54 protein-coding genes, 1 tRNA gene and 2 pseudogenes (2 of these 57 cut by a window edge) are annotated in these 115,343 nt (G+C 72.3%); 41 read left to right on the top strand and 16 right to left on the bottom strand.

The features are described from left to right. The 10 genes from hpnD to ACFVYL_RS00445 form a co-directional block, all read left to right on the top strand. Positions 1-651: the 3' portion of a presqualene diphosphate synthase HpnD gene (hpnD, locus tag ACFVYL_RS00490; protein WP_389712067.1), read on the top strand. Its footprint begins 300 nt before the window's first position; only the last 651 of its 951 coding nucleotides appear in the window; its start codon lies off the left edge, out of view; the stop codon is at positions 649-651. Between the two features lie 124 nt (positions 652-775). Continuing rightward, positions 776-2,185: a hydroxysqualene dehydroxylase HpnE gene (hpnE, locus tag ACFVYL_RS00485; RefSeq protein ID WP_389712428.1), complete on the top strand. Its 1,410-nt coding sequence runs from the start codon at positions 776-778 to the stop codon at positions 2,183-2,185. Then, the gene (locus ACFVYL_RS00480; RefSeq protein ID WP_389712066.1) at positions 2,182-3,315 is read left to right on the top strand and encodes a polyprenyl synthetase family protein; all 1,134 of its coding nucleotides are present in this window, start codon (positions 2,182-2,184) and stop codon (positions 3,313-3,315) included. The genes hpnE and ACFVYL_RS00480 overlap by 4 nt, the downstream gene beginning before the upstream one ends. Positions 3,316-3,450: 135 nt before the next feature. Then, the gene (gene shc, locus ACFVYL_RS00475; RefSeq protein ID WP_389712065.1) at positions 3,451-5,475 is read left to right on the top strand and encodes a squalene--hopene cyclase; all 2,025 of its coding nucleotides are present in this window, start codon (positions 3,451-3,453) and stop codon (positions 5,473-5,475) included. After that, entirely contained in the window at positions 5,475-6,128 is a 654-nt protein-coding gene (locus ACFVYL_RS00470) for a 1-hydroxy-2-methyl-2-butenyl 4-diphosphate reductase (RefSeq protein ID WP_389712064.1), read from the top strand. The genes shc and ACFVYL_RS00470 overlap by 1 nt, the downstream gene beginning before the upstream one ends. Positions 6,129-6,133: 5 nt before the next feature. Beyond that, positions 6,134-7,156, top strand: coding sequence for an adenosyl-hopene transferase HpnH (gene hpnH / locus ACFVYL_RS00465; protein WP_389712063.1), 1,023 nt, complete (start codon positions 6,134-6,136; stop codon positions 7,154-7,156). Positions 7,157-7,242: 86 nt separating this feature from the next. After that, positions 7,243-9,153, top strand: a complete 1,911-nt coding sequence (gene dxs / locus ACFVYL_RS00460) for a 1-deoxy-D-xylulose-5-phosphate synthase (RefSeq protein ID WP_389712062.1) — start codon at positions 7,243-7,245, stop codon at positions 9,151-9,153. Beyond that, the gene (locus ACFVYL_RS00455) at positions 9,150-10,535 is read left to right on the top strand and encodes an aspartate aminotransferase family protein (protein ID WP_389712061.1); all 1,386 of its coding nucleotides are present in this window, start codon (positions 9,150-9,152) and stop codon (positions 10,533-10,535) included. The genes dxs and ACFVYL_RS00455 overlap by 4 nt, the downstream gene beginning before the upstream one ends. A 102-nt stretch (positions 10,536-10,637) precedes the next feature. After that, positions 10,638-11,288, top strand: a complete 651-nt coding sequence (locus tag ACFVYL_RS00450; protein WP_389712060.1) for a helix-turn-helix domain-containing protein — start codon at positions 10,638-10,640, stop codon at positions 11,286-11,288. 53 nt (positions 11,289-11,341) lie between these two features. Beyond that, complete coding sequence (locus tag ACFVYL_RS00445) at positions 11,342-11,458, top strand: DUF6126 family protein (protein ID WP_389712427.1); 117 nt, start codon at positions 11,342-11,344, stop codon at positions 11,456-11,458. 41 nt (positions 11,459-11,499) lie between these two features. Here ACFVYL_RS00445 and ACFVYL_RS00440 read toward each other — a convergent pair whose 3' ends face one another. Further along, complete coding sequence (locus ACFVYL_RS00440; RefSeq protein WP_389712059.1) at positions 11,500-12,306, bottom strand: tyrosine-protein phosphatase; 807 nt, start codon at positions 12,304-12,306, stop codon at positions 11,500-11,502. Positions 12,307-12,533: 227 nt separating this feature from the next. Beyond that, on the bottom strand, positions 12,534-13,322 hold the full coding sequence (locus tag ACFVYL_RS00435) for an ArsR/SmtB family transcription factor (RefSeq protein WP_389712058.1): 789 nt from the start codon (positions 13,320-13,322) through the stop codon (positions 12,534-12,536). A gap of 309 nt (positions 13,323-13,631) precedes the next feature. On the opposite strand from ACFVYL_RS00435, the gene ACFVYL_RS00430 reads away from it, so the two are divergent. Then, positions 13,632-14,465 carry an SGNH/GDSL hydrolase family protein gene (locus tag ACFVYL_RS00430; protein WP_389712057.1) on the top strand — a complete coding sequence of 278 codons (834 nt, stop codon included), beginning with the start codon at positions 13,632-13,634 and terminating at the stop codon, positions 14,463-14,465. A 75-nt stretch (positions 14,466-14,540) separates the two neighbouring features. Here ACFVYL_RS00430 and ACFVYL_RS00425 read toward each other — a convergent pair whose 3' ends face one another. Together ACFVYL_RS00425 and ACFVYL_RS00420 are read right to left on the bottom strand one after the other, a co-directional pair. Then, on the bottom strand, positions 14,541-14,804 hold the full coding sequence (locus ACFVYL_RS00425; RefSeq protein ID WP_389712056.1) for a hypothetical protein: 264 nt from the start codon (positions 14,802-14,804) through the stop codon (positions 14,541-14,543). An 86-nt stretch (positions 14,805-14,890) separates the two neighbouring features. After that, positions 14,891-15,160, bottom strand: a pseudogene (locus tag ACFVYL_RS00420) (acetyl-coenzyme A synthetase N-terminal domain-containing protein); the annotation flags it as partial. Between the two features lie 17 nt (positions 15,161-15,177). Between ACFVYL_RS00420 and ACFVYL_RS00415 the strand changes: the two are divergent. Continuing rightward, complete coding sequence (locus tag ACFVYL_RS00415; protein ID WP_389712055.1) at positions 15,178-16,383, top strand: MBL fold metallo-hydrolase; 1,206 nt, start codon at positions 15,178-15,180, stop codon at positions 16,381-16,383. Between the two features lie 34 nt (positions 16,384-16,417). On the opposite strand, the gene ACFVYL_RS00410 is transcribed toward ACFVYL_RS00415, so the two are convergent. Further along, entirely contained in the window at positions 16,418-16,936 is a 519-nt protein-coding gene (locus ACFVYL_RS00410) for a CGNR zinc finger domain-containing protein (RefSeq protein ID WP_389712054.1), read from the bottom strand. 392 nt (positions 16,937-17,328) lie between these two features. Here ACFVYL_RS00410 and ACFVYL_RS00405 point away from each other — a divergent pair, with 392 nt between their 5' ends. From ACFVYL_RS00405 to ACFVYL_RS00385, 5 genes are all read left to right on the top strand, one after another. Continuing rightward, positions 17,329-19,158 carry an ATP-binding protein gene (locus tag ACFVYL_RS00405; protein WP_389712053.1) on the top strand — a complete coding sequence of 610 codons (1,830 nt, stop codon included), beginning with the start codon at positions 17,329-17,331 and terminating at the stop codon, positions 19,156-19,158. An 83-nt stretch (positions 19,159-19,241) separates the two neighbouring features. Then, a complete protein-coding gene (locus ACFVYL_RS00400; RefSeq protein WP_127909528.1) occupies positions 19,242-19,676 on the top strand; it encodes a roadblock/LC7 domain-containing protein in 435 nt (144 codons plus the stop codon). 2 nt (positions 19,677-19,678) lie between these two features. Then, entirely contained in the window at positions 19,679-20,050 is a 372-nt protein-coding gene (locus ACFVYL_RS00395) for a DUF742 domain-containing protein (protein WP_389712052.1), read from the top strand. Further along, positions 20,028-20,621, top strand: a complete 594-nt coding sequence (locus tag ACFVYL_RS00390) for an ATP/GTP-binding protein (protein WP_389712051.1) — start codon at positions 20,028-20,030, stop codon at positions 20,619-20,621. The genes ACFVYL_RS00395 and ACFVYL_RS00390 overlap by 23 nt, the downstream gene beginning before the upstream one ends. Then, the gene (locus ACFVYL_RS00385) at positions 20,618-21,190 is read left to right on the top strand and encodes a GAF domain-containing protein (protein ID WP_389712050.1); all 573 of its coding nucleotides are present in this window, start codon (positions 20,618-20,620) and stop codon (positions 21,188-21,190) included. The genes ACFVYL_RS00390 and ACFVYL_RS00385 overlap by 4 nt, the downstream gene beginning before the upstream one ends. 7 nt (positions 21,191-21,197) lie before the next feature. Here the strand turns inward: ACFVYL_RS00385 and ACFVYL_RS00380 are convergent, their stop codons facing one another. Further along, on the bottom strand, positions 21,198-23,078 hold the full coding sequence (locus tag ACFVYL_RS00380; protein ID WP_389712049.1) for a DUF2264 domain-containing protein: 1,881 nt from the start codon (positions 23,076-23,078) through the stop codon (positions 21,198-21,200). A 252-nt stretch (positions 23,079-23,330) separates the two neighbouring features. Here ACFVYL_RS00380 and ACFVYL_RS00375 point away from each other — a divergent pair, with 252 nt between their 5' ends. The 4 genes from ACFVYL_RS00375 (at position 23,331) to ACFVYL_RS00360 (ending at position 27,912) form a co-directional block, all read left to right on the top strand. Further along, entirely contained in the window at positions 23,331-24,515 is a 1,185-nt protein-coding gene (locus ACFVYL_RS00375) for a Gfo/Idh/MocA family protein (protein ID WP_389712048.1), read from the top strand. Between the two features lie 123 nt (positions 24,516-24,638). Next, complete coding sequence (gene tdh / locus ACFVYL_RS00370; protein ID WP_389712047.1) at positions 24,639-25,667, top strand: L-threonine 3-dehydrogenase; 1,029 nt, start codon at positions 24,639-24,641, stop codon at positions 25,665-25,667. A gap of 45 nt (positions 25,668-25,712) precedes the next feature. Beyond that, the gene (locus ACFVYL_RS00365; RefSeq protein WP_389712046.1) at positions 25,713-26,924 is read left to right on the top strand and encodes a glycine C-acetyltransferase; all 1,212 of its coding nucleotides are present in this window, start codon (positions 25,713-25,715) and stop codon (positions 26,922-26,924) included. Between the two features lie 88 nt (positions 26,925-27,012). Further along, complete coding sequence (locus tag ACFVYL_RS00360) at positions 27,013-27,912, top strand: LysR family transcriptional regulator (RefSeq protein ID WP_389712045.1); 900 nt, start codon at positions 27,013-27,015, stop codon at positions 27,910-27,912. A gap of 63 nt (positions 27,913-27,975) precedes the next feature. Here the strand turns inward: ACFVYL_RS00360 and ACFVYL_RS00355 are convergent, their stop codons facing one another. Continuing rightward, complete coding sequence (locus ACFVYL_RS00355; protein WP_389712044.1) at positions 27,976-29,001, bottom strand: NADP-dependent oxidoreductase; 1,026 nt, start codon at positions 28,999-29,001, stop codon at positions 27,976-27,978. A gap of 189 nt (positions 29,002-29,190) precedes the next feature. Between ACFVYL_RS00355 and ACFVYL_RS00350 the strand changes: the two genes are divergently transcribed. The 10 genes and pseudogenes from ACFVYL_RS00350 (at position 29,191) to ACFVYL_RS00305 (ending at position 35,338) form a co-directional block, all read left to right on the top strand. Next, positions 29,191-29,760: a TetR/AcrR family transcriptional regulator gene (locus tag ACFVYL_RS00350; RefSeq protein WP_389712426.1), complete on the top strand. Its 570-nt coding sequence runs from the start codon at positions 29,191-29,193 to the stop codon at positions 29,758-29,760. A 72-nt stretch (positions 29,761-29,832) separates the two neighbouring features. After that, positions 29,833-30,477, top strand: coding sequence for a hypothetical protein (locus tag ACFVYL_RS00345; RefSeq protein ID WP_389712043.1), 645 nt, complete (start codon positions 29,833-29,835; stop codon positions 30,475-30,477). A 477-nt stretch (positions 30,478-30,954) separates the two neighbouring features. Further along, positions 30,955-31,568, top strand: a pseudogene (locus ACFVYL_RS00340) (ABC transporter ATP-binding protein); the annotation flags it as partial. Between the two features lie 51 nt (positions 31,569-31,619). Continuing rightward, positions 31,620-32,183 carry a helix-turn-helix domain-containing protein gene (locus ACFVYL_RS00335; protein WP_389712042.1) on the top strand — a complete coding sequence of 188 codons (564 nt, stop codon included), beginning with the start codon at positions 31,620-31,622 and terminating at the stop codon, positions 32,181-32,183. Next, entirely contained in the window at positions 32,180-32,776 is a 597-nt protein-coding gene (locus tag ACFVYL_RS00330) for a GNAT family N-acetyltransferase (protein ID WP_389712041.1), read from the top strand. Before ACFVYL_RS00335 ends, ACFVYL_RS00330 begins: the two co-directional genes overlap by 4 nt. Positions 32,777-33,135: 359 nt before the next feature. Then, entirely contained in the window at positions 33,136-34,116 is a 981-nt protein-coding gene (locus tag ACFVYL_RS00325; RefSeq protein WP_389712040.1) for an alpha/beta fold hydrolase, read from the top strand. Positions 34,117-34,163: 47 nt separating this feature from the next. Further along, positions 34,164-34,544, top strand: a complete 381-nt coding sequence (locus ACFVYL_RS00320; protein ID WP_389712039.1) for an MmcQ/YjbR family DNA-binding protein — start codon at positions 34,164-34,166, stop codon at positions 34,542-34,544. A gap of 198 nt (positions 34,545-34,742) precedes the next feature. After that, the gene (locus ACFVYL_RS00315) at positions 34,743-34,952 is read left to right on the top strand and encodes a hypothetical protein (protein WP_389712038.1); all 210 of its coding nucleotides are present in this window, start codon (positions 34,743-34,745) and stop codon (positions 34,950-34,952) included. Next, positions 34,949-35,191: a hypothetical protein gene (locus ACFVYL_RS00310; RefSeq protein ID WP_389712037.1), complete on the top strand. Its 243-nt coding sequence runs from the start codon at positions 34,949-34,951 to the stop codon at positions 35,189-35,191. Before ACFVYL_RS00315 ends, ACFVYL_RS00310 begins: the two co-directional genes overlap by 4 nt. A 73-nt stretch (positions 35,192-35,264) precedes the next feature. Continuing rightward, positions 35,265-35,338: transfer RNA gene (locus tag ACFVYL_RS00305), tRNA-Pro, on the top strand. Positions 35,339-35,493: 155 nt separating this feature from the next. Here the strand turns inward: ACFVYL_RS00305 and ACFVYL_RS00300 are convergent. The 4 genes from ACFVYL_RS00300 to ACFVYL_RS00285 all read right to left on the bottom strand — a co-directional run bounded on the left by ACFVYL_RS00300 (position 35,494) and on the right by ACFVYL_RS00285 (position 40,161). Further along, positions 35,494-35,811 carry an acyl carrier protein gene (locus ACFVYL_RS00300; RefSeq protein ID WP_389712036.1) on the bottom strand — a complete coding sequence of 106 codons (318 nt, stop codon included), beginning with the start codon at positions 35,809-35,811 and terminating at the stop codon, positions 35,494-35,496. Positions 35,812-35,843: 32 nt separating this feature from the next. Then, positions 35,844-38,240: a type I polyketide synthase gene (locus ACFVYL_RS00295; RefSeq protein WP_389712035.1), complete on the bottom strand. Its 2,397-nt coding sequence runs from the start codon at positions 38,238-38,240 to the stop codon at positions 35,844-35,846. A gap of 101 nt (positions 38,241-38,341) precedes the next feature. Next, positions 38,342-39,256 carry an alpha/beta fold hydrolase gene (locus tag ACFVYL_RS00290; RefSeq protein ID WP_389712034.1) on the bottom strand — a complete coding sequence of 305 codons (915 nt, stop codon included), beginning with the start codon at positions 39,254-39,256 and terminating at the stop codon, positions 38,342-38,344. A 38-nt stretch (positions 39,257-39,294) separates the two neighbouring features. Beyond that, entirely contained in the window at positions 39,295-40,161 is an 867-nt protein-coding gene (locus ACFVYL_RS00285) for an SAM-dependent methyltransferase (RefSeq protein ID WP_389712033.1), read from the bottom strand. A gap of 267 nt (positions 40,162-40,428) precedes the next feature. On the opposite strand from ACFVYL_RS00285, the gene ACFVYL_RS00280 reads away from it, so the two are divergent. Together ACFVYL_RS00280 and ACFVYL_RS00275 are read left to right on the top strand one after the other, a co-directional pair. Continuing rightward, positions 40,429-41,961 (top strand): DHA2 family efflux MFS transporter permease subunit, encoded by a 1,533-nt coding sequence (locus ACFVYL_RS00280; protein WP_389712032.1) that lies wholly within the window; start codon positions 40,429-40,431, stop codon positions 41,959-41,961. Beyond that, positions 41,939-42,550: a TetR/AcrR family transcriptional regulator gene (locus tag ACFVYL_RS00275; RefSeq protein WP_389712031.1), complete on the top strand. Its 612-nt coding sequence runs from the start codon at positions 41,939-41,941 to the stop codon at positions 42,548-42,550. Before ACFVYL_RS00280 ends, ACFVYL_RS00275 begins: the two co-directional genes overlap by 23 nt. Positions 42,551-42,784: 234 nt before the next feature. Here the strand turns inward: ACFVYL_RS00275 and ACFVYL_RS00270 are convergent, their stop codons facing one another. After that, positions 42,785-43,567, bottom strand: coding sequence for a thioesterase II family protein (locus tag ACFVYL_RS00270; RefSeq protein ID WP_389712030.1), 783 nt, complete (start codon positions 43,565-43,567; stop codon positions 42,785-42,787). A gap of 357 nt (positions 43,568-43,924) precedes the next feature. On the opposite strand from ACFVYL_RS00270, the gene ACFVYL_RS00265 reads away from it, so the two are divergent. The 8 genes from ACFVYL_RS00265 (at position 43,925) to ACFVYL_RS00230 (ending at position 104,642) form a co-directional block, all read left to right on the top strand. Continuing rightward, a complete protein-coding gene (locus tag ACFVYL_RS00265) occupies positions 43,925-52,975 on the top strand; it encodes a beta-ketoacyl synthase N-terminal-like domain-containing protein (protein ID WP_389712425.1) in 9,051 nt (3,016 codons plus the stop codon). A 6-nt stretch (positions 52,976-52,981) separates the two neighbouring features. Then, positions 52,982-59,671, top strand: coding sequence for an SDR family NAD(P)-dependent oxidoreductase (locus tag ACFVYL_RS00260; RefSeq protein ID WP_389712029.1), 6,690 nt, complete (start codon positions 52,982-52,984; stop codon positions 59,669-59,671). Positions 59,672-59,723: 52 nt separating this feature from the next. Next, positions 59,724-71,858 (top strand): SDR family NAD(P)-dependent oxidoreductase, encoded by a 12,135-nt coding sequence (locus ACFVYL_RS00255; protein ID WP_389712028.1) that lies wholly within the window; start codon positions 59,724-59,726, stop codon positions 71,856-71,858. A gap of 121 nt (positions 71,859-71,979) precedes the next feature. Beyond that, positions 71,980-84,174, top strand: coding sequence for an SDR family NAD(P)-dependent oxidoreductase (locus ACFVYL_RS00250; RefSeq protein WP_389712027.1), 12,195 nt, complete (start codon positions 71,980-71,982; stop codon positions 84,172-84,174). A 49-nt stretch (positions 84,175-84,223) separates the two neighbouring features. Beyond that, the gene (locus ACFVYL_RS00245) at positions 84,224-96,400 is read left to right on the top strand and encodes an SDR family NAD(P)-dependent oxidoreductase (RefSeq protein WP_389712026.1); all 12,177 of its coding nucleotides are present in this window, start codon (positions 84,224-84,226) and stop codon (positions 96,398-96,400) included. A 17-nt stretch (positions 96,401-96,417) separates the two neighbouring features. Continuing rightward, entirely contained in the window at positions 96,418-101,559 is a 5,142-nt protein-coding gene (locus ACFVYL_RS00240; protein WP_389712025.1) for a type I polyketide synthase, read from the top strand. Beyond that, a complete protein-coding gene (locus ACFVYL_RS00235) occupies positions 101,556-104,324 on the top strand; it encodes an AAA family ATPase (RefSeq protein ID WP_389712024.1) in 2,769 nt (922 codons plus the stop codon). The genes ACFVYL_RS00240 and ACFVYL_RS00235 overlap by 4 nt, the downstream gene beginning before the upstream one ends. 66 nt (positions 104,325-104,390) lie before the next feature. Further along, positions 104,391-104,642, top strand: a complete 252-nt coding sequence (locus tag ACFVYL_RS00230) for a DUF3253 domain-containing protein (RefSeq protein WP_389712424.1) — start codon at positions 104,391-104,393, stop codon at positions 104,640-104,642. Positions 104,643-104,680: 38 nt separating this feature from the next. On the opposite strand, the gene ACFVYL_RS00225 is transcribed toward ACFVYL_RS00230, so the two are convergent. The 4 genes in view from ACFVYL_RS00225 to ACFVYL_RS00210 are tightly spaced (at most 36 nt apart) and all read right to left on the bottom strand, a layout consistent with a single transcriptional unit that may run on beyond the window. Beyond that, positions 104,681-106,126 carry an NAD(P)/FAD-dependent oxidoreductase gene (locus tag ACFVYL_RS00225; protein WP_389712023.1) on the bottom strand — a complete coding sequence of 482 codons (1,446 nt, stop codon included), beginning with the start codon at positions 106,124-106,126 and terminating at the stop codon, positions 104,681-104,683. Then, a complete protein-coding gene (locus tag ACFVYL_RS00220) occupies positions 106,123-106,554 on the bottom strand; it encodes a nuclear transport factor 2 family protein (RefSeq protein ID WP_389712022.1) in 432 nt (143 codons plus the stop codon). Before ACFVYL_RS00220 ends, ACFVYL_RS00225 begins: the two co-directional genes overlap by 4 nt. A gap of 36 nt (positions 106,555-106,590) precedes the next feature. Next, a complete protein-coding gene (locus tag ACFVYL_RS00215) occupies positions 106,591-107,025 on the bottom strand; it encodes a nuclear transport factor 2 family protein (protein WP_389712021.1) in 435 nt (144 codons plus the stop codon). Next, positions 107,022-115,343, bottom strand: partial view of a type I polyketide synthase gene (locus tag ACFVYL_RS00210; protein ID WP_389712020.1) — the 3' portion only. 2,790 nt of this gene lie beyond the right edge of the window; only the last 8,322 of its 11,112 coding nucleotides appear in the window; its start codon lies beyond the right edge, outside the window; the stop codon is at positions 107,022-107,024. The genes ACFVYL_RS00215 and ACFVYL_RS00210 overlap by 4 nt, the downstream gene beginning before the upstream one ends.

Below are 115,343 nucleotides of genomic sequence, written 5' to 3'. Positions count from 1 at the left end.
GCCCTCGCGCACGCGGCGACACACTTCCCGATCCCGATGGACGGCCTCGACGAGCTCATCGACGGCGTCCTCATGGACGTAGGCGGTGGGACGTACGAGACGTGGGAGGACCTGAAGGTCTACTGCCGCTGTGTGGCGGGGGCGATCGGGCGGCTCTCCCTCGGCGTGTTCGGCACCGAACGGGGGGCGCTCCACGCCGAGCGGGCGCCGGAGTATGCCGACACGCTCGGCCTCGCGCTCCAACTGACCAACATTCTCCGGGACGTTCGCGAGGACGCGCAGGACGGGCGGACCTACCTGCCCTCCGACGACCTCGCCAAGTTCGGCTGCGCCGCCGGGTTCGCCGGATCCGAGCCGCCCGCCGGGTCCGACTTCGCGGGCCTCGTCCACTTCGAGGTGCGCCGCGCGCGGGCCCTGTTCGCCGAGGGCTACCGCCTGCTGCCCATGCTTGACCGGCGCAGCGGCGCCTGCGTCGCGGCCATGGCCGGCATCTACCGCAGGCTGCTCGACCGCATCGAGCGCGATCCTGAAGCGGTGCTGCGCGGCCGCGTCTCGCTGCCGGGGCGCGAGAAGGCGTACGTCGCCGTGCGCGGGCTGTCCGGGCTCGACGCGCGGAGCGTGTCACGACAGACCGTCTGGAGGCGTGCGTGATGCGCATCCGGAGTGATCGTGGGACCGCTGGGACGGCGTCCGCAAAGCGGCGGGCAACCCTCCGCTCCGGGGCCGCGTCCCAGACTGCAACGGCCGAAGGGGTGGGTGCGTGAAGAGCGAGGACATGCAGCCCGAAGGGGCTGACGTGGACGCCGAAGGCCGCTCCGAAGGGGCGGCCGCCGTGGTGGTCGGCGGTGGCCTCGCGGGCATCACCGCCGCGCTCGCGCTGGCCGACGCGGGCCTGCGCGTGACGCTGCTCGAAGGACGGCCGCGGCTCGGCGGGCTCGCGTTCTCCTTCCAGCGCGGCGCACTGACCGTCGACAACGGCCAGCACGTCTATCTGCGCTGCTGCACCGCCTACCGGTGGTTCCTCGACCGCATCGAGGGCGCGCACCTCGCACCCCTGCAGGAACGTCTCGACGTGCCCGTGCTCGACGCCGACAAAAACCGGCTCGGGCGACTTCGGCGCACCGCGCTGCCCGTGCCGCTGCACCTGGCGGCGAGCCTGGCCACGTACCCGCATCTGTCGCTCGCCGAGCGCGCCAACGTGGGGCGCGCGGCGCTCGCCCTCAAGGGGCTCGATCCGACCGATCCCGCACTGGACGGCCAGGACTTCGGCAGCTGGCTGGCCCGGCACGGTCAGTCGCCGCGCGCCGTCGAGGCCCTCTGGGACCTCGTGGGCGTCGCGACGCTCAACGCCGTCGCGGGGGACGCCTCGCTGGGGCTCGCCGCGATGGTGTTCAAGACCGGGCTGCTCTCGGAACCGGGCGCCGCCGACATCGGCTGGGCCCAGGTGCCCCTCGGTGATCTGCACGACAAACTGGCCCGCAAGGCGCTCGACGCCGCGGGAGTCCGTACGGAACTGAAGACACGAGTCACCTCCATCTCCCGTACGGACAACGGCGGTTGGCGCGTGGAGGTTCCCGGCGAGACCATCGAGTGCAAAACCGTCGTGCTCGCCGTGCCGCAGCACGAGGCGCACGACCTCCTCCCGGACGGCGCGCTCGACCGGCCCGACCGGCTGCTCGACATCGACACCGCGCCGATCCTCAACATCCACGTCGTGTACGACAGGAAGGTGCTGAAGCGGCCGTTCTTCGCCGCCCTCGGCACCCCTGTGCAGTGGGTATTCGACCGGACCGAGGCGTCCGGTCTCGCCGAGGGGCAGTACCTGGCGCTCTCCCAGTCCGTCGCGCAGAACGAGATCGACGCGCCCGTCGCCGCGCTCCGAGAGCGCTATCTGCCCGAACTGGAGCGGCTGTTGCCCGCGGCGCACGGCGCCGAGGTGCGGGACTTCTTCGTCACCCGCGAGCGCACGGCGACGTTCGCGCCGACGCCCGGTGTCGGCAGGCTCCGCCCCGGTGCCCGCACCAAGGCCCGCGGCCTGTATCTCGCGGGCGCGTGGACCGCCACCGGGTGGCCCGCGACCATGGAGAGCGCCGTACGCAGCGGCATCAGCGCGGCCGAAGCCGCCCTCTCCACCCTCGACCGCCCTCGTGACCACCTCTTCGCGTTCGAGGAGGCGGCGGCGTGAAGCTCGACCATCTGGGGTCAGGTCCCCAGAGAACCAGCACCGGAACAAGAGGAGAAACTGTGCCGACTGTGCCCTCGGCCGAGAAAACGGCTGCCGACACGGTGGACGTGACCTCAACTCTCGAACAAGGAAGGACGCTGGCCACCCCGGTGCTGCGGGCCGCGGTGGACCGTCTGGCGCCGCCCATGGACACCGTGGCCGCCTACCACTTCGGCTGGATCGACGCCGAGGGCAACCCGTCCGACGGCGACGGCGGCAAGGCCGTGCGTCCCGCGCTCGCCCTGCTCTCCGCCGAGGCGGCGGGCGCGCCCCCCGAGGTCGGCGTGCCCGGCGCGGTCGCCGTCGAGCTCGTACACAACTTCTCCCTGCTGCACGACGACCTGATGGACGGCGACGAGCAGCGCCGCCACCGCGACACCGTCTGGAAGGTGCACGGCCCCGCGCAGGCCATCCTCGTCGGCGACGCCCTCTTCGCACTCGGCAACGAGATCCTCCTGGAGCTCGGCACCGTCGAGGCGGGCCGCGCCACCCGCCGTCTCATCACCGCCACGCGCGCGCTGATCGACGGTCAGGCGCAGGACATCAGCTACGAGCACCGCGACCGGGTCACCGTCGAGGAGTGCCTGGAGATGGAGGGCAAGAAAACCGGCGCCCTGCTCGCCTGCGCGGTCTCCATCGGCGCCGTGCTCGGCGGCGCGGACGACCGCACCGCCGACACCCTGGAGAAGTACGGCTACCACCTCGGTCTCGCCTTCCAGGCCGTGGACGACCTGCTCGGCATCTGGGGCGACCCGGAGGCCACCGGAAAGCAGACGTGGAGCGATCTGCGTCAGCGCAAGAAGTCGCTGCCCGTGGTGGCCGCGCTGGCCGCGGGCGGCCCCGCCTCCGAGCGGCTCGGCGAACTGCTCGCCGCGGACGCCAAGAGCAGCGAGTTCGAGAATTTCTCCGAGGAGGAGTTCGCCGCGCGCGCCGCCCTGATCGAGGAGTCGGGCGGCCGCGAGTGGACCGCCAAGGAGGCCCGGCGTCAGCACGCCATCGCCATCGAGGCGCTGGACGGTGTCCGGATGCCGGAGCGGGTGCGGGCGCAGCTCGTCGCGCTCGCCGACTTCGTCGTCGTACGAGAGAGATGAGCGTTATTGCGCGGACATCCGGGAGCTCCGGGGTGTGACCCCCTGGACGCCCAGGCAGTCGCCGGCCGGCGCGTCGCGTCGGCCGACGGCGGACCCACAGCAGACGTAGCCACCGCACTGCACGAAGGGGAAGCCATGACAGCGACGACCGACGGAAGCACCGGAGCGGCCACGCCCCGAGCAGCCTCGGCCAGCCAGACCACCGAATCCGTGGACCGGACCGACAGGGCCGTCGCGACGTCGGACACCCGCGAAGCCGCCGCGGGCGCCATGCGCCGGTCCACGGAATACCTGCTCTCCCGGCAGGACGCCCAGGGGTGGTGGAAGGGCGACCTCGAGACCAACGTGACCATGGACTCCGAGGATCTCCTGCTCCGCCAGTTCCTCGGGATCCGGGACGAGCCGACCACGCGCGCCGCCGCGCTGTTCATCCGCGGCGAGCAGCGCGACGACGGCACCTGGGCCACCTTCTTCGGCGGGCCCGGCGAACTCTCCACCACCATCGAGGCGTACGTCGCGCTGCGTCTGGCCGGCGATCGGCCCGACGAGCCGCACATGGCGAAGGCCTCGGCCTGGATCCGCGAGCACGGCGGCATCGCATCCGCCCGGGTCTTCACCCGGATCTGGCTCGCCCTGTTCGGCTGGTGGAAGTGGGACGACCTGCCCGAACTCCCGCCCGAGCTCATCTACTTCCCCCAGTGGGTGCCGCTCAACATCTATGACTTCGGCTGCTGGGCGCGGCAGACCATAGTGCCCCTGACCATCGTCTCCGCCAAGCGTCCTGTACGCCCCGCGCCCTTCGCCCTGGACGAGCTGCACACCGACGCGCGTGTGCCGAACCCCGCCAAGCCCCTCGCCCCCGCGGGCAGTTGGGACGGCATCTTCCAGCGGCTCGACAAGGCGCTGCACGTCTACCACAAGGTCGCGCCGCGCTTCGTGCGCAGGGCCGCGATGAACAGCGCGGCCCGCTGGATCATCGAGCGGCAGGAGAACGACGGCTGCTGGGGCGGGATCCAGCCGCCCGCCGTCTACTCGATCATCGCGCTGCACCTGCTCGGCTACGACCTGGACCACCCCGTACTGAAGGCCGGGCTCGCCTCCCTCGACCGGTTCGCCGTGTGGCGCGAGGACGGCGCCCGCATGATCGAGGCCTGCCAGTCACCGGTGTGGGACACCTGCCTGGCGACCATCGCGCTCGCGGACGCCGGACTGCCCGCGGACCACCCGCAGTTGGTCAAGGCCGCGGACTGGATGATCTCGGAGCAGATCGTGCGGCCGGGCGACTGGTCGGTGCGCAGGCCCGCCCTCGCGCCGGGCGGCTGGGCCTTCGAGTTCCACAACGACAACTACCCGGACATCGACGACACCGCCGAGGTCGCCCTCGCGCTGCGCCGAGTCGCGCACCCGGACAAGGCGCGCCTGGAGAACGCCATCGAGCGCGGGATGCGCTGGACCCTCGGCATGCAGTCGAAGAACGGCGCCTGGGCCGCCTTCGACGTGGACAACACCAGCCCCTTCCCCAACCGGCTGCCGTTCTGCGACTTCGGTGAGGTCATCGACCCGCCGTCCGCCGACGTCACCGGCCATGTGGTGGAGATGCTCGCCGTTGAGGGCAAGTCCCACGACCCCCGCACCCGGCGCGGCATCGAGTGGCTCCTCGCCGAACAGGAGGAGAACGGCGCCTGGTTCGGCCGCTGGGGCGTCAACTACATCTATGGCACAGGGGCGGTGGTGCCCGCCCTGGTCACGGCGGGCCTGCCGGCCGCGCACCCCGCGATCCGGCGGGCGGTGAAGTGGGTCGAGTCGGTGCAGAACGACGACGGCGGCTGGGGCGAGGACCTGCGCTCCTACCGCGACCGGGGCTGGGTCGGGCACGGCACGTCGTCCGCCTCGCAGACCGCCTGGGCGCTGCTCGCACTGCTCGCGGCGGGAGAGGGCGAAGGCAAGTCCGCGGAGCGGGGCATCGCCTGGCTCGTCGAGAACCAGCGCGCGGACGGCTCCTGGGACGAGCCGTACTTCACCGGCACCGGCTTCCCCTGGGACTTCTCCATCAACTACCACCTGTACCGGCAGGTGTTCCCGCTCACCGCGCTCGGCAGGTACGTCAACGGAGAGCCCTTCGCGAAAGGCTCCGCCGCACATCCGGGCAAGGGCAGCTGATGGACCGGACCCCGGCCCCGCGGCCGGGCCCCGTGCCGCTGCTGATCGCCTGCGCGCTCGGCATCGAGCGCCTCGCCCTGCGCACGGGCGACCGCAGCGGCGCCCCCCGCCCCATGACGGTGCTGCGCACCGGCATGGGCCCCAAGAACGCCGAGCGCGCCGTCGACGACGCGCTCGGCAAGGAAACCCTGCGCGACGCGGCCGTCCTGGCCACCGGCTTCTGTGCCGGACTCGCCCCCGGTATGCGCCCCGGCGACCTCGTCGTCGCCGAGGAGACCAGGGACGCGCGCGGCAGCACCGCCTGCACGGGGGCCGGTCTGCTGGTCCAGGAGCTGGCGCGGGCCCTGCCCGGACGCGCCGTGCACACCGGACCGCTCACCGGCTCCGACCATGTCGTACGGGGCCAGGAGCGCGGCGAGCTCCTGGCCACCGGCGCGATCGCGGTGGACATGGAGTCCGCCGCGACGCTGCACAGCGCCGTACGCGCCGGAGATCGGCCCGTTGCCGCCGTCCGGGTGGTAGTGGATGCTCCGCAGTACGAACTCGTCCGCATCGGCACGGTGCGCGGTGGAATATCAGCTTTCCGCGTTCTTCGTGCCGTGCTTCCCGCTTTTTTCGAATGGCACCGTTCTTCTTTGCTCCCTCGGAGGTGAGCCAGATGGCCATGCCGCTGCGCCAGACCATCAAGGTCGCGACGTATCTCTTTGAACAGAAGCTCCGCAAGCGTGACAAGTTTCCTCTGATCGTCGAGTTGGAGCCGCTCTTCGCGTGCAATCTCGCGTGCGAGGGATGCGGAAAGATCCAGCACCCGGCCGGCGTGCTCAAACAGCGGATGCCGGTGGCCCAGGCCGTGGGCGCCGTCCTTGAGTCCGGTGCGCCGATGGTGTCCATCGCGGGCGGCGAACCGCTGATGCACCCTCACATGGACGAGATCGTGCGGCAGTTGGTGGCGAAGAAGAAGTACGTCTTCCTCTGCACCAACGCCATGCTGCTGCGCAAGAAGATCGAGAAGTTCACGCCTTCCCCGTACTTCGCGTTCGCCGTGCACATCGACGGCATGCGGGAGCGGCACGACGAGTCCGTCGCGAAGGAGGGCGTGTTCGACGAGGCGGTGGAGGCCATCAAGGAAGCCAAGAAGCGCGGTTTCCGGGTGACCACCAACTCCACCTTCTTCAGCAATGACACGCCGCAGAACATCATCGAGGTCCTCAACTACCTCAACGACGAGCTGCAAGTCGACGAGATGATGCTCTCGCCCGCCTACGCCTACGAGAAGGCGCCCGACCAGGAGCACTTCCTCGGCGTCGACCAGACCCGGGAGCTCTTCAAGAAGGCCTTCGCCGGCGGCAACCGGCGCCGCTGGCGCCTCAATCACTCGCCGCTCTTCCTGGACTTCCTGGAGGGCAAGGCGGACTTCCCGTGCACCGCGTGGGCGATCCCGAACTACTCGCTCTTCGGCTGGCAACGCCCCTGCTACCTGATGAGCGACGGCTACGTACCCACGTACCGCCAGCTCATCGAGGAGACCGACTGGAGCAAGTACGGCCGCGGCAAGGACCCGCGGTGCGCCAACTGCATGGCGCACTGCGGCTACGAACCGACGGCAGTCCTCGCCACCATGGGCTCCCTCAAGGAGTCCATCAGGGCGGCCCGCGAGACGGTCTCGGGGAACCGCGGGTGACGCACGTGAACGGGCGGGCCGGGGCACTCCGTCAGGGGTGCCCCCCGTCACCGTGAGCTGAGAAGAACCAGAGAGGGGGCCCGAGCATGACCATTCTCGAGACCATCCGGGGGCCGCGGGACCTGAAGAGGCTTTCCGGGGCCGAGCTCGACGAACTGGCGGGGGAGATCCGGGAGTTCCTGGTGCACGCGGTCGCCAGGACGGGCGGCCATCTCGGGCCCAACCTGGGGGTGGTGGAACTCTCCATCGCGCTCCACCGGGTCTTCGAGTCGCCCGTCGACCGGCTCGTGTGGGACACCGGCCACCAGAGCTACGTGCACAAACTGCTCACTGGGCGGCAGGACTTCTCCAAGCTCCGCGGCAAGGGCGGCCTCTCGGGCTACCCCTCGCGCGAGGAGTCCGAGCACGACATCGTCGAGAACAGCCACGCCTCGACCGCGCTCGGCTGGGCGGACGGCCTCGCCAAGGCGCGCCAGGTCCTCGGCGAGCGGGGGCACGTCGTCGCCGTCATCGGGGACGGCGCGCTCACCGGGGGCATGGCCTGGGAGGCGCTCAACAACATCGCCGCGGCGAAGGACCGGCCGCTGATCATCGTCGTGAACGACAACGAGCGCTCGTACGCGCCGACCATCGGCGGGCTCGCCAACCACCTCGCCACGCTCCGCACGACGGACGGCTACGAACGGGTGCTCGCCTGGGGCAAGGACATACTCCAGCGCACCCCCGTCGTCGGAAAGACGCTGTACGAGTCGCTGCACGGGGCCAAGAAGGGGTTCAAGGACGCCTTCGCGCCGCAGGGCATGTTCGAGGACCTGGGGCTCAAGTACGTGGGGCCGATCGACGGGCACGACATCGGCGCCGTCGAGTCCGCCCTGCGGCGCGCGAAGCGCTTCCACGGCCCCGTGCTCATCCACTGCCTGACCGACAAGGGCCGCGGCTACGAACCCGCGCTCGCCGACGAGGCGGACCGCTTCCACACCGTGGGCGTCATGGACCCGCTCACCTGCGAGCCGCTCGCGCCCGCCAACGGGCCTTCCTGGACCTCGGTGTTCGAGGACGAGATCGTCCGCATCGGCGCCGAGCGCGAGGACGTCGTCGCCATCACCGCGGCGATGCTCGGCCCGGTCGGCCTGACGAAGTTCGCGGCGGCCCACCCCGACCGGGTCTGGGACGTCGGCATCGCCGAGCAGCACGCCGCGGTGTCCGCCGCCGGGCTCGCCACGGGCGGCCTCCACCCGGTCGTCGCGCTCTACGCCACGTTCCTCAACCGCGCCTTCGACCAGCTTCTGATGGACGTCGCGCTGCACCGGTGCGGGGTCACCTTCGTGCTCGACCGGGCGGGGATCACGGGCGTCGACGGCGCCTCCCACAACGGCATGTGGGACATGTCCATCCTGCAGGTCGTGCCGGGGCTGCGGATCGCCGCGCCGCGCGACGCCGACCAGCTGAGGGCGCAGCTGCGGGAGGCGGTCGCCGTGGACGACGCGCCGACGCTGCTGCGGTTCCCCAAGGAGTCGGTGGGGCCCGCGATCCCCGCCGTGGACCGGCTCGGCGGCATGGACCTGCTGCTGACGGACGACGATCCGGACGTGCTGCTCGTCGCGGTCGGGGTGATGGCGCCGGTCTGCCTGCAGGCCGCCGAGCTGCTCCGGGCGCGCGGACTGCGCTGCACCGTCGTCGATCCGCGCTGGGTCAAGCCCGTCGACGCCGAGCTGCCCGGGCTCGCCGCGCACCACCGCCTCGTGGCGGTCGTCGAGGACAACAGCCGTGCCGCCGGGGTCGGCGCCGCGGTCGCGCTGGCCCTCGGCGAGGCCGAAGTGGACGTGCCCATAAGGCGGTTCGGCATCCCCGAGCAGTTCCTCGCGCACGCCAAGCGGGGCGAGGTCCTCGCCGACGTCGGGCTCACGCCGGTCGAGATCGCGGGACGGATCGGCGCCACGCTCGCGGCCAAGGAGGGCGCACAGGAGCAGGGTTCAGGCAAGGAGCACAGCGCATGACCAAGGAGTTCGACCTCGGCAGACTCCTCGCCGAGCGGGGCGCCGAGCGGTACGAGCTGCACACGCGGCACCTCAACCACCAACTGCCGCGCATGCTGCACACCATCGGCTTCGACAAGGTCTACGAGCGGGCCGAGGGCGCGTACTTCTGGGACGCGGAGGGCAACGACTACCTCGACATGCTCGCGGGCTTCGGCGTGATGGGTCTCGGCCGGCACCACCCCGTCGTACGCAAGGCGCTGCACGACGTCCTCGACGCCTCGCTCGCCGACCTCACCCGCTTCGACTGCCAGCCGCTGCCCGGCCTGCTCGCGGAGCGGCTGCTCACGCACAGCCCGCACCTGGACCGGGTCTTCTTCGGCAACAGCGGCACGGAAGCCGTCGAGACGGCGCTGAAGTTCGCGCGCTACGCGACCGGGAAGCCGCGGGTGCTCTACTGCACGCACGCCTTCCACGGGCTGACCACCGGCTCGCTCTCCGTCAACGGCGAGGACGGGTTCCGGGACGGCTTCGCGCCGCTCCTTCCCGACACCGCGGTGCCGCTCGGAGATCTGGACGTGCTGCGCCGGGAGTTGCTGAAGGGCGACGTCGCCGGGCTGATCGTCGAGCCGATCCAGGGCAAGGGCGTGCACGAGCCGCCGCCCGGGTATCTGCGCGCGGCCCAGGAGCTGCTGCACCGGCACAAGGCGCTGCTGATCGCCGACGAGGTGCAGACGGGCCTCGGCAGGACCGGCGACTTCTACGCGTACCAGCACGAGGAGGGCGTCGAGCCCGATCTGGTCTGCGTCGCCAAGGCGCTCTCGGGCGGCTATGTGCCGGTCGGCGCGACGCTCGGCAAGGACTGGATCTTCAAGAAGGTCTACTCGTCGATGGACCGGGTGCTCGTGCACTCGGCGAGCTTCGGCTCGAACGCTCAGGCCATGGCCGCCGGGCTCGCGGTGCTCGCCGTCATGGAGGACGAGAAGGTCGTCGAGAACGCCCGGGTGACGGGGGAACTGCTGAAGTCCCGCCTCGGCGCGCTCGTGGAGCGCTACGAGCTCCTGAGCGAGGTGCGCGGCCGGGGCCTGATGGTCGGCATCGAGTTCGGGCGGCCCAAGTCGCTGAAGCTGCGCGGGCGTTGGACGATGCTGCAAGCCGCCCGGAAGGGGCTCTTCGCGCAGATGGTCGTCGTACCACTGCTGCAGAAGCACCGCATCCTCACCCAGGTGTCCGGGGACCATCTGGAGGTCATCAAGCTGATCCCGCCGCTGACCGTGGGGGAGAAGGAGGTGGACCGTTTCGTGGCCGCCTTCACGGCGGTGATGGACGACGCGCACAGCGGCGGCGGACTGATGTGGGACTTCGGCAGGACGCTGGTGAAGCAGGCGGTCGCGAACCGCTGAAAGACAGGCTCTGAGAGCGGGCGCCCTCCGGCGGAGCTCGCCGGATTTTGCCTCTCGGGCAAGAAATTTGCCCGGGGGGCAACGCTCTGGCTCAATCAGGGTATGAGCCCTGCCGAGCCCACGGAGCCCGACCCCGGGGAAGCCGCCGAGCCGTCACCGGCGGCCGACGCGCTGCCCGCCGTGGCGCCCCAGCTGCGCGAACTGCGCCGCCGGGCGTCCCTCACGCTGGAGGCCGCCGCCCGTACCGCGGGGCTCTCGCCCGCCCACCTCTCCCGCTTGGAGACCGGGCAGCGCCAGCCCTCACTGCCGATGCTGCTCACGCTCGCACGCGTCTACGGTACGACGGTCTCGGAGCTGCTCGGCGAGACGGTCGCTGACCGGGACGCGGTCGTCCGCGCCCCGGACATGGAACCGACCCGGGCGGGCGGCTGGACCTACTGGCAGGCGGGCGCCTCGGGGCGCGGCATGCAGGCGCTGCGCGTGCACGTGCCGAACGGGGCGCAGGGCGACATCGTGCGCGTCCACCCCGGCGAGGAGTGGCTGTACGTCCTGAAGGGGCGGCTGCGGCTGCACCTCGGGGACGCCGTGCACCTGCTCGAACCGGGGGACAGCTCACACTTCGACTCGCTGACCCCGCACCGCATCGCCGCCGCCGACCGGGGCGGCGCCGACTTCCTCTTCGTCCACACCTTGCTGCAGAGCCCCGCCACCGCGCTGTGCCTCCGCGGCCCCACCCAGGGAGAACCGACATGACGGAACCGGAACAGCAGGCACCGCTGCGGCCGGAGCGGCCCGCCCGCACCACCATGCAGGAGAAGTTCCCCCGGGCGCTCTGGGTCCGGCTGATCATCTATGTGGCGGTGGGCCACATCTTCGCGGCCTTCATCTATCTGCTGTTCGAGCTGGGCGCGAAGAACCAGTAGGAGAGCCGATCGGTCGAGGAGCCGCTCAGTCGAGGAGGCGCTCAGTCGAGGAGGCGGTCGCGGAGGCGCTCGCGGGTCTCGGCGCTCACCTTGAGCCCGTCGGTGAAGTAGGTGTCCACGTCGCCCCAGGTCTGCTCGATCGTCTCGTACGCCGCCGCCAGGTACTCGGCGCGGGCGTCGAAGAGCGGGTCGAGAAGCTCCAAGACCTCGGGCGGCGTCGCGTTCGACGAGCTGTCGGAGCGGTGCACCTTGTACCGGCGGTGCGACGCGCTCGACTCGAGGTAGTCGGTCTCTATCGCGTCGCGCTCGACGCCTATGGCGAGGAGCGTCACGGCTATGGAGAGGCCCGCGCGGTCCTTGCCCGCCGCGCAGTGCATCAGAGCGGGCACGCTGTCATCGGCGAGGGCGTACAGCACCTTGCTGTGCTCGGCGGTGCGCTCCTTGATGATCGTGCGGTACGCGGTCTCCATGCGGCCCGCGGCCCGGCCGTCGGAGAGGATCCCGCGCAGCTGGTCGAGGTCGCCGTCGCGCACCATCTTCCAGAACTCGGCGCCGTCGGCCGGGTCGGTCAGCGGCAGATTCACGTTGCGCACGCCGGGCAGCTCGATGTCGGGGCCTTCGAGGCGCTGGTCGGCGGCGTTGCGGAAGTCGAAGACCGTGTGCAGGCCCAGCGAGGCGAGGTAGGCGGCGTCGCTCGCGGTGGCGTGCGCCAGGTGACCGCTGCGGAAGAGCACGCCCGGACGGACGCGCCGGCCGTCCACCGTCGGCAGGCCGCCCACGTCCCGGAAATTGCGCACTCCGGTCAGCTCGGGCTCTGACAGCTCTGTCGGCGGGACCTGCTGTGTCACGGGCTCTCCTCGGAGTCTGCGGCCGGCGCGGCTCGCCGGTGGGTGCGTCTTTGACGATACGACATGGGTACCTGGGGCAATCACCCCTGCGGCGGGCCCTCCTCCCGGGCGCCTCGGCGGCCCTGAGCGGGCACCTCACGAGCTCTTCGCGGGGGTGATTACTCGCTGCTGGCCCGGTCCGGCCGCTGCCAGGTCCGCCGCCTGAGGCGAGCCCTCGATGCGCGCCCTCAGCGGGAGGCGCCGAGGGGTTCGCCGGTCTCCAGGAGCGTCTTGAGGCTGGAGAGGATCGGCGGCCACCCCTGGCTGCACATGGAGTGCAGGGTGCCGGCCGGGTCGAACTCCTGCGTGACGGTCAGCTTGACCTGGTCGCCCTGCGGCTCCAGGTCGAAGGTGACCGTCGACCGGCGCTCGCTCGCGAGCTCCGCCCGCAGCTCCTCGCCGATGCCGTTGGCCTCGGCCCACTGCGTGCTGAAGGTGTGCCAGGTGTACGCGAGCCTGCGGTGCGGTTCGTGGACGAGGACGACCTGCTCGGGGTCCTCCGTGGTGGCTCCGCTCTCGGTCCAGGTCATCGGGGACCCGGGCGCCCAGTCGGTGCCGAAGCTCACGCCCCAGTAGCGGCTGGTGAAGGCCGGGTCGGTCAGCGCCTGCCAGAGCCGCTCGGGGGTGGTGCGGATGTACGTCGTGTACACGAACGTCCTGCTGTCCATGGGGGTCTGCTCCAATGCTCTCTTCAGGTCCGCGAGGGCGTGCGCCCGGCCGCGGTCGAACTGGTTGATCCATCGTTCGGCGATGGCGTTGATCGGAGCGGCGTTCAGGTAGTGCAGCTTCTCCCGCCCCCGCCGCACCGTGGTGACCAGCTCGGCGCCCTCCAGCACGGTCAGGTGCTTGCTCACCGACTGGCGGGCCATGTCCAGGCCCGCGCACAGCTCCCGCAGGGTCTGTCCGTTGCGGTCCCGCAACCGGTCCAGGAGCTGCCGCCGATTCGGATCGGCCAACGCCTTGAATGCCGCGTCCACACGCTGTCACCCCCAGTCATGCAGCTGAAAGGCTGCCTGTCCATGATTGGCACCCAAGCGGCTGCATGTCAATCGGAAGCGGCGTACTCTGCGGTGCCGTGCTGCTGCACCGCGGGCGGGTCGCGGACCGGGCTCGCGGGCGATCTCGACGCGGCGGTGTTCCGGCTGTGCCGGGTGTGACGCGGACCGAAAGGTGGAACCTGCACTTATTCCGAGTTGGACGAAACTTGACCGGTGGCTTATCTCACGCACCGTCAACCCCTCCCTACGGTGGCGTAGGTCACTTAGGGAGGTGAAGGATGTTATCCCGTGAGCGCAGAGTCGACATCCTTCATCAAACACCCCATCAACAACGGCGTATTCAACTCCTACGCGGCGCTCGGCGACAGCTTCACCGAGGGCGTGGGCGACCCCGGACCTGACGGCGCCTTCGTCGGCTGGGCCGACCGGCTCGCCGTCCTCCTTGACGACCGGGTGCCCGAGCACACCTTCCGGTACGCCAACCTCGCCGTCCGCGGCAAGCTCCTCGACCAGGTCGTCGAGGACCAGCTGCCGCGCGCCAAAGAGCTCGCCCCCGACCTGGTGACCTTCTGTGCCGGGGGCAACGACATCATCCGTCCCGGCACCGACCCCGACGAGGTCGCAGAGCGGTTCGAACGGGCCGTGGCCGACCTCTCCTCGGCGGTCGGCACGGTCATGGTGACCACCGGCTTCGACACCCGCGGCGTCGCGGTGCTCAAGCACCTGCGCGGCAAGATCGCCACGTACAACATGCACGTCCGTGCCATCGCCGACCGGTACGGCTGCCCCGTGCTCGACCTGTGGTCCCTCAGGACCGTGCAGGACCGCCGGGCCTGGGACGGCGACCGGCTGCACCTCTCCGCCGAGGGGCACACGCGCGTGGCGCTGCGCGCCGGTCAGGTCCTGGGCCTCGACGTGCCCGCGGACCCCGACCAGGCGTGGCCGCCGCTGCCGCCGCGCGGCACGCTTGAGGTGCGGCGCGACGACATCCACTGGGCGCGCGAGTACCTGGTGCCGTGGATCGGGCGGCGCATCCGGGGCGAGAGCTCGGGCGACCACGTGGAGGCGAAGGGCTTCCGCAACCCGCACACCATCAAGATGCAGATCGAGGCCGCTTCCTGAACGACGGCCACTGGATCGATTCTGCGAAAACCGACAGGCGCCCCGTACGCGGGGCGCCTGTCGGTGTGTCCGCCCTCACCGCGCCCCGTACCGGGCCGGCGACTCGGTGATCTCGGCCAGCACCGCGGGGTCCTCGATCGTCGCCGGTACGGCGTAGTCGCGGCCGTCCGCGATGGCCCGGACCGTCCCGCGCAGGATCTTCCCGGAGCGCGTCTTGGGCAGGGGCGGCACCGGCACCACGCGACGCGGCGTGGCGACGGCGCCGATCCGGGACCGCACCAGCGCGCGCAGCTCCGCCTCGACCTCGGCCGCCGGGCGGTCCACGCCCTGGCGCAGCACGACCAGGCCAAGACGTGGCGGTCCAGGGCGTTGTGACAGGTGTTCAGCTCGCCGCCCGCGAACCAGCGGGGCGCGGCCGGCGCGGCCGCGTCCAGGACCGCGGCGGGCGGGACGTACCAGTCGACGGCCTCGGCCGCACGGCCCCAGAAGGCCGCCGCATCGAGGAGGCTCTCGCGGTAGGCGCTCTCGTAACTTGTCGGCCTGGGCAACCGGGCACTCCGATCGTCGGGTGCGGCGGCGTCGGCGGAGATCCAGGGGAGACCCGGGGGAGAGATCCCGGCGGACGTGGCAGGGGTCTCGGTCGCCCGCGCAGGACTCGCCGCGGGCCGGTGGACATAATGGAGAGGCCTATCCACCCCCCTCAGGAGGTCCCGTGTCCCGGTCCCTGATCCCCGGGCTCCGCTCGCTGCGCACCGCCCCCTTCGGCGCGGATCCCGCAGGTGCCCGGCTGGCCCGGATCCGCAGATCCCCGAATTACTCCGTTGCCGAGGGGTCCTTCCAGAACCCCGTGGGCGCCCGGACCCGGCCGACCGGGTCCAGCCTGGAGTTCGCCAAGATCTACTTCCGAAGGGAGGAGCGGCTGCGCCGCGGCCCGGCGGGGACGATCCCGGTGCACCCCACGACCCTCGCCGACCTCGCCGAGCCGCCGGCCGACGGCCTGCGGGTCACCTGGATGGGTCACTCCAGCGTCCTGGTGGAGATCGACGGGCACCGGGTGCTCTTCGACCCGGTGTGGGGCGAGCGGTGTTCGCCGTTCTCCTTCGCCGGGCCCAAGCGGCTGCACCCGGTGCCGGTGCCCCTCGCGGCGCTCGGCCCGGTCGACGCCGTGGTGATCTCGCACGACCACTACGACCACCTGGACATGCCCACCATCAAGGCGCTGGCCGGGACCGACACGGTGTTCGCGGTCCCGCTCGGCGTCGGCGCCCACCTGGAGCGGTGGGGCGTACCGGCGGACCGGCTGCGCGAGCTGGACTGGAACGAGACGGCGAAGGTGGGCGGGCTGACCCTGACCGCCACCCCCGCGCGGCACTTCTGCGGCCGTGGACTGCGCAACCAGCAGCACACGCTGTGGGCGTCCTGGGTGGTGGCGGGACCGGAGCACCGCGTCTACCACAGCGGCGACACCGGCTACTTCCCCGGCTTCGGTGACATCGGCGCGGAGCACGGCCCGTTCGACGCCACGATGATCCAGATCGGCGCGTACTCGGAGTGGTGGCCGGACATCCACATGACGCCCGACGAGGGCATGCAGGCCCACCTGGACTTGCAGGGCGGCCGGCCGCGGGGCGTGCTTCTGCCGATCCACTGGGGGACGTTCAACCTCGCCCCGCACGCCTGGTCGGAGCCCGGCGAGGGCACGGTCGCGGCGGCGCGCCGGGCGGGCGCCACGGTCGCGCTGCCCTGTCCCGGTGAGCCCTTCGAGCCCGGGGCGGACTCCGTGCCGGGTTCCCTGTGGTGGCGCGGGGTGGCGGTGGAGCCGCACGGCGGCTGGCTCGGGGCGTCGACGCTGGTCGTCCGCTCGGTCGCGGGGCCCACGTCGGACAGCGGGGAGCACGAGACGACGTCCGTCGGGTAGCGGTGCCACCGGTGCCGGGGGTCGCTCGCGTCGCTCAGGCGGCGCGAGCGCGGTGCCGGCGGACCGCGTCGCGGTTGGCGCAGCGCTGGGAGCAGTAGCGCTGCCGCCCCGTACGGGAGGTGTCGGCGAAGATCCTGGCGCACTCGGTCACGGCGCAGCGCCGCAGCCGGTGCATGCCGCGGCCCGCCAGGTGCAGCGCGGTGCCGACGGAGATCAGCGAGAAGAGCAGGGCGCCGAGCGGCTGCCGGGCGTCGCGGTAGTGCAGGTGCCAGCCGCTGCCCGCGTGGTCGGTCAGCCGCGGGTAGGCGGCGGCCGACGCCAGCATGGCGTTGATCAGCTCGGCGCGCTCGTGTTCTTCGGTGGCGTCGACCACCTTCTCCCAGGCGTCCAGGGTGGCCCGGGTGTGCGCCAAGTCCTCGGGCATGACCGGCCGTTCCAGGGTCAGGCCCGCGGCGACGCAGCGGTCCGCGAGCTCCTGGGCGTCGGCCGGGCGGTGGTTGGCGAGGTCGGCGGCCAGGTTCACGGCGCCTTCGCCGTAAGGGTTGAGATGCATAAGGCCATTACAGCGGGCTGACGGCCAGGAGTCACCATCGGCTGGTACGGCCGACCGCCGTCGCCCTGGCGGCGACGTTCCGAGGAGGGCGCCGCCGCTCCTCGTGCGAGAGCCGCTCCCCGTACGAGACCTGAATCGGACCTGCGTACGAGGTGAATCGGACCCCCGTGCGAGGCGTCACACCAGAGCGGGACGCTGCACCGCTGACTTTGTCAACTGCCCACCGCACGTGATGCGTTGCCGACTACCGTGAGTGGCCGTCGGGCGACGCAGGGATCACGACGCAGGGCTGACGTCGCGACCTGCCGGCCGGCACGGCGATGCCGCAAGCACGCCGCAAAGGGGAGTCGGGCCGACCGCTGGACCCTCGTCGCCACGTACCGAGGACGCAGATGTCTCATCTACGCGCACCGGCCGCCCGCACGGACCGCCGTGAGGGCGGCCGGCACGGCAGGCCAGGCAGCCGCAGCGCCGCACTGCCCGAGACGCACATACGGCCGCAGCTCCTGCGCATGGCGGTGCTGCCCGCCGTCGCCGTGGGCCTGAGCGCCTGCGCGGCCGTGCTGTTCACGCTGCGCTCGACCGGCGCCCGGCCGGGACCGGTCCTGCTCACCGTCCTCACCGCGGCCGCCCTGGTCGGCCTCGCGGGCATCGTGACCGCCGCCGTCGCCGCCGAGCGCGCCGCGAAGTCCCTGCACGACCGGGTCGGCGCGCTGCGCCGCAGCACCGCGCGCGGCGAGGCCGAACTGCGCTCCGTCGTCGAGCAGTTGCGCCGCGGCGACCAGCCGCCGACACCGGGGACACCCGCCCGGGCCAGAGTGGGCGGTGACGAGTTCGACCAGCTCGCCGACGAGCTGACCCGCGCCCAGGACCTCGCCGTCGGCGCCGTCGTGCAGGCCTCCCAGCTCTCCAGCCACGCGGGCAGCGAACAGAAGGTCGAGGTCTTCGTCAACCTCGCCCGGCGGCTGCAGTCACTCGTACACCGCGAGATCTCCTTGCTCGACGAGTTGGAGAACGAGGTGGAGGACCCCGAACTGCTCAAGGGCCTCTTCCACGTCGACCACTTCGCGACCCGCATCCGCAGGCACGCCGAGAACCTGGCCGTCCTCGGCGGCGCCGTCTCGCGGCGCCAGTGGAGCAACCCCGTCTCCATGACCGAGGTGATGCGCTCGGCCATCGCCGAGGTCGAGCAGTACTCCCGCGTCAAACTGGTGCCCCCGATCGACGGCACCCTGCGCGGGCACGCCGTCGCCGACGTCATCCACCTGCTCGCCGAACTCGTCGAGAACGCCACGGTGTTCTCCGCGCCGCACACCCAGGTCCTGCTGCGCGCCAACGCCGTGACCGCCGGAATCGCCGTCGAGGTAGAGGACCGCGGCCTCGGCATGCCCGTCACCGAGCAGAACAAGATGAACGGGCTGCTCACCGACCCCGACCAGGTCAACGTCGCGCACCTGCTGCAGGACGGCCGCATCGGGCTCTACGTGGTCGCCGCGCTCGCCCGCAGGCACGGTGTGGCGGTGCGGCTGCAGACCAACATCTACGGCGGCGTGCAGGCCGTACTGATCCTGCCGCAGGAGCTGTTGGGCGCCGAACAGCAGGCAGAGCCCGTCACCCGGCGCCGTCCGGCGGCCGAGGAGGCGGCGCGGGGTGCCGCGCCGGACACGGGAGGCATCGGAGCCGTACGGGACGACGCACCCGACACCACCCCGCTGTGGCCGAGCGTCGCACCCCGGACCGAGCCCCGCGCTCCCGGCCCGCAACCCGACCCGGCGCCCCGCCCGGACCCCGTGGCCCCCGCACCCGTGGCCACGCCGTACCGCCCGCGCACCGCGAACGGCACCGCGCCCGCCCCCCTCCCCGTGCGCGGCTCCCGTCAGGACCGCCCGACGCCCGCCGAGGCCACCCCCGGCATCCGGCCCGAGGACCGGCAGGCCGCCGCCGAGCACGCCGGGGCGCCGCCCACGCCGCTCGGCGGCGCCGTGCGCGGCCGTGTCGGCAGACCGCAGCTCCCCAAGCGGCGCGCCCAGGAACACATCGCACCTCAGCTGCGCGACGCCCCGGCGCCGCGGCCCGACGTCGGCCACGTCGGCCACGACCCGGGCCTGATGGCGGCGTTCCAGCGCGGTATCGGCCTCGCCCAGGCGCAGGACGCCCGCGACCCCACCCCGCTGGAGCACGAGGTCGGCGCCCCCCACGACGGACGAGGACAAGGCGGCTGACCAGCACCGGCAGGCCCGGCACCCCCCACCACCTCTGCCCCGGCAGACCTACGTACGTTTGTACCTCAAGGAGTCGATCCACCATGGCGAGCGATGCGCCGACCGGCCATGTATCCGATCTCGACTGGCTGATGAGCGGCCTCGTGCAGCGCGTGCCGCACACCCGCAGCGCGGTCCTGCTCTCCTCCGACGGACTCGTGAAGTCGGTGCACGGCCTCGACCCGGACAGCGCCGACCACATGGCGGCCCTCGCCTCGGGGCTCTACTCGCTCGGGCGCAGCGCGGGCGTCCGGTTCGGCGACGGCGGGGACGTCCGGCAGGTCGTCGTGGAACTGGACTCCACGCTCCTGTTCGTCTCGACCGCCGGTTCGGGCACCTGTCTGGCCGTGCTCGCCGGGCGCGACGCCGACGCGGCCGTCCTCGGCTACGAGATGGCGATGCTGGTCAAGAGCGTGCGCCCGTATCTGATCACCGCCCCGCGGCAGCCCGCGGGCGAACCCGCGTCGATGAGGCGCTGACCATGGCGGCCCCGCACGACGGGCCCTGGCTGGACGACGCCGCCGGGCGGCTCGTCCGCCCCTACACGGTCAGCAACGGACGGACCAGACCCAGTAGCCAACTCGACCTGCTCTCCCTGGTGATGGCGACAGGATCCACCCCCCTCGGCTACCTCGGGCCCGAGCACTCCACGGCCCTCGGTCTGTGCGAGGCGCCCATCTCCGTCGCCGAGATCGCGGCCCAGCTGAAGCTGCCCGCGGTCGTGGCCAAAGTGATCCTCTCGGATCTCCTCGACTGCGGGGCCCTCACCCAGAAGGCCCCGGACTTCTACCACAACCCCACTGACCGGTCTTTGTTGGAGGCAGTGCTCGATGGACTACGACGACAGCTCTGACCCCTTCCCCACCGCACTCAAGATCCTGGTCGCCGGTGGCTTCGGGGTCGGCAAGACGACCTTCGTGGGCGCGGTCAGCGAGATCGCCCCGCTGAGCACCGAGGAACTGCTGACCACCGTCAGCGCAGCCACCGACGACCTGTCGGGCGTGGAGAACAAGACCACCACCACCGTCGCCATGGACTTCGGACGGATCACGCTCGACCCGGAGCACGTGCTGTACCTCTTCGGCACACCGGGGCAGGAGCGGTTCTGGTTCATGTGGGACGAGCTCTCCGAAGGGGCCCTCGGCGCGGTGGTGCTCGCCGACACCCGCCGACTGGAGCAATGCTTCGCCGCCGTGGACTTCTTCGAACAGCGCGGCATGGGCTTCATCGTGGCGATCAACGAATTCGACGGTGCCCACCGCTACGAACCCGAGGAGGTGCGGTCCGCGATCGACCTCGACCCTCAAGTGCCCGTCGTGCGCTGCGACGCACGGATCTCCAGCTCCGGCATCCAGACGCTCCTCATCCTCGTCAAACACCTCCTCAACCATGCCCCGGCGCCGAGCTACGGAGCCCACACGTGATGTACGACCCGACCGGGCACCTGCTCCTCACCCCCGTCGACAAGGAGGCTCCCGCACGGGTACGGCGGCTGCGCGGACTCGGCATCGGGCAGTACCCCGAACCGGCCTTCGACGTCTTCGCCGAACGGCTCGCCGAGCTGACCGGCGCGCCTTGCTCCATGGTCAACTTCATCGACGAGGACCGGCAGTTCTTCGCCGGACTGCACGCTCCGCACGGCACCCTCGTCGCCGCCGAACCGGCCCCAGGGACCGCCGCCGACCGTGACGCGCGTCGCTATATGGCCCGCGACCACGGGTACTGCCCGCACGTCGTGGTGCGCCGCAAGGCCCTCGTCCTGGAGGACGTCCGTGACTATCCGCGGTTCGCGGGCAACCCCGTGGTGGACGAGAGCGGCATCCGCTCCTATCTGGGCGCGCCCCTGATCGACCGCACGGGGATCGCCCTCGGCACGGTCTGTGTCGTGGACGTCGAGCCGCGCCGCTGGGGCACGGCGGGGCTCGACACGATCAAGCGCATGGCCGCGGAGCTGGTCGAGGAGATCCACCGGCGGGAGGCGGGCGGGATCTGACCGGGCATCAGAGGTCGAGTACCGTCCCGTCGGGGAAGCGGACGCGGACGCGGTCGGTGTCCACCGCGCACGTGACGGACTCGCGCAGCGCCCGCGGGCGGACCGTGTCCTGTGACAGGGCGACCAGGGTGACGTGGACGCTGTCGCCGCCGGGGTGGGCCGCCGAGGTCAGGAACGGCGTCGCGGAGTGCGGCCCGTACGCATTGGCCGCCACCTCGCGGGCGATGCCCGCCTCCTCGTCCCAGCCGTACAGACTGACGACCGCGCTGGTCAGGCCGGTGGTCGTACGGGTGAGGGCCCAGCCGGGGCCCCGTTCGGCGTGCGGCTGCGTCTCGTCGGCCACCGCGTGGCCGCCCTCGCGGACCCTCGCGCCCGCGGGAGCCCGCACCCGGTGCACGCGGATCTCCCACGGGCCGTGCAGCGCGCTCGTCGTCTCGATGGTGAACTCCTCGTCGCCGCCGGGGAATTGGGCCTCATGCCGGGAGGCGGCCACCCGGCCCGAGCAGCGCAGCGGGTGGATGCGGCGGCGGCGCGAGGCCGTGCCGTCGGGGGCGAGGAGCGCCAGGTGGTTGTCGACGGCCCGCGCCCACGCGCGGGGTGCGGTCTCCGGGGCGGTCGCCGTCGAGTAGGCGAACTTGGCGTAGTGCGGGTCGTCCTGGGCGGGGCCTTCGAGGAGGTTGTGGTCGCTGCCGTGGTTGACCAGGCGGACGATGCCGTCGTGCCGGGTGCCGTGCAGCAGCCAGCCGGGCTGCGGGAGCGCCGTGTACTGGTCGGACTCCTCGACGGGGAGCGGCAGCTCGCGCTCCGTCCAGACCGGGTGGCCTGCGGGCAGCAGCAGGCCGAGGAAGCCCTTGCTCGCCCAGTACGGGGAGGCCGGGCCCGAGTAGGCCTGGGTCGCGGGCAGGTACGTTCCGTACCAGCCGAGCGGCAGGAGCCCGCGCTCGTCGGGGACGCCGCGCTCCACGAAGTGCCGTGCGGCGCCGGAGGCGAGGCGCCGGGTCAGGCCGGGAGCGAGCGGGGTGCAGTCGGCGAGGGCGCCCATCCAGACGGGCGCGGCGGCCGCGAAGCGATAGGTCAGGGAGCGGCCCTGGTGGACGGGGGCGCCGTCGCCGCCGAAGAAGTGCGGGTAGGTGGTGAGGAACTGGGTGAGCCGCTCGCGGTAGACCTTGGCGCGGCCACCGTCCTCGTCGCCGGCCATCCGCGCCCACAGCAGCGGGTACAGGTGCATCGCCCAGCCGAGGTAGTAGTCGAAGTTCCGCCCGTCGCCGTCGGTGTACCAGCCGTCGCCGCGGTACCAGTCCTCGATGCGGTCCAGGCCGCCGTCGATGTCCGACCGGCTGTACGGAGCGCCCACCGAGGCGAGGAACTGTTCGGACACCACCTGGAAGAGCCGCCAGTTGTTGTCCCAGGTCTTTGCGCCGACGAAGCCGGAGAACCAGTCGGCCACCCGCTCCTGGACCCGCGTGTCGAGCCTGTCCCAGATCCAGCGGCGCGTCTCGTGCAGCCCGATGGCGATCGACGCGGCTTCCACCATCTGCTGCGAGCAGTCGGTGAGTTGGGGCCAGGCCTCACCGCTCGCCCGGTCGGTGCCCGTCGTCAGGCCCCGCGCGTACCGCTCGATGAGGCGGGGGTCGACGTCGCCGCCCGCCCCCGCGATGCGGAAGGCGGCCAACAGGAACGACCGCGCGTACCCCTCAAGGCCGTCCGACACGACCCCGGACCAGCTGTTGCGGCCCGGCAGCCGGTACTGCGCGAACCCCGGTGTCGCGTACGGGACGAGCGCCTCCAACTGCCGGTCGGCGAGCGCTTCCCAGTGCGCCCGGGTCCATCCGGTGAGCGGGGAGCGGACGCGGTCGGTGGGCGGCAGGTGCAGGTGTGGTGCGGGCATGTGGGCGTGACTCCTCGAGCGGGGGCGGGGCGGGGCGTCGGGGCTCATGGGTGTGCCGATTCCGCGCCAGCATGTAAGCGGTTGCTACGGTGCGCAAGAGGGCCGGGCGGCCGGATGGACAAGGATCGAGCTCACCGGAAGACCGCAGCAAGCACACCGGCGCAAGCACCCCGGCACCGGCGCAAGCACCCCGGCTCTGGCCGCCTCCGGCTCGAGCACACCCGCAACACCGGCACAAGCGAAGGAAGTTCCATGACCGACCTCCGTCTCGGCGTTCTCGGCTTCGGACTGCGGGGCTCGCTGGCCCGCACCGCCCACCGGCCGGATGCGGGCTCCCGCGTCACCGCGCTGGCCGAACACGACGCCGCGGCCCGGGCCGAGGCGGCCACGGCCTTCCCCGGCGCGCTGATATCCGGCGACCACCGCAAGGTCGTCGAGGACCCGGACGTCGACGCCATCGTCGTCCTCACCCCCGACCACACCCACGCGGAGCTCGCCTGCGAGGCGCTGCGCGCGGGCAAGCCCGTCTTCGTCGAGAAGCCCCTGGAAATCGGCATCGAGGCGTGCGACGAGATCCTGCGGACCGCGTACGAGACGGGCACCCGGCTCTACGTGGGGCACAACATGCGCCACATGCCCGTGGTCCGGCTGATGCGCGACATCATCGAGCGCGGTGAGATCGGCGAGGTCAAGACGGTCTGGGTGCGCCACTTCGTCGGCTACGGAGGCGACTGGTACTTCAAGGACTGGCACGCCGAACGGCAGTACACCACCGGCCTGTTGCTGCAGAAGGCCGCCCACGACATCGACGTCCTGCACTGGCTCGGCCGCGGCTACACGCGCCAGGTGCAGGCCCTCGGTGACCTCATGGTCTACGGCGGCAATCCGCACCGCCGCGCGCCGGGTGAGCCGAAGACCGACGACTGGTACACCGAGGACGGCCACTGGCCGCCGCACACCCAGCGCGGCCTCAACGCCGTCATCGACGTCGAGGACGTGTCCCTGGTCAACATGCGCCTCGACAACGGCGTCCTGGCCGCCTACCAGCAGTGCCACTTCACCCCCGACTACTGGCGCAACTACACCGTCATCGGCGACGCGGGCCGCCTTGAGAACTTCGGCGACGGGCCCGGGGCCGCGGTGAAGGTGTGGAACGCGCGCCGCTCGGGCTACCGGGGCGAGGCGGACGCCGAGTATCTGGTGCCGGACGCCGAGGACGACGGAGGGCACGGCGGCGCCGACCCGCTGCTCATGGACGAGTTCGTACGTTTCGCACGCGAGGGAGGGCGCACCGACACCTCGCCGGTCGCGGCGCGCATGGCGGTGGCCGCGGGCGTCCGGGCGACGCAGTCGCTGCGGGACGGCGGGACGCCGCGGGAGGTACCGGCGCTCGACCCGGAGCTGATCGCCTATTTCGAACGCGGTCAGACCCGCTGAACCACGAGGCCTGAAGGAAAGCTGCGGCGGCGCTTAAGAAATCCTCGATGGACCGGGGCGCCGCCGTAGGGAAGATTCCTGTCTCGTCGGGGGAAGAAACGACGTACGACGGGAGCCGTAGCGGTGAAGGCGCTGGTCAAGGAGAAGGCGGAGCCGGGTCTCAGCCTGAAGGACGTGCCGGAGCCGGTGACAGGCCACGGCGACGTCCTGATCAAGGTGCTCCGCACCGGGATCTGCGGTACCGATCTGCACATCCGGGCCTGGGACGGCTGGGCGCAGCAGTCGATCAGCGCGCCGCTGGTGGTCGGCCACGAGTTCGTCGGCGAGGTCGTCGAGGTGGGCCGTGACGTCGCCGACATCACGGCGGGCGACCTGGTGAGCGGCGAGGGCCACCTGGTCTGCGGCAAGTGCCGCAACTGTCTGGCCGGACGGCGCCACCTCTGCCGCGCCACGGTCGGCCTCGGCGTCGGACGGGACGGGGCCTTCGCGGAGTACGTGGTCCTGCCCGCGGGCAACGTCTGGGTCCACCGCGTCCCGGTCGACCTCGACGTGGCCGCGATCTTCGACCCGTTCGGCAACGCCGTGCACACGGCCCTGTCCTTCCCGCTGGTCGGCGAGGACGTACTGATCACCGGTGCCGGCCCCATCGGCCTGATGGCGGCGGCCGTCGCCCGGCACGCCGGCGCCCGCAACGTCGTGATCACCGACGTCAGCGAGGAGCGCCTCCAACTGGCCCGCAAGATCGGCGTGAGCCTCGCCCTGAACGTCGCGGACTCCGCGATCGCCGACGGCCAGCGCGAGCTCGGCCTGCGCGAGGGCTTCGACGTCGGCCTGGAGATGTCCGGCAACCCGCGCGCGATGCGCGACATGGTCGCCAACATGACCCACGGCGGCAAGATCGCCATGCTCGGCCTGCCCGCCGAGGACTTCGCCGTCGACTGGGCGCGGATCGTCACCTCGATGATCACCATCAAGGGCATCTACGGCCGCGAGATGTTCGAGACCTGGTACGCGATGTCGGTGCTGCTCGAAGGCGGCCTCGACCTGTCGCCCGTCATCACCGGCCGGTACGGCCACCGCGACTTCGAGGCGGCCTTCGACGACGCGGCGAGCGGCCGCGGCGGCAAGGTCATCCTCGACTGGACCTCCTGACCCTCCCGGCGCACGCCCCCAAGGCAAACCCCTAAGGATTCCCGCATGTTCGACTCCGTACGCGAAGACCTCCAGGCCACCCTCGACGAGATCCGCGCCGCCGGTCTGCACAAGCCCGAGCGCGTCATCGGCACCCCGCAGTCCGCGACCGTCGCCGTCACCGCGGGGGGCCGCCCCGGCGAGGTCCTGAACTTCTGCGCGAACAACTACCTCGGCCTCGCCGACCACCCCGACGTCGTCGCCGCCGCCCACGAGGCGCTCGACCGCTGGGGCTACGGCATGGCCTCCGTCCGCTTCATCTGCGGCACGCAGGAGGTGCACAAGGAGCTGGAGGCGCGCCTGTCCGCCTTCCTCGGCCAGGAGGACACGATCCTCTACTCCTCGTGCTTCGACGCCAACGGAGGCGTCTTCGAGACGCTGCTCGGCGCCGAGGACGCGGTCATCTCCGACGCCCTCAACCACGCGTCGATCATCGACGGCATCCGCCTGTCGAAGGCGCGCCGCTTCCGCTACGCCAACCGCGACATGGCCGACCTGGAGCAGCAGCTCAAGGAGGCCACCGAGGGCGGCGCCCGGCGCAAGCTGGTCGTCACCGACGGCGTCTTCTCCATGGACGGCTACGTCGCCCCGCTGGCGGAGATCTGTGACCTCGCCGAGCGCTACGACGCCATGGTCATGGTCGACGACTCGCACGCCGTCGGCTTCGTGGGCCCCGGCGGCCGCGGCACCCCCGAGCTGCACGGCGTCATGGACCGCGTCGACATCATCACGGGCACGCTGGGCAAGGCCCTCGGCGGCGCCTCCGGCGGCTACGTCGCGGCCCGCGCCGAGATCGTCGCCCTGCTGCGCCAGCGCTCGCGCCCGTACCTCTTCTCGAACACCCTCGCCCCGGTGATCGCGGCGGCCTCGCTGAAGGTTCTCGACCTCCTGGAGTCGGCCGGTGACCTGCGGGAACACCTCGCCGCGAACACGGCCCTGTTCCGCTCGCGGATGACCGAGGAGGGCTTCGACGTCCTGCCCGGCGACCACGCCATCGCGCCGGTCATGATCGGCGACGCGGCCGTGGCGGGCCGGATGGCCGAGCTGCTCCTGGAGCGCGGCGTGTACGTGATCGGCTTCTCCTACCCGGTGGTGCCGCAGGGCAAGGCGCGCATCCGCGTCCAGCTGTCGGCCGCGCACTCGACGCGGGACGTGAACCGGGCGGTCGACGCGTTCGTCGCGGCCCGCGCGGAGCTGGCGGAGGCGGGCCAGGCCTGACGCCTCCGGCGGCCGCCCGGGCGGGCGGGGGAGCCCCGGTCGGGGCCGGTGGTGCGCCAGGGGCCACCGGTTTGGGAGAATCGACCACATGATCGAAGCGCGGCGGCTGCACATCCTCCGTGCGGTGGCCGACCACCGCACGGTCACGGCCGCTGCCGCCGCGCTCTACCTCACCCCGTCCGCCGTCTCCCAGCAGCTCACCGCCCTGGAGCAGGAGACCGGCCACCGTCTCGTCGAGCGCTCGGCGCGCGGGGTGCGCCTGACGGCGGCCGGCGAGATCCTGCTCACGCACACCAACGCCGTCCTCGCCCAGCTGGAGCGCGCCGAGGCCGAGCTCGCCGCGTACAGCTCCGGCGAAGCAGGCACGGTGACCGTCGCGGCCTTCGCCACCGGCATCGGCCTCGTCGTCGCGCCCGCCCTCGCCCGCCTCGCCGCATCGGCGCCCGGCATCCGGGTCCGCGTGCAGGACGCGGAGGGCGACGCGAGCCTGCCGATGGTCCTCGACCGGCAGGTGGACGTGGCCGTGGCCGTCGAGTACCGGGGAGCGCCCGGCGCCGACGACCCGCGGCTCACCCGCGTGCCGCTCTACGCGGAGCCCTTCGACGCGGTGCTCCCGCGCGGCCACCGCCTCGTCGACGCGGAACGGGTGGCCCTCGCCGAACTCGCCAAGGACGCGTGGATCGGCCCCTTCGCGGGCAACCCCTGCCACGACGTGGTCGTCCTCGCCTGCGAACAGGCGGGATTCCAGCCCCTGTTGGAGCACTGGTCGGACGACTTCCGCGCGGTGGTCGCCCTCGCCTCGGCCGGCGCCGGAGTCGCCCTGGTGCCGCGCTCGGCGCTGCGCGGCATGGACGTGTCGGGGGCCGTGGTGCGCCCCGTGGAGGGCGCGGCCCCCACGCGCAGGGTGTTCGCGGCGGTGCGGTGCGGCGCGGAGGGCCATCCGCTGATCCGCCCGGTGCTGGACGCGCTGGGCGAGGCGGCAGGCTGACCGCCGCTCGCGCCCTGATCCGCCGGGTAAGGGCCGGCCGGGTAAGCGCCGGCCGGGTAGGCCCTAATCCACGGTGAGCGCGATCTTGCCCTGGATGTGTCCTCGGGCGGCGCGTTCGTGAGCCGCCCGGGCGTCCGCGAGCGGGAACGTGCTGTCGAGCGCGACACGCACCGTGCCCGCGTCGACCAAGCGGCCCAGTTCGGTGAGTTGCGCGCCGTTCGACCGGACCTGGGTGAGCGTGACGGTGATCCCCAGCTCCGCGTTCTCCTCGTCGTCGAACTCGCCGAAGTACACCGGGTAGAGGGACCCGCCGCGCTTGATGGTGCGCAGGAAGCGCCTGCTGTCGGGGCCCCCGACGGTGTCCAGGACGAGATCGACGCCGCGGACGACGTCCTCGGGCCGTTCCTTGGTGTAGTCGATGAATTCGTCGGCGCCGAGCTCGCGCAGGAACGTCTCGTGGGCGCCGGAGGCCACGGCGATGACGCGGGCCCCCTTCCACTTGGCCAGCTGCAGAGCGAGGTGGCCGACGCCGCCGGCGGCGCCGTTGATGAGCACCGTGGTCGCGCTGTCGAGGGCCATCGGGCGGTGCTGGGCCTCCTGGAACGGTGAGGGGCGGTCGTGCCCGAGCTCGATCAGGTACTGCCATGCCGTCAACCCGGACATGGGCAGACCGGCGGCGTGCGCGTGGTCGACGGTGGTCGGCTTGCGGGCGAGGTCGGTCGCCGGGGCGGTGACGTACTCGGCGTACGCGCTGCCCTGGAGAGCGGTGGGGAAACGCAGGAGGCCGATCACCTCGTCCCCGGCCGAGAGGCGGTCGGCGCCGGCGCCGGCGCCGGGGCCGAGGGCTTCCACGACGCCCGAGACGTCGGTTCCCGGAATCAGGGGGAGGTGGAACGGGGGTTTGAGCTCGGCGGGTACGCCGGGCATCCCCTCACGTGCGTACCAGTCGGGAGGGTTGACCCCGGCCGCGTGCACGCGGACGAGGACCTCACCCGGCCCCGGTTCGGGCACCGGCGCCTCCTCGTGGCGCAGAACGCCAGGGCCGCCGAACTCGTGCAGCCGGATCGCCCTCATGGTGTGTGTAGCCATCGTCTTCTCCTGCTCGCGCCGCGGGATACGCTTATTCGGATCGGCGATCCACATAAGTGGACCACTGATCCGAATATATGGATCGCTGATCCGTTTAGTCAATCGATCCGGGAGAATGCCCGGTGGTCACCGGATGGACGAGCCGGACGGACGAGCCGGATGGGCGAGCCGGATGGACAAGGGGGACAGGTGCGGGCCGACGCCAAGAAGAACCGCGATCATCTGCTCGCAGTAGCGGGCGCCGCCATCGCCGAGCAGGGCGTCGACGTGTCCCTGCGTGACATCGCACGCCGGGCCGAGGTCGGACTCGCGACGTTGCTGCGGCACTTCCCGACGCGCGAGGCGCTGCTCGACGCCCTGCTTCGCACGGGTTTCGACGAACTGACGGTGAAGGCGGCCGAGCTCGAGGCGTCGAGTACGCCCGAGGACGCTCTCGTTTCGTGGGTGCGCGACGGCGTCGCCTGGACGACCGAGTACCGGGGCGTGACCGCGCTGATGGCGGCCGCCATCGAGGACACCGAATCCGCACTCCACGCCTCGTGCTTCGCTCTGCGCGCCGCCGGTGCGCGGCTCCTCGCCCGCGCCCAGTCGGCGGGCAAGGCGCGGAGTGATATCGACGGCGCCGACCTGTTCGCACTGATCGCCATGCTCGCCTGGCTCGGCGATCAGCCCTCGCTCGCGCCGCGCGCCGACCGCCTCTTCGGTGTCGTCGCGAGCGCACTTCTGACGAGTGCGGAGAGCGGCGAAAGCGCATGCTGAGCAGGCGAGTTGAGGCATTGGCCTCGCTGGCCCCGGCCGGTCCTCGTCGTTGCCTATCGGTATGATGACCGAATGAAAAATCGGGGGAGCACACTCAAGGTCACAGCCGTCCTGGTGCTGTCGGCGCTCGCGCTGACCGGATTCACGACGGGCCGGGGCCACGGTGGCAGCAGCCGCCACGGCAGCGGCGGTGGTGGCGGAGGCGGGTGCAGCAGTTCGAGCCAGGACCACGACAGTTCTTCGTCGAGCAGCTCGGGTTCGTCCGGCTACGGGTCGTCGGGATCGTCGACATCGGGCGGCTCGGGCTACGACGACGATGACGACGAGTACGGCAGCAGCAGTGGGAGCAGCGGAAGGAACGGCACGAGCGGCGGCGGCTACAACCGGCGCCCGACGGGCGGGTCCACCTCCTCCAGTTCCTCGGGCGGCAGCGGCGACGCGCTGAAGGACGGCAAGGCCAAGCTGGTGCGCTGCGCGACCAAGTCGGCCCCGTACGCGACCGTCAGGGTCACGAACAGCAACGACCGGGCCGCGCGCTTCTGGGCCTCGGTCACCTTCGTGGACGCGGACGGCATCACCGTCATCGAGCGCAGCGAGAAGGTCAAGGTGCCCGCCAAGGGCAAGGCGACGGTCCGTGTGGAGATCACCGGCGGGGGACTGGCCGAGTCGGTCGACCACTGCGAAGTCGACCCGCAGGCCCTCCCGACGTCCGGCTGACCGGGCGTCCCTCGGCGGCACCGTGCCCATCCGCTGGGCGCGGTGTCTGTCGACGATGCCGTGCTCGTTCGCTGGCGCGGTGCCCACTGACGGCGCCGTACCTGCTGACGGTGCCGTGCTCCTCCGAGCCCCGTTCGTCGACTCCCATTGCGGCCCGCGCTCCGCTTCGGTCATCGCACCCCCCGCACCGTGCACGCCACGAAACTCGGATCCGCCTCTTGACCCTGCCGTCAGCCAGTCATAAGCGGGGCGGACGGCCTACCAGAAAGCGCTTTCTGACGGTTTCCGGGAGCGATTTCTGGATTCCTCGCACCGCAGAGCCCCGCATCGGTCCACGGGCATGGTCGAGAACCCCAAGTCGGTGACGGAGTACTGGGATCCGGCCAAGGGAGTCAAGGCAGTCAAGGGGGACAAGGGGATCAAGGGGTGGGCATGCCCAACGACGCGAAGCTGAAGAAACAAGGACGACGCGAGAACGGGTACCGCGCGCCGTCGTCGGGCGAGGTGCTCCTGGGCGGCGAACCGGTGCGCGGACCGCGGCGCGACATCGGGTACGTCTTCCAGCGCAGCCCTGCTCGACTGGCGCTCGGCGCGCCGCAACATCCTGCTCCAGGCGGAGATGCGGAAGCTCCCCGCGGAGCGGGCCCGCGCGCGGACCGACGAGCCCATCCGCATGGCCGGACTCGGCGGCTTCGAGGACGCGTATCCGCACGAGCTGTCCGGCGGCATGCAGCAGCGGGTGGCGCTGTACCGCGCGCTGCTGCACGAGCCTCCCGTGCTGCTCATGGACGAGCCCTTCGGTGCCCTCGACGCGCTCACGCGGGAGCAGTTGAACGTGGAGCTGAACCGCGTCTGGCGCGAGACCGGCACGACGGTGCTCTTGGTGACGCACTCGATCGCCGAGGCCGCGTACCTGGCGGACCGTGTGGTCGTGATGAGTCCGCGTCCGGGCACGGTGACGGAGGTCGTCGAGGTCGGCCTGGCGCCGGACCCCGGACCTGGGATACGCGCAGGCCCTCGCCTCGGACGGGTTCCGCGTGGCGACGGGGCGGATCAGGGAGCTGCTCGGCGCGGTGTCGGCGCACGGCTGAGAGGCAGCTCACTCTTTACCGTCATCCCATATCAGGGATATCGTGCCAGATATGGAACACGAAGGAGTTGACGCGCGCCTCGCCGCCCGACTGTCCGAGCTGCGCGCCGAACGCGGCTGGTCCCTGGGCGAGTTGGCCGAACTGAGCGGCATCAGCCGCTCCACCCTGTCCCGGGCCGAACGTGCGGAGATCAGTCCCACGGCGGCGCTCCTGAACCGGCTCTGCGCCGTCTACGAACGGACCATGTCGCAGCTCCTGAGCGAGGTGGAGGCGGAGCCCGCGCAGCTGGTCCCAGCCGTCGACCAGGCCGTCTGGTCCGACGACGAGGCGGGATTCATGCGCTGGGCGGTCTCCCCGCCGCGCACCGGGATGCGCGGCGAACTGGTGGAGGTCCGGCTGCAGCCCGGCGCCGACATCGCGTACGACCGGCCGCCCGTGCTCGGTCTGGAGCAGCACATCTGGGTGCTCGAAGGATCCGTGGAAGTCACCGTGCAGGGGGAGGCGCACACGCTGGCCGTCGGGGACTGCCTGCGCTTCCGGCTGTGGGGCGCGTCGCGGTTCCGCTGTCGCGGTGAGGAGGCCGTGCGGTACGCGCTCGTGGTGGTGAAACCGTGAGCTCCGTCGCCACGCGCACCCGCGTCGCCCGGCTCGACGCCGCTCAACTCCACGCGTCGGCCGACGCGTTGGCCGACCTTCTGGTCGACACCGTGCGGGGCGGCAACTCGCTCGGCTTCCTCGCCGATCTGGACCGTGCCACCGCCGCCGCCTGGTGGCGCGGGCTCGGCCCGGCTGTCGGGGAAGGGCGGCTCGCCGTCTGGGTGGCCCGCGGCGAGGGGGTGGACGCCGGGCGCGTCATGGGCACCGTCGGTGTCGCGTTCGTCGACAAGCCCAACGGCCGCCACCGCGCCGAGCTCGTCAAGCTGATGGTGCATCACTCCGCGCGCGGGCGGGGGCTCGCCCGCGCGCTCCTGACCGTCGCCGAGGAGGCCGCGGCGCAGGCGGGCGTGACGCTCCTCGTCCTCGACACCGAGACCGGCAGCCCCGCCGAGTCCCTCTACGAAAGAGCGGGTTGGACCCGGTCGGGAACCATCCCCGACTACGCGACGGACCCGTCCGGCACCCCTCGCCCGACCACGCTCTTCCACAAGCGGCTCGGCGCCGGGCGGACCGGCGCCGAGCCCTCACGACGAGGGCGAGCAGAGCGATGAGGACGAGGAGGGGTCTTGGTGCGCTTCTCAGTGCGCGTCGTGGCGCGCTCTTCCGTGCCGTGGAACTCATGGCGCACCCTGGGCTTGGCGGATGGACGGCTGCCGGTCGCCGGGTGTGCGGTGAGTTGCGTCTGCGTCTGCGTCTGCGTGTGAGTGTGCGTCCACGTCCGCGCTTGAGCGGATAGCCGCTGTTCGCTGCTAGAAAGCGCTTTCACGGGGCGGGACTCAGGGGAGGTTCCGGTTCGGCGGAGGGTCGATGGGTCGGCAGGGGTGCGCCGGGTCGCCTGCATGACGTCCCGCGTGCGGGGGAGGCTGCTCCGTACAAGCCAGCCAGCCGCACCCTCAGGGAGCCCCTCACCATGGCCGACCGAGCCGATGCCACCACCCCCTCCGCCGCCGCGTACACCGCGGGACTGCTGAACGCGGCGGATGGCGTGCCCGTCGCCACCTACACCTGGCTGCCGGCCGACGGCAGGCCCCGCGCCTACGTCCAGATCGCGCACGGAGCCGCCGAGCACGCCCTGCGTTACGACCGCTTCGCCCGCCATCTGACCGCGCACGGCTACGGCGTGGTCGCCTCCGACCACCGCGGCCACGGCGCCACCGCGCAGGCCACCGGCGGCTACGGCGTCACTTCGGAGGGGACGGACCCGGACGGCGCCGACAGCTGGCGGGCGATCGTCGACGACCTCAAGGCCATCGGCGACCAGGTGCGCACCCTGCACCCCGGCGCCCCGTTCTTCCTCCTCGGGCACAGCCTCGGCTCGATGCTCGCGCGGGACTACGCGCAGGAGTACGCCGACAGCCTCGCGGGCGTGATCCTCTCGGGTACGTTCCGCTCGCTGCCCGGCGCCGACATCGAGGGGGCGATCACCCGCCTGGAACGCGAGGTCACCGAACAGGGCCGCGCCGCCAGGTCCTCGTACGTCTCCGACCTCTTCGCCTCGTTCAACGACGCGTACACCCACCGCACGGGCTTCGAGTGGCTCTCGCGGGACGAGGCCGAGGTCGACGCGTACGCAGCCGACGAACGCTGTGGGTTCGCGTTCTCCGCCGGGCTCTCCCTGGACTGGGTGCGTGCCGTACGGAAGATCAACGACCCGCGCAACATCGCGCGCGTGCCCGCCGATCTGCCGGTCCACATCGCGGTCGGCGAGCAGGACCCCTGCAACCAGGGGATGACGCTGGTCCACGAACTCCTGGAGGACTTCCGGTACGCGGGCGCCGAGGACCTGACGTGGAAGGGCTACCCGGGCGCACGCCACGAGATCCTCAACGAGACCAACCGCGACGAGGTCCAGGAGGACCTGACGTCCTGGCTGGACAAGCGGGTGCTGTGAGGCCCGGATCCCGGTGACTGTCAGTGGCGTTGGCTACCGTTCATGGCATGTCGAAGTCCAGATCCCGTTCCCGCGTGACGTCCGAGGACGTGCGCCGCATCGCCCTCGCCCTGCCGGAGACGGTGGAGAAGGTGGCGTGGAGCATGCCCACGTTCCGGGTGGCCGGAAAGATGTTCGTGACGGTCCCCGACGACGAGACGTCCTTCGCCGTGCGCTGTCCGAAGGTCGAGCGCGACGAACTGGTCCTCGCGGAGCCGGACAAGTTCTGGGTCGCCCCCCACGAGGCGGGTTCCGCCTGGGTGCGGGTGCGCCTCGCGGCGCTGGACGCCGACGAGCTCAAGGACATCCTGGCCGACTCCTGGCGGCAGGCCGCCCCACCCAGGCTCCTCGAAGAGCACCCAGAGGTGGGGGTAGCGGCCACGGAGTGAATATGCAGAGAGCGCTGGCCAGGCCCCAGGGCGTGACAGGCGGGTGAACTCCGCGCCCGGCGCGGGCGCCGTCCTCGGCGGGCCCCGGTGGGCCAGGCCCTCGTGGGGCCCGCCCCGCCGTGAACGCGTTCACCGCTCGCCCTTCCGCCCTCTCGCGCCCGCTTGCCCGAGAAATCGAACGTGTGATCCCATCGAAGTATGCGTCACACCATCCACCGCGAACTCATCCGTACCCAGCGGGAGTGGACCCTCACGTACGAGAAGCTGGCCGAACAGCCGGAGCGCACCGCTCTGCGGCGCCGACTGATCCACCTGACCGCCCGGCTGCACTTCCATCCACGCCTGCGCGATCCTGCCGCCCGCGTGCGGCTGCGCCGCCTGGCGCGGTGTCGCACATCGGACTCATGATGTCCGCGATCGTCGTCCAGCCCGCGGCCCCGGGCGGCGGGCGTCGCGTCATGGTGGGCTCCGTGGCCCTGGGGCTGGCCCACGACGACCGGGATCTGATCGAGTTCCTGAGGCGCGCCGGGCTTGAGGACGCCGAAGGGCTGGTTCTTGGGGATTCGCCGCTCATCGAGTGGCGGGGCGGCGGTCCGCACCAGTACGAGGCCGAGGCCGGCCGCGAGGGCCCCCAGGGAAAGGGGTGAGCGATCACCGGTCTGAGTGCGGTATTGTTTCGGTGCGCGTTCGGCCAGGGGAAACCCCAGGTCACACGGGCACCGGGACGTGGCGCAGCTTGGTAGCGCACTTGACTGGGGGTCAAGGGGTCGCAGGTTCAAATCCTGTCGTCCCGACTCGAGAGAGTCGCAGATCGAGGGCCGTTTCAGAGCAATCTGAAGCGGCCCTCGATTCGTTTTCGGGGGCAACGTCAGGCCCGACGACGACGTACCCGTCGGCAAGCAGGGAAGGCGCCCGGCGGGTGCGGGCACGGGGCGCCTTTTCCGGCGTGTCACGCGGTGGTGTGGGCCAGCTCCTGGCTGAGGTGGTGGGCGAGCTGGCCGGGTGTGGGGTTTTCGACGATGGCCACCATCGCGATCTCCATGCCGGTCAACGTCATGAGGGTCTTGGTGAGTTCGAGGGCGGTGAGGGAGTTGAGGCCGTTCTCCAGGAAGTTGCTGTCGTTGTCGAGGGCCGTGTTGAGCAGCGTGCCGGCCTGGGTGCGGATCGTGTCGGTGAGCAGCTGCTCGCGCTCCTCGGGGGTGGCCGAGGCGAGCTGCTTCTCCAGCTCGGTGGCGTCCTGGCCGGGGGTGTTGCCGGTGCTGGTCATGGATGCTCCTGTGTGAGTGGGTTGTCGGCGTGTCACACCGAGGGGTGCGTGGTGTGGTCGTGCAGCCAGTGGCGCGTGGCCTGGAAGGGGTACGTGGGCAGGTCGACGGCCCGGGGGCGGGCGGTGCGCCGGACGAGCGGGGTCCAGTCGACGGTGCCGCCCGTGGTGTGGTGCCGGGCGAGTGCGACCAGGAGGTCGTGCACCGCGGGCGTGTCGGGGGAGAGGGCGTCGGGGCCGGGCCGTGCGGCGGCGGGGGGTGAGGTGAGGTGGTGGTGCCAGTAGGCGGGGGACGTGAGGGGCGTGTCCGCCGGAGCCGTGCTCGTAAGGGTGAGCGTGGGGGAGTGGAACGTCAGCTGTTTCAGCACGGGTTCGTAGGCGTCGGGCGTGGGCGGCGGCGCGCCGCCCGCCGTGGCCGCGGCGTGGGCGGCGGCCAGACGGCACGCGTCGTCGAGCCCCAGGACCCCCGCGGCGTACGCGGCGGCGATGTGGCCGGCTCCGTCGCCGGTGAGGGTGTGCGGGTGGACCCCGGCTTCGAGGAGCAGCCGGGCGTACGCGACGTGGGCCGCGAAGCGCAGGAGTCCGGCGGGCAGCGGGGCCCCGTGCCGCGTGCCGAGCAGGCCGCAGGCTTCGTCGAAGACGGTCGCGAACAGGGAGAAGGCCGCGTACAGCTCCGCGCCCGGTGCCGCGTCGTCCGACGGCCCGCCGTCGAAGTGCCAGACGATGTTCCCGGGACTCACGGAAGCGTCGTCGGGGGCGCTTCGCACCAGGGCGGGGTGGTCGTCGCCCGCCGCCAACGCGCGGGCGGCGGCGAGCAGTTCGGCGCCGTCCCCGCCGGTGATGACGGCGCGGTGCTCCATCGGGCTGCGGGTGGCGGCGAGCGAGTAGGCGACGTCGGCGGGCGGGGGCGCGGGGTCGGCGGCCGTCAGCTGGGTGACGAGAGCCGCCGCCTGCGCCCGGAGGGCTTCGGGGGTCCGCGCTGACAGGGTCCAGGCCACCACCTGCGAACCGGTGGGCGTCCCGGTCGGCACGTCGTCGAGGGCCGGCGGCTCTTCCAGGATGACCGGCGGCTCTTCCAGGATGAGGTGGGCGTTCGTACCGGACGTGGCGAACGCGGAGATGCCGACCCGCCGGGGTTCCTCGCGGCGGGGCCAGTCGACGGCCTGTGTGAGCAGCTGGACCCCGCCCTTCTTCCAGGCCGCGAGCGGGGTGGGCCGGTCCACGTGCAGGGTCGGGGGGAGTGTGCCGTGCCGAAGGGCCTGGACCATCTTGATGAGTGCGGCGGTACCGGCGGCGCCCTGGGTGTGGCCCGTGTTGGATTTGACGGAGCCCAGCCACAGGGGCCGGTCGGCGGGCCGGTGGGCACCGTACGTGGCGAGGAGGGCCTGGACCTCGATGGCGTCGCCGATGGGCGTGCCCGTCCCGTGCGCCTCGACGGCGTCGACCTGGTCCGGGGCGAGCCCGGCGTCGGCGAGGGCGGCGCGGATCACCTGCTGCTGGGAGGGGCCGTTGGGGGCGGCGAGGCCGTACCCGGCACCGTCCTGGTTCACCGCCGAGCCGCGGATCACGGCGAGCACGGGGTGGTCGTTGCGCCGCGCTTCGCTGAGCCGTTCCAGGAGGACGAGGCCGACGCCCTCGCCCAGGCCCATACCGTCCGCCGCGGCGGCGAACGGCTTGCAACGGCCGTCCGCCGCGAGGGACTTCTGGTGGGCGAACGCGTGGAACGTGTGCGGTGTCGACATGACGGTGCCGCCACCGGCCAGGGCGAGCCGGCACTCCCCGCGGCGCAGCGCCTGGCAGGCCAGGTGGAGGGCGACCAGCGAGGACGAGCAGGCCGTGTCCACGCTGATGGCGGGACCTTCGAGGCCCAGCGCGTAGGCGATGCGGCCAGAGACGAGGCTGCCGGAGGTGCCGCCGCCGAGGTAGGGCAGCAGCTCGTCGGGTGCGGTCTCCAGACGTGTCGCGTAGTCGTGTCCGGTGGCGCCGACGTAGACGCCGGTGAGCGTGGAGCGCAAGGTGTGCGGGGCGATGCGGCCGCGTTCGACGGTCTCCCAGGCGAGATGCAGCATGAGGCGCTGCAGCGGCTCGGTGGCCACGGCCTCGGTCGCACCGATGCCGAAGAAGCCCGCGTCGAAACCGGCCGCGTCGTCGATGAAGCCCCCGAGTTCCGCGTACGGGGGTTCCTCCGGCAGCTCCCAGGCGCGGTCGTCGGGGAATCCGGTGACGGCGTCGCGCCCCTCGGAGACCAGGTCCCACAGGTCGTCGGGGGTGCGGGTCTTGCCCGGCAGCCGGCAGGCCATGGACACGACGGCGATCGGCTCGTGCTGCGCGGCCTCGAGCTCGCGCAGCTGCTGCTGCGTCCGGTGCAGCTCGGCGGTGGTCCACTTGAGGTATTCGACGAGCTTCTCTTCGTTGGCCACGGGATTCGCCACGGGAATGGTCAGCCTTCCTGTTCTCGCGCGTGAAGCCTCAGGTGGGACTGCGTGGGCAGGGGTGAGCCGCGCACTGTGGTTGCCAGGGTTGCCGCGGCTGCTTAAGCGGGTCTAACCCCCGCCTTGCCGCCGGGCCGCGGCGCTCTCGTGGGCGCGGGCAGCTCGCGTGCCAGCAGCAGGAGGTCGGCGGCGATCTCGTCGGGCGCCCCGGCGTGCAGATCGTGGTCGGAGCCGGGGTACCAGCGCACCGTCGCCTGCTCGAGTGCCGCCTCGGCGGCGGCCACCCAGGCGCGCACCTGGTCGGAGAGCCGGGGGATGGCCGGGACGATGGGCAGCAGCCGGACCGGCACGGTGATCTTGGGGTACCAGTCGGCGGGGGCCTCCCGCTGCAGGCTCTCGACGATCGACATCACCTGCTCCGAGGTCAGGCGGGGAACGAGCAGGCCGTCAGGGCCGACGCGGTAGTCCTCGAGGCGCGCCTCGATGGAGGTGTCCGACCACTCGGGGTGGGTGGCCTTCAGGTAGGCGCGCATGTCGGCGGCGCTCGTGGTGCCCTCCTGCGCGCGCCGGACCACCTCGGCGGTGCGTTCCCAGAAGGCGCGCATCACCGGCCCGTCGAATTCGTACCAGCCGCCGTCGATCAGGACGAGACCGGAGACCAGGTCGGGCCGTTCGGCCGCCAGGCGCAGCGCGAGGTGCGCGCCCCAGGAGTGTCCGGCGACCAGGGCGCCGGACAGGCCGAGTGCGGTGATCGCCTCGACCAGGTCCGTGACGACGGCCGCGTTCTCGTACCCGTCCGGCGGCGCGTCCGATGCGCCGTGGCCGCGGTGGTCGACGGCGTAGACCGGGTGTCCGGCGGCGGCGACGCGTTCGGCGACCTCGTCCCACATCCGGGCGTTCGAGAGCATGCCGTGCAGCAGCAGGAACGGACGGCCCGCGGCGCCCGGACCGCCTGCGGGCCGGTGCCGGACGTTGAGGTTGACGGTCGTCGACACGGGGATGCGGAGGTTCTTCACAGGCGGGCCCTTGGGGTGGGAGGGGAGGGCGCGAGGGGTCAGGGGCGCTGTGCGGTGGCGAAGATGTACCCGAGTTCGGGCATCTTGCCGAGGGCCGCCTGGTTGTGCAGGAAGAGCTCGTACCCCTCGACGCCGATGATGTCGACGTACTCGTCCCGGTGGGCGCGGATCCACTCGACGTATCCGTCGTACGTCTTGGCGGTCTCGCGGGTGATGTCGGTCAGTTCGAGGACCGTCCAGCCGGCCGCGCGGAAGATGTCCGGGTACTCGCCGATGTCGGTGAGCGCGGCGTAGATGGTGGTGTCGCTGACGGTGGCGGTCCGCGGCTTGTCGGGGTCGGGGTTGAGGTAGACCATGTCGGCGATGGGCATCCGGGCGCCGGGCTTCACCACGCGCAGGGCCTCGGTGAGGACTTGCTGCTTGTCGGGCATGTGGAGCATGGACTCCAGTGCCCAGCAGTGGTCGAAGGACCCGTCGTCGAACGGCAGGTTCATGGCGTCGACCTGCTCGAAGCGGACGCGGTCGGCGAGCCCGGCCTCCTGTGCCCGGCGGTTGCCGCGCTCGACCTGGCGGGCGCTGACGGAGATGCCGACCACCTCGACGTCGCGGGCGCGGGCCAGCTGCATCGCCGGGGTGCCGTTGCCGCAGCCGATGTCGAGGACGCGGTCCCCGGGGCCGGGGTCGAGGCGGCGGATCATCTCGTCCGTCATCTGCACCATGGCCTGGTCGAACGTGGCCTCCTGGCGGCCGGCGTCGAACCAGTAGCCGTAGTGCAGGTTGCCGTCTCCGAGCTGGGTCATCAGGTCGAAGACCTTGTGGTCGTAGTAGTGGCCGATGTCGCTGGGCTCGGGGGCGACGGTCTTGTTCACCGTCGGGGGCTTCTTGGTCGTCGCGTTCTTCGTCACGGCCTCAGCGTCACGGCGCGGCTCGGGGCGTCACAACCCCACCCCCGCCCCTCAACAGCCCCTATGGCCGTCTCCCGCCCACCCCTAGGGGGCCCTTCATCTCGCGTCCGGGGCGACTGGTGCACGGGCCTTGACGCCTTCCGCGTGGGCCTTGACCCCTTGCACGCGGGCCTTGACGCCTTCCATACGGAACGGGTGGTACCCCTCCGAAAAAAATGAGAGTACGCTCCGACTAGATATTGAGCTCTCTTTAGGAGGTCGACTCTCGTGTCAGATCTGGGTGCGCGGCGGTGGTGGGCCGTCGGAGCTCTCGTACTCGCCTCCATGGTCGTGGGCTTCGATGTGACGATCCTGAGCCTGGCGCTGCCGGCCATGGCCGACGATCTGGGTGCGAACAACGTCGAGCTGCAGTGGTTCGTCACCTCGTACACGCTGGTGTTCGCGGCGGGAATGATCCCCGCGGGCATGCTCGGTGACCGCTTCGGGCGCAAGAAGGTCCTGCTCAGCGCCCTGGTGATCTTCGGCATCAGCTCGCTGGCCTGTGCCTATGCCACGTCGTCCGGCACGTTCATCGGCGCGCGTGCGGTGCTCGGCCTGGGTGCCGCGCTGATCATGCCGACCACGCTGTCGCTGCTGCCGGTCATGTTCTCCGACGAGGAGCGGCCCAAGGCGATCGGAGCGGTGGCCGGTGCGGCGATGCTTGCCTATCCGCTCGGCCCGATCCTGGGCGGCTACCTGCTCAACCACTTCTGGTGGGGCTCGGTCTTCCTGATCAACGTGCCGGTGGTGATCCTCGCCTTCTTCGCGGTCTCCGCCTGGCTTCCGGAGTCGAAGGCCAAGGAGGCCAAACCGTTCGACGTGGGCGGCCTGGTGTTCTCCAGCGTCGGTCTCGCCGCGATGACGTACGGCGTGATCCAGGGCGGCGAGAAGGGCTGGACGGACGTCACCACCCTGGTGCCGACCCTCGGCGGCCTGCTCGCCATCGTGATCTTCGTGTTCTGGGAGAAGAGGGCGGCCGATCCACTGGTCGACCTCTCGCTGTTCCGCTCGGCCCGGTTCACCTCCGGCACCATGCTCGGCACGGTGATCAACTTCACCATGTTCGGCGTGCTGTTCACCATGCCGCAGTACTACCAAGCGGTCCTGGGCACCGACGCGATGGGCAGCGGCTTTCGGCTCCTTCCGATGGTCGGCGGTCTGCTCGTGGGTGTGACGGTCGCCAACAAGGTCGCCAAGGGGCTCGGCCCGAAGACCTCGGTCGGACTCGGCTTCGCGCTGCTGGCCGCCGCCCTGTTCTACGGCGCCACCACGGCCACCGACAGCGGCACCGGTCTGGCCGCCGCATGGACCGCGGTGTACGGACTCGGCCTCGGCATCGCCCTTCCCACGGCCATGGACGCGGCGCTCGGCGCGCTGTCGGAGGACTCCGCCGGCGTCGGATCCGGCGTCAACCAGGCGATCCGTACGCTCGGCGGCAGCTTCGGCGCGGCCATCCTCGGCTCCGTCCTCAACTCCGGCTACCGCGGCAAGCTCGAACTCGACGGAGTGCCCGCACAGGCGCACGACGCGGCCAAGGACTCGGTCTTCGGCGGCCTGGCGGTCGCCCGGGCACTGAAGTCCTCCGCGCTCGGCGACTCGGTGCGCGCCGCGTACGTCCACGCCCTGGACGTGGTCCTCGTGGTGTCCGGCGCCCTCGGCCTGCTCGGTGTGCTCCTTGCCGTGGTGTGGCTGCCCCGCCATGTTGGTCAGAGCACGGCCAAGACAGCAGAATCTGAGCATGAAGCCGCAGACGCAGTCTGACCAGGGCAAAACCGTGCCTGGTCTGAGAGAACGCAAGAAGGCCAAAACGAAGGCCGCGATTCAGCGGGAGGCGGTGCGCTTGTTCAGGGAACAGGGCTACTCCGCCACGACCATCGAGCAGATCGCCGAAGCCGCCGAGGTCGCCCCCAGCACCGTCTTCCGCTACTTCGCGACCAAGCAGGACCTGGTCTTCTCTCACGACTACGATCTGCCGTTCGCGATGATGTTCCAGGCCCAGTCGCCCGACCTGACGCCGATCCAGGCCGAACGGCAGGCCATCAGGTCGATGTTGCAGGACATTCCCGCGCAGGAACTGGCCCTGCAGCGCGAGCGGTTCGTCCTCATCCTCTCCGAGCCGGAGCTCTGGGGCGCCAGCCTGGGCAACATCGGCCGGACCATGGAACTCATGGGCGAACAGGTCGCCAAACGGTCCGGCCGCGATCCGCGCGACCCGGCGGTGCGCGCCTACACCGGCGCCGTGTTCGGAGTGATGCTGCAGATCTCGATGGACTGGGCGAACGACCCGGAGATGGACTTCGCGACCACTCTGGACGAGGCGCTCCACTGCCTGGAAGACCTGCGGCCCTGAGGCGTCGTGCGCGACAGCTGCGGCAGCCGCGTACGACCCCCGCGCCCCTCAATTCCCCCGCAGGGGCGCGGGGACCCCAGGGGGAGAGACGACCGCGCGCGGCCACGGCCCCCCGGCTGCCGCGCCCGGTCCAGCCTGGCGTGCTCCGACTTCCCTCGGCGGAGCACGCCAGGGGCACGTCCCGCGCGGGCGTGCCGGGCGTCGGGGCGCAGGCGGGGGTTCAAAGCCAGGCTCTCAGGTGTCGGCCCCCGCTGCCAGCGCGGCGGTGACGACGGCGGCCACCCGCTCCTGGCAGCCGTCCAGATAGAAGTGACCACCGGGCAGCACCCGCAGAGCGAACGCCGCCGTGGTGCGCTCCCGCCAGGATGCGGCCTCCTCGGGAGTGGTCCGCTCGTCGGCGTCACCGATCAGCGCCGTGATCGGGCAGTCCAGACGCTCGGGCCCCGGCGCCTCGTAGGTGCCCACGGCACGGTAGTCGGCCCGCAGCGCGGGCAGGATCAGCGCCTGCAGCTCGGGGCTGGTGAAGAACCGCTCGTCGGTGCCGCCCATCGCCCGCAGGTGAGCCAGGATGTCCGCGTCCCCGAGCGCCTTCGCCGCACCCGCCGGGCGGTAGGGCCGCGCGATCCCGCCGGAGGCGAACAGGTGCACCGGCAGGCCCGGACCCGACGGGTCCCGCAGGCGCCGCGCCACCTCGAACGCCACGATGGCGCCCAGACTGTGCCCGAACAGAGCGAACGGCTTCCCGTCGCACGGCAGTTGGGGCACCACACCGTCGGCGAGAGCGGCCACCGAATCGAGACACGGCTCCGTATGCCGGTCCTGCCGCCCCGGATACTGCACGGACAGGACCTCCACGCCGGGCGCGAGCAGCCCGGAAAGCCCGAAGAAGTAGCTCGCCGAACCACCCGCGAACGGAAAACAGACCAGCCTCACCGGCGCCGCCGCGGCATCGTGGTACCGGCGCAGCCACACCCCGGCCCCGGTCTTCGGCTCTGCCCGCGCCGTGCTCCTGTCCATCGCGCTCCCTCTCGTCACGAACTCCCTCTCGTCACGCGCTCCCTCTCATCACGCACTGCCGCGGACGCACTGCCGCGGACGCGCTGCCGTACCCGGCCGTACGGCACACCGCGGCGGCCCCCGACGGCGCCGCCGCGTCGTGCGGCCGGGGGCGGGCCGGGTGCCGTACGCCCCTGATGCTGGCCGCAGACCATAGCGCGCGTCTAAAGCGGCAAGCGGCTAGCCGGGGTTTGGTTCGACTTTAGAGACCCCGCCCACGATGAGGCCGGTACTCGTAGCGATCTCCGATTTCGGACCGGGAGCGCCGTTGATGTCTTGTGACAGCCAGTTGTTCCCAGCGCGACCGCAGCTGACGTGATGGCCCCGGTCTCGTCGTCCGCATCCGGCGACCGGTTCGCTCCGGGCGACCCGACCGCCGTCAGTGACCCGTCCGCCCTCGGTGACGCGTCCGCCCCCGGCGAAAGCGTTCGGTCCGAGCCGGTCGCGGTCGTCGGGATGGCCTGCCGACTGCCCGGAGCGTCCGGCCCGGCCGCGTTCTGGCAGCTGCTGAGCGAGGGGCGCAGCGCCGTGCGCGCCGCACCGCCCGAACACCGCCGAGCCGACTCCGGCCTCCACGGGCCCGGCGGATTCCTGGACCGGATCGACGAGTTCGACGCCGCGTTCTTCGGCATCAGCCCCCGCGAGGCCGTCGCGATGGACCCCCAGCAGCGGCTGCTCCTCGAACTGAGCTGGGAAGCCCTGGAGGACGCGGGAATCCGCCCGCCCACCTTGGCGCGCAGCCGCACCGGCGTCTTCGTCGGCGCCCTCTGGGACGACTACACCCACGTCCTGGACCGCAGGACCGAGGACGCCGTCACCCGCCACACCATGACCGGCGTGCACCGCAGCATTCTGGCCAACCGCATCTCGTACACGTACCACCTGGCGGGGCCGAGCCTGACCGTCGACACCGCGCAGTCCTCCTCGCTCGTCGCCGTGCACCTGGCCTGCGAGAGCATCAGGAACGGCGAGAGCGAGATCGCGTTCGCGGGCGGCGTCAACCTCATCTGCTCGCCGCGCGGCACCGAACTGGCCGCGGCCCGCTTCGGCGGTCTCTCGGCCACCGGCCGCTGCCACACCTTCGACGCCCGCGCCGACGGCTTCGTACGCGGCGAGGGCGGCGGCCTCGTGGTGCTCAAGCCGCTCGCCGCGGCGCGGCGCGACGGCGACACCGTCTACTGCGTCATCAAAGGAAGCGCCGTCAACAGCGACGGCTCGACCGACGGCCTCACCCTGCCCAGCGGACCGGCGCAACAAGACGTGGTGCGCGAGGCCTGCCGCCGGGCCCGCGTCACGCCTGACCAGATCCAGTACGTCGAACTGCACGGCACCGGCACCCCCGTGGGCGACCCGATCGAGGCCGCCGCGCTCGGCGCCGCACTCGGGCGGCATGAGGCACGCACCGTCCCGCTGGCCGTCGGCTCCGCCAAGACCAACGTCGGCCACCTCGAAGCCGCCGCCGGCATCGTCGGACTGCTCAAGACGGCCCTCAGCATTCACCACCGGCGGCTCGCACCGAGCCTGAACTTCACCACCCCTCACCCGGCCATCCCGCTGGCCGACCTCGGCCTGAGCGTCCAGCGGCGCCCCGACGACTGGCCGCGCCCCGAACAGCCCCTGATCGCCGGGGTGTCCTCGTTCGGCATGGGCGGCACCAACAGCCACCTCGTCCTGGCCGCACCACCTGCCCCGGCCGATCCCCCGACGACCGCCGCGGCACCCCAGGAACGCGCGCCCCGCCGCAGCACCGCCATGCCCCCCACGCCTTGGCCGATCGGCGCCCACAGCGCCGCCGCGCTGCGCGCCCAGGCCGCAAGGCTGCACGCACACCTGACCGACCGCCCCGCCCCCGACGCCGCCCAGGTCGGCCACGCCCTCGCCACCACCCGGGCGCCCCTTGCCCACCGCGCCGTCCTGCTCGGCGACGGCACCGCCGAGCTGCTCGGCTCCCTGGCCGCGCTTGCCGAGGGGACGGAGACCTCTTCCGTGGTGCGGGGCGAGGCGCACGGCGACGGCAAACTGGCCTTCCTGTTCAGCGGCCAGGGTGCCCAACGGCTGGGTATGGGGCGGGAGTTGTACGCGTCGTTTCCCGTCTTCGCCGATGCTCTCGACGAGGCGTTCGCGGCCCTTGACGTGCATCTCGACCGCCCGCTGCGCGGGATCGTCTTCGGTGATGACGACGGTAGCGGTGGTGCAGACGGGCGCGGTGGCGGTGCTGAGCGGCGGACGCTCCTCGACCAGACCTCCTACACCCAGCCCGCGCTCTTCGCGATCGAGGCGAGCCTGTACCGCCTGGCGGCCTCCTTCGGGCTGCGGCCGGACTACGTCCTTGGCCACTCGGTCGGCGAGATCGCCGCCGCGCACGTGGCCGGCGTCCTCTCGCTGCCGGACGCGAGCGCCCTGGTGACCGCCCGCGGGCGCCTCATGCAGGCGGTGCGGGCGCCCGGCGCGATGGCGGCGTGGCAGGCGAGCGCGGACGAGGCCGCCGAGCTGCTCGCCGGACACGAGGAGCACGTCACCGTCGCCGCCGTCAACGGCCCCGAATCCGTGGTGATCTCCGGTGACCGCGACGCCGTCGAAGCGCTGACGGCCACCTGGCAGGGGCGCGGCCGCAAGGCGCACCGCCTGAAGGTCAGCCACGCCTTCCACTCACCGCAGATGGACTCCGTACTCGACGAACTACGCGCCGTCGCCGCCGGGTTGACCTTCCATGCGCCGGCCATCCCCGTCGTCTCCAACGTCACCGGCGAGGTCCTGACCGGCGTGGAGCAGGCCGACCCCGAGTACTGGGCGCGGCACGCGCGCGAGCCCGTCCAGTTCCTGTCCGGCGTACGGGGGCTGTGCGAGCGCGGCGTGACCACCTTTGTCGAACTCGGCCCGGACGCACCGCTGTCCGCGATGGCCCGCGAGTGCTTCCCCACCACCGAGGACCCGGGCCGTCCGCGCCCGGCGGCGGTGGCCGCATGTCGCCGTGGCCGCGACGAGGCGGGCACGTTCATGACGGCTCTGGCGCAGGCGTATGTGCGCGGCTCCGAGGTCGACTTCGCAGCCGCGTACGGGCCGTTCGGGTCGTTCGGGTCGTACGGCGGCGGGGCCGGTGCCGCCGGTCGCATGAGCCTGCCCACCTACGCTTTCCAGCGCGAGCGCCACTGGCCCGGTGCCCTGTCGGAGCTGGTGGAGCCCGTAGCGGACGAGGACGAGGAGTGTGCCGAGCCTGCGGCGGGCGGCGAGCTCGGGGGCGCGCGGAGCGAGCTCGCCGGGCGGCTTGCCGCGCTCTCGGCCGCCGATCAGGAGCGCACCCTCCTCGGTCTGGTGGCCAAGCACGTGGCCGTGGTGCTCGGCACCGGCTCCGGCGCGGTCGAAACCGCCCGTACGTTCAAGACGCTGGGCTTCGACTCGATGGCAGCAGCCGAGCTGAGTGAACGGCTGGGCGCGGCGACCGGCCTGCCCCTGCCCGCCACGCTCACCTTCGACCACCCGACCCCGCTGGCCGTGGCCACGCACCTGCGGTCCCAACTCATGGGAACCGGAGCCTCGTTGGACGGGGCAAGGGCCCCCGCGGGCGGGCCCGGGACAGCCGACGACCCGGTCGCCATCGTCGCGATGAGCTGCCGCTATCCGGGCGGCGCGGCCTCACCGGAAGACCTGTGGCGGCTGGTCGCCGAAGGCGCCGACGCGATCGGGGAGTTCCCCACCGACCGCGGCTGGGACCTCGACCGGCTGTTCCACCCCGATGCCACCCGGTCGGGCACCAGCAGCGCGCGACAGGGCGGCTTCCTGTACGACGCCGCCGACTTCGACGCCGAGTTCTTCGACATCAGCCCCCGCGAGGCGCTGGCCGTCGACCCGCAACAGCGCCTGCTTCTCGAATGCGCCTGGGAGGCCTTCGAACGGGCGGGCCTGGACCCGCGCACGCTCAAAGGCAGCCCCACCGGCGTCTTCGTCGGCATGACGGGCCAGGACTACGGCCCCCGACTCCACGAGCCGTCCCAGTCCACCGACGGCTATCTGCTGACCGGCAGCACGCCCAGCGTCGCCTCGGGCCGCCTCTCGTTCAGTTTCGGCCTCGAAGGGCCCGCCCTGACGGTCGACACCGCCTGCTCCTCGTCCCTGGTCGCGCTCCACCTGGCGGCCCAGGCGCTGCGGCGCGGCGAGTGCGACCTGGCCCTCGCCGGAGGCGCCACCGTCCTTGCCACACCCGGCATGTTCACCGAATTCTCGCGCCAGCGGGGGCTCGCCCCGGACGGCCGCTGCAAGCCGTTCGCGGAGGGTGCCGACGGCACGGGGTGGGCCGAGGGCGTGGGCCTGGTGCTCCTCGAACGCCTCTCCGAGGCGCGGCGCAGGGGGCACGAGGTCCTCGCGGTGATCAGGGGCTCCGCAGTCAACCAGGATGGTGCGAGCAACGGCCTGACCGCCCCCAACGGCCCCTCGCAGCAGCGTGTCATCCGTACCGCGCTCGCGGACGCCAGGCTCACGGCCGACGAGGTCGACGTGGTGGAGGCGCACGGCACGGGCACCACGCTGGGCGACCCGATCGAGGCGCAGGCCCTGTTGGCCACGTACGGTCAGGGCCGATCCGAGGAACAGCCGCTGTGGCTCGGCTCGGTGAAGTCGAACATCGGCCACACGCAGGCCGCCGCCGGTGTGGCGGGCGTCATCAAGATGGTCATGGCGCTGCGCAACGAGCAACTGCCCGCCACGCTGCACGTCGACGAACCGAGCGGGCACGTGGACTGGTCGGCGGGCGCGGTCCGGCTGCTGACCGAGCCGGTGGCCTGGCCCCGCGCCGAACGCCCGCGCCGAGCCGCCGTGTCCTCCTTCGGCATCTCCGGCACGAACGCGCACCTCGTCCTGGAGGAGGCGCGGGAGGCTGAGGGGACCAGGGGCGGGCGGGAGTCTCGGGGCGAGTCCGGCTGGTCGGTGAAACGTGGTGTGTTCCCGTGGGTGGTCTCCGGGCGCAGCACAGCCGCACTGCGCGAACAGGCCGACCGGCTAGGCGAGTTCGTGGTCGGCAACACGGCTGCGCCGGCGATGGACGTGGGCCGGTCGCTGGTCACCACCCGGTCGGTGTTCGAGCACCGGGCCGTGGTCGTGGGCGGCGACAGGGATGCGCTGACGGCCGGTCTCAGCGCGCTGGCGGCGGGTGAGGCCTCGGCGGATGTGGTGTCCGGGGTTGCGGGGGATGTGGGTCCGGGGCCGGTGTTGGTATTTCCGGGGCAGGGCTCGCAGTGGGTGGGGATGGGGGCCCAACTGCTCGATGAGTCGGCGGTGTTCGCGTCCCGGATCGCGGAGTGTGAGCGGGCGCTGTCCGCGTATGTGGACTGGTCGCTGAGTGAGGTGCTGCGTGGGGATGGGGGTGCGCTGTCCCGGGTTGAGGTCGTGCAGCCGGTGCTGTGGGCCGTCATGGTCTCGCTGGCCGCCGTGTGGGCCGATAGCGGCGTCACCCCTGCAGCGGTCGTCGGTCACTCCCAGGGGGAGATCGCGGCGGCCGTCGTCGCCGGGGCGCTCACCCTGGAGGACGGTGCCAAGATCGTGGCGCTGCGCAGCCGGGCACTGCGGCAGCTCTCGGGCGGGGGCGCGATGGCCTCGCTCGGGGTGGGGCAGCAGCAGGCCGCCGCACTCGTCGAGGGTCACCCCTGCGTGGGGGTAGCCGCCGTCAACGGGCCCTCCTCCACTGTCATTTCGGGCCCGCCGGACCAGGTGTCCTCGGTGGTCGCCGACGCCGAGGCGCGCGGGCTGCGGGGCCGCGTCATCGACGTGGACTACGCCTCGCACAGCCCGCAGGTCGACGCCATCACCGACGAACTGACGCGCCTTCTGGCGGGTGTCCGCCCTGTCGCCGCCTCTGTGGCTTTCTACTCGGCGGTGACCGGGACCCGCGTCGACACCACCAGTCTCGACACCGCCTATTGGGTCACCAACCTGCGGCAGCCGGTACGGTTCGCCGACGCCGTCGGCGCGCTCCTCGCCGACGGGCACCGGGTCTTCATCGAGTCCAGCAGTCACCCGGTCCTCACCCTGGGGCTGCAGGAAACCTTCGAAGAGGCCGGGGCCGCCGCGGTCACCGTCCCGACGCTGCGGCGCGAGGACGGCGGCCTTTCGCGCCTGGCCCTCTCACTGGCGCAGGCCTTCTGCGCCGGGTGCGAGGTCAGGTGGGAGGGCTGGTTCCCGGCCGCTGACCCGGCCGTCCCGGGCTCCCTGGATCTGCCCACGTACGCCTTCCAGCGGCGGCGCTACTGGCTGAACGCCCCCGCAGGCACCCAGGACGCGGCCGGCCTGGGCCTCGCCTCGGCCGGGCACCCGCTCCTCGGCGCGGCCACCGAACTCGCCGAAGGCGACGTACGCCTGCTCACCGGCCGCGTCAGCCGCCACAGCCACCCCTGGCTCGCCCAGCACACCCTTTTCGGCACCGCTGTCGTCCCCGCATCCGTTCTCACGGAATGGGCGCTGCGGGCCGCCGACGAAGCCGGATGCGCGGGCGTCGACGACCTCACGCTCCAGACCCCGCTGACGTTGCCCGATACGGCGGGCGTGCAGGTGCAGCTCGTCGTGGGGCCTGCCGACGCGAGGGGAGGGCACCGCGAGTTCCACGTCTACGCGCGCCCCGAGGACGAGGACGGCCCCGAGGGCAGCGGTGCGCCCTGGACCTGTCACGCCGAGGGCCGCCTGCTCGCGGCGTCCTCCCCGGCGCCGGTCCCGGCGGCCCCGGACGAGGCGGCGTGGCCGCCGGCCGGCGCCGAGACCGTGGACCCCGGCGGCCTTTACGAGCGGGCTGCCGAGGCCGGTGTCGGCTACGGGCCCGCCTTCACCGGGCTGCGTGCCCTGTGGCGGCGGGGTGGGGAGCTGTTCGCCGAGGTGACGTTGGCTCAAGAGGCGCCGGACGCCGCCGGGTTCGGCATCCACCCGGCTCTCCTCGACGCCGCGCTGCACCCCGCGGTCCTCGGTGAGTTGCCCACGGAGGGCGACCAGGTGTGGCTGCCCTTCGCTTTGAGCGGGGTGTCCCTCTGGGCCACGGGGGCCACCTCCGTACGGGTCCGTCTCACTCCGCTGGACGCCGATGAGGCCGAAACGGCCGGAACGGCAGAGCGGGCAGAGCAGGCAGGCCATGCAGAGCAGGCGGGGCAGACCTGGCGGGTCAGGGTGAGTGATCCGACCGGCGCCGATGTGCTGACCTGCGAGAACCTGGTGCTCGTGGCGGCGGGCTCCCGGGAGCTGTGGGCCGCCGGTCGGCGGGCGTCCGAGCTGTACGAGATGCAGTGGATACCGGTACCCGAGCCCGACGGCGCGGAGGCGGTCGACCGCTCGGAGTGGGCCTCCCTGGGGGAGGTCACGGCCCCGGACGCGGTCGATCGGAGGTACCCGGATCCGGACTCTCTGGGCGCGGCCCTGGACGCCGGGGCACCGGCCCCACCGGTCGTCGTACAGTCGCTCGCCACGACCGCCGCTCCTGCGGCCACCTCAAGTGCCGCCGCCGACGAGGACGAGGCCGCCCTCGGTCTGGCGGCGGTGCGGCGGACCACGGACCTCGTCGAGCGCTGGCTCGCCGACGCCCGTCTCGCCGACACACGTCTGGCGCTGATCACGCGCGAGGCGGCCGCCACGGGTGACGGGCACTTCGCCGCTCCCGCGTCCGCCGCCGTACGAGGTGTGATCCGCGACGCGCAGACGAAGCACCCCGGTCGCTTCCTCCTCGTCGACACCGACATCACTCCCGACGACGCACCCACCGACCCGGGACTGGGACGCGCCGTGGCGACGGCACTCGCCCACGACGAGCCCGAAATCGCCCTCCGCGCGGGACGGGTACTGGTACCCCGCCTCGCGGCACTCCCAGACAGCACCACCACCGCCACCGTTGAGAGCGACGAGCGGGCGCCCGACCCCGGCGGCACCGTACTGCTCGCCGGTACGGCCGCCCCACTGGTCGCGGACCTCGCCGACCTCGCCGAACACCTCGTACGCAGCGGACAGTGCGAGCGGCTGCTGCTCGTGTCCGATGACACCGAACTGCATACGTGTGCAGGGGAGTTGTCTACCAAGGGTGTCACCGTGGACGTAGTCGACGCGCACCCGTCGGATCCGGCCGCCCTCGCCGAAGCCGTCGCCGCCGTCGACGCGGAGCACCCGCTGACGGGAGTCGTCCACGTCACTGCCGCCTCGGACATCGCCGTCTCGGACATCGCCGCCTCGGGCATCGCCGCCTCCGCCGAGGCGTGGGCGGCGAGCGCGGGCGTCACCGCGGCCCTGCACGCCGCGACCGCCCAGCTCCCCCTGGCGCTCTTCGCCGTCGTCTCCCCGGCGGGCGCGGACCTGGGCATCACCTGGTCGGCGTTCGCCTCCGGCGCGGACGCCTTCCGTGAGGCGCTCGCCCTGCGACGGCACACCGCGACCACGACGGGCCTGGCCCTGACCTATGGACCGCCCACCGCGACGCGCCCCGGCATCAAGGGTATGGCGCCGGGACACCTGCCCGCCCTGATCGACGCCGCGCGCCGACACGTTATGGGCCGACACAGCATGTGTCGACACGACATGTGCCCACACGACCTGTGCCGACACGACGCGCGCCCCCTCGTCGGGGTCCGGCTCGACCTCCGCGCTCTGGCCGCCGATGACTCCTCCGCCCTGCCCGCACCGCTGCGCGCCCTGTCCGCCGTACAGGTCCCGGCCCGCCGCACCGCCGCCGACCGCAAGCCTCCCACTGACTGGTCCGCCCGCCTGGCAGGCCTGTCCACCGCCGAACAACTCCGGCTGCTCGTCGACGCCGTACGGGCCCACGCCGCCGCGGTCCTCGGCCGCACCGACCCGGAGGCCCTGCGCGGCGACGCCACCTTCAAACAGCTGGGTCTGGACTCGCTGACCGCCGTCGAGCTGCGCAACCGGCTCGTGGAGGACACCGGACTGCGCCTGCCCACCGCCCTCGTCTTCCGCCACCCGACCCCGGTGGCCATCGCCGGACACCTGCGCGAGCGACTGAGCGGCCACAGCAGGCCGACGGCCGGGTCCTTCGGCCAGGTGCCCGCCGGACCCGCCGACGCCGGCATCCTGCTGAGCGACCTGACCCGCATGGAGAACTCCCTGACGGCGCTCGCCACCGAGCTGTCCCACGGGGAATCGGGCGAGATCACCACCCGCCTTGAGTCGCTCCTCGCCCGGTGGAAGACCACGAACGCCACCACCAAAACCACCATGAACGCAGCCACCAACACCACCGCGAACGGCACCATGAACGGCGCCGCAGGCGAGGAAGACAACACCGCCGACCGGCTCAAGGTCGCGTCCGCCGACCAGATCTTCGACTTCATCGACAACGAGCTGGGTGTCGGGCCCGACACCTCGCGCGCGACCCCCACTCCGAAGGCCGGGTGACCCCACATGGCGAGTGAAGAGCAACTGGTCGAATATCTGCGCAGGGTGACCACCGAGCTCCACGACACGCGCCGACGCCTCACGCAGGAGGAGGACCGCAGGCAGGAGCCGGTGGCTCTGGTCGCCATGGCCTGCCGGTTCCCCGGGGGCGTGGCCTCTCCGGAGGACCTCTGGGACCTGGTGGCCGCAGGCAAGGACGCCATCGAGGACTTCCCCACCGACCGGGGCTGGGACCTGGGGTCCCTCTACCACCCGGACCCGGCCAACTACGGGACCAGCTACGTGCGCCACGGCGGGTTCGTGGACCACGCGGGCTCCTTCGACGCCGACTTCTTCGGCATCAGCCCGCGGGAGGCCCTGGCGATGGACCCGCAGCAGCGGTTGATGCTGGAGACGTCCTGGGAGCTCTTCGAGCGGTCCGGCATCGATCCCGTCTCCCTCAAGGGCAGCCGCACCGGTGTCTACGCAGGAGTGTCCAGCGAGGACTACATGTCCCAACTCCCGCGTATTCCTGAGGGGTTCGAGGGGCACGCCACCACCGGGAGCCTGACCAGTGTCATCTCGGGGCGGGTGGCCTACACGTACGGCTTGGAAGGCCCCGCCGTCACCGTCGACACGGCCTGCTCCGCCTCTCTCGTCGCGATCCACCTGGCAAGCCAGGCCCTGCGCCAGCGCGAGTGCGACCTGGCCCTCGCGGGCGGAGTGCTGGTGCTGTCGAGCCCGCTGATGTTCACCGAGTTCTGCCGCCAGCGCGGCCTGGCGCCCGACGGCCGCTGCAAGCCGTTCGCCGCCGCGGCCGACGGCACCGGATTCTCCGAGGGCATCGGCCTGATCCTCCTGGAGCGGCTCTCCGACGCCCGCCGCAACGGCCACAACGTCCTGGCCGTCATCCGCGGTTCGGCCGTGAACCAGGACGGCGCGAGCAACGGTCTGACCGCGCCCAACGACGCCGCTCAGGAACGGGTGATTCGAGCCGCCCTCGACCATGCCCGGCTCACCCCCGCCGAGGTGGACGCCGTCGAGGCACACGGCACCGGCACCAAGCTGGGCGACCCCATAGAGGCCGGGGCCCTGCTCGCCACCTACGGCCGCCACCGTGACCGGCCCCTCCTGCTCGGCTCCCTCAAGTCCAACATCGGCCACACCCATGCCACCGCCGGTGTCGCCGGCGTCATCAAGACCGTCATGGCCATCCGCAACGGCCTGGTGCCCGCGACGCTCCACGTCGAGGAGCTGAGCCCGCACGTGGACTGGGAGGCGGGAGCGGTCGAGGTCGTCACCGAGCCCACCGAGTGGCCCGACACCGGCCGTCCGCGGCGGGCCGGAGTGTCCGCGTTCGGCATCTCGGGCACGAACGCACACCTGATCCTTGAGCAGTCACCCGAGAACACGCCCGAGAACACGCCCGCAGAAGCCGGGCGGCCCGCCCTTGAGCACGTGCCGGGCGCGGTCGTGCCATGGGTGCTCTCCGGTCGGACCGAGGAGGCGCTGAGTGAACAGGCCCGCCGCCTTGGCGAGTTCGTCGCGGGTGATACGGATGCGCTGCCCACTGAGGTGGGGTGGTCGCTGGTGACGACACGGTCGGTGTTCGAGCACCGGGCCGTGGTGGTGGGCCGGGACAGGGACGCGCTGACGGCTGGTCTCGGCGCGTTGGCGGCGGGTGAGGCCTCGGCGGATGTGGTGTCCGGGGTTGCGGGGGATGTGGGTCCGGGGCCGGTGTTGGTGTTTCCGGGGCAGGGGTCGCAGTGGGCGGGCATGGGAGCCCAACTCCTCGATGAGTCAGCGGTGTTCGCGTCCCGGATCGCGGAGTGTGAGCAGGCGCTGTCCGCATACGTGGACTGGTCGCTGAGTGAGGTGCTGCGGGGGGATGGGAGTGCGCTGTCCCGGGTTGAGGTGGTGCAGCCGGTGTTGTGGGCGGTGATGGTGTCGCTGGCTGCGGTGTGGGCGGACTACGGGATCACGCCCGCTGCGGTGGTGGGGCACTCACAGGGCGAGATGGCCGCCGCGTGTGTCGCCGGTGCGCTCTCGCTGGAGGATGCCGCCCGGGTTGTCGCCGTACGTAGTGATGCCCTCCGCCAGCTCCAAGGCCGCGGCGACATGGCGTCGCTGGGCACGGGTGCGGAGCAGGCGGCTGAGCTCATCGGTGACCGGCCGGGGGTGTGCGTCGCCGCGGTCAACGGTCCCTCCTCCACGGTCATTTCGGGCCCGCCCGAACAGGTCGCTGCCGTCGTCGCCGAGGCCGAAGCACGCGGCCTGCGCGCCCGCGTCATCGACGTCGGGTACGCCTCTCACGGCCCGCAGATCGACGAACTTCACGACCTGCTCACCAACCGCCTCACCGGCATCCAGCCCACGCGCACGGATATCGCCTTCTACTCCACCGTCACCGCCGAACGCCTCAACGACACAACCCGCCTGGACACCGGCTACTGGGTCACCAACCTCCGCCAGCCGGTCCGCTTCGCCGACACCATCAAGGCCCTGCTCGCCGACGGATACCGCCTCTTCATCGAGGCCAGCCCCCACCCCGTCCTCAACCTCGGCATACAAGAGACCATCGAGCAGACCGACCTCCCCGCCACCGTCATCCCCACCCTGCGCCGCGACCACGGCGACACCACCCAACTGGCCCGCGCCGCCGCCCACGCCTTCACCGCAGGCGCCGACATCGACTGGCGCCGCTGGTTCCCGGCCGACCCCACCCCCCGCACCGTAGACCTCCCCACCTACGCCTTCCAACGCCGACGCTATTGGTTGGCCGACACCGTGGCGCGGGACGTCGGCCGGGACCGGGCCGTCGGTTCGGGGCATGCGCAGTTGCCCGTCGCGGTTGCTCTCGCCGACGGGGGAGTGGTGCTCAACGGGCGGGTCTCGGCCGAGGGGGGTGGCTGGCTGGGCGGGCATGTGGTGGCGGGGACTGCTCTGGTGCCGGGTGCCGCGTTGGTGGAGTGGGTGTTGCGGGCCGCCGACGAAGCGGGCTGCGTCACGGTGGACGAGCTGACGTTGCAGGCGCCGCTGGTGCTGCCGGAGTCCGGCGGGCTCCAGGTGCAGGTGGCCGTCGGTTCGGCGGACGAGCAGGGCCGTCGTGACGTACACGTGTACTCACGCCCCGAGCAGGACTCTGCGGCGCTGTGGGTGTGCCACGCCGTTGGTGAGCTCGGGTGTGAGCCGGTGGTGGCACGGCCGACGCGGCAGGCCGGTCAGTGGCCCCCGGCGGGGGCCGAGCCGGTGGACGTGAGTGGGTTCTACGAGAGCGTCGCTGACGCCGGGTACGCGTACGGCCCGGCCTTCCGTGGGCTGCGGGCGTTGTGGCGGGACGGCCAGGATCTGCTGGCGGAGGTGGAGTTGCCCGATCAGGCCGGTTCGGCGGCCGGGTTCGGAATCCACCCCGCGCTGTTGGATGCCGCGTTGCATCCGCTGCTCGCGCAACGGGGCGAGCAGGGGGCCGTCGGTGCGGAGGTGCTGCTGCCCTTCACCTGGAGCGGAGTGTCGTTGTGGGCCACGGAGGCCACCACCGTACGGGTGCGGCTCGCCGGGCTGCGCGGGGGCGATGAGGAGACGGTGTCCCTGACCGTCATGGATCCTGCCGGTGGGCCCGTGGCGGACGTGGCGGAGCTGCGTCTGCGGTCGATCAGCGCCCAGCAGGTACGGGCTGCCGCGGGGCCGGGGACGGACGGACTGTACGAGCTGCGGTGGACGGCGCTTCCCGTGCCGGCGGCCTCGGACGGGGGCGGTGGCCCGGACCTCGCCGGGTGTGTGGTGCTCGACGGGTCGGGTGCGCTCGCCGATGTCGGCGCGGATGCCGATACCCCCGTACCCTCCCTTGTACTCGTCCCGGTGGACACCGCCGACGAGGACGGACTCGCAGTGGTCGGGCGCGTGTTGAGCATCGTCCAGGATTTCCTGGCCGCGCCGCGTTTGGACCAGACGCACCTGGTGTTCGTGACCCGGGGCGCGGTGGACGCGACCGCTCCCGGCGACGACGACCTCGGCCCGTCGCGGGTGGCGGCCCCTGTGGACCCGGTGGACCCGGTGGGCGCGGCCGTCTGGGGCTTGGTGCGCAGTGCGCAGTCGGAGAACCCGGGTCGGATCGTGCTGCTCGACAGGGACGTGCAGTTCGACGGGAGTGTGCAGTTCGACACGGACATGCAGTTCGACGGGGATGTGCAGTTCGAGACGGACGTGCTGCTCGACACGGATACGCGGCTCGACCGTGCCGCAGTCGTAGACGCCGTGCGATCTGCCGTCGAGGCGGACGAGCCGCAAGTGGCCCTGCGTGGCGGCAAGGTGTTGGTCCCCCGGTGGGCCCGGGCCGACGGGCCCGCCGAGCTTGCGGCGCCGCCCGGTGCTCGGGCCTGGCGCCTGGTGGGCGGGGAGTCCGGGACGCTGGACGCACTCGCGGCGGAGGCCTGCGACGAGGTGTCGCGCCCGCTGGAGCCCGGGCAGGTCCGGCTGGCCGTGCATACGGCGGGGGTCAACTTCCGGGACGTTCTGATCGCTCTGGGTATGTACCCGGATCCGGGCGCGCTGCCCGGCACCGAGGCGGCCGGTGTGGTCACGGAGGTCGGGCCGGGTGTCTCCCGGCTGTCGGTCGGCGACCGTGTGATGGGCATGCTGGACGGCGCGTTCGGCCCGTGGGCCGTCGCCGACGCGCGCATGCTCGCTCCTGTCCCGGCCGACTGGGACACCAGGCAGGGGGCTGCCGCTCCGGCGGCGTTCCTGACGGCTTGGTACGGGTTGGTGGAGTTGGCCGGTCTCCGGGCGGGGGAGCGGGTGTTGGTCCATGCCGGTACGGGTGGTGTGGGGATGGCGACGGTGCAGGTCGCCCGTCATCTGGGGGCTGAGGTGTTCGCCACGGCGAGTCCGGCCAAGCATTCCGTACTGGAGGAGATGGGTGTCGATGCCGCGCACCGTGCGTCTTCCCGGGATCTCGATTTCGAGGAGGTCATACGGGAGGCCACGGGTGGGCGTGGCGTTGATGTCGTGCTCAACAGTCTCACCGGTGAGTTTATCGATGCCTCCCTGCGGTTACTCGGCGACGGCGGTCGGTTCGTGGAGATGGGCAAGAGCGATCTCCGCGAACCCGAACGCGTCGAGGCGGCGTACCCGGGCGTGTCGTACCGGGCCTTCGACCTCGTCGCGGACGCCGGGCCCGAGCGGCTCGGGCGGATGCTCGACCGGCTCGGCGAGCTCTTCGCCACCGGTGAGCTGGCGCCGCTGCCGGTGACCGCGTGGCCCTTGGGGCGGGCGCGCGAGGCGTTCCGGTTCATGAGCCAGGCGAAGCACACCGGCAAACTGGTGCTCGACGTACCCGCGCCGGTCGACCCCGAGGGCACCGTCATCGTGACCGGCGGAACCGGCACCATCGGCGCCGCCGTTGCCGAACACCTGGCGCGCACCGGCGAGAGCGCCCACCTGCTCATCGTCAGCCGGCGTGGAGCCGCCGCCGACGGGGCCGACGAACTGGCGGCACGACTCGCGGAGTTGGGGGCCGAGGCGACTTTCGTGGCGGCCGATGTCAGCGAGCCCGGGGCCGTCGCCGCGCTGATCGCGGGGATCGATCCGGCGCACCCGCTGACCGGTGTCGTGCATGCCGCGGGCGTACTCGACAACGCCCTGATCGGTTCGCAGTCCCCCGAGAGCCTGGCCCGTGTGTGGGCCGCCAAGGCCGCCGCCGCGCGACAACTGCACGAGGCGACACGGGAGATGCGGCTCGGCCTGTTCGTGATGTTCTCGTCCTTCGCCTCCACTCTGGGCACCCCCGGGCAGGCCAACTACGCGGCCGCCAACGCCTACTGCGACGCGCTGGCCGCGCGCCGCCGTGCGCAGGGCCGTGCCGGTCTGTCCGTGGCGTGGGGGCTGTGGGAGGCCACCAGCGGCCTGACCGGGACGCTGTCCGCGGCCGACCGGGCACGTATCGACCGCTACGGGATCAAGCCGACCAGCGCGGTCCGCGGCTGCGCCCTGCTGACCGCCGCACGCGCCCACGGCCGACCTGACCTGCTCGCCCTGAACCTGGACCCCCGCGTCCCGGCCGGATCCGACGCCGCGATCCCCGCCGTGCTCCGCGCCCTGGCCGCCCCGGGAGCACCCGCCGCGGCCCGCCCCACCGCAGCCGCGGCGGGCCGGGCGGAGGACTGGCAGAGCAGGCTCGCCCACCGCACCGTCGACGAGCGACTGGAGCTCCTCACCGGTCTCGTGCGCACCCACGCGGCCGGCGTGCTCGGGCACGCGGACCCGGCGGCAGTGCAGGTGGACACGCCGTTCAAGGAGCTCGGGTTCGACTCGCTGACCGCCGTCGAACTGCGCAACCGGCTGGCCGCCGCGACCGGCCTGAAACTGCCCGCGGCCCTGGTCTTCGACTACCCGCAGGCCCACGTGCTCGCCGCCCACCTCGCCGAACGGCTCGCCCCGGACGGGACACGGGCCCCGGAGGCCGACACGACCGCCCAGGTCCTGCAGGAAGTGGCCCGGGTCGAGCACGTCCTGTCCGCCGCCGTCACGCAGGGCCTGGACCAGGCGGCCGTCGCGGCCCGCCTGGAGGCGCTGCTCGCCCGCTTCACGGAGGCCACGGCGGCCGGAGCCAAGGGAGCCACCGGAGCGGACGGCGGGGACGGCGGGGACGCGGCGGACCAGCTGGAGACGGCGACCGCCGAGCAAGTACTGGACTTCATCGACAACGAACTCGGGGTGTGAGCCGCGTGCCGGCCGCACATCCCGCGATCACGGGCGGGGAGCTAAAGCGCACATGGTGAGCGAAGAGAAACTGGTCGACTACCTCAAGCGTGTCTCCGCGGACCTGCACGCCACCCGGCAGCGCCTGCGCGAGGCCGAGGAACGCGACCAGGAGCCGGTGGCCGTGGTGGAGATGGCCTGCCGCTACCCCGGCGGCGTCCGCAGCCCCGAGGACCTGTGGGAGCTGCTCGCCGCGGGCGGCCACGCCCTTGGCGCCTTCCCCGACAACCGGGGCTGGGACCTGGACCGGCTCTTCCACCCGGACCCCGACCACCCCGGGACCAGCTACGCCCGCGAGGGCGGATTCCTTCACGACGCCGACCTGTTCGACCCCGAGTTCTTCGGCATCAGCCCGCGCGAGGCCGCCGTCCTCGACCCGCAGCAGCGCCTGCTCCTGGAGTGCGCCTGGGAGGCTCTGGAGCGCGCGGGCATCGACCCGCACTCCCTGCGGGGCAGCCGCACCGGCGTGTACGCGGGAGCGGCCCTGCCCGGATTCGGGACCCCGCACATCGACCCGGCCGCCGAGGGCCATCTGGTCACCGGCAGCGCCCCCAGCGTCCTGTCCGGCCGGCTCGCCTACACCTTCGGTCTGGAGGGCCCGGCGGTCACCATCGACACCGCCTGCTCGTCGTCGCTGGTCGCCGTGCACCTGGCGGCCCACGCTCTGCGCAGGCGGGAGTGCGATCTGGCGCTCGCGGGCGGCGTGACGGTCATGACCAACCCGTACGTGTTCACCGAGTTCTCCCGCCAGCGGGGCCTGGCCGCCGACGGCCGGTGCAAGCCCTTCGCGGCCGCCGCCGACGGCACCGCGTTCTCCGAGGGCGTCGGGCTCCTCGTACTGCAACGCCTCTCCGACGCCCGCCGGGCAGGCCACCGGGTGCTCGCCGTCATCCGCGGCTCGGCCGTCAACCAGGACGGCGCCAGCAACGGCCTGACCGCCCCCAACGGCCCCGCCCAGCAGCGCGTCATCCGCGCCGCCCTGGCCGGGGCGCGGCTCTCGCCCGCGGAGGTCGACGCGGTCGAGGCGCACGGCACCGGCACCCGGCTCGGCGACCCCATCGAGGCCGACGCGCTCCTCGCCACGTACGGACAGGAGCGGCACGAGGACCGGCCGCTGTGGCTCGGCTCGGTGAAGTCCAACATCGGTCACACGCAGGGCGCGGCCGGCGCCGCGGGCCTGATCAAAATGGTCCAGGCACTACGGCACCGGACGCTGCCCGCCACGTTGTACGCGGACGAGCCCACCCCGCACGCCGACTGGGAGTCGGGCGCGGTACGCCTGCTCACCGAACCGGTGGACTGGCCGCGGGGGAGCCGCCCCCGCAGGGCGGGCATCTCCTCCTTCGGCATCTCCGGCACCAACGCCCACCTCATCCTGGAAGAGGCGCCTCCGGTTGAGGCCGTGGAGGTGGGGGAGGGCGCGGGCGGGAAGCCCGCGGGTGAAGAAGGCGCAGGGGTTCAGCGGGGGCCTCGCCCCGTCGTGCGCGTACGTGTCGAGAGCCCTGACGCCGAGAGCCCTGACGCCGATGCCGATCGTCCTCGCGACGAGTGGCGGCGGGCCGTGCCGCTGCCCTGGGTGCTCTCCGCCCGTACCCCCGCCGCACTGCGCGCCCAGGCCGACGCACTGGCCGGGCACGTCGCCGCCCACCCCGACAGCGCCGCGGCCGACGTCGGCGGAACGCTGTTGCGCCGGACTCTGTTCGAGCACCGCGCCGTGGTGCTCGGTGCCGGCCACGACGAGTGCGCGGCGGCACTGGCAGCCCTCGCGACAGGCCGCGCCCACCCCGCCCTCACCCGCGGCGAGGTCCCGGCCAGGTCCGGCGGCACCGCCTTCCTCTTCACCGGCCAGGGCAGCCAACGGCCCGGCATGGGCGCCCAGTTGTACGAGGACTTCCCCGTATTCGCCGAAGCCCTGGACGAGATCTGCACTTACCTGGATCCGCTGCTCGAACAGCCGCTGCGTACCGTCCTGTTCGCCCCCGCGGACACGGCGCAGGCAGCGGCTCTGCATGAGACTGGTGTGACGCAGGCCGCCCTGTTCGCCCTCGAAGTCGCCCTGTACCGCCTGGTCACTTCCTTCGGAATCGTCCCCAGCCATCTGACCGGACACTCCGTCGGTGAGATCGCCGCCGCGCACGTGGCAGGGGTGCTCTCCCTGCCGGACGCCTGCAAGCTGGTCGCGGCTCGCGGCCGCCTCATGCAGGCCCTGCCCCCCGGCGGCGCCATGCTCGCCGTCCAGGCGGCCGAGGGCGACGTGCTGCCGCTGCTCGAAGGTCTGGAGGGGCGGCTCTCCCTCGCCGCCGTCAACGGCCCCGCCGCCGTCGTCGTCTCCGGCGAGGCATCAGTCGTCGCGGACGTCGAACAGACCCTGCGCGGGCGCGGCGTCAAGACCAAGCGCCTCAAGGTCAGCCACGCCTTCCACTCGCCGCTCATCGAGCCGATGCTCGACGACTTCCGCAGCGTGGTCCGCACACTGACCTTCCACCCGCCGACGCTGCCCGTCGTCTCCAACCTCACGGGCGGGCTCGCCGACGAGGAGCTCCTGACCGACCCCGAGTACTGGGTGCGCCACGTCCGCCGGCCCGTGCGCTTCTTCGACGGGCTGCGCACCCTCGGCGACCGGAACGTCGTGCGCTACATGGAGCTCGGCCCCGACCCGGTCCTCGCCACCATGGTCCAGGACTGCCTCCGGGCCGCCCCGGCGGACGGGACGGAGGCCGCGCCCCCGGTCGTCGTGTCCGCCCTGCGCGCCGGGCACGACGAGACCCGCACGCTCCTCGGCGCCGTCGCCGCCCTGCACACCGACGGGCAGACCGCCGACCTCACCTCGCTCTTCCCCGACGACACGGAACAACTGCCGCTCCCCACCTACCGGTTCCAGCGCCGACGCTACTGGCGCACCGCTCCCGACGCCGCGGCCCCGGCCCGCGCCGCCGACCTCCAGGACACCGGCCACCCGCTGCTGCCCGCCGTCATCCGGCAGGCCGACGGCGGCCTCCTGCTCGCGGGACGCCTCTCCCTGCGTACGCATCCCTGGCTCGCCGACCACGCCATCGCGGGCGGCATCCCGCTCCCCGCCACCGCCTTCGTCGACCTCGCCCTGCTCGCCGGGCGGTACGCCGACTGCGACACCGTCGACGACCTCACACTCGAAAGCCCGTTGCTGCTCGACGAGCCCGCAGCGGGCGCCGGTACCGGTACCGGCGCCGTCCATGTGCAGCTCGCCCTCGCCGCCCCGGACGAAACCGGCCGCCGCACCCTCACCATTCACACCCGCCCCGCCGACGACGAGGGTGAGGAGGGTGACGAAGGCAATGACGCGGTGGCCCACGGCTGGCGCCGTCACGCGACCGGCGTCCTCGCCGCGAGCCCGGCTCCTGCCTCCGCCCCTGCCGTCGAGCCACCCGTCCCCGACGGCATGCCCTGGCCGCCCACCGGCGCCACCGCCCTCGACGTCGACGCGCTGTACGACCGGCTCGACGCGCAGGGCTACTGTTACGGGCCCGCCTTCCGCGCCGTACACGCGGCCTGGCGGCACGGCGACGACCTGTACGCCGACGTCCGCCTCGCCGACGAACAACGCGCCGACGCCGAGGCGTTCGCCCTGCACCCCGCCCTGCTCGACGCCACCCTGCACGCTGTCGACGAGCTCTACCGAGACCGCGACGGCGGGGGCGTGGGCGGCGAGGGCGACGCGGACGCCCCGGTGCGGCTGCCCTTCTCCTTCAGCGACATCCGCCGGTACGCAACCGGCGCCACCCGGCTGCGGGCCCGCCTCAGCCCTCGCGGCGACGACCGGCTGCGGCTGACCCTGACCGACCCCGAGGGCGCCCCGGTCGCGACCGTCGACACCCTCCAACTGCGGCTCATCCCCGCCGACCGCTGGCGCGCCGCCCGCCCCGCCACCACAACCTCCCTGCACCACCTGGACTGGCAGCAACTGCCGCTGCCCGCAGGGGAGTCGGCCGCCGGTGCATGGGCCGTGCTCGGCCCCGACGACGCGTATCCCGCCACCGCCGCACACCACCCGGACCTGGCCGCCCTGGCCGCCGCGGTGGCGAGCGGCGGGCCCGTGCCGGACATCGTCCTCGCGCCCTTCCCCGCACCGGGCGGCATGGAGGACGGCCACACCGCGCAAGGCGACGGGTCGGCGGACGTCCCCGCGCGGGTCCGGGCCCGAGCCCAGCACGCCCTGCGACTGCTGCGCGACTGGTTCGCCACGGACACCCTCGGCTCCGCCCGGCTCGTCATCCTCACCACCGGCGCCGTCACCGCACGGGCCGACGACACGCCCGCCGACCTCACCACCGCACCCCTGTGGGGACTGGTCCGCGCCGCCCAGGCCGAACAGCCCGGCCGCGTCCTCCTCGTGGACACCGACGAGGACGCCGCCTCACGCCACGCCTTGCCCGCCGCCCTGGCCGCCGCGACCACCCACGCCGAGACCGAGGTCGCCCTGCGCGCGGGCACCGCACTCGTCCCGCGCCTCGCCGTCACCCCGCCCCGGCCCGACGCCACCGCCCCACCCCTCGCCCCGGAGGGCACCGTCCTCATCACCGGCGGCACCGGAGGCCTCGGCCGGGCCGTCGCCCGCCACCTGGCCACCGCCCACGGCGCCCGCCACCTGCTCCTCGTCAGCCGCCGGGGCGAGGCCGCCGAAGGCCTCGCCGCACTGCGTGCCGACCTCGCCCCCGACGGCGTCGACGTCCGCGTCGCGGCCTGCGACATCACCGACCGCGCCGCGCTGGCCGGACTCCTGTCCGACATCCCCGCCGCGCACCCGCTCACCGCCGTCGTGCACACCGCGGGCATCATCGACGACGGCCTCATCGAGGCGATGACCCCCGACCGGCTCGACGCGGTCCTTGCGCCGAAGGCCGACGCGGCCTGGCACCTGCACGAACTCACCCGCGACGCGGACCTCGCCGCCTTCGTCCTCTTCTCCTCCGGCGCCTCCGTCCTCGGCAACGGCGGCCAGGCCAACTACGCCGCCGCCAACACCTTCCTCAACACCCTCGCCGAACACCGCCGCGCGCACGGCCTGCCCGCCACCTCCCTGGCCTGGGGCCTGTGGGAGTCCGCCTCCGGCGGCATGGCCGCCCGGCTCGCCGAGACCGACCGCGCCCGCATCCACCGCACCGGAGTGGCCGCCCTCGACGACGACCGGGCCCTCGCCCTCTTCGACGCGGCCCTGACCGCCCCGTACGCCACGGTCCTCGCCACCCGCTTCGACCGCGCCGTACTGCGCGGCCAAGCCGTCGCCCGCACCCTGCAGCCCGCCCTGCGCGGACTGGTGCGTATGCCCCGCCGGGCCGCGGCCACCACCGAAGAGGCCGCGCCCTCCTCGTGGAGCGCCCGCCTGGCCCGGCTGTCCCACGGTGACCGGGACCGCGCACTGACCGAACTCATCCGCGAGCAGATCGCGACCGTCCTTGCGCACCCCTCGCCCGAGTCGATCGAACTGGGCCGCGCCTTCCAGGAGTTGGGCTTCGACTCGCTCACCGCCCTGGAACTGCGCAACCGCCTCTCCACCGTCACCGGCATCCGGCTGCCCGCCACCCTCATCTTCGACCACCCCAGCCCGAGCGCCCTCGCCCGCCACCTGCGCGGCCACCTCCCCGACGCCGATCGGCACACCTCCCCGGCCACTTCCCTGACCCCCTCCGGGCCGGGGGCCCACACCATGGCCACCGACGACGACCCCATCGCCATCGTCGGCATGGCCTGCCACTACCCCGGGGGCGTGTCCTCGCCCGAGCAGCTCTGGCAACTCGTGGCCACCGGCACCGACGCCATCGGCCCGTTCCCCGAGGACCGCGGCTGGGACACGGCCGGCCTGTTCGACCCCGACCCCGACCAGGTCGGCCACAGCTACACCCGCGAAGGCGGCTTCCTCTACGACGCCGCCCGGTTCGACGCGGGCTTCTTCGGCATCAGCCCGCGCGAGGCCGCCGCCACCGACCCGCAGCAGCGACTGCTCCTCGAAACCGCCTGGCAGGCCTTCGAACACGCGGGCATCGACCCGGCCACCCTGCGCGGCACCTCCTGCGGCGTCATCACCGGGATCATGTACGACGACTACGGCTCCCGCTTCCTCGCCCGCAAGCCGGACGGTTTCGAGGGCCGCATCATGACCGGCAGCACCCCGAGCGTGGCCTCCGGCCGGGTCGCCTACACCTTCGGCCTCGAGGGCCCCGCCATCACGGTGGACACCGCCTGCTCCTCCTCCCTCGTGGCGATGCACCTGGCATCCCAGTCGCTGCGCCAGGGCGAGTGCGACCTGGCGCTCGCGGGCGGCGTGACCGTGATGGCGACGCCGAACACCTTCGTGGAGTTCTCGCGCCAGCGCGGACTGGCCCCCGACGGCCGCTGCAAGCCGTTCGCGGCCGCCGCCGACGGCACCGGCTGGGGCGAGGGCGCCGGTTTGGTCGTCCTGGAACGCCTCTCCGACGCCCGCCGCAACGGCCACCGGGTCCTCGCCCTGCTGCGCGGTTCCGCCGTGAACCAGGACGGCGCGAGCAACGGCCTGACGGCCCCCAACGGCCCCTCCCAGGAGCGCGTCATCCGCGCCGCCCTGGCCGGCGCGGGCCGGAACCCCGAGGACATCGACGTGGTGGAGGCGCACGGCACGGGCACCACGCTGGGCGACCCGATCGAGGCGCAGGCCCTGCTGGCCACATACGGTCAACAGCGTTCCGAGGAACGGCCGTTGTGGCTCGGCTCGGTGAAGTCGAACATCGGCCACACGCAGGCCGCCGCCGGTGTGGCGGGCGTCATCAAGATGGTGATGGCGCTGCGCCACGAGCACCTCCCCGCCACCCTCCACGCCGACGAGCCGACCCCGCATGTGGAGTGGGACGGCGGAGGGGTGCGTCTGCTGACCGAGCCGGTGCCGTGGGCACGGGGTGAGCGGGCGCGCCGCGCCGGGATCTCCTCTTTCGGGATCTCGGGGACGAATGCGCATTTGATTCTGGAGGAGGCGCCGGAGGAGGCCGCTCGGGAGGCGCCCGCTTGTCTTGCTGACGCGTCGCCGGGTGGGGTGGTGCCGTGGGTGGTCTCGGGGCGAGGTGGGGATGTGTTGCGTGAACAGGCGCGGCGGCTGGGCGAGTTCGTCGCGGGGGGCGCGCAGGTGCGGCCCGCCGAGGTGGGGTGGTCGCTGGTGACGACGCGGTCGGTGTTCGAGCACCGGGCGGTGGTGGTGGGGCGGGACGGGGACGCGCTGCTGGGTGGGTTGCGGTCGCTGGCGGCGGGTGAGGTGTCGGTGGATGTGGTGTCCGGGGTTGCGGGTTCGGCTGGTGCCGGGCCGGTGTTGGTGTTTCCGGGGCAGGGTTCGCAGTGGGCGGGGATGGGGGCCCAACTTCTCGATGAGTCGGCGGTGTTCGCGTCCCGGATCGCGGAGTGTGAGCAGGCGCTGTCCGCATACGTGGACTGGTCGCTGGTCGATGTGCTGCGGGGGGATGGGAGTGAGCTGTCCCGGGTTGAGGTCGTGCAGCCGGTGCTGTGGGCGGTGATGGTGTCGCTGGCTGCGGTGTGGGCGGACTACGGGATCACGCCCGCTGCGGTGGTGGGGCACTCCCAGGGCGAGATGGCCGCCGCGTGCGTCGCCGGGGCGCTCTCGCTGGAGGATGCCGCCCGGATTGTCGCCGTCCGCAGTGACGCCCTGCGCCAGCTCCAGGGCCACGGGGACATGGCGTCGCTGGGCACGGGTGCGGAGCAGGCGGCTGAGCTCATCGGTGACCGGCCGGGGGTGTGCGTCGCCGCCGTCAACGGCCCCTCCTCCACGGTCATTTCGGGCCCGCCCGAGCAGGTCGCCGCCGTCGTCGCCGACGCCGAGACACGCGGCCTGCGCGCCCGCGTCATCGACGTCGGCTACGCCTCCCACGGCCCCCAGATCGACGAGCTCCATGACCTGCTCACCGACCGCCTCACCGGCATCCAGCCCACGCGCACGGATATCGCCTTCTACTCCACCGTCACCGCCGAACGCCTCAACGACACAACCCGCCTGGACACCGGCTACTGGGTCACCAACCTCCGCCAGCCCGTCCGCTTCGCCGACACCATCGAGGCGTTGCTCACGGACGGCTACCGCCTCTTCATCGAAGCCAGCCCCCACCCCGTCCTCAACCTCGGCATACAAGAGACCATCGAGCAGACCGACCTCCCCGCCACCGTCATCCCCACCCTGCGCCGCGACCACGGCGACACCACCCAACTGGCCCGCGCCGCCGCCCACGCCTTCACCGCAGGCGCCGACATCGACTGGCGCCGCTGGTTCCCGGCCGACCCCACCCCCCGCACCGTAGACCTCCCCACCTACGCCTTCCAGCACGATCACTACTGGCTGGAGGAGCCCGCCGGGCTCACCGGGGACGCCGCCGACCTCGGCATGTCCTGCGCCGGGCACCCGCTGCTGGGTGCCTGCGTGGAACTCGCCGAGTCGGACTCGTACCTGCTCACCGGGCGGCTCTCGCGCAAGCCCCCCTCGTGGCTGGCCGAACACGTGGTGGCCGGGGCTGTGCTGGTGCCTGGCGCGGCGATGGTCGAGTGGGCGTTGCGAGCCGCCGACGAGGCGGGCTGCGTCACCGTGGACGAGTTGATGCTGCAGGCGCCCCTGGTGCTCCCCGACTCCGGGGGAGTGCAAGTTCAGGTGGCCGTGGGCGCGGCGGACGAGCAGGGCCGTCGTGACGTACGCGTGTACTCGCGCCCCGAGCAGGTGGGCGGCGCCCCGTGGCTGTGCAATGCCATTGGCGTGGTGAGCCCTGAACGCGCAGGGGTAACCGGGGAGTTGGTCGGGCAGTGGCCGCCGCCTGGTGCCGAGGCGGTAGACGTGGAGGACTTCTACGCGCGGGCCGCCGAAGCCGGGTACGGGTACGGGCCCGCGTTCCAGGGCGTGCGGGCGCTGTGGCGACACGGTGCCGGGCTGCTCGCCGAGGTCACGTTGCCCGAACAGGCGGACGCACACGACGGATTCGGCATTCACCCTGTCTTGCTGGACGCCGCCCTGCATCCGCTGATGCTCCTCGACCGGCCCGACGACGGGAAAATGTGGCTGCCGTTCGCGTGGCACGGCGTATCGCTGAGCGCGGAGGGCGCGGCCCACATCCGCGTACGGCTCACCCCGCAGGGAGACGCGGCCGAGGGCGGCCTGCGGGTCGAGATCGCCGACAGTACCGGCGCGCCCGTCCTGGGTGTGGATGCGCTGACCCTCAGGGCGGCCGATCCCGCGCAGCTGATGGCCTCGGCCGACGCTGGTGCCGACGGGCTCTACACGGTGGAGTGGACGCCTCTTCCGGTTGCGGCAGCCGACGCTGGTGCCGACGGCTGGGTCCCGCTGGTGGAAGGTGACGGTCTGGCTGATGTGGTGCCGGTGGGTGGGACGGTGCCGTGGGCGGTGGTCGCGCCGGTCGGGACAGCTGTCGGTGAGGGTGGTCTTCCGGTCGTTGAGCGGGTGTTGGCGCTGGTGCAGGAGTTCTTGGCGGCGTCGGAGCTGGCGGAGTCGCGTCTTCTGGTGGTGACACGGGGTGCGGTGGCCGTGGACGGCAGCGGTGATGTGGATGCCTCGGCGGCGGCGGTGTGGGGTCTGGTGCGCAGTGCGCAGTCGGAGAACCCGGGCCGGCTCGCCCTCCTCGACGTCGAGGCCGGTGACAGCGGCGCGGAGGTCGACGACCTGCCGCAGGCCGTACTGCGTGCAGCCATCGAAGACCTCGACGAACCCCAACTCGCGTGGCGCGAAGCGGCGTTGCGCGTCCCCCGGCTGACTCCCGCGGGCGCCCCCGAAGAGCTGGTCCCGCCGGCCGGTACGTCCGTCTGGCGGCTCGGCACCTCGGGCCCTGCCACCCTGGAGAACCTGTCGGTGATCGACGCCCCGGAGGCGCTCGCGCCGTTGGAGCCCGGGCAGGTGCGGATCTCCGTACGGGCGGCCGGCATGAACTTCCGTGACGTGCTGATCGCGTTGGGGATGTATCCCGACAAGGGGACGTTCGCGGGGAGTGAGGGCGCCGGGCAGGTGGCGGAGGTCGGCCCCGGCGTCACGCATCTGTCGGTCGGTGACCGTGTGATGGGTCTGTTCGAGGGCGCGTTCGCCCCGCTCGCGGTCGCGGATGCCCGGATGGTCGTCCCGGTGCCGGAGGGCTGGAGCCTCCAGGAGGCCGCGGCGGTGCCCGTGGTGTTCCTGACGGCCTGGTACGGGCTGGTGGATCTCGGCCGCCTCCGGCCGGGCGAATCGCTGCTCATCCATGCCGGAACCGGCGGCGTGGGCATGGCCGCCACCCAGATCGCCCGTCACCTGGGCGCCGAGGTCTACGCCACCGCGAGCCCCGCAAAGCACGGCGTGCTCGACGGCATGGGAATCGACGCGGCCCACCGGGCGTCGTCTCGCGACCTCCTCTTCGAGGAGACGCTGCGGGAGGCGACGGGCGGACGGGGCGTGGACGTCGTACTCAACAGCCTGGCCGGGGAGTTCACCGATGCCTCCCTGCGGTTGCTCGCCGAGGGCGGTCGCATGGTCGACATGGGCAAGACCGACAAGCGCGATCCCGACCGGGTCGCCGCCGACCACGGGGGCGCCTGGTACCGGGCCTTCGACCTCGTGCCGCACGCCGGACCCGACCGGATCGGGGAAATGCTGGCGGAAATGGGGGAGTTGTTCGCCTCCGGCGTCCTGCGCCCGCTGCCGGTCGCGTCCTGGCCGCTGGGACGGGCTCGGGACGCGTTCCGGTTCATGAGCCAGGCGAAGCACACCGGCAAGCTGGTGCTGGAGATCCCGCCCGCTCTCGACCCGGACGGCACCGTGCTCATCACCGGCGGCACGGGCGTCCTGGCCGCGGCGGTGGCCGAGCACCTGGTCAAGGAGTGGGGCGTACGACACCTGCTGCTGGCCGGTAGGCGCGGATCGCAGGCTCCGGGGAGCAGTGAACTGGTCGGCCGACTGGCTGAGTTGGGCGCAGAGGTGACCGTCGTCGCGGCCGATGTCAGCGACCCTGAGGCCGTGGCCGAGCTCGTCGGCAAGACGGATCCGGCACATCCGCTGACCGGTGTCATCCATGCCGCCGGTGTCCTGGACGACGCCGTGGTCACCGCACAGACCCCCGAGAGCCTCGCGAGGGTGTGGGCGGCGAAGGCCACCGCGGCACGGCATCTGCACGAGGCGACCCGCGAACTGCGCCTCGGCCTGTTCGTGGTGTTCTCCTCGGGAGCGGCGACGCTCGGCAGCCCCGGTCAGGCCAACTACGCCGCCGCGAACGCCTACTGCGACGCCCTCGTCCAGCACCGCCGCGCGGCAGGACTGTCCGGTCTCTCGATCGGCTGGGGTCTGTGGCAGACGCCGAGCGGCATGACCGGGCACCTGGGCGAAGCCGATCTGGCACGTATGAAACGCACCGGGTTCACCCCGCTGACCGCCGCGCGCGGCCTGGCTCTCCTCGACGCCGCCCGGGCCCACGGCCGGGCGAACGTCGTCGCGGTGGATCTCGACGCGCGAGCCGTCGCCGCACAGCCCGCCGCGACCAGGCCCGCCCTCCTGCGCGCCCTCGCCACCGCGGCGCCGGGGGGCCGGAGTGTCCGGCGGACCGCGGCCGCGGTCCCGGCCACCTCGGCGGACGGCCTCGCCACCCGGCTCGCCGGACTGCCGGCCCCCGAGCGGCGCCGCCTTCTCCTCGACCTCGTCCGCACCAACGTCGCCGGAGTCCTCGGACACACCGGCCGCGACAGCCTCGACACCATCCGTCCGGACACGTCGTTCAAGGAGCTCGGCTTCGACTCCCTGACCGCCGTGGAACTGCGTAACCGGCTGGCGGCCGCCACCGGCCTGAAACTGCCCGCGGCTCTCGTCTTCGACTACCCGGAATCCACCGCACTTGTCGAACACCTCCTGGAACGCCTGTCGCCCGACGGCGCCTCGCCGCCCCTCAAGGACGCGGCGGACCCGGTGCTCAACGAACTCGGCAGAATCGAGGCCTCCTTGGAGGCACTGGCCCTCGACGACGAGGGGCGCGGCCGGGTCACCAGGCGCCTCAACACCCTGCTGTCCAAGCTGAGCGGCGCCTCCGGTGGCGCCACGTCCGGCGCGTCGGGCGCGGCCGACCTGGACGCGCTCGACGACGTCTCCGACGACGAGATGTTCGAGTTCATCGACCGAGAACTGTGAGCCGGCCCCTCCGCGCCCTGCGCCCGGCCCCTCCGCGCCCTGCGCCCGGCCCCTCCGCGCCGTGCGCCCGCCCCCTTCTTCCCGTTCCCTGTGCCCTTCACTGATGGAGAAGTGACGTTAGATGGCGAGTAACGAAGAGAAGCTCCGTCAGTACCTGAAGCGGGTCACAGTGGACCTCGGCCAGGCCCGCCAGCGGCTGCGCGAGGTGGAGGAGCGTTCCCGGGAGCCGATCGCCATCGTCTCCATGGCGTGCCGTTTCCCCGGCGACACCCGAACGCCCGAGGCCCTGTGGGAACTCGTCTGCGAGGGCGGCGACGCGATCGGGGACTTCCCCGTCAACCGGGGTTGGGACGTGGAGAACCTCTACCACCCGGACCCCGACCACCCCGGCACCAGCTACGTGCGCCGCGGCGGGTTCCTGCACGACGCCCCCGCCTTCGACGCGTCGTTCTTCGGGATCAGCCCGCGCGAGGCGCTGGCCATGGATCCGCAGCAGCGGGTGCTGATGGAGACGGCCTGGCAGCTTCTGGAGCGGGCCGGCATCGACCCGGCGGCGCTGAAGCTCACCCCCACCGGCGTCTACGTCGGGGCCGGAGTGCTCGGCTTCGGTGGCGCGCAGCCCGACAAGACGGTGGAAGGCCACCTTCTGACCGGCAACGCGCTGAGCGTCCTCTCGGGCCGCATCTCCTTCACCCTCGGCCTCGAAGGCCCGTCGGTGAGTGTCGACACGGCCTGCTCGTCGTCCCTGGTCGCGATGCATCTGGCGGCGCAGGCGCTGCGGGTGGGCGAGTGCGATCTGGCCCTGGCCGGGGGCGTGACGGTGATGTCGACACCCGGCGCGTTCACCGAGTTCTCCCGGCAGGGCGCGCTGTCCCCCGACGGCCGCTCCAAGGCGTTCGCCGCCTCGGCGGACGGCACGGGCTTCTCCGAGGGCGCCGGTCTCATCCTCCTGGAGCGGCTGTCCGACGCCCGCCGCAACGGCCACCAGGTCCTCGCCGTGATCCGTGGCTCGGCCGTCAACCAGGACGGCGCCAGCAACGGCCTCACCGCCCCCAACGGCCCCTCGCAGGAACGCGTCATCCGCGCCGCCCTCGCCAACGCCGGTCTGGGCGCCGCCGAGGTCGACGCGGTCGAGGCGCACGGCACCGGCACCCGGCTCGGCGACCCCATCGAGGCCGGGGCGCTGCTCGCCACGTACGGCCGCGAGCGGGACGCGGACCGGCCGCTGTGGCTCGGCTCGGTCAAGTCGAACATCGGTCATCCGCAGGGCGCCGCCGGTGTCGCGGGCGTCATCAAGATGGTGATGGCCCTGCAGCGCGAACTGCTGCCCGCCACCTTGTACGTCGACGAGCCCACCCCGCACGTCGACTGGAGCGCGGGTTCCGTCAGGCTCCTGACCGAACCGGTCCCGTGGTCGCGCGGCGAACGCCCGCGTCGGGCAGGCGTGTCCGCCTTCGGCATGTCGGGGACGAACGCCCACGTGATCCTGGAGGAAGCGCCGGAGGAGACGGCCCTTCAACCCGAGGAGACGGCCCTTCGACCTGAGGAGGCGGCGCCTGAAGAGGCCGCCGCCGGCGCCGTGTCACCGGAGCCGGTGACGGACACCGTGGTGCCGTGGGTGGTCTCGGCGCGGGGCGAGGAGGCGCTGCGGGCCCAGGCCGCACGGCTCGTCGAGCACGTGAGCGCCGACCCGCTGTCCTCGTCGTCCTCAGCGCCCTCACCGGCTGCGTCGCCCGCACCGCCCGCGTCGCCCGTGGAGGTGGGGTGGTCGCTCACCACGACCCGGTCGGTGTTCGAGAACCGGGCCGTGGTCATCGGCAAGGACCGCGCGGAGCTCCTGGAAGGGCTGCGGTCGCTCGCTGCGGGTGAGGCGACGCCGGACGTGGTCTCGGGAGCGGTCGGCGCCACGGGCCCGGGCCCCGTCCTGGTGTTCCCCGGGCAAGGGGGACAGTGGGCGGGCATGGGCGCCCGGCTCCTCGACGAGTCCCCGGTGTTCGCGGCCCGGATCGCCGAGTGCGAACAGGCGCTATCCCCGTACGTCGACTGGTCCCTGACGGACGTTCTGCGCGGCGACGGGGCGGAACTGTCGCGGATCGACGTCGTCCAGCCGGTGCTGTGGGCCGTGATGGTCGCGCTCGCCGCCGTCTGGGCCGACCAGGGCGTCGTGCCCGCAGCCGTCGTCGGACACTCGCAGGGCGAGATAGCCGCCGCATGTGTTGTGGGCGCGATCTCGCTGGAGGAGGGCGCGCGCATCGTCGCCGGACGCAGCGTCCTGCTGCGGCAACTCTCCGGGCGCGGCGGCATGGCCTCCCTGGGAATGGGTCAGGAGCAGGCCGCCGAGCTGATCGACGGCCATGCCGGTGTCGTCGTCGCCGCCGTCAACGGGCCCTCCTCCACGGTCGTCTCGGGCCCGCCCGAGGGCATCGCCGCCGTCGTCGCCGACGCCCAGGAGCGCGGCCTGCGCGCCCGCGCCGTCGCCTCCGACGTCGCCGGCCACGGACCGCAGCTGGACGCGATCCTGGACGAGCTCGCCGAGGGGCTCGCCGGTATCAGTCCCGCCGCCACCGACGTCGCGTTCTACTCCACCGTCACCGGTGGCCACCTCCCCGACACCACCGGCCTGGACACCGCGTACTGGGTGACGAACGTCCGCCGGACGGTACGTTTCGCCGACACCGTCGACGCGCTGCTGGCGGACGGCTACCGCCTGTTCATCGAGGTCAGCCCCCACCCCGTCCTCAACCTGGCGACGGAGGGACTCATCGAACGGGCCGAAGTGCCCGCCACCGTCGTGACGACCCTGCGCCGCGGTCACGGCGACGCCACCCAGCTCGCCCGCGCCGCCGCGCACGCGTTCGCCGCGGGCGCCGATGTCGACTGGCGGCGCTGGTTCCCGGCCGACCCCACCCCTCGTACCGTCGACCTTCCCACCTACGCCTTCCAGCGCCAGGAGTTCTGGATCGCCCCCACCAGCGGGACGGCCGGGGACCCCGCCGGGCTCGGCCTCGCCGCGTCCGGGCACCCGCTCCTCGGCGCCTCCGTGGGCCTGGCGAGCGGCGACGTACACCTGCTCAGCGGGCGGTTGTCGCGGCAGTCCGCGACCTGGCTCGACGACCACGTCGTGGCGGGCCAGGCGCTGGTCCCCGGCGCCGCACAGGTGGAGTGGGTGCTGCGGGCGGCCGATGAGGCGGGCTGCCCCGCCCTGGAGGAACTGACCCTGCAGACGCCGCTGGTCCTGCCCGACTCCGGGGGCCTGCAGATCCAGGTCGTCGTGGACGCGGCCGACACACGTGGGCGACGCGACGTCCACGTGTTCTCCCGGCCCGATGACGACGACGCCTTCGAGCTGTCGCGGACCTGGACCTGCCACGCCACCGGCGTGCTCGGGCCCGGGCCGACGGACGGCGGAGCGGAGGCCCTGGACGGCGTATGGCCCCCCGTCGGCGCCGAACCTGCCGACCCCGAGGACCTCTACGCACGGGCCGACCGGGCCGGTTACGGCTACGGTCCCGCGTTCCGCGGGGTGCGGGCTCTGTGGCGGCACGGCAAGGACGTCCTCGCCGAAGTCACGCTGCCCAAGGAGGCCGGAGAGCCGGAGGGCTTCGGCATCCACCCGGCCCTCTTCGACGCCGTCCTGCAGCCCGCGGCCCTGCTGCTGCCGTCCACCGAGACGACCGGCACGACCATTACGAGCGGCACGAGCGGCACGAGCGGCACGAGCGGCACGAGCGGCACGACCGGCACGACCGGCACGAGCGACACCGGTCAGATCTGGCTGCCGTTCGCCTGGAACGACGTGGCACTGCACGCCGTACGGGCCACCACGATCCGGGTACGGCTCACCCTGCTCGGCGAGCGGGTCGACCAGGGCCTGCGGATCACCGTGGCCGACGCGGTGGGCGCCCCGGTGCTGACCGTGCGCGACCTGCGCTCGCGCCCGACCGACACCGGCCGCCTCGCCGCGGCTGCCGCCCACGACCGGCACGGGCTGTTCGACCTGGAGTGGACCGCACCCGACGATGCCCCCCTCCCGGGGGCTGACGACAGCTGGGTGACGCTCGGCGAGGACGCCGAAAGCCTTCTCGACCTGCTGGCGTCCGTCGAGGCGGGGAGCCCGGCGCCGTCGCTGGTGGCCGCCCCCGTCCAGCCCGCCCCGGGCGACGACGGCCTGGCGCTCGCCACCCAGGTCCTGGACCTCGTCCAGACGTGGCTCGCCTTGCCTCTCACTGACTCCCGCCTCGTGCTGGTGACGCGGGGCGCGGTGCCCTTCGCCGCCGACCGTTACTCAGACGTATCAGACGTACGTGTGGGTCTGGACGCGGACGTCGACGTGGCGGCCGCCGCCGTATGGGGCCTCGTCCGAAGCGCCCAGTCGGAGCACCCCGGCCGTCTCACGCTGGTCGACCTCGGACCGGACGACACACTCGCCGCGGCCATGACGGCGGCCCACCTGGACGAACCGCAACTCGCCGTGCACGGAGGCGAGACACGTGTGCCCCGGCTCGTCCGCGCCGCGCCCACGCCGCCGTCGACCGAGGAGGGCGGAGTCGAAACCACCCAAGCCCTCGACCCGAACGGCACTGTCCTCATCACCGGAGGAACCGGGGTACTGGGCCGACTGGTGGCCGACCACCTCGTGAGGGAGTGGGGCGTACGACACCTCCTGCTGGCGAGCCGACGCGGCGAGACGGCACCCGGCGGCACCGAACTGGCCTCTGCTCTGGGCGAGTTGGGGGCAAAGGTGACCATCGCGGCCGCCGACGTCAGCGACGTGGAGTCGGTCGCCGAGCTGATCGGATCGGTGGACCCGGCGCACCCGTTGACCGGCGTGATCCACGCTGCCGGTGTCCTGGACGACGCCGTGGTCACCGCGCAGACCCCCGAGAGCATCGCCCGGGTATGGGCCGCGAAGGCGACCGCGGCACGGCTGCTGCACGAGGCGACCCGCGAGACGCCCCTCGGCCTGTTCGTGGTCTTCTCCTCGGCGGCCGCCTCCCTCGGCAGCCCCGGCCAGGCCAACTACGCGGCCGCGAACGCCTACTGCGACGCCCTCGTCCAGCACCGCCGCGCCCAGGGCCTCGCCGGCCTCTCGATCGCCTGGGGCCTGTGGCAGGCGACCAGCGGCATGACCGGGCAGCTGAGCCAGACGGATCTGGCACGCATGAAGCGCACGGGATTCGCCGCCCTCACCGACGAAGGCGGACTCGCGCTGTTCGACGCCGCCCGCGCCCACGACCGCGCGTACGTGGTCGCGGCCGACCTCGACCCGCGCGCCGTGACGGACGGCCTGTCCCCGCTGCTGCGCACGCTCACGGCCTCCGGGCCACGGCGGCGCGTGGCCTCCGAAGGCCTCGCGGACGGCGCCCTCGCGGGCCGCCTGGCAGGCCTCGACGAGGAGGGCCGCCTGCAGCTCCTCGCCGATGTCGTACGCGAATACGTCGCGGCCGTCCTCGGCCACGGCTCGGCGGCTCAGGTGAAGGTCGACATCGCCTTCAAGGACCTGGGCTTCGACTCGCTGACCGCGGTGGAACTGCGCAACCGCCTCTCGGCCGCCTGCGGCGAACGGCTGCCCGCCACGCTCGTCTTCGACCACCCCACACCTCAGGCGCTCGCCACCCACCTTGCACACCGTCTGGCAGGCGCCTCGGCCGCCGCGCCCGCGCCCGTACCCGTACCCGTCGCACCGCGTCCGCGGCAGGCGGCGGCCGACATCGACGACCCGGTCGCGATCGTCGCCATGACCTGCCGGTTCCCGGGCGGCGTCGCCTCCGCCGACGACCTGTGGCGCCTGCTCGACGCCCGCACGGACGCGATGGGCGCTTTCCCCACCGACCGTGGCTGGGACCTGGAACGCCTCTTCCATCCGGACCCCGAGCACACCGGCACCAGCTACGCGGACCAGGGCGGCTTCCTGCCGGATGCGGGTGATTTCGACGCGGCGTTCTTCGGGATCAATCCGCGTGAGGCGTTGGCGATGGATCCGCAGCAGCGGTTGCTGTTGGAGGCGTCGTGGGAGGTGTTCGAGCGCGCGGGTATCGACCCGACGACCCTCAAGGGCAGCCTGACCGGCACCTACGTCGGCCTGATGAACCATGACTACGCCAAGTCGTTCCCCGAGGCCGACGCCCAACTGGAGGGGTACGCCTATCTGGCGAGCACCGGCAGCATGGTCTCCGGCCGCGTCGCCTACACCTTCGGTCTCGAAGGTCCGGCGGTGACGGTGGACACGGCGTGTTCCTCGTCGTTGGTCTCCATCCACCTGGCGGCACAGGCGCTGCGCCAGGGCGAATGCGATCTGGCCCTGGCGGGCGGTGTCTCCGTCGTGGCCGACCCCGACATGTTCGCGGGTTTCTCGCGCCAGCGCGGCCTGGCCCCCGACGGCCGCTGCAAGCCGTACGCGGCCGCGGCCGACGGAGTCGGATTCTCCGAGGGTGTGGGCCTGCTCCTGCTGGAGCGCCTCTCGGACGCGCGCCGCAATGGACATCAGGTACTCGCCGTCGTACGGGGTTCAGCGGTGAACCAGGACGGTGCGAGCAATGGTCTGACGGCTCCGAACGGTCCGTCGCAGGAGCGGGTGATTCGGCAGGCGTTGGCGAGTGGGTGTTTGTCGGCTGGTGATGTGGATGTGGTGGAGGGCCACGGTACGGGGACGACGTTGGGTGATCCGATCGAGGCGCAGGCGTTGTTGGCGACGTATGGGCAGGGTCGGTCGGAGGGTCGGCCGTTGTGGCTGGGTTCGGTGAAGTCGAACATCGGTCATACGCAGGCTGCTGCTGGTGTTGCGGGTGTGATCAAGATGGTGATGGCGATGCGGCATGGTGTGGTGCCGGCGAGTTTGCATGTGGATGCGCCGTCGCCGCATGTGGACTGGGCGTCGGGTGCGGTGCGGCTGGCGTCGGAGCCGGTGGCGTGGCCGGAGGTGGGGGGTCGGCCGCGTCGTGCGGGGGTGTCTTCTTTTGGTGCTTCGGGGACGAATGCGCATCTGATTCTTGAGCATGTTCCCGAGTCGGTGAGTGCGGTTTCCCCGGGCAGTGACGGTGACGGGGCCGGGGATGGCGACGGTGGGGTGGTGGTGCCGTGGTTGCTGTCGGCGCGCGGCCCGCAGGCCTTGCGCGACCAAGCACGCCGCCTGAGTGACTTCGCTGACGATGCGTCGCGCTCACAGCTGACCGACGTGGGGTGGTCGCTGCTGACGACCCGTGCGCAGCATGAGCACCGAGCCGTCGTCGTGGGTGCGCAGCGGCACGAACTGGTTGCAGGACTGGCGGCATTGGAAGCGGGGGAGCCGCATCCGGCACTGATTGGCCCGTCTGCTTCACCCGTGCGTGCCGGTGGTGACGTCGTGTGGCTGTTCAGTGGTCAGGGCAGTCAGGTGGTGGGTATGGGTGCGGGGTTGTATGGGCGGTTTCCGGTGTTTGCGGAGGCGTTCGATGAGGTGTGCGGCCTGTTGGAGGGGTCGTTGGGGGTGGGGCCCGGTGAGTTGCGGGAGATGGTGTTCCGTGGTCCGGGGGAGCGGTTGGATCACACGATGTGGGCGCAGGCGGGGTTGTTTGCGTTGCAGGTGGGTCTGGCGAGGTTGTGGGAGTCGGTTGGTGTGCGGCCGGATGTGGTGGTCGGGCACTCGGTCGGGGAGATTGCGGCTGCGTATGTGGCGGGGGTGTTCTCGCTGGAGGATGCGTGCCGGGTGGTGGGGGCTCGGGCTCGGTTGATGGGTGGGTTGCCTGAGGGTGGTGGGATGTGTGCGGTGCAGGCCACGCCCGAGGAGCTGATCCCGGAGTTGGCGGGGTCTGCGGTGAGTGTGGCAGCGGTCAATACCCCGGATTCCACGGTGATTTCGGGCCCAGTCGACGAGGTGGAGCGGATCGCCGCTGTCTGGCGGGAGCGGGGTCGCAAGACCAAGGCACTCGCGGTCAGTCATGCGTTTCATTCGGTGTTGATGGAGCCGATGCTGGCGGAGTTCGGTGAGGCGTTGGGTGGGGTGGAGTTCCGGCGGCCGTCGATTCCGTTGATCAGTAACGTTTCGGGTGAGCGTGCCGGTGAGGAGATCGCGAGCCGGGAGTACTGGGTCCGGCACGTGCGCCAGCCTGTACTGTTCCAGCCTGCCATCGCCCAAGTGGCGCCGACTGCGCGGGCCTTCATCGAAATCGGCCCACGTCCCGTACTGGTCACCGCCGCCCAGCACACCCTGGACGAGACCGACCGTTCCGATTCGGTGCTGGTCTCTTCCCTCGTTGGTGGGCGGGGGGAGGAGTTGGCGTTTGTGGGGGCGTTGGCGCGTTTGCATGTGGCTGGTGTGGCTGTGGACTGGTCGGTGGTGTTCTCGGGTGGGGTGAGGGCGCCGAGGGTGGTGGATCTGCCGACGTATGCGTTTCAGCGGGAGCGGTTCTGGTTGTCGGGGCGGTCCGGTGGTGGTCGGGATGCGGCGGGGCTGGGGTTGGTGGCTGCGGGGCATCCGTTGCTGGGTGCGGCGGTGGAGTTCGCGGGTCGGGGTGGGTGTCTGCTGACGGGGCGTTTGTCGCGGTCGGGTCTGTCGTGGTTGGCGGAACATGTGGTGGCTGGTGCGGCGTTGGTGCCGGGTGCTGCGTTGGTGGAGTGGGTGTTGCGGGCGGGTGATGAGGTTGGTTGTGGGGTGGTGGAGGAGTTGATGGTGCAGGCGCCGGTGGTGGTGCCTGAGGCGTCGGGGCTTCGGGTGCAGGTCGTGGTGGATGAGGCGGGCGAGGAGGGGCGTCGCGGTGTGGAGATCTACACACGCCCGGATGCCGGGGCCGCGACCGGCGAGGACGTGTGGGTGTGCCACGCCACCGGCGTTCTCGCCCCCGAAGCACCAGTGGCAGTAGCCGAGTTGGAGTTGGGCGGCACCTGGCCGCCGGCCGGTGCCGAGTCCGTGAATGTAGAGGACTTCTACGCACAGGCTGCGGAAGCCGGGTACGGGTACGGCCCGGCGTTCCAGGGCCTGCGCGCGGTGTGGCGGGACGGGCAGGATCTGCTGGCCGAGGTGGCGCTGCCCGAGGCCGCCGGACCCCACGACGGCTACGGCATCCACCCTGCCCTGCTGGACGCCGCCCTCCACCCCCTCCTCGCCGCCCGTTTTCAGGAGGACTCCGGGGACCGTCAGATTCATGTGCCGTTCGGGTGGACCGGAGTGTCCCTGCGGGCGGTGGGGGCCACGACGGTTCGCGTACGGCTGCGCCCGGTCGGAAAAAGCATCAGCCAGGGGCTGAACGTCACAGTTGCCGACACGACCGGCAACCCTGTGCTGAGTGTCGATGCTCTACAAACGCGCCCCGTCAGTCCTGGTCAGCTCACTACGGCCCAACACCAGGATGTGCGCGGCCTGTTCACCGTGGATTGGACGCCGCTTCCGGGACCGGTTTCGGTTGCTGAGGTCGGCATGTCGACCGGTGGTGACGGGTGGGTCGGGTTGTCGGGTGGTGTCGGTCTGGCTGATGTGGTGCCGGTGGGTGGGACGGTGCCGTGGGCGGTGGTCGCTCCGGTCGGGACAGCTGTTGGTGAGGGTGGCCTTCCGGTCGTTGAGCGGGTGTTGGCGCTGGTGCAGGAGTTCTTGGCGGCGTCGGAGCTGGCCGAGTCGCGTCTTCTGGTGGTGACACGGGGCGCGGTGGCCGCGGACGGCAGCGGTGATGTGGATGCCTCGGCGGCGGCGGTGTGGGGTCTGGTGCGCAGTGCGCAGTCGGAGAACCCGGGCCGGTTCGCCCTGCTCGACGTCGAGGCCGGTGACAGCGGCGCGGAGGTCGACGACCTGCCGCAGGCCGTCCTGCGTGCAGCCATCGAAGACCTCGACGAACCCCAACTCGCTCTGCGCGAAGGGCAACTCCACATACCCCGACTGGCCCAGGCGCGTCGTTCGGCCGAACTCGTCGCACCGCCCGGCGAAGCGGCGTGGCGTCTGCGGATGGTGGAGGGCGGCTCGCTCGACGATCTCGCTGCGGTGGCCTGCCCGGAGGTCCTCGAACCCTTGGGGGCCGGACAGGTGCGGGTGTCGGTGCATGCCGCGGGCATCAACTTCCGCGACGTACTCGTCGCCTTGGGCATGGTCCCCGCCTACGGCGCCATGGGCGGTGAAGGTGCGGGTGTCGTCACGGAGATCGGATCCGACGTCACACGTGTGTCGGTCGGCGACCATGTCATGGGTGTCTTCGAGGGAGCGTTCGGTCCCGTGGTGGTCGCCGATGCGCGGATGGTGGCGCCGGTCCCGCAGGGCTGGGACATGAGTGCGGCGGCCGGGGTTCCGGCGGCGTTCCTGACGGCTTGGTATGGGTTGGTGGAGTTGGCCGGTCTCCGGGCGGGGGAGCGGGTGTTGGTCCATGCCGGCACGGGTGGGGTGGGGATGGCGGCCGTGCAGGTCGCCCGTCATCTGGGGGCTGAGGTGTTCGCCACGGCGAGTCCGGCCAAGCATTCCGTACTGGAGGAGATGGGCGTCGATGCCGCGCACCGTGCGTCTTCCCGGGATCTCGATTTCGAGGAGGTCATACGGGAGGCCACGGGTGGGCGTGGCGTTGATGTCGTGCTCAACAGTCTCACCGGCGAGTTCATCGATGCCTCCCTGCGGTTGCTCGGCGACGGGGGCCGGTTCCTGGAGATGGGCAAGACCGACCTGCGAACCCCCGAGGCCGTTGGCTCGGAGCACCCCGGCGTGACGTACACCGTGTACGACTTGGTCGGTGACGCCGGACCGGAACGCATCGGCTGGATGCTGGACCACCTCGGCGAGTTGTTCACCTCAGACCGGCTTAAGCCGCTGCCGGTACGTTCCTGGCCGCTGGACAAGGCGCGGGAGGCGTTCCGGTTCATGAGCCAGGCCAGGCACACCGGCAAGTTGGTGTTGGAGATTCCGCCTGCCCTCGATCCTGAGGGCACGGTGTTGGTCGCTGGTGGTACCGGTGTGCTCGGGCAGGTGGTGGCTGAGCATCTGGTGCGGGAGTGGGGTGTGCGGCACTTGTTGCTGGCCAGCCGGAGTGGCCCCGAGGCGCCGGGAGGTGCCGAACTGGCCGACAGGCTACGGGCGTTGGGTGCTGAGGTCGGCATCGTCGCGGCGGATGTCGGGGACGCGGGATCGGTGGCGGAGTTGGTGGGCAAGACCGATCCCTCGCATCCGTTGACCGGTGTGGTGCATGCGGCGGGTGTGCTGGCGGATGCGGTGGTGACCGCGCAGACGCCGCAGGGGTTGGCGCGGGTGTGGGCGGCGAAGGCTGCTGCTGCCAGCAATCTGCACGAGGCGACGCGCGGGATGCGGCTGGGCATGTTCGTGGTGTTCTCTTCGGCGGCCGCAGCCCTCGGCAGCCCCGGGCAGGCCAACTATGCTGCCGCGAATGCTTATTGCGACGCCTTGATGCAGCATCGCCGGTCGCAAGGGCTGGCCGGTCTCTCGGTCGGCTGGGGCCTGTGGGAGGCCTCGCATATCCGGACAGAGACCCGTACAGACACCCGCACAGTCGCCCGGACAGGCGGCCTGGCAGACGGCCCGGCGCATGCCCCGGCAGCAGACGGCAGCGGCAAGGGCATGTCCGGCGGCCTCAGCGACACCGACGTAGCCCGGATGAGCCGTATCGGCGTCGAGGCCATGACCAACGAACACGGCCTGGCCCTGCTGGACGCCGCACACCGGCACGGCCGCCCCCACCTCGTGGGCTTCAACCTCGACCTGCGCACCCTGGCCACGCACCCCGTCCACACCAGGCCCGCCCTCCTGCGCGGCTTGGCCGCCCCCACCGGGACCGGAAACGGGACTGGAAAGGGCAGGCCGACCGCCGCGACGGGCGAGCGGCCCGCCGACCTGGCGGGCCGGCTGGCCGCCCTGCCGCCGTCCGACCGGCACCACACGTTGGTGAGGCTCATCAGGGAGCAGGCCGCCACCGTCCTCGGGCACCGCACCGACAGTCTCGCAACGGGCAGCACCTTCAAGGAGCTCGGTTTTGACTCGCTCACCGCGGTCGAACTGCGCAACAGGCTGTCCGCCGCCACCGGCCTGCGCCTGCCCGCCGGTCTCGTCTTCGATCACCCGGACGCCGACATCCTGGCCGAACACCTCGGCGCGCAACTCACCCCCGACGGCGACACACCCGCCGGTGCGGAGGCCACCGACCCGGTCCTCCGGGACCTGGCGAAACTTGAGAGCGCCCTGTCCGCCACCCTCGTCGAACACGTCGACGCCGACGCGGTCACAGCCCGACTGGAGTCCCTTCTGGCGAAGTGGAAGGCGGCCGGCGCGTCGGCTGAATCCGGCAGTACGAAGGAGCAGCTCCAGGTCGCCACGACCGACCAGGTCCTCGACTTCATCGACAAAGAACTGGGTGTGTGAACCGACCGTGCACGGCGCGACAACCACGCTGAAGGCTGGGTGAACTCTCATGGCGAGTGAAGAGCAACTGGTCGACTACCTCAAGCGCGTCGCCGCCGAGCTGCATGACACCCGGCAGCGGCTGCGCGAGGTGGAGAACCGCCGCCAGGAACCGGTGGCCGTCGTAGGCATGGCCTGCCGTTTCCCCGGCGGCATCGAGACGCCCGAAGGCCTGTGGGAGCTGGTCGCCGCGAGCGACGACGCCATCGAGCCCTTCCCCACCGACCGGGGCTGGGACCTGGAGGGCATCTACCACCCCGACCCCGACCACCCGGGAACCTGCTACGTCCGCGAGGGCGGCTTCATCGGCGCCCCCGACCGGTTCGACTCCGGATTCTTCGGCTTCAGCCCGCGCGAGGCCCTGGCCAGCAGCCCACAGCTGCGGCTGCTCCTGGAGACATCGTGGGAGGCACTCGAACGGTCGGGCATCGACCCCGCCTCGCTCAAGGGCAGCCCCACCGGCGTCTACGTAGGCGCCGCGACCACCGGCAACCAGACCCAGGGCGACCCCGGCGGCAAGGCGACCGAGGGGTACGCGGGCACGGCGCCCAGCGTCCTGTCGGGACGGGTCTCCTTCACCCTGGGCCTGGAGGGCCCGGCGGTGACGGTCGAGACGGCGTGCTCCTCCTCGCTGGTGGCGATGCACCTGGCGGCCACCGCCTTGCGGCAAGGGGAGTGCGACCTCGCTCTCGCAGGCGGCGTCACCGTCATGTCCACGCCCGAAGTCTTCACCGGTTTCTCGCGCCAGCGCGGCCTGGCCCCCGACGGCCGTTGCAAGCCGTTCGCCGCCGCGGCCGACGGCACGGGCTGGGGAGAGGGAGTCGGTCTGGTCGTCCTGGAGCGCCTCTCCGAGGCGCGCCGCAAGGGGCACAAGGTCCTCGCGGTGCTGCGAGGTTCCGCCATCAACCAGGATGGCGCCAGCAACGGATTCACCGCACCGAACGGACCCTCGCAGCGTCGTGTCATCCGCCAGGCACTGTCCAGCGCCCACCTGTCCACGTCGGAGATCGACGTGGTCGAGGCGCACGGCACCGGAACCAAGCTCGGTGACCCCATCGAGGCCGAGGCGCTCATCGCCACGTACGGCAAGGAACGCGAGGACGACCGGCCGCTGTGGCTCGGATCCGTGAAGTCGAACATCGGTCACACGCAGGCCGCCGCAGGTGTGGCGGGCGTCATCAAGATGGTGATGGCCCTGCAGAACGACCTGCTGCCCGCCACTCTGAATGTCGACGAACCGACCCCGCACGTCCAGTGGGACGGCGGCGGCGTGCGCCTCCTGACCGAACCGGTCTCGTGGTCGCGCGGCGAACGCCCCCGCCGCGCCGGGATCTCCTCCTTCGGCATCTCCGGCACAAACGCTCACGTGATCCTGGAGGAGGCGCCCGAGGAGGCGCCCGAGGAGACCCTGCAGGATGCACCCGGGGAGCCTCCTCGGGAGGCACCCGCTGCGCCCGCCGCCGCGTCGTCGGGGGCAACGGTGGTTCCGTGGGTGGTCTCCGGACGTGGTGGGGACGCGCTGCGTGAACAGGCCCGGCGGCTGCGCGAGTTCGCGGCCGAGGGTGCGAACACCTCGGGGGTGCGACCGGCTGCCTCGGCCGCCGAGATCGGGTGGTCGCTGGCCACGAGCCGGTCGGTTCTCGAACACCGGGCTGTCGTGGTGGGTCATGACCGCGAGGCGCTGACGGCTGGTCTCGGCGCGTTGGCGGCGGGTGAGGTGTCGGCGGATGTGGTGTCCGGGGTTGCGGGTGATGTGGGTCCGGGGCCGGTGTTGGTGTTTCCGGGGCAGGGCTCGCAGTGGGTGGGGATGGGGGCCCAACTCCTCGATGAGTCGGCGGTGTTCGCGTCCCGGATCGCGGAGTGTGAGCAGGCGCTGTCCGCGTATGTGGACTGGTCGTTGAGTGAGGTGTTGCGGGGGGATGGGGGTGCGCTGTCCCGGGTTGAGGTGGTGCAGCCGGTGTTGTGGGCGGTGATGGTGTCGCTGGCTGCGGTGTGGGCGGACTACGGGATCACGCCCGCTGCGGTGGTGGGGCACTCCCAGGGCGAGATGGCCGCCGCGTGCGTGGCGGGCGCGCTGTCTTTGGAGGATGCGGCGCGGATCGTGGCCGTACGCAGTGACGCCCTGCGCCAGCTCCAGGGCCACGGGGACATGGCGTCGCTGGGCACGGGTGTGGAGCAGGCGGTTGAGCTCATCGGTGACCGGCCGGGGGTGTGCGTCGCGGCCGTCAATGGCCCCTCTTCCACGGTCATTTCGGGTCCGCCCGAGCACGTGGCCGCCGTCGTCGCCGAGGCCGAAGCACGTGGCCTGCGCGCCCGGGTCATCGACGTTGGCTACGCCTCCCACGGCCCGCAGATCGACGAACTCCACGACCTGCTCACCGACCGCCTCACCGACATCCAGCCCACCCCCACGGACGACGTCGCCTTCTACTCCACCGTCACCGCAGAACGCCTCGACGACACGACCCGCCTCGACACGGACTACTGGGTCAACAACCTCCGCCAGCCGGTCCGCTTCGCCGACACCATCAAGGCCCTGCTTGCCGACGGATACCGCCTCTTCATCGAGGCCAGTGCCCACCCGGTGCTGGGGCTGGGCATGGAGGAGACCATCGAGAAGGCAGACGTCGCCGCCACCGTCGTCCCCACCCTGCGCCGCGACCACGGCGACACCACCCAGCTCGCCCGCGCCGTCGCCCACGCCTTCACCGCAGGCGCCGACGTCAACTGGCGCCGCTGGTTCCCGGCCGACCCCACCCCTCGTACCGTCGACCTCCCCACCTACGCCTTCCAACGCCGCAGCTACTGGCTGCCCGTGGACGGAGTCGGGGACGTGCGGTCCGCCGGGCTGCGGCGGCTGGAGCACAGAGTGCTGCCTGCCGTGCTCGGGCTGGCCGATGGCGCGCTGGTGCTCACCGGACGACTCTCGGCGGCCGGTGGGAGCGGTAGCGGCTGGATCGCCGACCACGCGGTGGCGGGTACGACGCTCGTTCCCGGCGCCGCACTGGTCGAGTGGGCGTTGCAGGCGGCCGACGAGGCCAACTGCCCCACTCTTGAGGAGCTAACGCTTGAAGCGCCCCTCGTGCTCCCGGAGTCCGGCAGCCTGCAGGTGCAGGTGGTCGTCGGCGCGGCCGAGGAGCAGGGCGGACGGCGTGACGTGCGGGTCTTCTCCCGCATCGACGCCGACGAGGAACTGGGCCAGGACGAGGGCTGGACGTGCCATGCGACCGGCACGCTGAGCCCCGATTGCGGCGATGAGCCGGACGGGCTCGGCGAACAGTGGCCCCCGCCCGGCGCCGAGCCGGTGGAGATCGGCGACCTCTACGAGCGGGCCGCCGCGGCAGGCTATGAGTACGGGCCGTCCTTCCGGGGACTGCGCGCCGTGTGGCGGCACGGCAAGGACCTGCTGGCTGAGGTGGAGCTGCCCGAACAGGCAGGCACGCACGACGGGTTCGGTCTCCACCCCGTACTGCTGGACGCCGCGTTGCACCCGGCTCTGTTGCTCGACGCGAACGCGTCCGGCGACGCGGGAGAGCTCCGTCTGCCGTTCGCCTGGAACGGGGTGACCCTGTGGGCCACCGGTGCCGCCACCGTACGGGTGTGTCTTGCCCCGTACGGGGAGGGGGTGGAGGACGACGGAGCGGTGCTGCGTGTGACGGTGGCCGACGCCGCCGGAGCGCCCGTACTGAGCGCGGACTCCCTGGCCCTGCGGCCCGCCGACCCGGAACTGCTGCGGCCGGCCGGCCGGGCGGGCAGCGGCCCCCACGGGCTGTTCACCTTGGAATGGGCCTCTGTCCCCCCGGCAGCCGGGGCGGACAGCGACGACGACTGGCTGGTGCTCGGCCCGGACGCGCCCGACTGGGCCGGGGACGACATACCCCGGTACCCGGATCTGGCGGCCCTCTCGGCCGCACTCGACGCGGGTACGCTGCCCCCCGCGACCGTCCTCGTCGACACCACGGCCGCGGCAGCGGACGGAACGGCAGCCGGTGACGGAACCGTCGAGGCCGACGAGACAGCCGACGCTCGTGGCCGGGCAGCTGCCGAGCGCACCCTCAACCTCGTACGGGACTGGCTCGCCGTGCCCCGCCTCGCCGAGGCCCGACTCGTACTGATCACCCACCAAGCGGTCGCCGTGCCGCCGAACCAAGACCTAGACCTAGACCTAGACCTAGACCAGGACCACGACCAGGACCAAGACCAGGACGAGCCGGCGGTCGACGACGTGGCTGCCGCCGCCGTATGGGGACTGATCCGCAGCGCCCAGGCCGAACACCCGGGCCGTTTCGTCCTGTTGGACGCCGGGCCCGGCACGGACCGAGCGGCCGTCGAGCGGGCCCTCGCCACCGGTGAACCACAGTTGGCCGTGCGCGCCGGAGAACCGAAAGCCCCCCGCCTCGCCCGCGCCACCACCGCACTCACACGCCCGCCCCACGGCGACACACCCACACCCCGGCCCGGTGCGGCCCTCGACCCCGACGGCACCGTTCTCGTCGCGGGCGGCACCGGCATGATGGGGAGCCTGGTCGCCGAACACCTGGTCCGCGCCTGGTCGGTACGACACCTGCTGCTCGTCAGCCGACAGGGGCCCGACGCGCCCGACGCCCGTGACCTCGCCGAGCGGCTGACAGGTCTCGGCGCCACGGTGCGGATCGTCGCGGCCGACCTGACGGACGGGCGGGCCACCGCCGAGCTGATCGGATCGGTGGACGCGGCGCATCCGCTGACCGGTGTGATCCATGCCGCCGGTGTCCTCGATGACGCCGTAGTCACCGCGCAGACCACCGACCAGCTGGCCAGGGTGTGGGCGGCCAAGGCCTCCGTCGCCGCCAACCTGGACGCGGCCACCTCGGAACTGCCGCTGGGCCTGTTCGTGATGTTCTCCTCCGCCGCCGGTGTCCTGGGCAATGCGGGCCAGGCCGGGTACGCGGCCGCCAACGCGTTCGTGGACGCCCTGGTGGCCCGCCGCCGCAGCGCCGGTCTGCCCGGTCTGTCGATCGCCTGGGGCCTCTGGGCGCGCGGCAGCGCCATGACCCGGCACCTCGACGACGCCGACCTGGCGCGACTGCGCGCGGGCGGCGTGAAGCCGTTGCTTGACGAGCAGGGTCTCGCTCTCCTCGACGCGGCGCGCACCGCCGCCGCGCACACCTCTCTGGTGGTCGCGGCAGGTATTGACGTCCGAGGCCTGACCGGCGACGACATGCCCGCGATGCTGCGCAACCTGACGGGCCGGACCCGGCGCAGGGCGGCAGCCGACTCCTCCGTCGACCGAGCCGCCCTGGAGACACGGCTCGCGGGCCTCGACGAGGCCGGGCGCCGCGCGGCCGTCGGCGACGTCGTACGCGAGTGTGTCGCGGCGGTGCTCGGCCACCGATCGGCATCCGACGTACGCACCGAGGCCAACTTCAAGGACCTCGGCTTCGATTCGCTCACGGCGGTGCAACTGCGCAACCGCCTCTCGGCGGCCAGCGGCCTCCGCCTGCCCGCCACCATGGCCTTCGACCACCCCACCCCCGAAGCCCTCGCCACCTACCTGTGCACCCGTCTGGGCGGCCCGACGGCGACACCCGCCGTCCCCGCCACCCCCGTCGCGCTCCGCGCGGCCGACACGGACGACCCGGTCGCGATCGTCGCCATGGCCTGCAAGTACCCGGGCGGAGTGACCTCACCGGAAGGGCTGTGGGACCTGGTCGCCGCAGGTGTGGACACGGTCGGCGCGTTCCCGGCAGGCCGTGGCTGGGACCTGGAACGCCTCTTCCACCCCGACCCGGACCACCCCGGCACCAGCTACGCCGACGAAGGAGCCTTCCTGCCGGATGCGGGTGATTTCGACGCGGCGTTCTTCGGGATCAATCCGCGTGAGGCGTTGGCGATGGATCCGCAGCAGCGGTTGCTGTTGGAGGCGTCGTGGGAGGTGTTCGAGCGCGCGGGTATCGACCCGACGACCCTCAAGGGCAGCCTGACCGGCACCTACGTCGGTGTCATGTATCACGACTACGCGGCAGGCCTGGCGCAGGACGCCCAGCTGGAGGGCTACTCCATGCTGGCGGGCTCCGGCAGCGTGGTCTCCGGACGTGTCTCCTACACCCTGGGTCTCGAAGGTCCGGCGGTGACGGTGGACACGGCGTGTTCCTCGTCGCTGGTCTCCATCCACCTGGCGGCACAGGCGCTGCGCCAGGGCGAGTGCAGCCTCGCTCTCGCGGGAGGTGTGACCGTCATGGCCACGCCCGAGGTGTTCACCGGCTTCTCGCGCCAGCGCGGCCTGGCCCCCGACGGCCGCTGCAAGCCCTTCGCCGCAGCGGCGGACGGCACGGGCTGGGGTGAGGGCGTCGGCGTCCTCCTGCTGGAACGCCTCTCGGACGCGCGCCGCAACGGACATCAGGTCCTGGGAGTCCTGCGCGGATCCGCCGTCAATCAGGACGGTGCGAGCAATGGTCTGACGGCTCCGAACGGTCCGTCGCAGGAGCGGGTGATTCGGCAGGCGTTGGCGAGTGGGTGTTTGTCGGCTGGTGATGTGGATGTGGTGGAGGGTCACGGTACGGGGACGACGTTGGGTGATCCGATCGAGGCGCAGGCGCTGCTGGCCACCTACGGGCAAGGCCGCTCCGAGGAGCGGCCGTTGTGGCTGGGTTCGGTGAAGTCCAACATCGGCCACACGCAGGCCGCTGCCGGTGTTGCGGGTGTGATCAAGATGGTGATGGCGATGCGGCATGGTGTGGTGCCGGCGAGTTTGCATGTGGATGCGCCGTCGCCGCACGTGGACTGGGCGTCGGGCTCGGTGCGGCTGGCGTCGGAGCCGGTGGCGTGGCCGGAGGTGGGGGCTCGACCGCGCCGTGCGGGGGTGTCGTCGTTCGGTGCTTCGGGGACGAATGCGCATCTGATTCTTGAGCATGTTCCCGAGCCGGTGGATGAGCCGGTGAGTGCGGTTTCCCCGGACAGTGACGGGGGCGGCGACGGGGACGGTGGGGCGGTGGTGCCGTGGTTGCTGTCGGCGCGCAGCTCGCAGGCCCTGCGCGACCAAGCACGCCGACTGAGCGATGCGGTGGCGGCGGGCCCGGCTGCGGTACGGGACGTCGGCTGGTCCCTGCTTCGTTCACGCTCCCTGTTCGAGCAGCGCGCGGTGATAGCAGGCCGGGAACGATCCGAACTCATGGCGGGACTCGACGCGTTGGCCGTCGGCGAGGCGCACCCGGCCCTGACCGAGTGGCGGGAGGACGCCGCGACCCCGAGCGGCGACACAGTGTGGCTGTTCAGTGGGCAGGGCAGTCAGCTGGTGGGTATGGGCGCTGGGCTCTACGAGCGGTTCCCGGTCTTTGCGGAGGCGTTCGACGAGGTGTGTGCTTCGTTGGGCGCGGAGTTGGGCGCCTCCCTGCGAGAGACGGTGTTCCGTGGTCCGGGGGAGCGGTTGGATCACACGATGTGGGCGCAGGCGGGGTTGTTTGCGTTGCAGGTGGGTCTGGCGAGGTTGTGGGAGTCGGTTGGTGTGCGGCCGGATGTGGTGGTCGGGCACTCGGTCGGGGAGATCGCGGCTGCGTATGTGGCGGGGGTGTTCTCGCTGGAGGATGCGTGCCGGGTGGTGGGGGCTCGGGCTCGGTTGATGGGTGGGTTGCCTGAGGGTGGTGCGATGTGTGCGGTGCAGGCCACGCCCGAGGAGCTGTCGGGGGAGTTGGCCGGGTCAGCGGTGAGTGTGGCAGCGGTCAATACCCCGGATTCCACGGTGATTTCGGGCCCGGCGGACGAGGTGGAGCGGGTCGCCGCTGTCTGGCGGGATCAAAACCGGAAGACCAAGCCGCTGGCGGTCAGTCATGCGTTTCATTCGGTGTTGATGGAGCCGATGCTGGCGGAGTTCGGTGAGGCGTTGGGTGGGGTGGAGTTCCGGCGGCCGTCGATTGCGTTGATCAGTAATGTTTCGGGTGAGCGTGCCGGTGAGGAGATCGCGGGCCCGGAGTACTGGGTTCGGCACGTGCGCCAGCCTGTACTGTTCCAGCCTGCCATCGCCCAAGTGGCGCCGACTGCACGGGCGTTCATCGAACTCGGCCCACGTCCCGTACTGGTCACCGCCGCCCAGTACACCCTGGACGAGGCCGACCGTTCCGATTCGGTGCTGGTCTCTTCCCTCGTTGGTGGGCGGGGGGAGGAGTTGGCGTTTGTGGGGGCGTTGGCGCGTTTGCATGTGGCTGGTGTGGCTGTGGACTGGTCGGTGTTGTTCTCGGGTGGGGTGAGGGCGCCGAGGGTGGTGGATCTGCCGACGTATGCGTTTCAGCGGGAGCGGTTCTGGTTGTCGGGGTGGTCCGGTGGTGGTCGGGATGCGGCGGGGCTGGGGTTGGTGGCTGCGGGGCATCCGTTGTTGGGTGCGGCGGTGGAGTTCGCGGGTCGGGGTGGGTGTCTGCTGACGGGGCGTTTGTCGCGGTCGGGTCTGTCGTGGTTGGCGGATCATGTGGTGGCTGGTGCGGTGTTGGTGCCGGGTGCTGCGTTGGTGGAGTGGGTGTTGCGGGCGGGTGATGAGGTTGGTTGTGGGGTGGTGGAGGAGTTGATGGTGCAGGCGCCGGTGGTGGTGCCTGAGGCGTCGGGGCTTCGGGTGCAGGTCGTGGTGGATGAGGCGGGCGAGGAGGGGCGTCGTGGTGTGGAGGTCTACACACGCCCGGATGCCGGGACTGCGACCGGCGATGACGTGTGGGTGTGCCACGCCACCGGCGTACTCGCCCCCGAAGCTTCAGAAGCCTCCGCCGCCACGACCGAGGGGCTGGCCGGAGTGTGGCCCGCGACAGGTGCCACCCCCGTCGACCTCACCGGCTTCTACGAGCGGGTGGCCGATACGGGCTACGCGTACGGTCCGGCGTTCCAGGGCCTGCGCGCCGTATGGCGGGACGGGCAGGACTTGCTGGCCGAGGTGGCGCTGCCCGAGGCCGCCGGACCGCACGACGGTTACGGTATCCACCCCGCCCTCCTGGACGCCATCCTCCACCCCGCCCTGCTGCTCGACTGGCCCGGGCAGCCACAGGGCGACGACAAGATCTGGTTGCCGTTCACCTGGAATCAGGTCTCTTTGCGGGCCGCAGGCGCGGACACCGTACGGGTGCGTCTGTCGCCCGGAGAGCACGACGAAGCCGAGCGGGAAGTGCGGGTCCTGGTCACCGATGGCACAGGGGTGAGCGTCCTGAGCGTCGGCTCGGTGACGATGCGCCCCGCCGACATCGGACAGCTGCAGTCCCAACAGGTACGTGATGAGGGTTTGTTCGCGGTGGACTGGACTCCGCTCCCGCCGTCACGGACGCATGCGGAGACGGACGCGGGGGCGGATGGCGGAGATGGCAGGGGTTGGGTCCGGCTAACGGACGGTGTTGCCGGTCTGGCCGACGCGATGCAGGCAGGTGGCGAGGCGCCATGGGCTGTCATCGCCCCCGTCGACGTCTCGGCCGGTGACGGTCTTCCGGTCGTTGAGCGGGTGTTGGCGCTGGTGCAGGAGTTCTTGGCGGCGTCGGAGCTGGCCGAGTCGCGTCTTCTGGTGGTGACACGGGGTGCGGTGGCCGCGGACGGCAGCGGTGATGTGGATGCCTCGGCGGCGGCGGTGTGGGGTCTGGTGCGCAGTGCGCAGTCGGAGAACCCGGGCCGGTTCGCCCTGCTCGACGTCGAGGCCGGTGACAGCGGCGCGGAGGTCGACGACCTGCCGCAGGCCCTACTGCGTGCAGCCATCGAGGACCACGACGAATTCCAACTCGCCCTGCGCGAAGGCAAGGTGCTTGTGCCCCGGCTCGTCCGCGCGACCGGTGGCGCGCTGGTCGCAGTATCCGACGAGCGTGCCTGGCGTCTGGACAAGGGAAGTGCCGAGACGCTGGAGAGCGTGGCCCCGGTAGCCTGCCCGGACCTCCTGGAACCTCTCGCCCCCGGTCAGGTTCGTCTCGACATCCACGCCGCGGGCATCAACTTCCGTGACGTCCTGGTCAGCCTCGGTATGGTCCCGGGCCAGATCGGGCTGGGCGGCGAAGGTGCGGGTGTCGTGACGGAGGTCGGTCCCGATGTCACCCGCCTGTCGGTCGGCGACCACGTCATGGGTGTGCTGCACGGCTCCTTCGGCCCCATGGCCGTCGCCGACACACGTATGGTGGCGCCGGTCCCGCGAGGCTGGGACATGCGGCAAGCGGCCGGTATGCCCGTCGCGTATCTGACGGCTTGGTACGGGTTGGTGGAGTTGGCCCGCCTCAAGGCGGGGGAGCGGGTTCTGATCCATGCCGGTACGGGTGGTGTGGGGATGGCGGCGGTGCAGGTCGCCCGTCATCTGGGTGCCGAGGTGTTCGCCACGGCGAGTCCGGCCAAGCATTCCGTACTGGAGGAGATGGGTGTCGATGCCGCGCACCGTGCGTCTTCCCGGGATCTCGATTTCGAGGACGTCATACGGGAGGCCACGGGTGGGCGTGGCGTCGATGTCGTGCTCAACAGTCTCACCGGTGAGTTCATCGACGCTTCCTTGCGGTTGCTCGGCGACGGCGGCCGGTTCCTGGAGATGGGCAAGACCGACCTGCGAACCCCCGAGGCCGTGGCCGAGCAGTACGCGGGCGTCAGCTACACCGTCTACGACCTCGTCACCGATGCCGGGCCCGACCGCATCGAGGTCATGATGCGGGAGCTGGGCGAGAGGTTCGCCTCCGGTGCCCTCGACCCGCTGCCGGTACGTTCCTGGCCGCTGGACAAGGCGCGGGAGGCGTTCCGGTTCATGAGTCAGGCCAGGCACACCGGCAAGCTGGTGTTGGAGATTGCGCCTGCCCTCGATCCTGAGGGCACGGTGTTGGTCACTGGTGGTACCGGTGTGCTCGGGCAGGTGGTGGCCGAGCATCTGGTGCGGGAGTGGGGTGTGCGGCACCTGCTGCTGGCCAGCCGGAGCGGCCCCGAGGCGCCGGGCGGGAGCGAACTGGTCGACAGACTGCGCGCGTTGGGCGCTGAGGTCAGCATCGTCGCGGCCGATGTCGGGGACGCGGAATCGGTGGCGGAGTTGGTGGGCAAGACCGATCCCTCGCATCCGTTGACCGGTGTGGTGCATGCGGCGGGTGTGCTGGCGGATGCGGTGGTGACCGCGCAGACGCCGGAAGGGCTGGCGCGGGTGTGGGCAGCCAAGGCCGCCGCCGCGAGGAACCTGCACGAGGCCACCTGTGGGATGCGGCTGGGAATTTTCATCGTGTTCTCCTCGGCGGCCGCGGCCCTCGGCAGCCCCGGGCAGGCCAACTATGCTGCCGCGAACGCCTATTGCGATGCGTTGATGCAGCACCGCCGGTCGCAAGGGCTGGCAGGCCTGTCCGTCGGGTGGGGCCGGTGGGAGGCCTCGCACACCCACGCACACACCCCGACAGACGACACGACGGACGACACGACGGACGGCCCGGCAGCAGACGGCAGCGGCAAGGGCATGTCCGGCGGCCTCAGCGACACCGACGTAGCCCGGATGAGCCGTATCGGCGTCAAGGCCATGACCAACGAACACGGCCTGGCCCTCCTGGACGCCGCACGCCACTACGGCCGCGCCCACCTGGTCGCCGCCGACCTCGACACCCGTGTCATGGCGGGCCGGCCCGCCACGTCCCTACCCGCTCTCCTGCGCGCGTTCGCCGGGGGCCGGGGCTCCGCGCGGCCGACGGCCTCCACCGTCCGGCAGGACATCGACTGGGCCGGGAAGCTGTCCGCGCTGACCGCGGACGAACAGCACCGCACCCTGCTCGACCTGGTGCGGACGCACGCGGCGGCGGTCCTGGGGCACACCGGCACCGACGCCGTGCGTGCCGATGCCCCCTTCCAGGACCTCGGCTTCGACTCGCTCACCGCGGTCGAACTGCGCAACCGCCTCTCCGCCGCCACCGGCCTGCGCCTGCCCGCCACGTTCATCTTCCGGCACCCCACCCCGTCGGCCACCGCCGACGAGCTGCGCACACAGCTCTGTCCCGCCGGGGCCGATCCGGCAGCGCCGCTCTTCGGTGAGCTGGACAAGCTGGAGACGGCGATCACGGGACACGCGCACGACGAGGACACCCGCGGGAGGCTGGCGGCACGGCTGCAGAGTCTGCTGTGGCGCCTGGACGACGCCGCGACCGGTGCGCGCGGGGCGGGTGATGCCGTCGGCGGGGCGGGCCAGGACGGAGACCTCGATTCCGCATCGGACGACGAACTCTTCGAGCTGATCGACCGAGAACTGCCTTCTTGATCAGGAGTGGAGAAGACATGCCGGGTACGCACGACACACCGGGTACGGAGGACAAGCTTCGCCACTATCTGAAGCGAGTGACGGCGGATCTCGGTCAGACCCGTCAGCGCTTGCGCGATATGGAGGAGCGGCAGCGGGAACCGGTGGCCATCGTGTCGATGGCCTGCCGGTACCCGGGCGGGGTCACGTCACCGGAACAGCTGTGGGACCTGGTCGCCTCGGGCGGCGACGCCATCGAGGAGTTCCCCGCCGACCGTGGCTGGGACCTCGGAGGTCTCTACCACCCCGACCCCGACCACCCGGGTACGACCTACGTGCGGGAGGCCGGGTTCCTGCGGGACGCGGCGCGCTTCGACGCCGACTTCTTCGGCGTCAACCCGCGCGAGGCGCTCGCCGCCGACCCGCAGCAGCGGGTGCTCCTCGAAGTGTCCTGGGAGCTGTTCGAGCGGGCGGGCATCGACCCGGCCACGCTTAAGGGCACGCTCACAGGTGTGTACGCGGGTGTGTCGAGCCAGGACCACATGTCCGGCGGACGGGTGCCACCGGAGGTCGAGGGGTATGCCACCACGGGCACCCTGTCCAGCGTCATCTCCGGACGCGTCGCCTACACCTTCGGCCTGGAAGGCCCGGCGGTGACGCTCGACACGGCGTGTTCGGCCTCGCTCGTGGCGATCCATCTGGCCTGCCAGGCCCTGCGGCAGGGCGACTGCAGCCTGGCCCTCGCGGGCGGCGTGACCGTACTGTCCACGCCCACCGCCTTCGTGGAGTTCTCCCGGCAGCGCGGCCTGGCCCCGGACGGCCGGTGCAAACCGTTCGCCGAGGCCGCCGACGGCACCGGATTCTCCGAGGGCGTCGGCCTGATCCTCCTGGAACGCCTCTCCGACGCACGCCGCAACGGACATCAAGTGCTCGGCGTCGTACGGGGTTCAGCCGTCAATCAGGACGGGGCGAGCAACGGCCTGACCGCCCCCAACGACGTGGCCCAGGAACGCGTGATCCGCCAGGCCCTGGCCAACGCCCGCGTCACCCCGGACGCCGTCGACGCCGTGGAGGCGCACGGCACCGGAACCACGCTCGGCGACCCGATCGAGGGCAACGCGCTCCTCGCGACGTACGGGAAGGAACGGCCGTCCGACCGGCCGTTGTGGCTCGGTTCCGTGAAGTCGAACATCGGTCACACGCAGGCCGCCGCGGGCGTGGCCGGCGTCATCAAGATGGTCATGGCGATGCGCCACGGCGAGCTGCCGGCCTCCCTGCACATCGACCGGCCCACGCCGCACGTGGACTGGGGGGACGGGGGAGTGCGCCTGCTCACCGACCCCGTACCGTGGCCCCGGAGCGACCGCCCGCGCCGGGCAGGCGTCTCCTCCTTCGGCATCAGCGGCACCAACGCCCACCTGATCCTGGAACAGGCCCCGGCCCCCTCGGACTCCGGCCCCTCCGCCACCCGCCAGGAGCCGAGCGCGGTGCCGAGTGCGGTGCCGTGCGCCGTGCCGTGGGTGGTCTCCGCGCGCGGCCATGAGGCGCTGCGGGCCCAAGCCGGGGCACTTGCCGAACGTGTCGCGTACGACGACGAGTTGGGCGAACCCGTCGAGGTCGGCTGGTCGCTGCTGAGGAACCGTGCGCTGCACGAGCGGCGGGCCGTAGTGGTGGCTGCGGAGCGGGCCGAGACGATGGCGGCTCTGGAAGCGTTGGCGGCGGGGGAGCCGCATTCGGCGCTGGTCGGACCGCCCTCCTCGCCCATGCGTGCCGGTGGTGAGGTGGTCTGGCTGTTCAGTGGTCAGGGCAGTCAGGTGGTGGGTATGGGTGCGGGGTTGTATGGGCGGTTTCCGGTGTTTGCGGAGGCGTTCGATGAGGTGTGCGGCTTGTTGGAGGGGTCGTTGGGGGTGGGGCCCGGTGAGTTGCGGGAGATGGTGTTCCACGGCCCCAAGGAGCGGTTGGATCACACGATGTGGGCGCAGGCGGGGTTGTTTGCGTTGCAGGTGGGTCTGGCGAGGTTGTGGGAGTCGGTTGGTGTGCGGCCGGATGTGGTGGTGGGGCATTCGGTGGGGGAGATTGCGGCTGCGTATGTGGCGGGGGTGTTTTCGCTGGAGGATGCGTGCCGGGTGGTGGGGGCTCGGGCTCGGTTGATGGGTGGGTTGCCTGAGGGGGGTGGGATGTGTGCGGTGCAGGCCACGCCCGAGGAGCTGTTCCCGGGGTTGGCGGGGTCTGTGGTGAGTGTGGCGGCGGTCAATACCCCGGATTCCACGGTGATTTCGGGTCCAGTCGACGAGGTGGAGCGGGTCGCCGCTGTTTGGCGGGAGCGGGGTCGCAAGACCAAGGTGCTCGCGGTGAGTCATGCGTTTCATTCGGTGTTGATGGAGCCGATGCTGGCGGAGTTCGGTGAGGCGTTGGGTGGGGTGGAGTTCCGGCGGCCGTCGATTGCGTTGATCAGTAACGTTTCGGGTGAGCGTGCCGGTGAGGAGATCGCGAGCCCGGAGTACTGGGTTCGGCACGTGCGCCAGCCCGTACTGTTCCAGCCCGCCATCGCCCAAGTGGCGCCGACTGCACGGGCATTCATCGAAATCGGCCCACGTCCCGTACTGGTCACCGCCGCCCAGCACACCCTCGACGCCGACGGTGACGCTGACACCGAGGGCGACGCCCCCGAGCCGGTCGTCACCGCCTCCCTCCACTCCGCCCAGCCGGACGACGTCGCCTTCGCGCAGGCCATGGGCCGCCTGCACACGGCGGGGATCGCGGTGGACTGGTCGGTGTACTACCCGGCCGACCCCGCGCCCCGCACCGTGGACCTGCCCACCTACCCCTTTCAGGGGCGGCGCTTCTGGCTGGCGGACGTCACGGCGCCGACGGCCGTGCCCCAGGCGGACGAGGAGGCGGCCGGGTTCTGGGCTGCCGTTGAAGGGGCGGACGTCCAGGCGCTCTGCGACACGCTGCGCCTCAAGGACGACGTACACAGGTCGGCTCTGAAGACGGTGTTCCCGGCGCTGTCGGCGTGGCGGCGCGAACGGCGTGAGCGGTCGGTCGTCGACGGATGGCGGTACCGCGTCGACTGGCAGCGCGCCGACCTCGGGTCAGTCGCGACGCCCCCTGCCACGGACGCGTCGGGCACCGGTACCTGGCTGATCGTGGCCCCCACGACCGAACCCGGAGCCCAGGCCGGAGCGAGGGAGGGTGCTGAGGGAGCCGGATCCTGGCCGCAAGCGTGTGTCCGGGCGCTGGAGGAGGCCGGTGCCCATGTCGCCCTCATGGAGGTCGGCCCGGGCGCCGGGCGGGCCGAGCTGGCGGACCTGCTCCGGGCACGGCAGTCCGGCCTCCCGGACGACGCGCCGCTCGCCGGAGTGCTGTCCCTGCTGGCCCTCGACGAGGGGCCGGAGGCACCCGGCCGCAACGGCGAAGCCCCGACGCGCGGCCTGTCGGACACCCTGACGCTGGTCCAGGGCCTGCTGGACGCGGGCCTGGCGGCGCCCCTGTGGTGTGCGACCCGCGGCGCCGTCTCGTGCGGCGACGGCGACCCGGTCGTCGCCCCGGCGCAGGCCCCGGTGTGGGGGCTCGGCCGGGTCGCGGCCCTGGAGCACCCGGAGCTGTGGGGTGGCCTGGTGGACCTGCCCGCCGACCCGGACGCGCTCGACGGGGGTGCGCTGTACGCGGTGCTGCGGGGCGACGGCGGTGAGGACCAGGTCGCACTGCGGCGCGGCGGGGCCCTCGGCCGCCGTCTGGTGCCCGATGCGGCCACCGGTGACGAGCCCGCGGGCGACTGGCGACCGCACGGTACCGTCCTGGTCACGGGCGGCGTCGGCCATCTGGCGGACCAGGTCGTACGGTGGCTCGCCGCGTCCGGCGCCGAACATGTCGTACTCCTGGACACAGGCACCGAAGACAGCCGACGGGACGGCGAACTCGCGGCCGAAGCAGCCCAGTACGGGACCGCGTTGACGATCCTCGACCGCGGCCCGGGTGACGGTCGCGAAGCAGTGGCACAGACGCTCGCCCAGCTGGCCGGTGACGACGTGTCAGTACGGGTACCGACACCGATACGGACCGTCATCCACACCTCGTTGCCCGGCCGACTCGCGCCCCTGACGGAGGTCACACCCGAGGAGCTCGGCGAGGCGGCCTCCGCCGCCGTGCAGCTGGGCCGCCTGACGAGCCCGCCACCGCAACCGACGCAGGCAGGGACGGCGGACACGGTCGACACCGTCCTGTACTTCTCCTCCGTGGCGGCGACCCTCGGCAGCAGGGAGCACGGCGCGTACGCCGCGGCCAACGCCTACCTCGACGCGCTCGCGCAGGCGCAGCAGCCCGGCGCCGAGGGCCCCAGGACGGTCTCCGTGGGCTGGGGTATCTGGGACCTGCCGGACGACGGGGAGCCGGCGCGCAGCGCCGCCGGACTGTCCCGGCGGCAAGGATTGCCGCCGCTGGAACCGAAGTTGGCGCTCGATGCCCTGCACTCGGTGCTCGACGGCGGCAAGGGACACACGTTGGTCGCCGACATCGAGTGGGAACGGTTCGCGCCGCTGTTCACCCTGGCCCGCCCCGCCCGGCTGCTCGACGGGGTCCCCGCGGCCGTACGCGTCCTCGACGCCGCGTCGGACACCGCCGAGGGATCGTCGGAGAACGCGGCGGCGCTGCGCCGTGAACTGGCCGCCCTGCCCGTGCGCGAGCGGGCCGGTGTGCTCCTGGATGTCGTACGCAAGCAGGTGGCCGCAGTCCTGCGGTACGAGCCGGGCCAGGAGGTGGAAGCGGAAAGGGCGTTCAAGGACCTCGGCTTCGACTCACTCGTCGTCGTGGAGCTGCGCAACCGGCTGCGTGCCGCCACCGGGCTCCGGCTACCCGCCACCATGGTCTACGACTATCCGACGCCCCGCGCCCTCGCGGAACACTTGTTGGAGAGGGCCCTGCCCGACGGCGGCGCGGGAGAGCTGCCGGTCGCCGCCCACCTGGACGACCTGGAGGCCGCCCTCGCCGGACTCGCGGTGGACGATCCGCGCCGCAAGGGCCTGGTCCGGCGCCTGCAGTCCCTGCTGTGGAAGCAGCCCGACGCCGCCGGGGCGGCCGGTCCGGACGAGGAGGAGACCCAGGACGAGGTCGAGGACCTGGCGGCGGCGAGCGCCGACGACATGTTCGCGCTGATCGACCGCGAGTGGGGCACGCGGTGAGCCTGGTGGAACGGGCCGGGGAACTGGCGGCCCTGCAGGACGCGTTCGACGGGACCCCGGACACCCGGGGGAGCCTGGTGGTACTCAGTGGCGCGGTGGGCACCGGAAAGACCGCGCTGCTGCGGGCCTGGACGGACCGCATCGGCGCCGACGCCCTGGTGCTGACCGCCACCGCCTGCCGCGCCGAGCGCGACCTGCCGCTGGGCGTTCTTGAACAGATCCTGGACAGCCCCGGTGTGCCTGCCGCGCAGGCCGAAGGCGTGCTGGCGTGGATCGCCGACACCGATACGGGCCCCCCTACGGGCGCCCGTAGGGGGACGGACAGCAGGCCGGTGCCCCCCGCACTCCCGGTACCCGCCGCATCCCCGGCACCTCCCGCCCCCGTCCTCCGCGCGCTCCACGCAATGCTGCGGGGCCTGCTCGACGAGCGTCCCGTCGTGGTGGCCGTCGACGACGCGCACCACGCCGACGCGGCCTCGTTGCAGTGCCTGCTGTACGTGGTCCGTCGGCTGCGGTCGGCGCGGCTGCACCTGGTGTTCACCGAGGACGTCCAGCAGAAGGCGGCGAACGCCCTGCTCGGGAGCGAGCTCCCGCACGAACCGGCGTTGCGGCGGATACGCCTGGAGCCCCTGTCGAAGGCCGGGGTGGAGGCCTTGCTCGCCCGGTACCTGGACGAGCGGACGGCCCAGGACCTCACGCCCGCCGTCCACGCCATGAGCGCCGGCCGCCCGCACCTCGTCCGGGCGCTGGCCGACGACCACCGCACGGCGGGCGACGCCGGAGAAGCGTACGGACGCGCGGTGCTCGGCTTCCTGTACCGGCACGAGGCTCCGGTCACCCTGGTGGCACGCGCCGTCGCGGCCTTGGGGGAGTACGCCGCCCGCCCGGCCCTGGTCGAACGGCTCCTCGATGCCGACGCCAACGCCGATGTCGATCCCGTGTCCGTCGCCCGCGCCGTGCGCCTGCTGACCGCCGCGGACGTGCTGCACGACGGACGTCTGTGCCACCCCGCCTTCGCCGGGGCGGTCCTGGACGGCATGCCGCCCGAAGAACGCGCCGCGCTGCACGGGCGAGTGGCCGGACTCCTCCACGAGGAGGGCGCCCCGGCCACCGAGATCGCCGCGCACCTCGTGGCCGCCGCCGATCGCTCGGACACGCCCTGGGCGGTCCTCGTCTTCCAGGAGGCCGCCCAACTCGCCCTGGACGAGGACCGGGTGGAGACGGGTGTGGGCTATCTGCGCGCCGCGCACCAGCGGTGCCGGAGCACCGGTCAGCCGGCCGTGATCGTGGGCGCGCTCGCCGACGCGGAATGGCGCCTTGACCCGGCGAAGGTCCTCCGCCACCTGCCCGCTCCCACCGTCACCGCTCCCCCCACCGCCCCACCCCCACCCCTGCCCACCCACCTCCTCTGGCACGGCCGGGTGGAAGAGGGCCTCGACGCCATGGACGCGCTCACCGGCCCGAACCCGGGCGGCGCGCCGTCGGTCAATGCCGCGGACCTCGACACTCCGTGGCTCTGGGGCGCCTACCTCTACCCCGGGCACGTCAAGGAGCGCCTGGGGTCGGGCGTCCTGTCCTCACAGCGTTCCGCGCCGCCGGCGTCCACCCCCGAACTGCAGGGCTCGGGCACGCTCATGAACGAACTGCTGCACGGCGGCGAGCACGACGCCGTCGACGCCGCCGAGCGCGCCCTGAACCGCTACCGGCTCGGCCCTCGCACGGTGGCGGTCCAGACCGCCGCCCTGGCCGTCCTCACCTACCGTGACCGCCCGCACCGCGCAGCCGCCTGGTGCGACGGTCTCCTCGCCCAGGCGGCCGAGTGCAACAGCCCCACCTGGCAGGCGCTGTTCCACGCGTGGCGCGCCCTGATCCACCTGCGGCAGGGCGACCCCGCGGCGGCGGAGCGGCGCGCCGGGACCGCGCTCGCCCTGCTCGGGCCCAAGGGCTGGGGCGCCGCGATCGGCCTTCCGCTGGCGGCCGCCGTACAGGCCAGGACGGCCCTGGGTGATGTGGACGGGGCGGCGGCCCTGCTGGAGAGGCCCGTACCGCAGTCGGTCTTCCAGTCCCGCACCGGACTGCACTACCTGGCGGCACGGGGCCGCTACCACCTCGCCACCGGCTGCCACTACGCGGCGCTGTGCGACTTCTACGCCTGTGGTACGAGGATGAGCAGCTGGGGCGTGGACCTGCCCGCGCTGGAGGCGTGGCGCCTGGGCGCGGCCGAGGCGTACCTGGCTCTCGGTGAAACGCTGCTGGCCCGCCAACTGGTCGACGGGCAGCTCGTGCTGCCCGCCCCGCAGGGCGGACGCACCCGGGGCATGACCCTGCGGCTGCGGGCGGCCACGTCACCCGCCGCCGTACGGACCGAGCTCCTCGACGAGGCCGTGGCGGTGCTCCGGGAGAGCGGGGACCCCTTCGAGCTGGCGCGGGCCGTCGCCGACCAGAGTGTCGCCGTACGCGAGAGCGGTGAGGCGGATCGCGCCCTGCTGCTGGCCCGCAAGGCGAAGCTCCTGGCCCGGCGCTGGGGCGGCGCGCCCACCCCGGTGACCACCGCCCCCGAGGCCACAGAATTGCCCGTCGGCCCCGATCCGGACACCGAATTGACCGGCGCGGAACGCCGGGTGGCACAGCTGGCCGCGGACGGGTTCACCAACCGCGAGATCTCCCGGAAGCTGTGCGTCACGGTCAGCACCGTGGAACAGCACCTGACCCGGATCTACCGCAAGCTCGACGTCAAGCGGCCCGACTTGCAGGCGGCCCTGTAGGCGTCCTTGCGCCGCCGGGCCCGGCGGAGGTGCCAGACTGGCGCGGTGACGCACACCGCACGGCACATGGACCGTCGCTTGGAACGAGCCATCCTGGAGCTGTTGGAGCGTCGCGGTCCGACCGCGACGATCTGTCCCTCGGATGCCGCGCGGGCGGTGTACGAAGGCGATGACGACGGCTGGCGCGCGCTGATGGAACCGGCCCGCCGCGCGGCCCGGCGCCTGGTCACGGCCGGCGAGGTGGAGATCACCCAGGCCGGTCGCCCCGTCGACCCGGCGACGGCCCGCGGCCCGATCCGCATCCGTTCCGCCCGCTGACCGGGGGAGCGGGGGAGCGGACCGGCTCGACGTCGAGGTCAGGACCGTACGGCCGCCGGCGCGATCGTCGCCGCGTCCAGGCCCACCACATCCAGCTCCTGCGGATGGAACGGCGGAGCGGCCAGCTCCGGAAGCCGCTCGTCGGCGCGCATCGCCATCAGGAAGCGGTTCGAGCCCAGTTCGCTCTGGGGCGCGTTCAGGCTCATCACGTCCGTGACGATCTCCGACGCCTTCGGTGAGCGGATCGACGCCGCGGTGATGGCTTCGGCGAACCGCAGACGCTGCTCGGTATCCACGCCGATGAGCCGCGGGTCCGTCGCGGACACCCGGCAGTTGACGTAGTCGATGTCCTTGGTCGCGGCCAGAATCCACGGGTCGTCGACCGCCGCGCCGATCGCCTTCTGCAGGGCGAGCGCGAACCCGGCACCGTCATGCGGGCTCCGCTCGAACTCGCGGTCGATCGTGTCGGCACAGCGCGCCGCCGAGCTCATGCCGTGCCCGTAGATCGGATTGAACGCGGTCAGCGAGTCGCCGACGACGAGGAGGCCGTCGGGCCACTGCTCGAGACGCTCCGGATACAGGCGGCGGTTCGCCCCGGAACGGGAGCCGTAGACGGGGGTCAGCGGCTCGGCGCCGCGCAGCAGCTCGGCGATGACGGGATGGCTCAGGCCTTCGGCGAACGGTATGAACTCGTCCTCTCTACTCGGTAGTTGGGCGCCCCGCGTGCAGGAGAGCGTCGCCAGCCAGCGGCCGCCCTCGATGGGATAGACCACGCCGAAACGGCCGGGCTCGCGCACCCGGTCGTCGGCGGCGATGTTCACCGCGGGGAAGCGGGTGGTCGCGCCGGGCGGGGCCTGGAAGAGCCGGGTGGCGTAGGCGACGCCCGCGTCGACGACGTCCTCCTCGAGGGCGGGCACGCCGAGCGAGGAGAGCCACTGCTTGAGGCGGGAGCCGCGGCCGGTGGCGTCGATGACCAGGTCGGCCTCAAGGGTCTCCTGCCGGCCGCCGTCGACCTCGCGGACGACGACCCCGGTGACCCGGCGGTCGCCACCCGTCAGCTCGACGGCCTCGGTGCGCTGCCGGACGGTGATGTTGCCCGCCGTGAGCGCCCGGCGGCGCACGGTCAGGTCGAGCAGCGGACGGCTGGCGACCAGCGCGAACTGCGTGGCGGGGAAGCGGTGCTGCCAGCCCTGCCCGGTCAGCGTCACCAGGTCCTCGGGGAAGCCGAGGCGGCGGGCGCCGGCCGCGAGGAGCCGGTCGGTGGTGCCGGGCAGCATCTCCTCGATGAGCCGGGCACCGTTGGACCACAGCAGGTGGGCGTGGCGGCCCTGCGGCACTCCCTTGCGGTGCTGGGGCTCCCCGGGCAGCGCGTCGCGTTCGACGACGGTGACGGCGTCCACGTGGCGGGCCAGGGCGTGGGCCGCGAGGGTGCCTGCCATGCTGGCGCCCAGTACGACGGCTTGTGCGGGTCGGGTGGTGGTCACGCGCGGGTCCCTTCGGGGTGCGGGGTGGCGTCGGGGTGCGTGGTGCCGACGGGCTCGTCCATGGTCACGTCCGTCACTCCCCAGAACGCCTGGACCCGGCGGCCGAGGCCGTTCTCGTCGAGTTCGACGATGCCGACGATGCGGAAGGTCATGGGCCGTGGCCGCTGCACGGTGACCGTGGTCGGCGTCACCACGAAACGGTCGTCCATCGACGTCACCGGCGGGTCCGGCACCTCGTGCGTACCGCAGGAGACGGCCAGTTCGAGGTGTCTGCGCAGATCGTCCTTGCCCACCATCGGCGGCCGCCCCACGGGGTCCTCGAAGACGATGTCGTCCGTGAACAGGTCGAGGACGCCCTCGATGTCGCCGGCGTTGATCCGCTCGGCGTAGTCGACGGCCATCTGCTTGCGCGCGGCCTCGTCGGGCATTGCACCTCCAGGAAGGGTGGGGCCTGGGCCGGTGGTTCAGCCGAGGACCGTGAGATCGGATGTGCCCCAGTACGACTTCAGATGCCGGACCAGGCCGGACGCGTCCATGCGGATCACGAGCATGGCCGTGCGGTGGATGCGCGCAGTCTCCGGAGCACCGGGGGCCTTGAGCCAGCCCCGCTCCGCGTACAGCGGGCCCATGGGCAGGTAGTCCATGACGGAGGCGACCTGGATCAGCGCGTGGGCGGCGTCCTGCCCGGCGACGGGTTCGGCCGCCTCCTCCCGTACGCGGGCGGAGAGGAGCCGCTCGTAGTGGGCGCGCAGCGCGTCGTGCCCGGTGACGGGCGGGTGGCCGACCGGGTCCTCCAGCACGGCGTCGGGCGCGTACAGCTCGACGATCGCGTCCAGGTCCCCGGAGTTGACGCGACGGCTGTGCTCCTGGGCGCGCTTCTTGCGGGCGAACTCGTTCATCGCTGTCCCTCCACTGCCTGTCCGTTGCCGCCGTCCTTGCCGAGGTCCCGGTCGATGAAGGCGAAGATCTCGTCCGCCGACGCGTCCTGGATACGGGCGGACACCGCCGCCTCGTCCGCCGTCCCCACCGGCGCGTCGAGCCGGGTCAGCGTGGCGCGCAGCCGCCCGGCCAGCTCGGCCCGTGCCGTGCCGTCCTGCGAGGAGACCGAGAGCAGAGAGCTCTCCAGGCGCGCGAACTCCGCCAGTACGTCCGCGACCGGATCCGCCGCACGCGGCGCCAGTTCCTGCCCCAGGTGCGCGGCGAGCTCCGCCGGATTGGGGTGATCGAAGACGAACGTGGCGGGCAGCTTCAGGCCGGTCGCCGCAGACAGCCGATTGCGCAGCTCCACCGCGGTCAGCGAGTCGAATCCCAGCTCCCGCAGCCCCTGCGTCGCGTTGACGGGCGTGGAGGCCTCGTACCCGAGGACCGCCGCGATGTGCGTGCGCACCAGGTCGAGCAGCGTCTCCTCCCGCTCCGCGTCGGACATCCCAGCGAGCGCCTTGAGGAGCGCGGACGCCCCCGCCGAACCGGCGGAAGCACCGCTCCTGCCCCCGCCGCGCACCAGGTCCTGCAGCAGCGCGGGCGCGGGGTGGCTCTGAGCCTGTCGGCGCATCCGGGCCAGGTCGAGGCGGACCGGCGCGAACAGCGGCAGACCGCCGGACCAGGCGCTGTCGAGGAGGGCGAGCCCCTCGTCGGCGGTGAGCCCGACCACACCGGCCCGGGCGTGGCGCGCCCGGTCGGCATCGGTGAGCCGGCCCGACATGCCGCTCTCCAGATCCCAGTAGCCCCACGCCAGGGACGTCGCCGCGGCCCCGCCGTCGTGCCGGTGGCGGGCGAGCGCGTCGAGGAAGGCGTTGGCGGCGGTGTAGCTGCCCTGGCCGGGGCCGCCGAGCAGCCCGGCGACCGAGGAGTACAGCACGAACGCCGACAGGTCCGCGTCCCGCGTCAGCTCGTGCAGGTGCCACGCGGCGTCCGCCTTCACCCGCATCACCTCCTCGACCTGTTCGGCCGTGAGGTTCTGCACCACCGCGTCGCTCACGGTGCCCGCGCAGTGGAAGACGGCGGTCAGCGGATGGTCCGCGGGCACCGAATCCAGGAGGGCGGCGGCCGCGTCCCGGTCGCCCGGATCGCAGGCGGCGAAGGTGACCCGCGCGCCCAGCGCGGAGAGGTCGGCCGCCAGCTCCAGGGCTCCCGGCGCGTCGGCCCCGCGCCTGCTGGACAGGAGCAGATGCCGGGCTCCGTGACGGCTCACCAGGTGGCGGGCCGTGAGAGCGCCGAGCGCGCCGGTGCCGCCGGTGATCAGCACCGTGCCTTCGGGGTCGAAGACGACGGGCAGGGTGAACACGGTGGTGCCCGCCGAGGCGGGGGCGTCCTGCGCCGCGGGCGCCTGCCGTACGTCCCACACGCTGACGTCCAGCGGTACGAGAACGCCGTCGGAGCTCAACCGGGCCAGCGCGGCGAGGATTTCCCGTACGCGCCCGGGCTCGGGCGGCGCCACGGCCTGCCCCGCGTCCGAGTCGCCCGCGCGGCGGACCACCAAGGCCCTCCCGCCGGGCACGGCCGCGTCCTCCCGCCCGATGACGACATCGGGTAGCTGCCCGCCGCCCAGGTCACTGACCGGCACGACCCCGCCGATGCCCGCCGCCTCCCGGCACGCCGCGAGCCGCAGCACGGCCCGGCCGACGGGACCCGTGTCCTCCTCGACGTGCAGCGACGCACCACCATCAGTGTGCGGCACGACGACATCCGCCAGGACGTGATACGCGGCCGCGTAGGCGCCCACGGACCCCGCCGCCTGCGCCCAACTCCACCCGGAAGGCACCGACATGAGCAGCCCGGCCTCGGCGACGGCCACCGGCCCCACCACATCGAACAGCCCCATCACCCGGTCACCCACAGCCACGGACCCGGCCCTGCCACCGACCTCCGTCACCACACCGGCGCCCTCTACGAGGCCCGATCCGAGCGGGCCCGCATCCGGTGCGACAGCGGCCCGCAGCGCCACCCGCACCTCGCGCGGCTCCAGCGCCCGCCCGGCCTCGGGCGCATCGACGAGAGTCAACTGCCGCCCCGCGCGGCCCCCTTCGGCCGCCACCAGACGCCACGTCGGCGAACCGACCGGCGGAGCGAGCCGCGCCGAGGCGTCGTCGCGCACGAGCCGCGGCACGTACGCCTGCCCGTCCCGCAGCGCCAACTCCGGCTCGGCACCGGCCAGTACGTCCGGCAGCGCCGCGAGCGAAGCCTCCAGCGAATCGACGTCGAGCAGCGTGAGGCGACCGGGGTTCTCCGCCTGCGCGCTGCGCACCAGGCCCCACAACGACGCTCCCGGCACATTGCCCGCGTCCTCGCCCGGTCGCGTGGCGACCGCACTCCGGGTGACGACGACGAGGCGGCTCGCCGCGAACTCCGGATCGTCGAGCCACTCCTTGAGCAGCGACAGGAGGGACACGGCAGCCACCCGCGCGCCTGCCGCCGCATCGCCACCTGCACCTGCACCTGCACCTGCACCTTCACCGGAGGTGGCACACACGGCGAGCACGACATCCGGCGCCTCGCCCCCGGCCGCCACAGCGTCCCGCAGCGCGGCGAACGTGTCCCGCACCGGAGCCCCGGACAGCGCACCGGCCAGCTCCGCACCCAGCGGCTCACCAGCGGGCGCCACCACAGCGGGACGCACGGCGCCGCCACCCTGGTCACCGGCCCGCGCCGCAGCCGTCGTCCACACCAGCCGGAAGAGCGCGTCACGGTCCGCCGCGCGCGCCCCCGCGATCTGACGGGCGGCGACCGGACGCACCGTGAGCGACTCCAGGGACAGGACCGGTGCTCCATCGCCGTCCACGGCGGTCAGCGCCAACTGGTCCGGCGCGGTGCGCCCGATACGGACCCGCAGCCTGTCGGCCCCCGGCGCGTACACCCGCAGCCCGCTCCACGAGAACGGCAGCAGCACCTGGCCGGTCTCCGCGGACGACGTGACCGCGTCCAGGATCAGGGCGTGCAGCGTGGCATCGAGGAGTACTGGATGCACCTGGTAGCGGTCGGCCCTGCCGCTCTCCGTCTCGGGCAGCGCCACCTCGGCGAAGATGTCATCGCCGAGCCGCCAGGCACTCTCAAGACCCTGCGAACCCGGCCCGAAGTCATAGCCGTACGACGCGAGTTCGTCGTAGGGATCGTGCCCGCCGATCCGTGTGGCGCCGGGCGGCGGCCATGCTCCGCCCGACGAAGTGCTCACCGAGTCGGGTCCCGCCGGAGCGACCACACCCGCCGCATGCCGGGTCCAGGCGGCCTGCTCACCCTCGTCCGTGGGCCGCGAGTAGACGGACACGGGACGCCGGCCGTCCTCTCCCGCCGAGCCGACTGTCACCTGCAGATCGACCGCGCCCGCGCCCTCGTCCCCGAAGGCGAGCGGAGTGTGCAGCGTCAGCTCCGTCACCTCCTCGCACCCGGTACGGACCGCGGCCTGCAACGCGAGCTCCACGAAGGCCGACCCGGGCAGCAGCACGGTGTCCATGACCCGGTGCTCCGCCAGCCACGCCTGGTCCCGCGGCGAGATACGCCCGGTCAGCAGGTGACTGCTGCCGTCCGCGAGCTCCACGGCGGCTCCGAGCAGCGGATGCCCGGCGGAGGCGAGCCCGAGCCCCGCCGGATCCCCGGCGATCCCCCTGCGGCCCTCCAGCCAGAAGCGCTCTCGCTGGAAGGCGTACGTCGGCAGATCCACCACCCGAGGCTGCGGAACGGCCGGGAACCAGCGGCGCCAGTCGATGTCGGCGCCTGCGGTGAAGGCGTGGGCGGCGGCGCGGGCGAGTTGGGTGGTGTCGCCGTGGTCGCGGCGCAGGGTGGGGATGACGGTGGCGGGGAGGTCGGCCTGCTCGATGGTCTCTTGTATGCCGAGGTTGAGGACGGGGTGGGGGCTGGCCTCGATGAAGAGGCGGTATCCGTCCGCGAGCAACGCCTCGATGGTGTGGGCGAAGCGGACGGGACGGCGGAGGTTGGTGACCCAGTAGCCGGTGTCCAGGGCGGTGGTGTCGGCCAGGCGTTCTGCGGTGACGGTGGAGTAGAAGGCGACATCGGTGCGCGTGGGCTGGATGTCGGTGAGGCGGTCGGTGAGCAGGTCGTGGAGTTCGTCGATCTGCGGGCCGTGGGAGGCGTAGCCGACGTCGATGACCCGGGCGCGCAGGCCGCGTGCCTCGGCGTCGGCGACGACGGCGGCCACGTGTTCGGGCGGGCCCGAAATGACCGTGGAGGAGGGACCGTTGACAGCGGCGACGCACACCCCCGGCCGGTCACCGATGAGCTCAGCCGCCTGCTCCGCACCCGTGCCCAGCGACGCCATGTCCCCGTGGCCTTGGAGCTGGCGGAGGGCATCACTGCGTACGGCCACGATCCGCGCGGCATCCTCCAGCGAGAGCGCACCGGCCACGCACGCGGCGGCCATCTCACCCTGGGAGTGCCCCACCACCGCAGCGGGCGTGACCCCGTAGTCCGCCCACACCGCAGCCAGCGACACCATCACCGCCCACAGCACCGGCTGCACGACCTCAACCCGGGACAGTTCACTCCCATCCCCGCGCAGCACGTCGACCAGCGACCAGTCCACGTACGGAGACAGGGCCTGCTCACACTCGGCGATCCGGGCTGCGAACACCGGTGACTGGTCGAGGAGTTGGGTCCCCATGCCCACCCACTGCGAGCCCTGGCCCGGAAACACCAACACCGGCCCGGCACCAGCTGAACCCGCAACCCCGGACACCACACCCGCCGACGCCTCACCCGCCGCCAGCGACCGCAACCCGCCCAGAAGCGCGTCACGGTCCTCGCCCACGACCACGGCCCGGTGCTCGAACACCGACCGCGTCGTGACCAGCGACCAGCCCACGTCCAGGGGAGACGCCAGTCGCGGGTCGGTCGTCGCGCGCTCGGCCAACAGGTCGGCCTGTGCGCGCAACGCCTCCTCGCCACGAGCGGACACGACCCACGGCACCACTCCGGTGGGCGCATCGTCGGTGGGCGCACTCACGGGTTCCGGTACATCCGGGGCCTGTTCGAGGATCAGATGCGCGTTCGTCCCGGAGATCCCGAAGGCGGAGACACCGACGCGGCGCGCGCGTTCGCCACGTACCCATGGCACCGACTCGGTCAGCAGCCGGACCCCGCTGCCCTCCCACTCAACATGCGGTGTGGGCGCGTCGATGTGCAGGGAGGCGGGCAGCTGCTCGTTCCGCAGCGCCATCACCATCTTGATCACACCTGCGACACCGGCCGACGCCTGGGCATGGCCGATGTTCGACTTGATCGAGCCGAGCCACAGCGGCCGGTCATCGGGCCGTTCCCTGCCGTACGTGGCCACGAGCGCACTGGCCTCGATCGGGTCGCCCAGCATGGTGCCGGTGCCGTGTGCCTCCACCGCGTCGACGTCCTCGGCGGAGAGGCGGGCGTTGCCGAGGGCCTGTCGGATCACCCGCTGCTGGGCCTGGCCGTTGGGTGCCGTGAGACCGTTGCTCGTACCGTCCTGGTTGATCGCCGAACCACGGATCACCGCTAGGACGTTGTGGCCGTTGCGCCGGGCTTCGGAAAGCCTTTCCAGGACGACAAGGCCGACCCCCTCGGCCCATCCGGTGCCGTCGGCGGCGGCCGCGAACGGCTTGCACCGACCGTCTTGGGCGAGGCCCCGCTGCAGCGAGAATTCCACGAACGCGCCCGGCGTGGCCATCACCGTCGCGCCGCCCGCGAGGGCGAGCGAACACTCGCCCTGCCGCAGCGCGTGTGCCGCCTGGTGGATCGCCACCAGGGACGACGAGCAGCCGGTGTCGATGGTCATCGCCGGGCCTTCGAGGCCGAGTACGTATGACACCCGGCCGGAGGCGACACAGCCGAGGTTGCCGGTGCCGATGTACCCCTCGACCTCGGTGGGACGCTCGCCGACGAGCGCGAGGTAGTCGAAGATCGTCAGGCCCGTGAACACCCCGGCGTTGCTGCCCTTGAGGGACTCGCGGTCGAGCCCCGCGCGTTCGATCGCCTCCCAGGCGGTCTCCAGGAGCAGGCGCTGCTGCGGGTCCATCGCGACGGCCTCGCGCGGGCTGATGCCGAAGAAACCGGCGTCGAAGTCGCCCGCGTCGTAGAGGAACCCGCCCTCGCGCACATAGCTGGTGCCGCGGCTCTCCGGGTCCGGGTCGTACAGCTTCTCCAAGTCCCAGCCCCGGTCGTCGGGGAAGTCGCCCATGGCGTCCTTGCCCGCGGTGACGAGATCCCACAGCTCCTCGGCGGAGCGCACGCCTCCCGGGTAGCGGCAGGCCATGCCGACGATCGCGATCGGCTCGTCGTCGGCGGCGACCGTGGCCGTCCGCGCCGCGTCGGAGGTCGCCGTGTCGCCGGACAGCTCGGCAAGCAGGACGTCGGCGAGGGAGTCGGGAGTGGGGTGGTCGAAGACGACGGTGGTCGCCAGCGTCAGGCCGGTGCTCTTGTTGAGCCTGTTGCGCAGCTCCACGGCGGTCAGCGAGTCGAAGCCCAGCTCCTGGAAGGGCTTCGTCGCGGGCACGGCGTCGACGTCGGAGTGTCCCAGTGTGGCGGCGGCCTGGGAGCGAACGTGCTGCAGCAGCAACTGCCGCTGCTGCGCGGGCTGCGCCTCCGTCAGCTCCTGTTGCAGCGACGACGCCTCCCCGGCGTTGCCGTCCTGCGCCACCGGTGTGCTCGCCCGCCGGTTCTCGGGCAGGTCGGCGAGGAGCGGGCTGGGCCGCTGCGCGGTGAACGTCGACGTGAACTGCGCCCAGTCGAAGTTCGCCACCGTCAGCGTCGTCTCGCCCGCGTCGAGGGCCTGATGCAGCGCCTTGACGCACAGCTCCGGGCTCAGTGGGTGCAGCCCGAAACGGCTGAAGAACGCCAACGCGGCCTGGTCGGAAGCCATTCCGGCTTCGGCCCAGGGGCCCCAGGCGATGGAGGTGGCGGGCAGTTTCTGGGAGCGGCGGTGTTCGGCGAGCGCGTCGAGGAAGTGGTTGGCGGCGCCGTAGGCGCCTTGCTGGCCGCTGCCCCACACACCGGCTCCGGAGGAGAACATCACGAAGGCGGAGAGCTCCAGCCCCCGCGTCAGTTCGTGCAGATGCAGCGCGGCGAGCGCCTTGGGCCGCAGCACCTCGTCCAGCTCCGCGCCCGACACGTCGCCGAGCCCGATGTAGTTGGGCACGCCCGCCGCGTGGATCACGGCAGTGAGCGGATGTTCGGCGGGGACGCCCTCGACGAGGCCGCGTACCTGCTCGCGATCCCCGACGTCGCAGGCGGTGATGGTGACGGCAGTACCCAACTCACGCAGTTCAGCGGCGAGTTCCTGGGCTCCGGGCGCGTCGGGACCGCGACGGCTGGTCAGCAGGAGGTGCGGGGCGCCCTCGCGGGCGAGCCAGCGGGCGAGGACGGCGCCGATGCCGCCGGTGCCGCCCGTGATGAGGATGGTGCCCTCGGGCCGCCACCGTACGCCGCTGTTCCGCGGATGAGCCGGCGCGTGAGCGAGGCGGCGGGCGTGTACACCTCCCGGCCTGACGGCGATCTGATCCTCGTCGTGCGGGGCCAGCGCGGTGGCGAGCCGGGTGAGAGTCTGGTGGTCGACGCGCTCGGGCAGGTCGACGAGCCCGGCCCACAGCCGCGGGTACTCCAGTGCGGCGACCCGCCCAAGACCCCAGACCTGTGCCTGTACGGGGCGGGTGAGGGCGTCGGTGGCGCCCGTGGAGACGGCGCCCTGGGTGAGGGTGCGTACGGCGGTGTCGGCACCGTTGTCGGCGAGCGCCTGGACGAGCGCGGTCGTCGCGGCGAGCCCGGCGGGCACGGCAGGGAACTCGGGATGCGGCTCCTCGTCCAGAGCCAGCAGATTGACGATCCCGGCGCAGGCGACGCCGTCCGTCGGCTCCATCAGCGAGGCCAGTTCCTCGGCCAGTCCCGCACGCTCCACGGTGCGTGCGTCCACCACATGGCGCCGCACCTCACCGCCGTGCGCGGTCACCGTCTGCGCCGTCGCCAGGACCGCCGGATGGTCGGCGTGCGCGGCGGGCACGAGGAGCAGCCAGACACCGCCCAGTTCCGGCGCCGCGGTGTCCGGCTGGTGCTTCCACGTGACGTGATAGCGCCAGGAGTCGACCGTGGTCTGCTGCCGGTGCCTGCGCCGCCAGGCCGAGAGGACGGGCAACGCGGGCTCCAGCGCCCCGACGGGCTCCGCCTGTCCCGCGATGTCCAGGCTGGCGGCGAGGGCGTCGATGTCCAGGTCCTCGATGGCCTGCCACACCTGAGCCTCGACCGGATC

This window comes from Streptomyces sp. NPDC058308, assembly GCF_042880275.1.
Lineage (GTDB): Bacteria > Actinomycetota > Actinomycetes > Streptomycetales > Streptomycetaceae > Streptomyces.
The sequence above is the reverse complement of the archived record's forward strand: the minus strand, read 5'-3'. Positions and strand labels throughout refer to the sequence as shown.

What these genes read in the sequence shown, in the direction of transcription:
- ACFVYL_RS00345 (WP_389712043.1), top strand. Translation starts at nt 29,833, where the DNA reads ATGAAAAATCGGGGGAGCACACTCAAGGTCACAGCCGTCCTGGTGCTG.
- ACFVYL_RS00380 (WP_389712049.1), bottom strand. Translation starts at nt 23,078, where the DNA reads ATGCCCGCACCACACCTGCACCTGCCGCCCACCGACCGCGTCCGCTCC.
- ACFVYL_RS00355 (WP_389712044.1), bottom strand. Translation starts at nt 29,001, where the DNA reads ATGGCTACACACACCATGAGGGCGATCCGGCTGCACGAGTTCGGCGGC.
- hpnH (WP_389712063.1), top strand. Translation starts at nt 6,134, where the DNA reads ATGGCCATGCCGCTGCGCCAGACCATCAAGGTCGCGACGTATCTCTTT.
- hpnE (WP_389712428.1), top strand. Translation starts at nt 776, where the DNA reads ATGCAGCCCGAAGGGGCTGACGTGGACGCCGAAGGCCGCTCCGAAGGG.
- ACFVYL_RS00335 (WP_389712042.1), top strand. Translation starts at nt 31,620, where the DNA reads ATGGAACACGAAGGAGTTGACGCGCGCCTCGCCGCCCGACTGTCCGAG.
- ACFVYL_RS00230 (WP_389712424.1), top strand. Translation starts at nt 104,391, where the DNA reads ATGGACCGTCGCTTGGAACGAGCCATCCTGGAGCTGTTGGAGCGTCGC.
- ACFVYL_RS00310 (WP_389712037.1), top strand. Translation starts at nt 34,949, where the DNA reads ATGATGTCCGCGATCGTCGTCCAGCCCGCGGCCCCGGGCGGCGGGCGT.
- ACFVYL_RS00455 (WP_389712061.1), top strand. Translation starts at nt 9,150, where the DNA reads ATGACCAAGGAGTTCGACCTCGGCAGACTCCTCGCCGAGCGGGGCGCC.
- ACFVYL_RS00395 (WP_389712052.1), top strand. Translation starts at nt 19,679, where the DNA reads ATGGCGGCCCCGCACGACGGGCCCTGGCTGGACGACGCCGCCGGGCGG.
- ACFVYL_RS00275 (WP_389712031.1), top strand. Translation starts at nt 41,939, where the DNA reads ATGAAGCCGCAGACGCAGTCTGACCAGGGCAAAACCGTGCCTGGTCTG.
- ACFVYL_RS00250 (WP_389712027.1), top strand. Translation starts at nt 71,980, where the DNA reads ATGGCGAGTAACGAAGAGAAGCTCCGTCAGTACCTGAAGCGGGTCACA.
- ACFVYL_RS00260 (WP_389712029.1), top strand. Translation starts at nt 52,982, where the DNA reads ATGGCGAGTGAAGAGCAACTGGTCGAATATCTGCGCAGGGTGACCACC.
- ACFVYL_RS00245 (WP_389712026.1), top strand. Translation starts at nt 84,224, where the DNA reads ATGGCGAGTGAAGAGCAACTGGTCGACTACCTCAAGCGCGTCGCCGCC.
- ACFVYL_RS00445 (WP_389712427.1), top strand. Translation starts at nt 11,342, where the DNA reads ATGCAGGAGAAGTTCCCCCGGGCGCTCTGGGTCCGGCTGATCATCTAT.
- ACFVYL_RS00300 (WP_389712036.1), bottom strand. Translation starts at nt 35,811, where the DNA reads ATGACCAGCACCGGCAACACCCCCGGCCAGGACGCCACCGAGCTGGAG.
- ACFVYL_RS00410 (WP_389712054.1), bottom strand. Translation starts at nt 16,936, where the DNA reads ATGCATCTCAACCCTTACGGCGAAGGCGCCGTGAACCTGGCCGCCGAC.
- ACFVYL_RS00405 (WP_389712053.1), top strand. Translation starts at nt 17,329, where the DNA reads ATGTCTCATCTACGCGCACCGGCCGCCCGCACGGACCGCCGTGAGGGC.
- ACFVYL_RS00320 (WP_389712039.1), top strand. Translation starts at nt 34,164, where the DNA reads ATGTCGAAGTCCAGATCCCGTTCCCGCGTGACGTCCGAGGACGTGCGC.
- ACFVYL_RS00325 (WP_389712040.1), top strand. Translation starts at nt 33,136, where the DNA reads ATGGCCGACCGAGCCGATGCCACCACCCCCTCCGCCGCCGCGTACACC.
- ACFVYL_RS00315 (WP_389712038.1), top strand. Translation starts at nt 34,743, where the DNA reads ATGCGTCACACCATCCACCGCGAACTCATCCGTACCCAGCGGGAGTGG.
- ACFVYL_RS00450 (WP_389712060.1), top strand. Translation starts at nt 10,638, where the DNA reads ATGAGCCCTGCCGAGCCCACGGAGCCCGACCCCGGGGAAGCCGCCGAG.
- ACFVYL_RS00375 (WP_389712048.1), top strand. Translation starts at nt 23,331, where the DNA reads ATGACCGACCTCCGTCTCGGCGTTCTCGGCTTCGGACTGCGGGGCTCG.
- ACFVYL_RS00400 (WP_127909528.1), top strand. Translation starts at nt 19,242, where the DNA reads ATGGCGAGCGATGCGCCGACCGGCCATGTATCCGATCTCGACTGGCTG.
- ACFVYL_RS00220 (WP_389712022.1), bottom strand. Translation starts at nt 106,554, where the DNA reads ATGCCCGACGAGGCCGCGCGCAAGCAGATGGCCGTCGACTACGCCGAG.
- ACFVYL_RS00215 (WP_389712021.1), bottom strand. Translation starts at nt 107,025, where the DNA reads ATGAACGAGTTCGCCCGCAAGAAGCGCGCCCAGGAGCACAGCCGTCGC.
- ACFVYL_RS00470 (WP_389712064.1), top strand. Translation starts at nt 5,475, where the DNA reads ATGGACCGGACCCCGGCCCCGCGGCCGGGCCCCGTGCCGCTGCTGATC.
- ACFVYL_RS00240 (WP_389712025.1), top strand. Translation starts at nt 96,418, where the DNA reads ATGCCGGGTACGCACGACACACCGGGTACGGAGGACAAGCTTCGCCAC.
- ACFVYL_RS00270 (WP_389712030.1), bottom strand. Translation starts at nt 43,567, where the DNA reads ATGGACAGGAGCACGGCGCGGGCAGAGCCGAAGACCGGGGCCGGGGTG.
- dxs (WP_389712062.1), top strand. Translation starts at nt 7,243, where the DNA reads ATGACCATTCTCGAGACCATCCGGGGGCCGCGGGACCTGAAGAGGCTT.
- ACFVYL_RS00390 (WP_389712051.1), top strand. Translation starts at nt 20,028, where the DNA reads ATGGACTACGACGACAGCTCTGACCCCTTCCCCACCGCACTCAAGATC.
- ACFVYL_RS00360 (WP_389712045.1), top strand. Translation starts at nt 27,013, where the DNA reads ATGATCGAAGCGCGGCGGCTGCACATCCTCCGTGCGGTGGCCGACCAC.
- ACFVYL_RS00365 (WP_389712046.1), top strand. Translation starts at nt 25,713, where the DNA reads ATGTTCGACTCCGTACGCGAAGACCTCCAGGCCACCCTCGACGAGATC.
- ACFVYL_RS00255 (WP_389712028.1), top strand. Translation starts at nt 59,724, where the DNA reads ATGGTGAGCGAAGAGAAACTGGTCGACTACCTCAAGCGTGTCTCCGCG.
- shc (WP_389712065.1), top strand. Translation starts at nt 3,451, where the DNA reads ATGACAGCGACGACCGACGGAAGCACCGGAGCGGCCACGCCCCGAGCA.
- ACFVYL_RS00265 (WP_389712425.1), top strand. Translation starts at nt 43,925, where the DNA reads ATGGCCCCGGTCTCGTCGTCCGCATCCGGCGACCGGTTCGCTCCGGGC.